The following is a 114,666-nucleotide window of genomic DNA, read 5'->3' as shown; positions in this document are numbered from 1 at the left end:
CCGTCGCCGATCTGGACGCCACCCTCGCCTACTACCGTGACCAGCTGGGATACCGGGTGATCGGCCGGCTGGTGCACGACCAGGACCCCCGTGGCTTCGTGATCGACTACCTCCAGGCGGGCGACGCGGTGCTTGAGGTCTTCACCTTCGACGCGGCTACCACTCAGCCGGCGCCCGACCCGGCCCGGGACAGCCTGGGCCTGCGGGCCATCGGCCTGTCGGCCGAACTCGGCCGGGACAGCGACCCGGACGGCACGCCGCTGCGACAGGTGCCCACCCGATGACCGCCGAGGGCGTCGTGCCCGTCCGCCAGTTGGGCCGCACCGGCCTGCGCGTCCCGGAGATCTGCTTCGGGGGCGCCGTGCTGGCCGGCATGCCGGACCTCTTCGGCTACGACGTGCCGGAGGAACGCGCCCTGGAGACGGTGCGCGCGGTGCTGCGTGGCCCCGTCGGCTTCCTGGACACGGCGGCCGGCTACGGCGGTGGCCGCAGCGAACGGATCATCGGCGCGGCGCTCGCCGAGGTGGGCGGTCCGCCCCCGGGCTTCCTCCTGTCCACCAAGGTGACCAGGGACGCCGACGGCGGTTACGGCGCGGCCCAGGTGCGCCGCTCGCTGGAGGGCAGCCTGGAGCGCCTGGGCCTGGACCGGGTCCCGTTGCTCTATCTGCACGACCCCGAACACATCCCGTTCCAGGAGGCGATGGCCCCCGGCGGGCCCGTCGAGGAACTGGTGCGCATCAGGGAGGAGGGCCTGGCCGAGCACATCGGGGTGGCCGGCGGCCCGGTCGGGCTGATGGCCCGCTATGTCGCCACCGGCGCCTTCGAGGTGCTGCTCACCCACAACCGCTGGACCCTGATCGACCGTTCGGCCGACCAACTGATCGACGCCGCCCACGCCGCCGGTCTCGCCGTGCTCAACGCCGCGCCCTTCGGCGGCGGCATCCTGGCCAAGGGCCCCGAGCGGCAGGCACGTTACGCCTACTCCGAGGCCGACCAGGTGGTGTTGGAACGGGTCAGGGAGATCGACGCCGCCTGTCGACGGCACGGGGTGCCGCTGGCGGCGGCGGCCATCCAGTTCTCCACCCGGGACCCCCGGGTCTCCTCGACCGTCATCGGGGTCACCCGCCCCGAACGGGTGGCGGAGACCGTCGAACTCAGCCGCTGGCCGATACCCGAGGAGCTGTGGCCCACGCTCGACGCGCTGGCCGCCCCCGCCGACCTCTGGCAGTACTGAACCCCGTGCCGCAGGAGTTCCCGTGCCGCCGGTGTTCCCCGAGACCCACGACAAAAGCCCATCGCACAGCATGCCTCAGAACGACTGGAACCATCTGTCATGACCTCTGATCCGCAGTCCGCCGCCCCCTCCGCACGCCCAGCGACCACTCCCGCCGACCTCTCCGCGGTCCGGTTCCCCGACGGCTTCGTCTGGGGCACGGCCACCGCCAGCTACCAGATCGAGGGAGCGGTGGCCGAGGACGGCCGGGGGCCCTCGATCTGGGACACCTTCGCGCACACCCCCGGCAAGATCACCGGAGGGGACACCGGCGACATCGCCGACGACCACTACCACCGCTATCCCGAGGACATCTCGCTGATGGCCGATCTCGGGGTCAGCCACTACCGGTTCTCGCTGGCCTGGCCGCGCATCCAGCCCGAGGGCAGGGGGCAGCTCAACGGCGCCGGCGTGGACTTCTACAGCCGACTGGTGGACAGCCTGCTGGAACGCGGCATCCAGCCCTGGGTCACCCTCTACCACTGGGACCTGCCGCAGCCCCTGGAGGACGCCGGCGGCTGGCCGGAGCGTGACACCGCCGAACGGTTCGCCGAGTACGCGGCGGTCGTCCAGCAGCGGCTCGGGGACCGCGTCAAGGACTGGACCACCCTCAACGAGCCCTGGTGCTCGGCGTTCCTCGGCTATGCCAGCGGCATCCACGCCCCGGGCCGCACCGACGGGCCGGCCGCCCTGCGCGCCGCCCACCACCTGATGCTGGGCCATGGACTGGCGACCCGCGCGCTGCGCGAACAGGGCGCGCGCGACGTCGGGATCACCGTCAACCTCTACCCGGTCGACCCCGCGACCGACAGCGCGGCGGACCGGGACGCGGCCCGCCGCATCGACGGGTTGATGAACCGCGTGTTCCTCGACCCGCTGCTGCGCGGGGCCTACCCGGAGGACCTGCTCAAGGACCTGTCCTCGGTGACCGACACCGACCATGTCAGGGACGGCGACCTCGCGATCATCAACACCCCGCTGGACTTCCTGGGCGTCAACTACTACACCCGCCATGTGGTGCGCGCCGGCACGGCGACCGGCCGGCCGTCCAACTGGGTGGGCTCGGAGGACGTGGAGTTCGTCAAGCGCGGCATCCCGGAGACGGCGATGGGCTGGGAGATCGACCCGGACGGGCTGTACGAGACGCTGACCAGGGTGTGGCGGGAGTACGGGCCGCTCCCGCTCTATGTCACGGAGAACGGGGCCGCCTTCGACGACCGGGTGGAAGCGGACGGCCGGGTGCGCGACGAGGCACGCCGTGCCTATCTGGAGAGCCACTTCGCCGCGGCCCACCGGGCGCTGAGCGAGGGCGTCGACCTGCGCGGGTACTTCGTCTGGTCGCTGATGGACAACTTCGAGTGGGCCCACGGCTACGGCAAGCGGTTCGGCCTGGTCCATGTGGACTTCGAGACCCAGCGCCGAACCATGAAGGACTCGGGACACTGGCTCGCCGAGATCACCAGGGCCAACGGCCTGTAGGAACACCCCTGTTCGCCGGGACGACCAACGGCCGTCCCGGCGAACACACGCCTCGGTCAGGCCGGTCGCTCCTCGCCGGCCGGACCGGGGAGCTGGGGGGACGGCAGCGTGCAGATCAGATCCCGGACCAGGGAGACCACCGCGGAGTCGGCCCGGTCGGCGCGCCACCAGACGGCGACGCGGCGTTGGATCTGGCTCTCGGCGATCGGCACCAGCTCAAGTCCCGCACAGTTGGCGGTCGTCATCGCCAGCGCGTTGGTGACGCCGATGCCCAGGCCACCGCGCACCAGGGCGGCCAGCGTCTGCGGTTGGTTGCTCTGGAAGGCGATGGCGGGCCTGATGCCCGCCTCGGCGAAGGCCAGGTTGGTCTCGAACTGTCGCGGCGCGGTCTCCGTCGGTTCCCCGATGGTCACCAGGGGATAGGAGGCGATCTGGGGGAGCGACAGCGGCCCGGCGCCGGCCAGCGGATGTCCCGAGGGCACCACCACGACCAGCGGCTCGCTCCAGAGCCAGCGGTTGAGCAGCCGGTCGTCACGGACCAGGGGCAGCACGGGCCGAACGGCGAGGTCGATGTCACCGGCGGCCAGCAGGTCCTCCAGGGAGAGCGTCGGCCCCTCGATCAGCGCGGTCCGCACCCGGGGCGCCGCCCGCTTCAACCGGCGCACCAGATGCGGGTAGAGGAACGCGGCCGCACTCGGATACATGCCGATGCGCAGCTCGCCGCGCACCACCCCGCTGGCGCCGTCCGCGACCTCGGAGAAGGCCCCGAGCCTGGAGAGGATCTCCTCGGCGTGCGGCAGCAGGGCGCGCCCCTCGGGCGTCAGCGCCACCGGCTGCACGGAACGGTCGAACAGCCGGGCGCCGAGCACCTGTTCCAGTTCGCCGATATGGCTGCTCACCCGGGGCTGGGAACGGAACAGCGCCTTGGCCGCCGCCGAGAACCCGCCCTTGTGGGCGACGGCGACAAAGCTCGCGATCCAGTCGAGCCGGTAGTTGTACGCGCTGGAGAGATCCACGCCGACCCCCTGTTTCCCTGTGCGCGGACGGTTCCGTTCCCGCCTCGGCCGGCCGCCTCAGCGGATGAACCGGTCCACGTAGTCGCGGCCGAGCCCCACCCGCTCGTAGTGGGCCCGACACATGTCGATCTTGGTGAAGGTGTCCTCGTACCCCGTCTGTCGACCCTCTTCGTCCACATAGACCATTGCGCCCGTTATGTTGAACAGCGTGATCATATAGTCGCAATCGGGGGGGACGGCAAGGGTGTGGATCTCACCGGGCGGCTCATAGACGAAACTGCCACGCTCCGCGATCCACTCGTGTTCGTAGTAGTGCCAGCGGCCCTCGATCACATAGCCGAAGACCGCGCCGGGGTGGCGATGTCGGGAGACGATCCCGGACGCGGTGACCTTGAGCAGGTTGCACCACTGTCCGGTCACGGTGTTAAACATCAGCGGTCGAAACCAGACATTGGGTGCCTGGGGTACCCAGACGCGATCGTCCTCCGGCTGTGCCGGAACGGCGATCTCCTCGGGGTAGTCGGTGGAGATGGGGATCACGGTGGTCTCCTTCGGGGTCGGTTGCCTGGTTCCGCCGGGTCGCGCCACGGGGTGGTCAGCTGGCCAGATAGCCGCCGTCCACCGGCAGCACCGCACCGGTGACAAAGCCGGCGTCGGGTCCGGCGAGAAACGCCACCGCGCCCGCCACGTCCGATGCCTCCCCCCAGCGGCGCATGGGGGTGCGGGAGATGATCTGGTCCGCCGCCCGGCTCTGTTCCTGGAGTTCGCTGGTCAGCCGCGTTCTGATCCACCCAGGCGCCACGGCGTTCACCCGGACCCCGTCCCCGGCCCAGGCCACGGCGAGCGCCTTGGTGAGCTGGACGACGCCGCCCTTGCTGGCCGAGTAGCCGGGCACCCTGGGCCCGCCGAAGAAGCTCAGCATCGAGGCCACGTTGACCACACAGCCGCCGGCCGCGACCAGTGCCGAACGGGCGGCGACACAACTGCGCATGGTGCCGGTGAGGTTGACCGCCAGTACCTGCTCGAAGACCTCGGGCCGGTGCTCCTCGTCCCGGCGGAGTACGCCGGCGGCATTGATCAGGACATCCAACGAATCGAAGCGAGCGAAGAACGCCTCAACCTGGTCGGCCTGTGTCACATCCAGCTCAACGGCCGGTGCTTGGGCATCAAGACCGGCCACCGTGACCTCGGCGCCCATCCGCGAGAACCGCTCGGCCACCGCCGCACCGATTCCGCTGGTACCGCCGATGACCACGACCCGCCGGGTGGCTGTCACCACACCAACCGCCTTCCGCTCCCTCGCACTCCCGGTCAGCGCGCCGGGCTGCGAGCCATGCGAACACGGGGGCTCGTTCGGCCGCCTCGGTCATTCGCCCTCTGAATGGCGGCCATATCCCACCGCGATGGCACAGCGGCCGGGTCAGCGGAGTGGGACGAGCCCCGCCTGGGTGGGGCGCAGCCCGGGGGTGCGGGCGTAGAAGCCGGCGAGATGCGGTTCGTAGTCGACATGCAGCCAGTCGCAGCCGGCCGCCCGCGCCCCCTCGACGGCGTGCCGCACCAACTCCCGGCCCACCCCGTGCGAACGTTCCGCCTCGGCCACGACCGTGTCCAGCAGAAACGCGTGCGCGGCGCCGTCCCAGGCCACGTTGACCAGGCCGACCAGCGCCCCGTCCCGCTCCCTGCGGGCGCAGACCCACCCCAGACTGTGGGCGTTGAGCCGCCCCCACCAGTCCTCGTCACCGGGCTCGTGCCCGAACCCCTCGGCGTGCAGGGCCTCGGCCTCGACGCTGCGGAAGGGGGCACGCCAGCCATAGGAGATCGACATGGCTGGATGGTAGGGGACGGCCGGCCGGCGCATACCGCGCCCTCTCCGCATTTCGTACGATGAGCACCATGGACCTGGTCGTGACCCGCTTTGATCATCCCGATGCCCGCAAGCTCAACGACGCGGTGCAGGCGGAGTACGCGGAGCGCTACGACAGCGACGGCGACATCACCCCGCTGGCGCCCGAGATGTTCGAACCGCCGCACGGGGTGTACCTGCTCGCCTACGACCCGCTGGGCCGCCCCGTCGCCACCGGCGGCTGGCGCGCCCAGCGGGCCGGCGAGGAGGGGTACCTCGACGGGGACGCCGAGATCAAGCGGATGTATGTGGTGCCGGAGGCCAGAGGGCTCGGCCTGGCTCGGCTGATCCTCGGCCGTCTTGAGGAGGACGCGCGAGCGGCCGGCCGGACCAGGATGGTGCTGGAGACCGGCATCGCCCAGCCCGAGGCGATGAACCTCTACGCCTCCAGCGGCTATCTGATGCTCCCGCGCGAGCGGCACTTCGGCGTCTACCGCCACGAACCCAGCAGCCGCTGCTACAGCAAACCGCTGTAGCCCTCGCCGGGCGGGCAGCCGACCGGTCGCACGGGCGGCATCGCGGTATCTGCCGCCGCGAGCCGCTGTGGCCTCGCCGGCGGGCGGCCGGTCGTGCGGGTGCCACTTCGGCCTGCCGGCCGGGGGCGGCCGTGTTGCCGCGGGGGGCGGGATCGCGGTGTCTGGCGCTACGAGCGCGCCAGCGGTTGTTGGAGCTGGCCGTTGTGGGCCTGGCCAAGCGGTGGTCAGCACGGTGCGGTTCGGTGGGTCGTGGTCGTGGTCGTTGCCGGGCGCTGCGGCCGTGGGCTTATCGGTTCTTGCTCGGCCGGCCGCGCTGCCGCGCGGGGCGGCACCGCGGTGTCTACGGCCGCCAGCGCGCCAGCGCACCGGCCGCCGTCGTGGCCGAGCGGCCAGCGGTCAGTCGGCCGCCGATCAGGACGGCCGCCGCGCCGAGCAGCACCCAGCCGAGCAGGACCGCGAGGGGGAAGCCGCCCCCGCCGCCGTCGAAGAAGGCGACCGAGCGCAGCAGGCTGGAGCCGGCGCCGGTGGGGAGCCACTGGCCCAGCAGGTTCGCCGGCGCCGGCAGCATCTCGGGCGCCGAGGACGCCCCCGACCAGGGGTTGCCCAGCAGCATCAACAGCAGTGCGCCCACCCCGATACCGGGCCGGCCCAGCAGCGCCGCGAACCCCGCGACCGTCGCCCCGCCGGCCAGCACCAGCAGGCCCAGCGTTCCGGCCACCGCCCACCAGTCGCCGGCCAGCACCCCGAGCCAGCTGTGCGAGAGCAGGGCCGCGATGATCCCCGCCAGTGCCGCGCCGCCGAGCAGCCCGGCGAGCGCCCGGCCGCCGCGCAGCCCGGTGACCGTGATCAGCACGCCGGTGGCGAGTCCGGCCATCACCAGTGGCAGCAGGCTGGCGCCGAAGGCCGCGCCCCTGGGGTCGGCGTCCGGCGCCGGAACCACATCGGTGACGGTGACGCCGACGCCGTCGGGCGCCTGCCGTTGCGCCGCCTCCACGAGCAGTTGGGCCACCGAGCCGCCGCCGGCGCTCGCGGTCAGCACCTCGGGGGCGCCGTTCTCGTCGAAGACGAACGCCCCGTAGATCTCGCGGTTCTCGATGGCCCGCCGCGCGTCCGCCTGGTCCGCGTAACGGTGCACCTCGAAGGCGTCGCCCTGGGCGGCGAGACCGTCCGCCGCCCGCTCGGTCACCGACGCGGGTCCGGCGACGCCGACCGGCAGGTCATGGGGGGCGGTCCTGGCCGCCGGCCAGGCGAAGGCCCACAGGACCAGGCCGATCAGCAGCGGAACGGCCACGATCACGGCGATCAGGGCCCGCGCCGGCGGCAGCGGCGGTCCCGACCGCGCGGGCGGGCTCCCGGCCCCGGCCTCGGGGGTGGGAGTCGCGGAAGTGGGCTGTCGCTGCGTGCTCACGACGGGCCTCCAGAGGGTGAGTGCGCACGGTCGGCGCGAACGCACCGACGGGGGCTGGGAGTCGACCACGGGAGGGAGAAGGATCGTTCGTTTTCCCCCGCATCACGGTGCGCCCCGACCCGTGCGGTTGTCAAGAACGAACGTTCGCTTTAGGGTGCGGACATGGCGCGCGTATCACCGGAACACCTGGCCGCACGACGTCGGCAGATCCTGGAGGGCGCCGCGCGCTGCTTCTCCCGTGACGGATTTCACGGCACCTCGATGCAGGACATCCTCCGCGAGGTCGGCCTCTCCGCCGGCGCGGTGTACCGGTACTTCCCGAGCAAGGACGCGATGATCCTCGCCCTGGCCCAGGATGTGCTGTCCGCCGTCCGGGAGAGCTTCCAGGAGTCGGCCGACTCGGACGATCCGCCGCCGCCCGATGTGCTGGTGCTCCAGGGGGTGCACCGGGCCGGCACCCGGCTGACCGCCTCGCCCGCCCTGGTCATCCAGGTGTGGGCGGAGACCCTGCGCAACCCCGATCTGCACGCCATCCTCTCGGAGGGGTTCAACGCGCTGCTCGGGTACTGGGCCAGGATCGTGACCGTCTACCAGCGGCAGGGACGGATGCGGGCGGATCTGGAGCCGGCGCATGTGGCTCGTTATCTGGCCGCCAGCGCCCAGGGCTTCCTGCTGCAGCGGGCGCTCTTCGGCGGGGCCGACGAGGCGGGCGGGGTGGACGAGGCGGTGCTGCGGCAGGGCATGCGCGGGCTGATGTCCATGTCGGAGGAGTCGACGGACTGAGGCTCAGGCCGGTTCGTCCGGGGCGGTGCCCGCCTCCAGGGCCGCGCGCAGTCGCCGGTCCAGGGCCAGCGAGACCTCCGCGTACACCGCCTTCTTGGCCAGCGGGCGGAGCCGTCCCAGGGCCTCCGTCAGCCGCTCGATGTCCTCGGCCGAGGCGGGCTCCGCCCGTTCGCCGCCCTCGGGCGCGAGCACCTCGGGGAGCACCCGCTGCCGCAGGACCTCGGTGAACACGGACGCCAACGCGTCGGCGTGGGCGCGGAGTTGACGTCCGGCCTGGAGCAGCGTGGCCAACGGGATGCCCTCCCGCACCAGGGCGGACGAGGCCTCCAGCAGATCGCGGCTGACATGGATCACGGTCTCCCCGGCCGGCCGCAGATAGCCGATCTCCATCGCCAGCCGCAGGTTTTCCGGATCCGTCTCGCCCCGGTAGTGGTCGGCCAGCTCGCGCGCGGTCAGCCGCACCGGCTCCTCCTCCGCCCACGGCAACGCCTCGGTCAGGCCCAGTAGTTCGGCCGTCCGCTCGGCGTCCTGGCCGGACGCGAAGGCGGTCAGCAGCTCGGCGATCCCGCCCAGGGTGTGGCCGCGGGCCAGCAGCGCGGAGATGGTGCGCAGCCGCTCCAGATGCCGCTCGTCGAACCAGGCGATCCGCCCCTCGCGCCGGGGTGGCGGCAGCAGCCGGCGCTCCCGGTAGAAGCGCAGGGTGCGTGGGGTGATGCCGGCGGCGGCGGCCAACTCCGCCGCCCGGTACTCCCCGGTGGGCTCCTCCCGCTGAGCCTGACGTGCGTCCACCCGAGGCAGTGTAGGAGTACCCGACCGTGCACACCCCCTACCGGTCGGTACCGCTCCGCCCTAGGCTGTCAATGTGCCAGTGATTACTGGCACATTGACGTCGGCTGGCGGGAGGCGGACGGACATGCGCGTACGCGTCGCGGTGATTGGGGCGGGATTCGGCGGACTCGGCGCGGCGGTGACGCTGCGTCGCATGGGCATCACGGACTTCGTGGTGCTGGAACGCGCCGGCTCGATCGGCGGCACCTGGCGGGACAACACCTATCCGGGGTGCGCCTGCGACGTGCCCTCCCACCTCTACTCGTTCTCCTTCGCCCCCAACCCCGACTGGCCGCGCAGCTTCTCGGGACAGCCACATATCCGCGACTATCTGGAACGGGTCGCCGACGACTTCCGGCTCCGCCCCCATCTGCGGCTGAACACCGAGGTCCTGAAGGCACGTTGGGACGGCGCCGAACTGCGCTGGGCGATCGAGACCGACGCCGGCTCCTACCAGGCCGATGTCATCGTCTCCGCCGCGGGACCGCTCGCCGACCCCCGACTGCCCGAGGTGCCCGGGCTGGACGACTTCCCCGGCCGGGTCTTCCACTCGGCGCGCTGGGACCACGACTACCCGCTGCGCGGCAAACGGGTCGCCGTCGTCGGCACCGGCGCCTCCGCGATCCAGTTCGTGCCCGAGATCCAACGGGTGGTCAACGAGCTGGCCGTCTTCCAACGCACCCCGCCCTGGGTGCTGCCCCGGGGCGACCGGCGGATCGCCGCCGTCGAGCGCGGGTTGCACCGGCGGCTGCCGGCCACCGCCGCCGCCCGCCGACAACTCATCTGGGGCAGCCGCGAGTTGGTGGTCGGCGCCTTCGCCAGGCACCCGGAGTGGATGCGCGTCGCCGAACGGCTGGCCAGGATCCATCTGCGGCGTTCCGTCGCCGACCCCGAGCTGCGCCGCCGGCTGACCCCCGACTACCGCATCGGCTGCAAGCGGATCCTGCTCTCCAACGACTGGTACCCCGCGCTGACCAGGCCCCATGTCCGGCTCATCGACTCGGGGCTGCGCGAGGTGCGCGGCAGCACCCTGGTGGCGAGCGACGGGCGGTCCTTCGAGGCCGACGCGGTCATCTTCGGCACCGGCTTCCGCGCCACCGACGTGCCGATCGCCCACCGGGTCACGGGCGCGGCCGGCATCACCATGGCCGAGGAATGGCGCGACGGGATGGCCGCGCTGCGCGGCACCACCACCGCCGGCTTCCCCAACCTCCTCACCCTGGTCGGCCCCAACACCGGCCTCGGCCACAGCTCGATCATCCTGATCATCGAGGCCCAACTCGCCTATATGGCCGACTATCTCGCCAAGCTCGGAACCCTCGGCAGCGGCGCCTCGGGACGCGCCGCGCTGGTGCCACGCCGCGCGGCGGTGGACGCCTGGACCGACGGTCTGCGGCGACGGCTCTCCCGTTCGGTGTGGAACACCGGCGGCTGCGACAGCTGGTACCTGGACGCCAACGGTCGCAACACCACCATCTGGCCCGGCACCACCGCCGAGTTCCGCCGGGTCACCAGGTCCGTCCGACTCGACGAGTACGAGGTGCTGCGCCATGGCTGAACTCTCCCGGCGGGCCGATGTCCGCCGGCCGACCGTCGTCTCCACCGGGGGCGCCCGGCCGTACACCGAGATCCACGGGCCGGAGGACGGCCCGACCGTGGTGCTGGTCCACGGCTGGGTCTGCCGCACCACCTTCTGGCACCCGGTGCTGCGGCCACTGGTCGCCACCGGCCACCGGGTGGTGCTCTACGACCAGCGCGGGCATGGCAACAGCCCGGCCACGCCCGGAAGTTGCTCGCCCGAGGCGCTTGCCGACGACCTCTGCGCGGTGCTCGCCGCCACCCTGGACGAGGGGCGGCGCGCCGTGCTGGTCGGCCACTCCATGGGCGCCATGACCATCGTCGCGGCCGCCGACCGCCCCGAACTGCGCGCCCATGCCGCCGCCGCGCTGCTGTGCAGCACCGGCATGGACCGGCTCGCCGACGAGTCCACCGTGCTCCCGCTGCGCCCCGGCCGCCGGCGCCGCAGGGGACAACGGGCCTTTCTGCGCACCACCCTCGGCTACGGCCCGGTCACCGCCCTCTCCCGGCGGCTGATCCACCACATCACCATGGGCCCCGCCGCGACCCGCGCCCAGTGCGACGCGGTCGCCCGGATGGCCAGGGCCTGCCCGCGCCACGCACGCGGCGAATGGGGCGCCGTCCTCGCCGAACTCGACCTCGCCGACCGGATCGGCCGACTCGACATCCCCGTGGCCCTGTTGCAGGGTGAGTCGGACCGTCTCACCCCGGCCGTGCACGCCCATCGCATCCACGCCCGCCTCAGCCGACCCGACGGCTTCGTCCGCCTCCCCGGCATCGGCCATATGACCCCGATCGAGGCCACCGACACCGTGGTCGAAACGGCGACCAGACTCGCGAAGGAGCAGCTGTGACAGTCCGACGGAGAACAGTCCGCCGCCGCCACCCGGTCGCCGGCCGGGTCGTGGTGATCACCGGCGCCGCCCGGGGCATCGGCGCCGAACTGGCGAACGTCCTCTCCGCGCGCGGCGCCCGACTCGCGCTGGTCGGCCTCGAACCGGACGAACTCGACCGCGTCCGCGCCGAGTTGCCTGGCGAGGCCGCCGCCTGGCCGGCGGATGTCACCGACGCCGACACGATGCGCCGGGTCGCCGCCGAGGTGGCGGAACGGTTCGGCGCGGTGCACACCGTCGTCGCCAACGCCGGGGTCGCCGCCGGCGGCCCCTTCGCCGACGCCGACGAGGACGTCTGGCGGCGGGTGATCGAGGTCAACCTCATCGGCTCCGCCGTCACCTGCCGCGCGTTCCTCCCCGCGCTGCGCGCCGGCGGCGGCTACTACCTGCAGATCGCCTCGCTCGCCGCGATCACACCGGCGCCGCTCATGACGGCCTACTGCGCCTCCAAGTCCGGGGTGGAGGCCTTCGCGCACTGCCTACGGGCCGAGGTCGCCGCCGACGGGGTGGCGGTCGGCGTGGCCTATCTCAGCTGGACCGACACCGACATGGTGCGCGGCGCCGACGCGGACGAGCGGCTGCGGGAGGCCCGCCTGCGACTGCCCTGGCCGGCCAACCGCACCACCCCGCTGCGCCCGGCCGTCGTCCGCCTCGCCGCCGGCATCGAACGCCGCGCCCCGCATGTCTACGCCCAGCGCTGGATCCGAGGCATAGTTCCGACGCGCCCCGTCCTGCCCGGCCTGCTGGGCGGCCGGCTGGCCCAACGCCGGCTGCGCGCCCTCGGCCCGCCGCCCGAGCACCGGGGGCTGGTGGGCCCCGGCGGCCGGGCCGCCCAGACCCGGCCCTGAACCGGCACACGACGCGCCCCGGGGCTGGTGGGCCGGCCGGGGCGCGTCGGATGCGGCATGGAGGTGGGGCGGTCAGCGGTCCTGACCACGCTGCTTGGCGCGGTCGGCAGCCTTCTGGGCCGCGTCCTTGCCCTTGTCCATCATGCCGCCCTCCTTCTTGTCGTCGGTCCGCTGCTGCTTGTCCTGGCGGTCCTTGGACTCGTCCTTGTTCCCCATGGCGTCCTTGGCGCGCTCCTGGAGTTCGTGGGCCTTGTCCTTGAACTGGTCCGAGATGCCCATGTGATGCCACTCCTCGACATAGAAAAAAGCCGGTTCGGCCGCAATCTGGGGCAAACGGAGTAAACCGCCGTCCCCGTCCAGCGTCACACGGACTCGCCGTCCTCGCACTCCAGCGCCGAGCCAGGGGCCACGGTGCGCGACGGCAGCGGGGGGCGCGCGCGATCCGGAATGCGCTGGTAGCCGGGCGGACTGGCCGCCGGATGCCGCTCCAGCAGATCCAGCGCGACCCGCACCGCCGTGTCCAGCACCACGGACCGGCCCTCGGCCCAGTCCAGCGGCGTACGCAGCGCCTCGATGTCCGGGGCGACGCCGTGGTTCTCCACGTCCCAGCCGTAGGCGTCGAACCAGGCCGCGTTCATCGGCACCGTGATCTCCGTGCCGTCCCCCAGCCGGTGCTCCCCGGTGATGCCGACCACCCCGCCCCATGTCCTGGACCCCACCACGGGCCCGAGGCCCAACAGCCGGAACGCGGCCGTGATCATGTCACCGTCCGACGAGGTGGCCTCGTCCGCCACCGCGACCACGGGACCGCGCGGCGCGTTCGACGTGTACGAGACGGGCTGCGCGTTCCGGGTCAGATCCCAGCCGAGAATGGTGCGGCTCAGCTTCTCCACCACCAACTCGCTGATGTTCCCACCCGCGTTGCCCCGCACATCCACGATCAGCGCCTCACGGTCGAACTCCCGCCGCAGATCCCGGTTGAACTGCGCCCAACCCGAGCCACCCATGTCCGGGATGTGCACATAGCCGCAGCGCCCGTCGCTCAACTCCCGCACCAGCTCCCGACGGCGCGCCACCCAGTCCTGGTAGCGCAGCTGCCGGTCGTCGATCAACGGCATCACCGCGATCCGCCGCTGCCGACCCGACTCGTCGGCGAACGTCAGCTCCACGCTGGTGCCGCCGGTGCCGGCGAGCAACGGCCAGGGCCCGAGCGCCGGATCCACCGGCCGACCCCCGACATGCGTCAGCACCGCCCCCTCCCGCACACCGGAACCGGCCAGCGGCGAATGCGCCTTGGGATCGGACGAATCCCCCGGCAGCACCCGCGCCAGCTGCCAGCCCCCGCCGTCCTTCGTCCGGGCGAAGTTGGCGCCCAACAACCCCTGGGGCCGCTGGTAGTGCCACGGCCCCTCATTGAACCTCCCGGCACTGACATACGCGTGCGAGGTGCCCAACTCGCCCATCGTCTCGGTGAGCAGATCGGCGAACTCGTCGGGACTCGCCACCCGTTCCACCAGCGGCCGGTACTGCGCGAGCACCGCCTGCCAGTCGATCCCGCACATCCCCGGATCCCAGAAGTAGTCCCTGACCAGCCGGCCCGCCTCCTCGAACGACTGCCGCCACTCCGCCGCCGGATCGGCGACATGAACGATCCGCCGCAGATCGACCCGGACCGCCGCATCGCTGTCCGTGCTGTCCGTCGCCGAGACCACCGACAGATCGTTGTCCTCGCTGATCACCAGCCGCGAACCGTCCCCACTGGGCGCGAACCAGTCGACGCCGTCGGCGAGTTCGGTGCGCTTCGCCTTGGCCAGGTCGAAATGCTCAAGCGACGGCTTGCCGGAGGTGTTGTCCGGATTGAGAAAGGTCTCCCCGAGCGCGCCGGAGATCGGCCAGCGCAGCCACACCAGACCGCCACCGCTCACCGGATGGAGCGACGAGTACTTGGAGGCGGCCACCGGGAACGGGGTCACCCGGCTGCACAACCCCTCCGCCTCCACCATCACCCGGCCCTCGCCGCCGCCCCCGTCCGTACCCTCGCCGCCCGCCTCGTCCGGATCGAGCCCCCCGGCGGCCGGCCGCCCCTCCGGGGTGATCGCGAACGGCGACCTGGTCGCCGAGGAGAGCGGCACCAGATAGGGACGACACCCGAGCGGAAACGACAGCCCACCGGTGTGCACGTCGTAGACCGGATCGAAACCGCGCCAGGAGAGAAAGGCGAGATACCGGCCGTCGGAGGTGAACACGGGCTCCTCGTCCTCGAACCGCCCGTCCGTCACCTCCAGCACCGTCGGCTCCTCGGCCGCGAACTCGGCGATCCTGATCTGCGTCAACGAACGCCCGATCCCCGGATGCGCCCAGGCCAACCACGCCGAATCGGGCGAGAACGCGAGATCCCGCACCGGGCCGTTCACCGACCGAGCGAGTTCGATGACCTCTGCGACGACAGCCACCCCCGCCCCCTCAGCGGGGTCCTCGCCGGACGGGCCGGCAGCAGCCACGGCTTCGTTGGTCGGGCCGGCGGTGGTTTGGTCGGCAGCTTCGCTGCTGGCCGCAGCCTTCCCGGTTTTTCCGGTAGCTCCGCTGCCGGTGGCGTCTGCTTTTGTGGCGGAGCGGTTGCCCTGGCCGTCGGCGTTTGCGGCGTCAGCCTTGCCGGGCGGGTGGGGGGAACGGGCTGTCGGGGGAGTTCCGCTGGTGGCGTCCGCCTTGGTGACGGGTCCGTCGCCCTGGCCGCCGGCTTCGCCGCCCGTTGCGCCGGGGATGCCGGTCGTCTCCTCGGCAGGAGCACCGGCCTGTCCGCCGCCGGCGCCAGCCGCACCCCCAGTCGCGCCGCTCCTCCCGCTGACAGCGCCATCCGCCTCCCCGCCGGAGGCGTCCGTTTCGCTGGGCCTCTGTTCGGCGGCTTCGGTCCCTTGGCCGGTTTCGTGATCCGCTGGACCGCCGGAGGCTTCCGTCTCGCCGCTGGCCGCAGTGCCGGCTGTGCCGGTCGTTCCGCCGGTGGCGCCAGCCGGCGCCCCGCCGGAGGCGTCCGTCCCATCACCGTCTGCAGGGCTGGGCGTCGCGCTGGCGGCCCCGCCGGAGGCATCCGTTTCGCTGGGTCCCTCCTCGGCGGCTCCGGTCTCCTGGCCGGTTTCATGATCCGCCGGGCCGCCGGAGGCGTCCCTCCCATCGCCATCCGCCAGACCGCCGGAGGCTTCCGTCTCGCCGCCGGAGGCTTCCGCCGCGTCGTTCGGGATGGGGATGACGAGGAGGCGGCCGTCGTGGGTGGCGGCAGCCACCGCCGTGCCGTCGGGGGTGGCGAGGAGTTCGCGTACCCGGCCCAGGGGGCCGGTCGTGAGGCGTAGCGGCTCGCGGCCCCCGCTGACGCGGGGGAGGTGGGCGATCTCCAGCGCGTCCTCGCCGTCCGCGTCCGTGACATACGCGATGCGGCCGGTGTCGCCGAGCATCTGCGGGAGGCGGACGCGGACCCCGGGGGCGTCGGTCAGGGCGCGGGCCGGGCCGTCGCGGTGGGTGAGCCAGTAGAGCCCGCCGCGTACACAGATCGCGCTGGCCCGACCCGTGGTGTCCACCGTGAGGGAGTCCACATGGGCGGCGGTGTGCAGCTGGTAGGGGCGGCGGCCGTTGCGGGGGCCGCCGAGGCGGATGGGGAGGCGCCTCGGTACCGAGCCGGGGCCCAGATCGTCCAGCAGCCACAGCTCGCCGGCGCACTGGTAGACCACCCGGTGGCCGTCGGTCGACGCGTGCCGGGCGTAGAACGCGTCATGGTCGGTGTGCCGCCACAGCTGGCTGCCGTCGGGGCGGCAGGAGTAGACGTTGGCCACTCCCTCGTGGTCGGAGAGGAACGCGATCCGGTCACCGACAAACATCGGGCTGTTCAACTGGCCGCCAAGATCCGCCAGGAGGCGTTCGCCATGGAGCCAGAGGCGGCCCGTTCCGCCGCCTCGGTAGCGTTTCCAGTCCGCCGGGTCGTGGGAGGCCGCGCCGGTCAGCAGCAGGGTGCGGCGGTCGGCGCCGTGGCCGTTGACGGCGATGTCGGAGACCGGCCCCCAGGGCAGCTCGTCGCCGGGGCCGCCGGCCGTCGGCACCGTGTAGGCGCGGGCGAAGTGCGAGAACGGCTGTTGGTGGGAGCCGATGGCCAGCACCCGGCTGTCGCCGGTGGCGTCCGGCGGGGTCCAGCCGCGCACCCGGGTGTCGTAGGAGGCCCAGTGGGTCAGCTGCCGTACCGGCCCGCCGTTCACCGGGGTGAGGTGGATCTCCGGGTCCAGGGTGCGCCAGCTGGTGAAGGCGATGTGCTGTCCGTCGGGAGAGAACCGGGGAGGACCCAAGCGGGTACGATCGACTGTGAGTCGCCAGGCCCGGCCCTTCGCCGTGTGGCCTGGGCCTGCGGCGGGCAAGGGCGCCAGCCACAGATCGTCTTCGGCGACAAAGCACAACAGGTCACCGTGGAGATGCGGAAATCTCAGGTACCCGTCAGGTTCCGCGGGTGCGGGATCCCGTCGCGGGTTCGGCGGTGCGTCAGATGAGTTCGGTTCGTCGCTCACGGTCCCATGCTTCGGGTCACGGAAAGCAGCGGCAAGTCACAAAGCGGCACGAAAAGTGATTCGTATCACAAGCGCTTGGTGGACTCATCCCCAACGGCCTGTGCCGCGTCTCGTGACATGAGCTGACTCATCTGCTAATTCGATTCACGACACCCGGACAGGAGAACCTGCCCCGTGGCCACGTTCTTGTACAAACTCGGACGCCTGAGCTTCCGACGCCGCTGGTGGGTGGCGTTGGTGTGGCTGGCGCTCCTCGTCGGCGTCGGCGGCGCCGCCGCGACGGCCGGTACGCCCCCCACCGACGAGTTCGCCCTGCCTGGGACCGAGTCCCAGGACGCCTTCGACCTCATGGAGGAGGAGTTCCCCCAGGCCGGCGCCGACAATCTTGAATCCCAGGTCGTCTTCCAGGCCCCCGAGGGGGAGCGGCTGGACACCCCGACCCATCAGGAGACCATCGGCGACGTCCGCGAGATGCTCGTGGGCTCCGACCTGGTCGTGAGCGTCACCGACCCCTTCGAGACGTCGTCCGTCAGCGAGGACGCCTCCACCGCCTACCTCACCGTGTCCTACGACGCGGCGTGGGGCGACATCACCCATGAGATGCGCCAGCAGCTGATCGACGCCATGGAGGCCGGCCGTGACGCCGGGCTCGCCGTCGAGGCCAGCGGCGAGGTCGCCATGGAGGAGATGGAGATGGGCGGTGGTGAGGTCATCGGCATCGTGGTCGCGGCCATCGTGCTGGTCATCACCTTCGGTTCGCTGGTCGCCGCCGGTCTGCCGCTGCTGACCGCGCTGGTCGGCGTCATGATCGCGATGATCGGGATCACGGCGCTGAGCAGCACCCTCGGCCTCTCCGAGACCACCGGCATCCTGGCGATGATGATCGGCCTCGCGGTCGGCATCGACTACGCCCTCTTCATCGCGTCCCGCTACCGCGCCGAGCTGGTCGAGGGGCACGACCGCGAGGAGGCCGCCGGCCGGGCCGTCGGCACCGCCGGTTCCGCCGTGGTGTTCGCCGGTCTCACGGTGGTCATCGCGCTGGCCGGTCTCGCCATCGTCAATGTGCCGATCCTCACCAAGATGGGTCTCGCGGCGGCCGCCGCCGTGGTCATCGCGGTGTTCGTCGCCCTGACCCTGGTGCCCGCCGCGCTCGGCATGGTCGGCAAGCGGATCTTCGGCCGCAAGCTGCGCGCGCAGAACCCGGAGACCGGCGTTCCGCTCTCGCTGAACAAGCCGGGCAAGGACAACGGCGGCACCCGCTGGGCCAAGGCCGTGCTGAAGCGGCCCGCCCTGGTGCTGGCGGCCTCCGTGGTGGGCCTCGGCGTGCTGGCCATTCCGGTGGCGAGCATCGAGCAGGGTCTGCCGGACAACGGCACCCAGCCCGAGGACACCACCCTGCGGAAGTCCTACGACATGCTGAGCGAGGGCTTCGGCCCGGGCTTCAACGGTCCGCTGATGCTGGTCATCGACGCGACCGGCGGGGCCGACGTGGAGCAGGTCGCCGCCGATGTGACCGACCGCCTCGGGGGCCTGGACGGCGTGGTCGCCACCGCGCCGCCGAACGTCAACCCCGACGGCACCGTCGCCACGGTGCTGGCCTTCCCGTCCACCGGTCCCTCGGACCACGCGACCTCGGAACTGGTGGAGCACATCAGGGAGGACGTCGCCGCGCAGGTCGAGGCGGACACCGGGGCGAAGGTGCTGGTCTCCGGCGTCACGGCGGCCGAGATCGACTTCTCCAACGTCATGTCGGACGCGCTGGTGCCCTATCTGACCCTGGTGGTCGGCCTCGCGTTCGTTCTGCTGGTGCTGGTCTTCCGCTCCATCCTGGTGCCGCTGAAGGCCGCGCTCGGCTTCCTGCTGTCGGTGCTCGCGGCGCTGGGCGCCGTGGTCGCGGTCTTCCAGTGGGGCTGGGCGGCGGAGCTGATCGGCGTGCACGAGACCGGGCCGATCATGAGCCTGATGCCGATCTTCATGGTCGGTGTGATCTTCGGTCTGGCGATGGACTACGAGGTCTTCCTGGTCACGCGGATGCGCGAGGCGCATGTGCATGGCGAGGACGCCCGCCAGTCGATCGTCACCGGCTTCAACCTGAACGCGCGGGTGGTCACCGCCGCCGCGGTCATCATGATCAGCGTGTTCGCCGGCTTCGCGATCACCAGCGCCGAGGCCATGGTCAAGATGATGGGCTTCGGTCTGGCCACCGCCGTGCTGCTGGACGCCTTCGTGGTCCGGATGACACTGGTGCCCGCGGTCATGGGCCTGATCGGCGCCCGCGCCTGGTGGCTGCCGAAGTGGCTGGACCGCATCCTGCCCAACGTGGATGTCGAGGGCGAGTCCCTTGAGCGCTATCTGGAGGCCAATGGCAAGGGTCGTGACGCCGTGACGCGGCATCAGGAGCAGGAGCCCGCCAGGGTCAGCTGAGTGGAAAACGGCCCACGGGCCGTCGTACGACCCGGCTTTCGAGCCGCGACCGGGTGTCTTTCACGGACGAGGCCCGGCGTCGGGACCCACGGGGGTTCGGCGCCGGGCCTCGTCCTCTCGGACGGGCCAACTCGGCCGCCCACGCCCCCAGGTGACGATCCGTATCCCCTTCGTGCCGATCCGAGGGGGATTCTTTCGTCCCCACCGATTTGCGACTAGGATGCGACGCCTTGCCAAAGTAGCCATATCGACAAGTCGGGAGGCCAGGTGCGACGCACATCAGGGGCGCGACGTGGGCCGTTGACACTGCTGGCGACCACTCTGCTCGCGGTGGTGGCGCTCACGCTGCCGGCCGCGCCGGGCGCGGCGGCCGAGCCACGCGCCACGGGCGAGGCGACCGACGCCACCTGTGAACCACGCGTGGCGGCCGACACCCGGCAGGGGGCCGACCAACTGCTCTCGCTGATCGGCGGGTTGCGGGCCAAGGGCCACGACGACGCGGAGATCGACCAGCGGCTCGCCTCGTTCGCCTGCCTCAGCCGGGTCGACCGGCCGGGCGGGGCGGGCGCGACCACCGAGATCCCGCCGGCGGACCAGGTGAACGTGACCGCGCCCGCCGTCTACAGCATCGGCCAGGTCAACGGGAAGGAACGCTGGGTGGCGTTCGCCGAGTGGAACTGGAACAGCGTGCCCGGCCAGCCGATGACCGGCAACCAGGCCGTGGCCACCTGGTTCGACACGGAGGTCAGCCCCGTTCTCCAGGTGGTGCACTACGCCGGCAACACCTCGGCGTTCCCCAATGTCAGCCGCGAGGACGCGACGGATGTGAACGGGTGGGGCGTCGGCTTTCTGATCTGGCCGGAGAAGTCCGGCGGCGACATGAATGTCGCGACGGGCAGCCTGGCGATGGTCTTCGAGGGCCAGGGAGCGTGCACGAACCTCACGGCGCGCAGTGCCTTCGCGCACACCTGGAACAACACCGGCATCAACGGGCTGACGGTGGGCGCGGGCGGCGTCGGCTACGACTGGACCGACCAGATCGACCGCGCCCTGACGGTGAGCCAGCCGACGACGGTCTCCGGGATCTGCCCCTGATCCGCGACGGGGACGCTACTGGTCGAAGAGGGCGCTGACCGACTCGCCGTTGTGGATCCGGCGCATGGCCTCGGCCAGCGCCGGGGCGATGGAGAGCACCCGCAGCTTCTCGGTGCGCTCCTCGGCCGGTATCGGCACCGTGTTGGTGCAGACGATCTCCAGCACGTCGGGCTCCGCGCTCAACCGGCCGAGGGCGCCCTGCGAGAACAGCCCGTGGGTGCACGCCACCCTGATGCTGCGGGCGTTCAACTCCCGCAGCTTGCCCAGCAGTTCCACCACGGTGCTGCCCTTGGCGATCTCGTCGTCCAGCACGATCACATCCCGCCCGGCGACCTCGCCGATCACCGAGCTGATGGTGACCCGGTCGTCGCTGAACCGCTGCTTGGCGCCGGCGGCCACCGGAACGCCCAGCAGCCTGGCGAACGCGGCGGCCTCCTTGGCGTTGCCGAGGTCGGGCGAGACCACCACCGCGTTGCTCAGATCCTGGCCCCTGAAGTGCGCCGCCAACTCCCGCAGCGCATGCAGATGGTCGACCGGCACGGCAAAGAAACCATGCACCTGGGGCGAGTGCAGCGTCAGCGCCAACACCCGGCTGGCGCCCGCCGTCACCATCAGATCGGCGATCAGCCGGCCGCCGATGGAGATCCGGGGCGCGTCCTTCTTGTCCGAGCGCGCGTAGGCGTAGTGCGGCAGCACCACGGTGGTCCTGGCCGCCGAGGCGCCCCTGGCCGCGTCCAGCATCAGCAGCAGTTCGACCAGGTTCTCCTGGACCGGCCTGACCAGCGGCTGGATCAGGAAGACATCGCGCTCCCGACAGTTCGCGGCGAGCTGGACCTGGAGACAGTCGTTGGCGAAACGATCCACCTTGCTGGGCAGGAGCGGCACACCCAGATGCGCGCAGACCTCCCGGGCCAACTCCGGATGGGCGCTGCCGCTGAAGACCGCGATCTCGCGCATGACTCCCTCTCTGGTCCCACGCCCGCCCGGGCACGGGACCAGAGTACGAGCCGGCCTCGGCGGACGCGGACTCAGGGGGCAGCTCGCAGCACGGCGGCCACCACGGGGCCGGCGAACTCGCCGCCGTGTCCGGAGTCAGGAACGACGGCCGCCACCGCGAGATCGTCGCGGTAGCCGGTGAACCAGGCGTTGGGCTTCTCCTGCCCGTCCACCTCGGCCGAGCCGGTCTTGGCGCCGATGTCGCCGCCGACACCCGACATCGCCTCGGCGGCCGTACCGGCCGTCGCGGTGTGCCGCATCAGCCCACGCAACTGCTCCGCCGCCGGCAACGGACCCTGTGTGGTGGCCAGTTGACGCTCGGCGTAGTCGGTGGGCACCAGATAGGGCTGGAGGAACGAGCCGTTCTTCACCGTCGCGGAGACCGAGGCCATGGTCAGCGGGTTCATCCGGACCGCGCCCTGCCCGATCAGCTGCGCGGCCATCTGCGCCTGGGATTCCGGCGGCACCTGCCCGTCCATCGAGGTGGCGCCCACCTGCCAGTCCAGGCCCAGACCGAAGTACTCCCTGGCATGGTCCCCGAGGTCCTCGTCCGCCAACTCGGGGGCCTGGCTGATGAAGGCGGTGTTGCAGGACGCCGCGAAACTGTCCGTGAAGGTGCCGTTCTCGATCTCGAACTCGTTGAGGTTCTGGAACTCCCAACCGCCGTGCTCGAAGTACTGCGGGCAGGGGTGCGCCGCGCCGGGATCGGCCAGTCCGCGTTCCAGCAGCAGCGAGGCGGTGACGATCTTGAACGTGGAGCCGGGGGCGTAGCTGCCCTCAAGCGCTATGTCGGGGCCGTCGGCCCGCGCGTTGGCCACCGCCAGGATCTCCCCGGTGCTGGGCCGCAGCGCCACGACGGAGCCGCGCTCCGTCTCGGCGACCGCGGCCTCGGCGGCCTGCTGGATCGTCCGGTCCAGGGTGGTGGGCACCGTGCCGGCGACCGGCTCCGCCAGCTCCAACAGCGTCTCCACCGGCTCGTCCTCGGCGTCCGTGATCAGCACCGCGCTGCCCGGGCTGCCGCCCGACGCCTCCGCGTAACGCTCCCGCAGCTCCTCGATCAGCGGCACCAGCCCGGGGAACTCGGCGGCGGTCAGCTCCTGGCCGTCGTTGGCCAGCACCTCGACGGGCGGGGAATCGCCGAGCGGGCCGATCCGCAGCGTCTGCCCCTCGGCCAGATCCGGATGCAGCACGGCCGGCGTCCAGTCGACCACCGGATCGCCGTCCTCCTCCCTGACCACGGTCAACTCGCCCGCGTAGGCGAAGTCGTGGCTCTCCTCCTCGTGCGTGATCTCGGCCGCCACACCGAACGACACCGTGGTGTCGACCGGATCGGCGGCGGAGGTGCGCAGGCCCGTCACCGCCTCGTTCTCCGTCAGCGCGGCCAGGCCGGCCCTGGCCGCGTCCGGCTCGTCCGTCAACCGGGCGGCCGTCACCGCGTCCCCGGCGGCCCAGGCGTCCAGGAACGCGCCGGCCGTCGCCGTCACCTCGGCGGCGCTCAGCGGCTCCTGCTCCGGCCCGCCCTCACCCTCGGCGACCGAACCGGAACCGCCCTTGTCGTCCTCGTCGTTGAACACGTACGCGCCGAAGCCGACCACCCCGGCCATCGCCGCGCACGCCCCCACCACTACCGCGATCCGCTGCTTCCGATCCATTGGCCCCTGCCCCCTCGTCTCGCCACGACCCCCCGCGTCGCCGCCCCACAACGGCCCGCCGGCACCCTGGAGTCGCGCATCCACCCCCGCGCCTCGCAGCCTACCGGCTACCCGCCGTAGCCCCGACCGCCCCGGTCGGCTATATCCAGCTCGGCAGCCACATCCGTGCCCGCCAGCCGTCGCGGGGGATCTCGGTGCCGGTGTAGAGGGGGTAGAAGTAGATGAAGTTCCAGATGATCAGCAGCACCAGGACGCCGACCGTGACGATGCCGATCACCCGGCGGCGTTCGGAGCAGCCCGGGGGGCCGAGCAGCGCGCCGACCAGGAGGGCGACGGCCAGGCAGAGGAACGGCACCAGCACCACGGCGTAGAAGTAGAAGATGGTGCGTTCCTGGTAGAGGAACCACGGCAGATAGCAGGCGGCCACCGCGCAGAGGATCGCGCCGGCCCGCCAGTCGCGGCGGAAGAGCCAGCGCCAGATCGCGTAGGCCAGCGCCAGGCACGCCGTCCACCACAGCAACGGGGTGCCCAGCGCGAGCACTTCGCGGACGCACCCGCTGGCGTAGCCGCAGCCGCCGGCGTCCGGGTCGCTGGCCTTGTACGGCTCGCCCGCGTCGGCGGAGACGTAGTAGTAGGTGACCGGCCGGGCGACGACCAGCCAGCCGAAGGGGTTGGACTCGTAGGGGTGGCTGGAGGTCAGCGCCACATGGAAGTCGTAGACCTGGAATGTGTAGTGCCACAGGCTGCGCAGCGGCCCCGGCACCCAGGACCAGGAGCTTTCGGCGCCGGCCCCCTGGTGCCAGTTCCGGTAGTAGCCGCCCGAGGTGGCGAACCAGCCCACCCAGGACGCGAGATAGACGGCCAGCGCCACCGGCACCAGCGACAGGAAGGCGGGCGCCGCGTCCCGCCGCAGCATCGCGCGGTGCGCGGCCCTGGCGCCCGCGGCGCGGCGGGCGCCCGCGTCCCACAGCACGGTCAGCACGCCGAAGGCGGCCAGCACATAGAGGCCGTTCCACTTGGTGGCGCAGGCCAACCCCAGGCAGACGCCGGCCGCCAGCCGCCAGGGGCGCAGACCGAGGCCGAGCCGTCCGCCGACGGTCGCGTCGGAGCGCAGCAGCCCGTCGGATCCTGTGGGCAGCGCGGCGGCCAGCCGCGCCCTGGCCGCGTCCCGGTCGATCAGCAGACAGCCGAAGGCGGCCAACAGCCAGAACATCAGCACCAGATCGAGCAGCGCGGTGCGGCTCATCACGAAGTGCAGCCCGTCGACCGCGAGCAGCAGCCCGGCGAGGCAGCCCAGGGCCGTGGAACGGAACAGCCGCCGGCCGATGCGGCACAGCATCAGCACGGAGAGGGTGCCGAGCACCGCCACCATGAAGCGCCAGCCGAACGGGGTCAGGCCGAACAGCCACTCGCCGGCCGCGATCACCCACTTCCCCGCCGGCGGGTGCACCACATAGGACGCCGAGTCGCCCAACGGGATGGTGCCGTCGATGATCTGCTCGTTGGCCTTCTCCGGCCAGTCCGTCTCGTAGCCGCGCTTGAGCAGCGACCAGGCGTCCTTGGCGTAGTACGTCTCGTCGAATATGACGGCGTGCGGCCGGCCCAGGTTGACGAATCGCAGCACCCCGGCCAGCAGGGTGACCAGCAGGGGGCCGCCCCAGCCGGTGGCCCTGGCCAGCCGGGTGGCGGCGGGGGCCGAGAAGCCGAAGTACTGCCAGAGCCGGGCGCCCGGCTCCGGATAGCTGGGCACCAGCCGTTCCCGCAGGTCCTGGGCGCGGGACGGCAGATAGCCGAAGCGGCGCAGCCGCGCGGTCCAGCCGTCGGGCCGCTGCGGGTGGTCCAGGGGAGCGTCGGTCAGGGTCTGGCTGCTCATCACCGCCATCTTGGCATCCGGTGGCCGGAAACCCCCGTCGGATGGGTGAGGATGGGGTGATGACCGGTACGGCTGAGGACAACGCGGACGACAGGGCGGAACGTATCGCCGAGGACGCGGGGGCGGGCGTTCTCGTGCTCGCGGGGACCCCGATCGGCTCGTTGGCGGACGCACCGCCCCGGCTCGCCGAGGAGTTGGCCTCGGCTGACGTGGTGGCCGCCGAGGACACCCGCCGGCTGCGCCGACTGGCGCAGGGCCTCGATGTCACGGTGCGCGGCCGGGTGGTGTCCTACTTCGAGGGCAACGAGGCGGCCCGCACCCCCGAGCTGGTCGACGAACTGGCCGACGGCGCCCGGGTGTTGCTGGTCACGGACGCCGGGATGCCGTCCGTTTCCGATCCGGGCTACCGGCTGGTGGCCGCCGCCGTGGCGCGCGGGGTGCGGGTGACGGCGGTGCCGGGGCCGTCGGCGGTGCTGACGGCGCTGGCGCTCTCCGGGCTGCCGGTCGACCGGTTCTGTTTCGAGGGCTTTCTGCCGCGCAAGGCGGGGGAGCGCGCGGCGCGGCTGCGGGAGGTCGCCGACGAGCGGCGCACCCTGGTCTTCTTCGAGGCGCCGCACCGGCTGGCGGCGACGCTCTCGGCGATGGCCGAGGCGCTCGGCGATGAGCGTCCGGCGGCCGTCTGCCGCGAGCTGACCAAGACCTATGAGGAGATCAGGCGCGGCCCCCTCGCCGAGCTGGCGCGCTGGGCCGAGCCGGGGGTCAGGGGCGAGATCACGGTGGTGGTGGGCGGCGCCGAGCGGGCGGCGCCGGTGGCGGACGCGGCCGAGCTGGCGCGCCGGGTGGCGGCCAGGGAGGAGGCGGGGCAGCGCCGCAAGGAGGCCATCGCCGAGGTGGCGCGGGAGGCCGAGCTGCCCAAGCGGACGGTTTTCGACGCGGTGGTGGCGGCCAAGCCCCGGGGTTAGCGTGGAGGGGAGCCCGTCTTCCCACGAGCGTCCTGGGGGCCGGCATGGCCGAGAGCGAGCGCGCGACCACCCGTGAGTCCTATGCCTTCGCCTGTCTGAGCTGCGGCTACAGCTGGGAGCAGCGCTTCGAGGTGGAGCTGCGCACCGGCCCGGAGGGCGAACGTCTGGTCCGCTATCTGGTCGGGGGACGGCCGGTGCCGTCCCCGTTGACGCATCCGTCCTGCCCCAACTGCGGCGGCCACCGGGTGCGGGTGCTGCCCGCGGGCACCGTGGACGCCGTGCGGCGCGGGCCGGGGTCCGGCGCGCCGTAGGATCGGGGCCATGCCCAAGTCCGCCAAGGCGAAGGCCGAGCAGACCGTGCCGCCGCCGCTTCCCGAGCCACTGACCGTGCCGGTCGCCGACGCGCACACCCATCTGGACATGCAGGAGGGGACGGTCGAGGAGGCGCTGGAGAAGGCCGCGGCGGTCGGGGTCACCCGGCTCGTCCAGATCGGCTGCGATGTGGCCAGGGCACGCTGGGCGGTCAAGATCGCCGCCGAGCATCCGGAGTCGATCTGGGCCGCCGTCGCGCTGCACCCCAACGAGGCGCCCAGGATCGAGGCCGACGGCGGTCCTGCCGCGCTCGAAGCGGCGCTGGCCGAGATCGCCGAGCTGGCCGCGCTGCCGCAGGTCCGCGCCATCGGCGAGACCGGCCTCGACTACTACCGCACGGGAGACGAGGGCGTCGCGGCGCAGCAGCGCTCGTTCCGGAGCCATCTGGCGTTGGCCAAGGAACTGGACAAGGCGCTGGTGATCCACGACCGGGAGGCGCACGCCGATGTGCTGCGCATCCTCAAGGAGGACGGCGCCCCCCGGCGCACCGTCTTCCACTGCTACTCGGGCGATGCCGAGATGGCCGCGGTCTGCGCGGCCGAGGGGTACTTCATGTCCTTCGCCGGCAATGTCACCTTCGCCAGCGCCGGGCCGCTGCGCGCCGCCCTGGCGGCCGCGCCGCCCGAGCTGCTGCTGGTGGAGACGGACGCCCCGTTCCTCACCCCGGCGCCGTTCCGTGGCCGTCCCAACGCGCCCTATCTGATCCCGGTCACGCTGCGCGCGATGGCCGAGGTCAAGGGCCTGGACGAGGCCGATCTCGCCCGGCATCTCGCGGCCAACACCGAACGGGCCTTCGGGTGAGCGCCGAGGCCGAGGCGCTGCTCGGCCCGTCCGACGTACGGGAGCTGGCCGCCGCGCTGGGGGTGCGCCCCAGCAAGCAGCGCGGCCAGAACTTCGTGATCGACGCCAACACGGTGCGGCGGATCGTGCGCGCCGCCGGGGTGGGCGAGCGGGACACCGTCCTTGAGGTCGGGCCCGGGCTCGGCTCGCTGACGCTGGCGCTGCTGGCCGGCGCCGACCGGGTGGTCGCGGTCGAGATCGACGACACCCTCGCCGGCGCGCTGCCCGCCACCGTCGCCGCCCGCCTCCCGGCGCGCGCCGACCGCTTCGCGCTGGTGCACGACGACGCGCTCCGGATCACCGAGCTGCCGGGCCCGCCGCCCGACGCGCTGGTCGCCAACCTGCCCTACAACGTGGCCGTTCCGGTGCTGCTGCATCTGCTGGCCACCTTCCCCAGCCTGCGACGCGGCCTGGTGATGGTGCAGTCCGAGGTCGCCGACCGGCTGACCGCGCCGCCCGGATCCCGGGTGTACGGCGTGCCGTCGGTCAAGACCGCCTGGTACGCCGAGGCCAGACGGGCCGGGGCGATCGGGCGGACGGTGTTCTGGCCGGCGCCCAACGTGGACTCGGGCCTGGTCGCCTTCACCCGCCGCGAGCCACCGGCCACCGCCGCCGACCGCGCCGAGGTGTTCGCCGTGGTGGACGCGGCCTTCGCGCAGCGCCGCAAGACGCTGCGCGCCGCGCTCGCCGGCTGGGCCGGCTCGCCGGCGGCGGCCGAGGCGGCGTGCCGGGCGGCCGGCGTGCCGCCCACGGCGCGCGGCGAGGCGCTGACGGTCGCCGACTTCGCCCGGCTCGCCGAACACCGGCCGCCGCGCGCCTGATCCGGTTGCCCGCCCGCCGGGCCCGACCGTACGTTTGTCCGCCCGTCCGATCGGCGCGAGCCGTCGACCGGACCGCAGCAGTCGACCAGACCGTACGAGAGCCATCCACGAGGGACTGCCGAACATGACCGCAGCATCCATCACCGTCCGCGTTCCGGCCAAGGTCAATGTGCAGTTGGCCGTCGGTCCGCCGCGTGCCGACGGCTTCCACGATCTGGCCAACGTCTTTCTCGCGGTGGCCCTCTACGACGAGGTCACCGCCACCGAGGCCGGGGAGTTGAGCGTCGGCTGCACGGGTCCCGGCAGCGAGCTGGTGCCCACGGACGAGCAGAACCTCGCGGTGCGCGCCGCCCTGCTGCTGGCCCGGCACCACGGCCGGGATCCGGCGGTGCGGCTCGACATCGTCAAGGACATCCCGGTGGCCGGCGGCATGGCCGGCGGCAGCGCGGACGCGGCCGGCGCCCTGCTGGCCTGCGACCGGCTCTGGGGCACCCGCACCCCGCGCGACGAACTCCTCGCTATCTGCGCCGAGTTGGGCTCGGACGTGCCGTTCAGCCTGGTCGGCGGGGTGGCCCTGGGCCTGGGCAGGGGCGAGCGGCTGACCGAGCTGCCGGTCCAGGGCACCTTCCACTGGGTGTTCGCGCTGGCCGACGGCGGCCTGTCGACGCCGGCGGTCTACCGGGAGTGCGACCGGCTGCGCGCCGACGCCCGGGTGCTGCCGCCGCTGCCCGATCCGGAGCTGCTGAAGGCGCTGGCCAACGGCGACCCGTACGCGCTGGCGCCCGTGTTGGCCAACGATCTGCAGCCGGCGGCGCTCTCGTTGCGCCCGGCGCTGGCCGAGACGCTGCGGGCGGGGCGGGCCGCGGGCGCGCTGGCCGGGCTGGTCTCCGGCTCGGGCCCGAGCTGCGCCTTCCTGGCCGCCGACGCGGACGCGGCCGCCGCCGTCGCCGACGCCCTGGCGGGCTCGGCGCACTGCCGCACCGCCCGCGCGACGACAGGCCCGGTGCCGGGGGCGACTACCATCGACTCCCATGCCTGAACCGTCCGGAACCACCAGGTCGGCATCGCCGTCCTCCGCTGGCCGAAACCTGGTCAACGCCGAGTCCATCAGCAAGGTCTACGGCACCCGCGCCCTGCTCGACGGGGTCTCGCTCGGCGTCAACGAGGGCGACCGGATCGGGGTGGTGGGCCGCAACGGCGACGGCAAGACGACGCTGGTGCGGGTCCTCGCGCGGCAGGAGCCGCCGGACGACGGCCGGGTCACCCACGCCGGCGGGCTCCGGCTCGGGGTCCTCACCCAGCACGATTCGCTCGATCCGGCGGCCACCGTCCGCCAGGAGGTCATCGGCGAGCTGGCCGACCACGAGTGGGCCGGCGAACCCCGGGTGCGGGACGTTCTCACCGGGCTCTTCGGCGGCCTCGACCTGCCGGGGTTCGCCGACGGACTCGACACGGTGATCGGTCCGCTCTCCGGCGGCGAGCGGCGGCGGATCGCGCTGGCCAGGCTGCTGATCGCCGAGCAGGACCTGATCGTGCTCGACGAGCCGACCAACCACCTGGACGTGGAGGGCATCGCCTGGCTCGCCGGCCATCTGCGGGCCCGCAGGTCGGCGCTGGTGGTGGTCACCCACGACCGCTGGTTCCTGGACCAGGTCTGCACCCGGATGTGGGATGTGCAGCGCGGCACGGTCTTCGGCTACGAGGGCGGCTACAGCGACTATGTCTTCGCCCGCGCCGAGCGGGAGCGGATCGCGGCCACCGAGGAGACCAAGCGGCAGAACCTGGTGCGCAAGGAGCTGGCCTGGCTGCGGCGCGGCGCCCCGGCCCGCACCAGCAAGCCCAGGTTCCGGATCGAGGCGGCCAACGAGCTGATCGAGGACGTGCCGCCGCCCAGGGACAGCGCCGAGCTGATGGGCTTCGCCAGCGCCCGACTCGGCAGGACGGTCTTCGATCTGGAGGATGTCACCGTCCGGGTCGGCGCCACGGCCGACGGCGGCGGGCGCACCCTGTTGGAGCGGCTGACCTGGCAGTTGGGGCCCGGCGACCGGATCGGCCTGGTCGGGGTGAACGGCGCGGGCAAGACGTCCCTGCTCCGCGCGCTCGCCGAGACGGCCCGCGATGAGGACTCCCCGCTGCTGACCGCCGGCCGGATCACCGTCGGCAAGACCGTTCGGCTCGCCTATCTCTCCCAGGAGGTCGGCGAACTCGACCCGGGCCTGCGGGTGTTGCAGGCCGTGGAGAGCGTGCGCTCCCGGGTCGACCTCGGCAAGGGGCGGGAGATGACCGCCTCCCAGCTCTGCGAGCGGTTCGGCTTCGGCAAGGAGCGCCAGTGGACGCCGGTCGGCGACATCTCCGGCGGTGAACGCCGACGCCTGCAGATCCTGCGGCTGTTGATGGACGAGCCCAACGTCCTCTTCCTGGACGAGCCGACCAACGATCTGGACATCGAGACCCTGACGCAGCTGGAGGACCTGCTCGACGGCTGGCCGGGGTCGCTCGTGGTGATCAGCCACGACCGTTTCTTCCTGGAGCGCACCACGGACCGGGTGTTCGCGCTGCTCGGCGACCGCACGCTGCGGATGCTGCCGCGCGGCGTCGACGAGTACCTGGAACGCCGGGCGGCGCGGCGGGAGTCGGCGACGGCGACCAACGCGACCACCACGGCGGCGGCGCCGGAGGCGACCGCCGAGGCCAAGCCGGCGCGGCTCTCCCGCGCCGCCCAGAAGGAGTTCCAGAAGATCGAGCGCCAACTCGACAAGCTGAGCGAGCGGGAGCGCGCCCTGCACGGCGAGATGGCCGAACACGCCACGGACTTCGCCCGGATCGCCGAACTCGACGCGCGGCTGCGGGAGCTGGCGCGGGAGCGCGACGATCTGGAGACCCGCTGGCTGGAACTGGCCGAGGAGTCCTGACGTCGACGTCCGCCCGGGGCCCTTTGGTTGCGGGCCGGTCACGGCTGTCGCCGGTACGCAACCGTTTCCGGCACTGTCGGAGTCCGGTGATAGAAAGAGGAACTGCGCGCGCCGACCGATAACGCGCGTATCTCGGGCAGCTGGCCCGAACCGTCTCTTAGCAGTCCGGCCCAGGGGGAACGATGTCCACGCCACCGCCACCGCACCAGCCTCCCGGCGGCCAGCCGGGTTCGCCGGATGAGGAGCCGCAGCACGGGACTCCGGCGGCCGGCGGCTTCGGCCCGCCGACGCCCGGCAGCCCGCCGCTCTCGCCCACGCCCGCGATGGGCACGCCGGGCGGGCCGTTCGGCGCCGACCCCGGCACGCCGCCCTCGTCGCCCGCGGTGCCGCCCCAGGGGCAGCCGGGTCAGCCGGGCTACGGCTATCCGCCGGCCCCGCCGGCCGGTTACGGCTATCCGCAGACGCCGCCCCCGAGCGGCTACGGCTTCCCGCAGGGTCAGGCGCAGGGCCAGACGCAGGGCGGGGTGCCCGCACAACAGCCCACCCTCGGCGGCGGGTTCAACGCGGCCACCCCGCCCGGCCCGTACGGCGGCCCGCAGGCCACGTTCGGCGGCGCGGGCGGCTTCGGGGGCCCGGGGGCGCCCCCGCCCGCCCCCGGTGGGGGCGGCGGCTTCGGCCGGGGTCGGGTGCTGCTCGTGGTGGGCGTGGTGCTGGCGGTGCTGCTGGGCGGCGGGGGCGTCTTCTGGGCGCTGTCGGGCGACGACAAGAACACCAACGCGGAGAACCGCGACGCCGGCGGCGACGAGCCGCCGCCCGAGGAGGAGGAGACCGGCGGCCCGGACGGGGAGGACGACGGGGGCGGCGGGGGCGGCGGTTCGCTGCCGAGCGAGCCCATCTCGGCCTCGCTGGCCTGGGAGGTCCCGCCGATCGAGGTCGACGCCGACGACATCCTGATCCGTTCCAAGGGCACCTGGTTCATCGAGGACGCCTTTGTCCGGGTCCTGGGCGACAAGTTGATCTCCTATGACATCGCCACCGGCCAGGAGAACTGGTCGCTGTCCTTCCAGCTGTCCGGCGGCGACTGCAACGCCTCGGCCAATGTGGACGACAACCGCATCGCGATCCTCCAGGGCCGGGACTGCGAGGTGATCTCGGTCGTCGACATCTCCGTCGGCGAGGAGGTCGCCACCATCCCGATCAACAACTCGATCACCCCGGACAAGTACGACCACCCGGCCATCCTCGGCGACACGGTCGCGGTGAGCTGGGGCATCGGCGGCGGCGGTTACCGGATCTCCACCGGCGAGCAGCTCTGGGTCTCCGACGGCGACTGCGCGGAGACCGCCTACATGGTGGTCGAGAGCCAGTTCGTCTCGCTGCAGGAGTGCGGTTGGCTCGGCGAGGAGGGCGGCACCCTCCGGGCCACCGACGAGGCGGGCAACCCCAACTGGGAGTGGGACTTCGCGGAGTTGGACGGCGAGCCGATGGAGGTCCGCTCCGTTCTCTCCCTCGACCCGCTGACCGTGGTGGTGAAGACGGGCGAGGCGTTCGGCGACGGCGCCGAGGAGATCGTGGTGATCAACGAGAACCACACCGAGATCGAGCATGTCCTGGACTACGACACCGACCGCTTTGTCGCGCCCTGCGAGAACCAGATGTTCACCTCCTGCCCCCTGGGCGTGGTGTCGGACGGCTATCTCTACCTGGGCACCAACGCGGGCCGGGACGACGGCGGGTTGGCCGCCTTCAACCTCACCACCGGCTCCCCCGAGTACGAGGTGGGCGCGATCAACGGCGGCGTGATACGCCCGTTCGCCGTCGAGGACGGGAAGATCCTGGCCTACCAGCCGGCCGACTACGAGCTGGAGGGCATGGTGTCGGTGCTCGACCCGGCGACGGAGGAGCTGAGCCCCCTGATGGCGCTCGACCGGAACGCCCGGGAGAAGGAGTACTCCATGATGGGCGGCGGTATGTTCCCGCACGACAACGTGCCCATGTGGAAGGACAACACCCTGCTCCTGGTGGACCAGGTGACCTATGAGAGCGAGGAGTCGCCGCCCTCGCTGCTCGCCTATCGGTGATCCCCCCGGGCGGTGGCCGGGGTTCGGTTCGACCGCCCCGGCCCCGTCCCCGTGATGTCCCGGCGCTGGTCCTGGTGGTCTCCGAGTGGGGGAGGACGACGATGACGCTCAGGGTCGTGGTGGTCGACGACCGGCGGTTGGTCGCCGAGGCGTTGGCCTCGGCGCTGCGGGTGCGGGGGCATCGGGTGCTCGGCGCCGCCGCGCCGACCGGGCGGGCCGTCGAGCTGGTGGTGGGCAAGCAGCCGGAGGTCTGCCTCTTCGGCTGTGTGACGCCCGAGGCGCCCGGCGCGCTCGCCCCGGTGGCCCGCGTCCACCACGAGTTCCCGCGCTGTGCCGTGGTGGTGCTCGGCCCGGTGCCGAGGCCGGTCGGGGTCGCGGCGGCCTTCGCCGCCGGGGCCCGTGGCTATGTCCGCCATGACGAGCGGATCGAGGGCGTGGAGCGGGCGATGGCCAGGGCCAGGGCCGGGGAGGCGGCGGTCGCCCCGCAGCTGCTGCGGGAGGCGTTCGCCGAGCTGCTGCACCCGCGTGACGGCGCGCACGCCGAGGGCGCCAGGCTGGCCGGCCTGCTCACCGAGCGGGAGGCCGATGTGCTGGCCCGGATCGTCGAGGGCGAGGACACCCGGCGGATAGCCACCGGCCTCGGCGTGGCGCCCAGCACCGCCCGCACCCATGTCCAGCGGCTGTTGACCAAGCTGGGCACGGCGTCCCGGCTGGAGGCCGCCGCCCTCGCCGTCCGCACGGGCCTGCTGGAGCATCTGGGCCGGCGCCCCGTCTGACGCCGCCCCGCCCACCCCCATCCTCTCCACCTCCGGGCCGCGCATTGACGCGCGGGTGTTCTTCCCTGCATCCTTATGTTTGATTCTGTTGAACAGTGCGCTGGACTGCATGGGATGGCGAGGCAAGCCGGATGCTGCAAGGGACCGGGGCGAACACCGGGATGAAGAACGCCGGGATGAGGAAGACATCGACCAGGCTGGCCGACGGCCGCGAGCTGCTCTACTACGACGCGGCCGAGGGCGAGGCCGTCGACCGTGGCGTCGCCGACCGCAGACCGCTGCCGAGGACCACCTCCAGCTCCGAGACACGGCACAACGCCCTGCTCGACGAGCATGTCGGCTATGCCGCCCACCGCCAGTCCCGCACCTACCACCCACCGGCCGACCAGTGCCCGCTCTGCCCCACCAGCGGCGAGCGGCTGAGCGAGATACCGGCCGACTCCTACCAGGTCGCCGTCTTCGAGAACCGCTTCCCGTCCTTCGGCGGCGACGTCGGCCGCTGTGAGGTGGTCTGCTTCACCTCCGACCACCAGGCATCCTTCGCCGACCTCAGCGAGGAGCAGGCCGCCCTGGTGCTCGCCGCCTGGACGGACAGGACCGACGAGCTGTCCCGGCACCCCGGCGTCCGCCAGGTGTACTGCTTCGAGAACCGGGGCGCCGAGATCGGCGTCACCCTCGCGCACCCGCACGGCCAGATCTACGGCTACCCGTTCGTCACGCCGTTCACCGAGCGGGCGCTGCGTTCCGTCGCCGAGCACAAGCGGCGCACCGGGGGCAACCTCTTCGACGAACTGGTCGCCACCGAGCGGTCCGAGGGCCGCCGGATCGTGCTGGAGACCGAGCGCTGGACGGCCTTCGTGCCCTACGCCGCCCGCTGGCCCTACGAGGTGCACCTCTACCCCAACCGCAGGGTGCCCGACCTGCGCGGTCTCGACGAGGCCGAGCGCGCCGAGTTCCCCGGCGTCTATCTGGAGCTGCTGCGCCGCTTCGACCGGATCTTCGGCCCCGACGCCGGCCCGACCCCCTATATCTCCGGCTGGCACCAGGCCCCCTTCGACGTGCCGGACCGCGAGGACTACGCGCTCCACCTGGAGTTGTTCACCATCCGCAGGAGCGCGGATAAGTTGAAGTTCCTGGCCGGCTCGGAGTCCGGCATGGGGGCTTTCGTCAGTGACGTTCTGCCGGAGGCCGCTGCCGACCGGCTGCGAGAGGTGGCAAGCGCATGAGGTATCTGGTCACGGGCGGGGCCGGCTATGTCGGCGGCGTGGTCGCCGCCCGGCTGCTGGCGGCCGGACACCGGGTCACGGTGCTGGACGATCTGTCCACCGGCTTCCTGGCCGGCGTCCCCGAGGGCGCCGAGTTCGTCGAGGGCCGGGTGCAGGACGCGGCGCGCTGGTTGGACGACTCCTATGACGCGGTGCTGCACTTCGCGGCCTGCTCCCAGGTCGGCGAGTCCGTGCTGGACCCGGAGAAGTACTGGCGCAACAACGTCGCCGGTACCATCGAGCTGCTGGCCGCGATGCGCGGCGCAGGGGTGCGCACCCTGGTCTTCTCCTCCACCGCCGCCGTCTACGGCGAGCCGGCCTCGACGCCCATCGTCGAGGACGCCGTCACCGCGCCCACCAACCCCTACGGCGCCAGCAAGCTCGCCGTCGACCAGATGATCACCGGGGAGTGCGCCGCCCAGGGCCTGGCCGCCGTCTCGCTGCGCTACTTCAACGTGGCCGGCGCGCTGGGCGCCCAGGGGGAGCGGCACGACCCGGAGAGCCATCTGATCCCCATCGTGCTCCAGGTCGCCCAGGGGCGCCGGGAGTCGATCTCCGTCTACGGCGCGGACTACCCGACGCCCGACGGCACCTGTGTCCGCGACTACATCCATGTGGACGACCTGGCCGAGGCGCATCTGCTGGCGCTGACCGCCGTCGCCCCCGGCGAGCATCTGATCTGCAACCTGGGCAACGGCAACGGGTTCTCCGTGCGTCAGGTGATCGAGGCCGCCCGCGAGGTCACCGGACATCCGATCCCCGAGACCGTCGCCGACCGCCGCGCCGGCGACCCGGCCGTGCTGGTCGCCTCGGCCGAGCGCGCCAGGGCCCGCCTGGGCTGGCGCCCGCGCCGCCCTGAGCTGGCGGACATCATCGCCGACGCCTGGGCCTTCGCCCAGCGAGAGGAGCCCAGCGCGTGACCAGCCATCAGCAGGTGTTCGGGGTCGCGCCCGACGGCGCCTGGAGCGCCCCGGGACGGGTCAACCTCATCGGGGAGCACACCGACTACAACGAGGGCTTCGTGCTGCCCTTCGCGCTGCCGCACGCCGCCGTCGCCACGGTCACCCGGCGCGCCGACCGGGTGCTGCGGCTGCGCTCCCGGGACGTCGGCGACGCCGTCGTCGAGCTGGACATCGACGGGCTGACGCCGGGCTCGGTGCCCGGCTGGGCCGGCTATCCGGCGGGCGTCGCCTGGGCGCTTGAGCGCGCCGGCCACCGGCTGGCCGGCGCCGACATCCTCTTCGCCTCCGACGTCCCCACCGGCGCCGGGCTCTCCTCCTCCGCGGCGCTCGAAGTCGTCACCGCGCTCGCCCTCAGCGAGCTGAACGGCCTCGGCCTGGAGGCCGCCGAGCTGGCCAGGATCGGGCAGCTGGCGGAGAACGACTTCGTCGGCATGCCCTGCGGCATCCTGGACCAGATGGCGTCGGCCGCCTGTGTCGAGGGCCATGTCCTCTTTCTGGACACCCGGGATCTGGGCCGCCGGCAGGTGCCGTTCGACATGGCTGCCGAGGGCCTGCGGCTGCTGGTCGTCGACACCCGGGTCAAGCACGCGCACGCGGACGGCGGTTACGCCGCCCGCCGCGCCGAGTGCGAGGCGGGGGCCGCGACGCTCGGCGTCCCGTTCCTGCGCGATGTGCCCTTCGCCGAGCTGGACGCGGCGCTCGCGAAACTGGACGACGAGGTGGTCCGCCGCCGGGTGCGCCATGTGGTGACGGAGGACCGTCGGGTGGAGCGGATCGTCGGGCTGCTCGACGCCGGGCGGGCCCGGGAGATCGGCCCGCTGCTGACCGAGGGGCACGCCTCGCTGCGGGACGACTTCGAGGTCTCCTGCCCGGAGCTGGACCTGGTGGTGGAGACCGCCGACGCGGCGGGCGCCCTGGGTTCCCGGATGACCGGCGGCGGGTTCGGCGGCTCGGCCATCGCGCTGGTCCCCGAGGAGTCCGTCGCCCCGGTGCGCCGCGCCGTGCTCGACGCGTTCGCGGCCAGGGATCTTCCGGCCCCCCGGATCTTCGAGGCGATTCCGTCCGCCGGGGCCCGCCGACTGCCGGCGTGACCGCACCGATATCCGCACTTCGGCGAAACCCCTTCCACCCTGGGGCGCCAGCCGTAGGCTGATCCCAGCACCGGTGGGGGCCGGTGCCGATCAGGGGGCGAGACGGTGGGCGCGGCGCCCGGTCCGGTCACAGACCCTCGGCGGCGGCCGTGTGGTCAGGACATGCGTGGACGGGGTGCCGTGCCCGCCTAGCCAGCCCCTTCGACACGACCCCTGGGGCTTTCGGTGGACCGTATTCGGGTGCTGGTGGTGGACGAGCACCGGATCTTCGCTGAGTCGCTGGCCACCGCCCTCGCGGCGGACGCGGATGTCGAGGCCGTGGCCGTCGGCAGCGTGCTCGCGGCGCGTCAGCTGCTCGAACAGGTCGGAGGCGGCCGACAGCCGCCCTTCCAGGTCCTGTTGCTCGACGTGGAGCTGTCGGGCGCCCTCGAACCGACGGCCGAGGGCCCGAACGACGCCACCGCCCTGCTCGACCTGGTGCACGAACGCTTCCCCGAGCTACGGACTGTCATGCTCGCGGCAGGCGACGATCCGGTGCTGGCCGCCAGGGCGCTGAGCGGCCAGGCGCGCGGCTGGGTGGCCAAGGACAGCTCGCTGGCCCGGCTGCTCCAGGTGATCAGGGGCGTGCTCAGGGACGAGACGCACCTCCCGCCCGGGCTGCTCACCGGCGTGCTGCGTGAGCTCCAGGCCGACCGGGCGCACCGGGGCGAGCGTCAGCGGCTGGTGGAGTCGCTGACGCCGCGCGAGCTTGAGGTGCTGCGCTGCATGCTCGCCGGCCTCGGCCGCAAGGCCGTGGCCGAACGGCTCTACCTCTCCCCGCACACGGTGCGCACCCATATGCAGAACGTCCTCGGCAAGCTGAACGTGCACTCCACCCTGGCGGCCGTGGCCCTGGCCCGGCGCGCCGGCATCCCACCGGCGGAGGGCCCGCCGCCGGCGTAGGACGCCCGGCCCTGGGACGCACCCTAGAAGTTGTCGAAGGGGGCGGTGAGGGCGCGGAGCAGCGCGGCCAGTTCGCGGCGCTGGGCGGGGGTGAGATCGGCCAGGATCGCCCGCTCCTGCTCCAGCAGCCCGGCCAGCGCGCTGTCCGCCTGATCGCGCCCCGCCGGGGTGAGGCGGACCAGCACGCCGCGTCGGTCGCTCGGGTCCGGCAGCCGCTCCACCAGGCCCTTCTTGGCCAGCCTGTCGATGCGGTTGGTCATGGTGCCCGAGGTGACCAGCGTCTGGGTGAGCAGCTGCCCGGGCGACAGCTGATAGGGGCCACCGGCCCGGCGCAGCGCGGTGAGCACATCGAACTCCCACGGCTCCAGGCGGTGTTCGGCGAAGGCCAGCCGCCTGGCCCGATCCAGGTGGCGGGCCAGCCTGCTCACCCGGCTGAGCACTTCGAGCGGCTCCACGTCGAGATCGGGCCGTTCCCGCCGCCAGGCCGCGACCAGCCGATCCACCTCGTCCTCCATGGGGTCAGTCTAGTTGTTCTGTCGACATGAAGTCTCACGTCATCAAGTATCTTGACATCGAGAGATATTCGGGGAACGATCCGGCGTATGGCAGCCACACAGCACCTCAGATGGGATCCGGCCCAGTACCAGCGGCATGGGCGCGACCGTTCCCGACCCCTGACCGAACTCGTCGCCCGCGTGCCCGAGTTGCCGGACCGGCCGGCGATCGCCGATCTGGGTTGCGGTCCCGGCGGGCCCACCCTCTCCCTCTTCGGGCGCTGGCCCGACGCCCGGATCACCGGACTGGACAACTCGCCGGAGATGCTGGCCGAGGCGCGGGCCAAGGCCGGGGACCGGTCTGCGCGGTCCGTGCGGTTCGTCGAGGCGGATCTGGCGAGCTGGCGGCCGGCCGAGCCCTGGGATCTGCTGATCGCCAACGCCGCGCTGCAGTGGGTGCCCGACCACCACCTCAGGTTCCCGGACTGGGTGGCCGGGCTGGCCCCCGGCGGGGTGCTGGCCTTCCAGGTTCCGGGGAACCACGCGGCCCCCAGCCACCGGCTGATGCGGGAGGTCGCCGAACGCCCGCGCTGGCGCGCTCGGTTGGCCGGCGTCCTGCGAACGGACCCCCCGGTGCTCACCCCCGAGGGCTATCTCGCCGAGCTGTCCCCGCTCTGCGCCGACGTCGACGTCTGGGAGACCACCTACCTCCACCGGCTGGCCGGCGACGACGCGGTGCTCGACTGGGTCAGCGGCACCGGCCTGCGCCCGGTGCTCACCGCGCTGGAGGACGATCCGGAGGCCAGGACCGCCTTTGTCGCCGAGTACGCGGCCGAACTGCGCACCGCCTATCCGGCCGACGCGCACGGCACGGTCTTCCCGTTCCGCCGCGTCTTCGCCGTCGCCAGGAGGGCCGCGTGATTCTCGGCGCACACCATGTGGCGCTTGCCGCGCCGGTCGGCAGCGAACCCGAGCTGCGAGCGTTCTACGGCGGGCTCCTCGGCCTGCCGGAACTGCCCAAACCACCCGAGCTGGCCGCCAGGGGCGGCTGCTGGTTCCTGGCCGGGGCACTGGAGCTGCACCTCGGTACGGAGGCGGGGTTCCGGCCCGCGCGCAAGGCACATCCGGGCCTGCTGGTGGCCGATATCGACGCGGTGGCCCGGCTGCTGACGGACGCCGGGGTGCCGTTCCGCTGGGACACCGCGCTGCCGGAACACCGCCGGCTGCACACCCACGACCCGGTCGGGAACCGGTTGGAGTTCCTTCAGCCGGTCGCGATCCCCGGGGGGCGGGCAAGCGGTCACGCGCTCCCTGAAGTGCGCTGACAAGCCCCCAACGGGCCTCAGATTGCGCGATTCGGGTGAACGGAGGCAACTGAATCCACCGAGAAGCGTTGTTCAGGGCGCTCCGGAAACAGGGCATCCCAGAACTCGGAAGGACAAGCTTGTGATCAAGAAGTCGCTTGCCACGGTCGCGGTCGCGGCCTCCGCTGTCGGCATGGCCGGCATCGCCGCCACCCCCGCCATGGCCGCCGACGACTCCGAACTCACCACGATCAACGGCAACGGTGCCTCGGACCGGGTTGGCAACACCACCACGGGCGGCTACATGAGCCCGAACATGGCGCTGGTCAACAGCTCCCTGAACGACGTCTGTCTGCCGGTCGCGGACATCCAGAAGGTGAACGCCGGTTCCCTCATCGGCCTGATCCCGATCACCGTTCAGGACGTGCTGACCAGCGCCAACGACCAGACCTGTGCGGAGAACTCCACCCAGGTGGACGGCGACGACCCGCTGTCGCACGTGCTGTCGGACATCCCGGTCCTCTCCTGGAACGGCGTCAACGACTGAGGCGCCCCGCCTCCCGTGGCGCCGGCCGACGAGCCGCATCCCCCAGGCGCCACACCCCCCTTCCTCGGCCCTCCGACCGGATCAGTCAGCTCCGGTCGGGGGGCCGAGGGCCTGCTCAGGGCCGCCGCCGGGTCACACCCGGCGGCGGCCCACCAGCTTCGGGTGGTGCTCCAGCCCCTGCAGCCCGTGCCAGGCCAGATTCACCAGATGCGCCGCCACCTCGGCCTTCTTCGGCTTGCGCACATTGAGCCACCACTGCCCGGTCAACGCCACCATGCCCACCAGCGCCTGGGCGTACATCGGCGCCAACTTGGCGTCATAGCCCCGGCTCTTGAACTCCAGGCCGAGGATGTCCTCGACCTGGGTGGCGATATCCCCGATCAGTGACGCGAAGGTCCCCGTCGACTGCGCCACCGGGGAGTCCCGCACCAAGATGTGGAAGCCGTCGGTGTACCGCTCGATGTAGTCGAGCAGCGCGAACGCCGCCTGCTCCAGCAGCTCGCGGGGGTGCCCCGCGGTCAGCGCGCCCGTCACCATGGACAGCAGCCGGCTCATCTCACGGTCGACCACCACGGCGTAAAGGCCCTCCTTGCCGCCGAAGTGCTCGTAGACCACCGGCTTGGAGACCCCGGCCTTGGCCGCGATCTCCTCCACCGAGGTGCCCTCGAAGCCGCGCTCGGCGAAGAGGGTGCGTCCGATGTCCAGCAACTGCTCCCGACGTTCCGTACCGGTCATCCGTCTGCGGGCCCGCCGATTGGCGCGAGCCGGCCGATCTTTGCCGCTGTCGCTGGTGTTGTTTTCGGTCGCCACGCACCCATCATGCCGTCTCGACCGGTTCGCCTTCCCGCCGGTTTCGCGGGCCGGTCCCCGCACCCGTCGGCGGGACCCGTCGGGCGTCCAGCCGGGAGCCCCGGGGCCAGCGCACGTCCCATACCCAGCCGGCCAGTTCCAGCAGCCGGATCAGCCGCGCGCTGGAGTCCAACTGCAGGCGGTCGACGCCGTGCCGCGCGCAGGTGGGGTCGGCGTGGTGCAGGTTGTGCCAGGACTCGCCGCAGGACAGCACCGCCAGCCACCAGACGTTCGCCGAGCGGTCGCGGGACCTGAAGGGCCGCTTGCCGACGGCGTGGCAGAGGGAGTTGATGGACCAGGTCACATGGTGCAGCAGCGCGACGCGCACCAGCGAGCCCCAGAAGAAGGCCGTCAGCGCGCCCTGCCAGGACCAGGTCGCGAGCCCTCCGACCAGCGCCGGCGTCGTCAGCGACACCGTCGCCCACAGCCCGAACCGGCGGGAGATCCGGCTCAGCACCGGATCGTCGAGCAGATCGGGCGCATAGGTCCTGGCGCAGGTCCGCTCGGCGTCGAACATCCAGCCGGTATGCGCCCACCACAGGCCCTTCAGCAGCGCGGGCACGGACTCGCCGTAGCGCCAGGGGGAGTGCGGATCGCCTGGCGCGTCCGAGTGCCGGTGGTGCCTGCGGTGGTCGGCGACCCACCGCACCAGCGGCCCCTCCAGGGCCATCGAGCCGGCGACGGCCAGGGCGATCCGCGTCCGCCGGCCGGCCTTGAACGCCCCATGGGTGAAGTGCCGGTGGAAGCCGACCGTGATGCCGTGGCAGGTGACGAAGTAGCAGACCGTCAACAGCGCCAGATCCAGCCAGCTCACCCCCCAGCCCCAGGCGAGCGGAACGGCGGCCAGCAGCGCCAGAAAGGGCACGACGATGAACAGGCCGAGGGCGAACCGTTCGACCGTACTGTGCCGTTCACCGCCTGGCCGGCGCTGTTCACCGCTCGGTGGAGCGGACGCCGGCTCGGGGGAGCGCGCCGCGACGACGCGCGGCGGGCGGGACCGGTGGGGGGTGGTGCTCATGAGCGTTTTCCTCGGGGAGCTTTGGGAAGGGGGGACGGGGGCGCCGCCGGGCCGGCAGACGCCTCGTGGAGCGACGGCCCACTCCCGGTGGGAGGCCTCGTCGGCCACGGGGCTCCGCGCTACCTACGGGACCGTAACCTACGGAGACGTAGGTAGCGCGGTTCACCGGGTGGGACAAGGCACGTGCTGGGGAAGTCACCGCGAGGTGAAGAACCGGTAAGGGCGGCTCACTACCATGGGACGGTCGGACAGCGCGGTCCGCTACGTGCCCACACGACCTGCCAGAAGAGTCAGCTGCGAGGAGCCGCACCCGTGAGCAGTCCCGACAGCAAGAGCCGCCAGCCACAGGGGACTGGCGCCGCCGATATCCCGGACGCCAAGGGCGCCCCGGAAAGCAGTAGTGCCCTCCGCGCCGATATCCGCCGATTGGGCGACCTGTTGGGGGAGACCCTGGTCCGTCAGGACAGCCCGGAGCTGCTGGAGCTGGTGGAGCGGGTCCGCGCGCTCACCAGAAGCGACGGGGAGGCCGCCGCCGAACTGCTGGGCTCCACCGATCTGACCACGGCGGCCAAGCTGGTCCGCGCCTTCTCCATCTACTTCCATCTGGCCAATGTCACCGAGCAGGTGCACCGCGGCCGCGAGCTGCGGGAGCGCCGCGCGGCCGAGGGCGGCGCGCTCAGCCGCACCGCCGACATGCTCAAGGAGGCCGACCCGGCGCATCTGCGGGAGACGGTCGCCGCGCTGGGCGTGCGCCCCGTCTTCACCGCGCACCCCACGGAGGCGGCCCGCCGCTCGGTGCTGACCAAGCTGCGCCGGATCGCCGAGCTGTTGGACCGCACCGAGACGGAGGACGGCGGCGACCGGCGCCGCGTCGATCTGCGGCTCGCGGAGAACATCGACCTCATCTGGCAGACCGACGAACTGCGCGTCACCAGGCCCGAGCCGACCGACGAGGCCAGGAACGCCGTCTACTACCTGGACGAGCTGCACGCCGGCGCGGTCGGCGACCTGCTGGAGGACCTTTCCGCCGAGCTGGACCGGGCCGGCGTCGAACTGCCGTCCGACGCCCGTCCGTTGACGTTCGGCACCTGGATCGGCGGCGACCGGGACGGCAACCCCAACGTCACCCCGTCCGTCACCTGGGACGTCCTGCTGCTCCAGCACGAACACGGGATCTCCAGCGCCCTGGAGCACATCGACGAGCTGCGCAGCGCGCTCTCCAACTCGATCCGCAACTCAGGCGCCAGCGAGGAGCTGTTGGAGTCGCTGCGGCGGGATCTGGAGCTGCTGCCCGAGATCACCCCGCGCTACAAGCGGCTCAACGCCGAGGAGCCCTACCGGCTCAAGGTCACCTGCATCCGGCAGAAGCTCCTCAACACCAGGGAGCGGCTGGCCGCCGGCAACCCGCACACCGCCGGCCGCGACTATCTGGGCACCGGCGATCTGCTCGCAGACCTGGCCGTGGTCAGGGACTCGCTGCGCGAGCACCGGGGCGAGCTGATCGCCGGCGGCCGGGTGGAGCGGCTGATGCGCACCATCGCCGCCTTCGGCCTGCAGCTGGCCACCATGGACGTGCGGGAGCACGCGGACGCCCACCACCACGCGCTGGGCCAGCTCTTCGACCGGCTCGGCGAGGAGTCCTGGCGGTACGCCGACATGCCGCGTGAGTACCGGGGCAAGCTGCTCGCCAGGGAGCTGCGCTCCCGCCGTCCGCTGGCCCCCACCCCGGCCCCGCTGGACGCCGCCGGCGCCCGGACGCTGGGCGTCTTCGAGACGGTGCGCAAGGCGCTGGACGCCTTCGGGCCCGAGGTGATCGAGTCCTACATCATCTCCATGTGCCAGGGCGCCGACGACGTCTTCGCCGCCGCCGTGCTGGCCAGGGAGGCCGGGCTGCTGGACCTGCACGCCGGCTGGGCCAGGATCGGCATCGTCCCGCTGCTGGAGACCACCGACGAACTGCGGATCGCCGACGAGCTGTTGGACGCGATGCTCTCCGACCCCTCCTACCGGCGGCTGGTCTCCCTGCGGGACGACGTGCAGGAGGTCATGCTCGGCTACAGCGACTCCTCGAAGTTCGGCGGCATCACCACCTCGCAGTGGGAGATCCACCGCGCCCAGCGCCGACTGCGCGATGTCGCGCACCGGCACGGCGTCCGGCTGCGGCTCTTCCACGGCCGGGGCGGCACGGTCGGCCGGGGCGGCGGGCCCACCCACGACGCGATCCTGGCGCAGCCCTGGGGCACGCTGGAGGGCGAGATCAAGGTCACCGAGCAGGGCGAGGTCATCTCCGACAAGTACCTGGTCCCCTCCCTCGCCAGGGAGAACCTCGAACTCACCGTCTCGGCGACGCTCCAGGCGTCGGCGCTGCACACCGCGCCCCGGCAGTCCAGCCAGGCGCTGGCCCGCTGGGACGCGGCGATGGACACCGTCTCCGAGGCCGCGCACGGCGCCTACCGGGATCTGGTCGAGGACCCGGACCTGCCGGCGTACTTCTTCGCCGCCACCCCCGTCGACCAGCTCGCCGAGCTGCATCTGGGCTCGCGCCCCTCGCGCCGCCCGGACAGCGGCGCGGGCCTCGACGGGCTCCGCGCCATCCCGTGGGTCTTCGGCTGGACGCAGTCCCGGCAGATCGTCCCCGGCTGGTTCGGCGTCGGCACGGGCCTCAAGGCGGCCCGCGAGGCCGGCCTCGACGAGGTGCTGGCCGAGGCGTTCCAGCACTGGCACTTCTTCCGCAACTTCCTCTCCAACGTCGAGATGACGCTGGCCAAGACGGATCTGCGGATCGCCAGGCACTATGTGGAGACGCTGGTCCCGGACGAGCTGCGGCATGTCTTCGACACCATCCAGGCCGAGCACGAGCGGACCGTCGCCGAGGTGCTGCGGATCACCGGCGAACAGGAGCTGCTGGACGCGGACCCGGCGCTGCAGCGCACGCTGCGCATCAGGGACGCCTATCTGGACCCGATCTCCTACCTCCAGGTCACGTTGCTGGACCGGCAGCGCGCCGCGGCCAAGCGCGGTGAGGAGCCCGACCAACTGCTCTCCCGCGCCCTGCTGCTGACCGTCAACGGCGTGGCCGCCGGGCTGCGCAACACCGGCTGAACCACCGCGCCCCCCGTCGCACCCGGTGCGACGGGGGGCGCGTTCCGGCCGTTCGGTCCTTCAGATCCACAGCAGGAACGTGGCGAGCAGGGCGGCGAACGCGGTGCCGGCCATCGCCCAGGCGGCGCGATAGAGCCGCAGCCCGCCGCCCACCGCGACGGCGGCGAGCAGCAGCGCGCCGCTCAGCGGCAGAAACGCGTAGAGCACGCCGGCCACCCCGGCACGGACCACTTCGTCCGTGCCGGGGACCAGCGCCACATCCAGCGTCTCGCCCTCGGTCCTGGCCAGCCGCTGTTCCAGCACCACCAGCTCGCCGGTGGGCCGGAACGGGCCGACGCACTCCTCCCGGTCGCAGGTGAGCAGCGTGACCTCGCCCCGCTCCGCGTCGGAGAACAGCACATGGCGCCCGGTGTCCCAGGACGCCCAGCCGCCGGCCACCAGCAGCAGCACGGCCAGCAGCCCCATCACCAGCAGTCGGCCCAGCAGAAGCGCGCCGAACGCGCTCTCGCCGGCCCGGCGGGCGGGGCTGCGTCGACTGGTCCGGGTCGCGGGCATGGCGCTGATCTTTGGCCAAAGCCGCGCGCCGGGTCAAGCCCGGGGGACGATCAGCCGTTGTCCCGGCATCAGCCGTTGTAGCGGCTCTGCGCCCGCTCCAGGCCCTCGGTGACCAGTGCCTCGGTGGCATCGGCGGCACGGTCCACGTGGTAGTCGAGATCCTTCCGCTCCACCGTGGCGAAGTCCCGCAGCACAAAGGCCGCGACATCCATCCGGCCGGGCGGACGCCCCACGCCGAAGCGGACCCGGAAGTAGTCCCTGCCCAGCGCCGAGGTGATCGACTTCAGCCCGTTGTGGCCGTTGTCGCCACCACCGCGCTTCAGCCGCAGCACCCCGTAGCCGATGTCCAACTCGTCGTGCACCACGACGAGTCGGGACGGCGGCACCCGGTAGAACGCGCAGAGCGCGCCGGTCGGGCCGCCCGACACGTTCATGAACGACATGGGCTTGGCCAGCACCACCCGGGGCCCGCCGGCACCGGGCGGGCCCAGCCGGCCCTCCAGCACCATCGCCCTGGACCGGTGCGCTTTGAAGGCACCGCCCAGCCGTTCGGCCAGCAGATCCACCACCATGAAGCCGACGTTGTGCCGGTTCGCGGCATAGCTCGGGCCTGGGTTGCCAAGACCGACGATCAGCCACGGCCCGTCGGGCGCCGTCGCGGCGCCGGCGTCGTTCATGCCTCAGTTCCTTCCACCGGCCGGGCCCGTCCGGGCCCGGCCACGGTCGCCGAGCTTCAGCTGGCTTCCCCTTCGGTGCTCTCCCCGCCCTCGGCCGACGGCTCCTCGGCCTGCGGCTGCAGCACCTGGACGATGACATCGTCGGGGGACCCGGCCAGCGTGCTGCCGGCGGGCAGCGGAACGTCCTTGGCCAGCAGCGAGTCGCCCACGGAGAGGCCGGCCACGGAGACGGTGACCGACTCCGGGATGTTGGTGGCCTCGGCCTCGACCGACAGGGTGTTCTGCACGTGCTCCAGCAGACCGCCGCCGGGGGCCAGCTCGCCCTCGGTGATGATCCGGATCTCGACGTTGACCTTCTCGCCGCGCTTCACGACCAGCAGGTCGGTGTGGACCAGGAAGCCGCGGATCGCCTCGCGCTGCACGGCCTTGGGGATCACCAGCTCCTCGCGGCCCTCGATGTCCAGGGTGATCAGGACGTTGGAGTTCTTGAGCGCCATCATCAGCTCGTGGCCCGGCAGCGCGACATGCACCGGGTCGCCGCCGTGCCCGTAGATGACGGCGGGAACCTTGCCGGCGGCGCGGATACGGCGCGAGGCGCCCTTACCGAACTCGGTCCTCGGCTCGGCGGTGATCTTCACATCAGCCATGGCTGCACTCCTTGTGGTGTGACCGAAAACACAGATGGTCACCCGGCCCGGGCGGGCCTGCACAAAGAGCGCGTCGATAACGGATGGGCCCCCAGGGCCTCCCTCGCCGAGCAACGCCCCCAAGTCTACCCACGCCCTTACCCTGCGGGGCCCACCCAAGCCCCGCCCCAGGGGACCGGGGCCCCCGAGCCGGGCGCTCCGCCCCGGCGGGGCGGGGTCTTTCGAAGTGCCGCGTTGGGCTACGAAGAGGGAGGGTTCGGTCGGGCGCGAGGTCGGTGCCAAGGGAACCCCGACCCCCGGGTGTTGGGCCTTCGGCCCAGTGCGTCTTCGTCCGGGGGCCTGTTCCCGGCAGCAGTGCCTCGTGCCGGGGTGTCGTGGCCGGGAGGGTTCGGCTGGCCGCTGTCTCCCCACGCCCCCTGCGGGGCCGGGGCCCCGAGCCGGGCGCTTCGCCCCGGCGGGGTGGGGTCTTCCCGAGAGCCGTGTCCTCGCGCCGGACCCCGGTCCCGGAGGGTTCGGTCGGGCGCGAGCCGGTGTCACGGGCCCCCGACCGGGGGCTCCGCCCCGGCGGGGTGGGTCTTCCGAAGTGCCGCCTCGGCCCTTCGAATCCGGAGGGTGCGGTTCGGGCGGTAGCCGGGCGCTTCGCCCCGGCGGGGTGGGTCTTCCCGAGAGCGTGCTCTCGTGCCGGGCCCCGGTCCTCCGGGCCGTTCGGACACCCGGTGGGTTCGGCCGGTCCCGAACTGCTGTCCTGAAGAGCCAGGAGGTTCCCGACGGTTGTGCGTTGTGCTTCAAGCCCCCGAAGGGTTCGGTCGGGGATAGCCCCCGGGTCCCGAGGCCGGACTCGGCCGCCCCCGGCCGTCAGGGCCGGGGGCGGCGTCGCCGGGGCCAGCCCGGCCTCGGGCTACGCGTTGCCTTCGAAGAGGCTCGTGACGGAGCCGTCCTCGAAGACCTCGCGGACCGCGCGGGCGATGGTCGGGGCCATGGACAGGACCGTGATCTTGTCCAGGTCGACCTCGCTCGGCGTGGGCAGGGAGTTGGTGAAGATGAACTCGCTTACCCGGGAGTTCTTCAGCCGGTCGGTGGCCGGTCCGGAGAGGACCCCGTGGGTGGCGGCCACGATGACGTCCGAGGCCCCGTTGGCGAAGAGCGCGTCCGCCGCCGCGCAGATCGTGCCGCCGGTGTCGATCATGTCGTCGACCAGCACACAGACCCGGTCCTGCACATGGCCGACCACCTCGTGGACGGTGACCTGGTTGGCCACGTCCGGGTCCCGACGCTTGTGGACGATGGCCAGCGGGGCGGCCAGTCGGTCCGCCCAGCGGTCAGCGACGCGGACCCGGCCGGCGTCGGGGGAGACCACCGTCAGCTTCTCGTGGTCCACCCGGCTGGCGATGTAGTTGGTGAGCACCGGCAGCGCGAAGAGGTGGTCGACCGGGCCGTCGAAGTACCCCTGGACCTGGTCCGCGTGCAGGTCCATCGTGATGATCCGGTCGGCACCCGCCGTCTTCAGCAGATCCGCCATCAGCCGGGCCGAGATCGGCTCCCTACCACGATGCTTCTTGTCCTGCCTGGCATATCCATAGAACGGAATGATCACCGAGATACTGCGCGCTGACGCTCTCTTCAGCGCGTCCAGCATGATCAGCTGTTCCATGATCCATTTATTGATCGGCGCGGTGTGACTCTGCATCAGAAAACAGTCGGCACCCCGCACGGACTCCTGGAAACGCACATAGATCTCGCCGTTGGCAAAGTCCTGAGCCTTGGTCGGGACCAGTCCCACGCCCAATTCGGCGGCGACCTCCTTCGCCAGCTCGGGGTGGGCGCGGCCGGAGAAGAGCATGAGTTTCTTCTCACCGGTCGTCTTGATCCCGGTCACAGTACGTCTCCTTGGAATCCGCGGTCGGCGCTCGTTCACCCCAAAGGGGCTCTCCTACGGTACGCCGTGGTCCGGCCGGCGCGAACCCGTCAGGCGTTATCCTCCTCGCGCTCCGCCGCAGCTAGAGCCGCTTCGGCGGCCTCGGCCGGGGCCGATCCCGGCCGCTTTCGCGTGACCCAGCCGGGCACATTTCGCTGCCGACCACGGGCTACGCCGAGTGACCCCGGAGGAACGTCGAGCGTGATCACCGAACCGGCGGCGGTGTAACTCCCGTCCTCGACAGTGACCGGGGCCACAAACGTATTGTCCGCTCCCGTTCGGCAGTGCGAACCGATGGTGGTGCGGTGTTTGGCCTCGCCGTCGTAGTTCACCACCACGGTGGCGGCGCCGATGTTGGTGTGGTCGCCGATGGTGGCGTCGCCCACATAGGAGAGATGCGGGACTTTGGTTCCGGTACCGATCGTGGAGTTCTTCACCTCGACAAAGCCACCGATCTTGGCGTCGGTGCCCAGCAGGGTGCCCGGACGGAGATAGGAGTAGGGGCCGACTTTGGCGCCGGTGCCGATCACCGCCGTGTCGGCGACGGTGTGGACCACCAGCGCGCCCTCGCCCACCGTGGTGTCCTTCAGCCGGGACCCCGGGCCCACCTCGGCGAAGGCCGCCACATGGGTGGCGCCCAGCAGCTGGCAGCCCGGCTGGACCAGCGCGTCCGGCTCGAAGGTGACCGTGGCGTCGATCCAGGTGGTCGCCGGATCCACCACCGTCACCCCGGCGAGCATCGCGCGCTCGACCAGGCGGTCGTTCAACAGCCGGCGGGCCTGGGCCAGTTGGACCCGGTTGTTGATGCCGACCAGCTCCCTGGGGTCGGCCGCCAGCTCGGCGCCGACGCGGTGCCCCTCGGCGCGCAGGATGCGCAGCACATCCGGCAGGTACTCCTCGCCCTGGCTGTTGTCGGTGCCCACCTTCGTCAGCGCCTCGGCCAGCAGCCGGCCGTCGAAGGCGAAGACGCCCGAGCTGACCTCGCGGATCGCCAGCGTTCCGGCGGACGCGTCCTTGTGCTCCACGATCTCGGCCACCGAGCCGTCCGGCTCCCGCACCACCCGGCCGTAGCCGGTGGCGTCCGGCAGCTCCATGGTGAGCACCGTCACCGCGTTGCCCTCGGCGGTGTGCCGCTCCGCCAACGCGCCCAGCGTCGCCGCCGTCTGCAGCGGGGTGTCGCCGCAGGTGACCAGCACCGTGCCGGTGGGCTCCCCGCCCTCGGCGGCCAGCGCGTGCAGCGCGGTGCGCACCGCGTGCGCGGTGCCCCGCCGCTCGTGCTGCACGGCGGTGTGCACCTTGGCGTCCAGCCGCGCCAGGTGGTCCGTCACCTGCTCCCGGCCGTGGCCGACCACGACCACCAGCCGTTCGGGCGCCAACTCCCCGGCCGCCGTGACCACATGGCCGACCATGGAGCGGCCGCACAGCTCGTGCAGCACCTTGGGCGTCGCCGACTTCATGCGGGTCCCCTCACCCGCTGCGAGAACGATGATGGCTGCCGGACGGTTGGAACTCACGAAGATCGCGTCCTTAGGTCTGCGGTTACGGGGGGATGATCCGCAGGATACCCACGCGCCGCCGGCCGGCCCCCGAGTCAGCCCCGGTGGGGCTCGGCGCCCTCCCCGCCCGGCTCGCCCATCGGCCGCACCGCCGGCTGGCGCGGGGCGCGCCCGGTCAGCGCGGCCAGCGTGGTGCGCAGATGCGACATATAGGCCCGCACCTGGTCGGCCCGCTCCTCCTGGATCCGCAGCAGCCGTTCCGCGTCCTGCTCGATCCGCAGCCGGCGCGCCTCGGCGTCGGCCAGCAGCTCGGCGCGCCGCGACTCCGCCGCCTCGTTGCGCGCCCTGACGGCGCCCTCGGCCTCCGCCAGCTCGCGCCTGGCCTGCTCCCAGACCGCGTCGGCGCGCTCCGTCAGCTGCCGCACCCGCGCCTCGACCGACGCGCTCCTGGCGGCCATCCGCTCCTCGGCCAGCCGGCCGCTGGCCCTGGCCTTGGACCGCTGCTCGGCCAGCAGCGCCTCCGCGTGCCGGGCGACATCGGCCAGCGCGGCATCCGCGGTGGCGCGCACCCTGGCCGCCCTGGCGCGCTCCCGCTCCAGCAGCTCCCGGCCCTCGGCCTCCGCCTGGGCCAGCGCCCGTTCGGCCTCAGCCGCCGCGGCCACCCGCACCTGGGCGGCCTCGCGCGCCGCCCGGTCCCGCAGCGCCCGGCTGGACTCCTCGGCGCCGCGCAGCAGCGCCTCGGCGTCGGCCTCGGCCATCTCGCGCACCCCGTCGGCCTCGGCGACCACCTCGGCCAGCAGCAGCTCGGCGCGTTCACCCAGGGAGGAGAAGTCAGGCTCGGGCAGCGCGGCGACCTCGGCGCGCAGCGCGGCGGCCCGCTCCGCCAGCCGATCGGCGCGCAGCCCCACCTCGGCCAGCCTGCGCCACGCCTCGTCGCGCTCCCGGCCCAACATGGCCAGGACGCGGTCCACCTGCTGTGGCGAGTAGCCCCGCCCCCGTGCCGTGCGGAAACCCGTCATAGCCAAGATGATCCCCCATCAGCGGCGGGGACATCCGAACTACAGCAGACCGTCCCACATCTGTTCCAGCAGAACGGACCACCAGCTCTCCGGATCGGACACGGCCATCGGGTCGAGCGAGGCGAGCTGCGCCTGGAAGTCCGTGGTCCAGCGGCCGGCCTGTTCCGGCGTGAGCCCGTAGCGGAGCCGCCACATCCGGCCCAGCAGCGCCATGGAACGCGCGAACTGCGGCAGCGAGGCGTTGACGAACTGCGGCGGCGCGCCCTGCCCGCCGGGCCCGGCCTCCAGCGGCACGGCCACGATATGCGCGGTGCCGTACTGCACGCACAGCTGCCGCCCGAAGTCGCTGCCCACCACCAGGTAGGAACCGGCGTCGGGCGCCGGCTGCACCCCGTGCTCCATCGCCACCTCGGCCAGCGTGGGGATCGGCATCCCCGGCTGGGCCCTGGCCCAGAAGAACGGCGCGATCTCCATCGGCAGCCCGCTCCAGGCGAGGGTCTGCGCCACCACCTCGGGCACCCCCTGCCGGGACGCGAACCTCGGCTCGTAGCGGAACACCAGCTGCGGCCCGAACGCCTCGGCCAGCTCCTGCCCGATCACGTCGAGCCCCACGGCCGGCGCCGGCGGCTGCTGCGGCAGCGGGGCCCGCACCGGGGCGGAACGCGGGGGCCCGTCGGCGAACTGCTGCAACTCGTCCTGGTGTTCGACCAGATGACGCACCCCCGCCTGGCGGGACGCGTAGTCGGTGCCATAGGCGGCGGTGTTGGTGATCCGCACCTGTGGCCAGGTCTCGCGGATCATCCGGGCGCAGTAGCCGCCGGGCAGTTCACAGGACTGCAGCTCGGTGTGGAGCTCGATCACCTGCTGCGCCGGCACCTGCATGGCCAGCAGCTCGTGCAGGATCTGCCACTCGGGATGCGGCATGCCGGGGGCCGAGCGGCGGATGAGCTGCTGCTCGGAGCCGTCGGGCGCGCGATAGCGCAGCACCGCCATATAGCCGGAGCCGACGACCGGACGTGCCTCCTGCGGATAGCCGTAGGCGGGCGGCGGCTGGGCGCCGACGGGATGGTGCGGCCCCTGACCCTGCCCCGGCAACGGCCCTTGGCCCGGCAGAGGTCCCTGTCCTGGCAACGGTCCCTGTCCTGGCAGGGGCGACGGGCCGCCGGGGCCAGGGGGCGGCGGTGGGCCGACGGGCGCGCCGGCCGGTCCCGGGGGCGGCGGTGTGCCGCCGCCGGCCTGTTCGCGCAGCGAGGCCACCACGTCCGGGTCCACCATCTGGGTGGGGACATAGGCGACTTCCTCGCCGGCGGTCTGCTCGTCCGCCCGGGGGCGGGCGCCGCGAGGCGCGCCGGGCGCCGACGGCGGGGGCGGCACCGGCATCCCGGGGCCGCCGGCCCTGGGCGGGCCGCCGGGCCCGCCGATATGCGTCTTGTGGGTGTCCTCGGCGGCGATCCGCGCCGCGCCAGGCGGCGGGGGCGTGCCCGGCACGCCCGGCGGCGCCGGCGGCGGGCCGACGGGCGTCCCGGGGGGCGGGCTTCCGAGGCCCGGCGGCTGCAGGCCACCGGGCGGCGGCTGCACCGCCGTCTGGGGCAGCGCGCTGCCCTGCGGCAGCACGGTGGTCCTGGCCTCGGACGAGGCGGGGCCGGGGGCGAGCCGCTGCCCGTCCGCGTTGGTCAGCGGCGCGGAGAACACGGTGGCCGGCGGGGCCATCGCCTCCGCCTCCTCGGCGCTGCCCGAGGTGTCGGTGCCGGCCCAGGGGGAGGCGCTCGCAGGCGTCTCCTTCTTGACGACCTTGTCGGGCATGTCGGCCGTGTCGACCCGGTGGAAGTCCTCCGGGCCCGACTGGCCGGCCCCCGGCGTCACATCGGCCGCGGCCCACGGGTCGGCGCCCGGCGCCGGGGTCGGCGTCGGGGTGGCGGCGGCAGCGGCCGGTACCGGTGCCGGCGGTTCGAACGGGGCGAACGGGTCGGGCGCCGCCGGCCGTTCGGCCGCCGGCTTCCCCAGCGAGAACGGCTCGGAGGACGGCGGCGGCGGGGACGGCGCCTCGGCAGCCCGCCTGTTGTCCGGGATGCCGGCCTTGTCGGCGGCCTCCTGCAGCCACTCGGGCGGGGTCAGCAGAAAGGAGGTGGCCTCCAGGTCGATGGACCTCGGCGGCTCGGGGGCGGGCGCCGGATCGGTCGAAACGCCGTACTGCTCCTCGTACCGCCGGATGATCTCCGTCACATCGAGCGCCGGCCAGTAGGTGGCCTCGCCGCTGTCGCGGGCGATCACCAGCCGGCCGCCGCCGGCCGGTCCGCCGGAGGCGTCCTCGGCCCAGGCGACGAAGCCCAGGTCGAACTCGCGCACCCGGGCCGTGTGCCCCGGCGTCCCGTCGCTGTTCACCCAGCGCTCGGCGCGCTCCTGTGCCTGCGCGAACGTCACCAACGCGCTCACCCCTCAGCCGGGACGACGGTGGCGAAACCGCCGTCCACCATCAGATCCGCCACGGTCTCCAGCTCCGCCGGGGAGCCGGCCAGCCGGCGCAGGAAGTCGTCGAAGTCCTCGCCGCAGGGCAGCAGCAGTTCGGCGACCCGCTCGGTGACGGCGAGGCCGTCCCGGTCCCGCGCGTCGTCCACCGGGCAGAGCCAGACGGAACCCGTGCCCTCGCCGCGCACCCGCACCGCCACGATGCCGCCCTGGACGAAGGCCACCGCCAGATAGTCCTTGGTGAGGTGGTCGCGCAGGCACTTGTTGATATAGACGAGGTCGTTGACCGCGGCCTCCTCGCGGAGCGTGAAGAACGGCTGGTCGACCAGCAGGCCCAACTCGGCGTCCAGCGCGACGCCCACCGGGGCGCAGCCGCCGGCGGCCTTGAGGAACGCCCGGTAGGCGGGCGGCAGTTGGTAGCCCAGCTTCTCCTCGGCGGCGCGCAGCCGGTCCTCGGGGACGGCCAGCCCGCTCGGCAGCTTGAAGTGCGCCGGCCGGGGATCGGTCAACGGGCGGGTGCCGCGCTTGTGCTGGTCGACGGCGGTGGTGGCGAGCCCGCCGTGGTGCCGCAGCAGCACCTTGACCTCGACCGGGACCAGTTCGAGGCGGCGCGAGTTGGCCACATGGTGCCAGGTCCAGCCGTGCGGGGTGGCGACCGCGGGCAGCTCGGCCCAGAGCGGATGCCCCGAGGCGTGCAGCGCGGCGTTGGCCGACACGTAGTCCGTCAGCCGCAGTTCGTCCACGCCGAAACCGTCCGGCGGCTCGGCGATCTCGGCCGCCGCTCTGGCATAGCGCGAGAAGTCGGGATAGCCCTGTGCGTCCACCCGGACACCGTGCGGATATCTGCCCGCGCGGACCGGGTCGGGAAACTGCACCACCTGACCGGCATAGGCCCTGTTCGGTGGCGCGGCCTGTTGCCCGAGCCGACCTGTCGTCATGGCGTTAAGCCCCCTGCTGTTGCCTCTCGCTGTTGCGGCACAGCCTATGGGTTCCATCAGTCGGTGGCACGATCGTCCTCGTGATATCGGAAATCCACGGCCAGCCGTCGGGCGGTCAGCGGGATCGCGACCGTCGGCCGGCGCCTCCCGAGATGCCGCGCGGCCGCGACGGCATCCTGCCGACCACCGCCGCCGCGCTCTCCCTTCCGGACCGGGCCCAGCCGCTGACCGGCACCGCCAGCCGCAGCACGCCGCCGCCCGAGCCACATCCGGTGGTCGCCGAGATCCTCGCCGGACTCGGCACCGCCCAGCGGGAACGTCACATCGGACGTTGCCCCGAGCCCGCGCTGCTCTCCCGGCTGCTCACCGAGGCGGGCGCGCGCGATGTCCACGAGGCCAGAGAAGCACTGGCGGGCGCGGGCATCACCACCCGCCATATCCGTGAGGACGGCGACCCGTTGCACGGCGCCTACGCCCCGCACTGCCGCTCGTGCGCCGTGCTGCTGGCCCGTCTCGGCGTGCCAACGCAGGGGCCCGATCCGGCCGTCGGCGACGGCGTCGACCCGGCGGGCGGGCCGGCGGCCGGCGCGCCCTGGTCCATCGGCACGGTCGACCAGGCGCTGGTCGCCGCGGGGTGGACGCCGGGGCGCTCGCACGCGGCCCGCGCCGAACGTTGGGCCGACGTGCTCAGCGGCCACCGTTCCCCGCAGGGGCACGCGCACCAGCTGTTCCCGGCAGCCTTCGAGGCGTGGGCCGAGCTGGGCGAGATCACCCTGCGCCCGACCGGTCCCGGCATCGCCGTGGCGCCGCACGGGGTGGTGATCAACCCGCTCGCCGGCGTGCACTGGGTGCGCACCCTCAGCGACTTGGGGCATGCACTGGGCACCCGGCTCTGCCCGCTGGGCGAGGAGCTGAACGGAACGGCCCTGTTGGCCATCGACCGCGAGGCGCGGCTGTATGGCATTGACCACACCGGGGACTGGTTTCTGGGCCGCGATGTGCTGAGCGGTCTGGCCACCCTGCTCACCGGCACCCTGCCGCATCGGCTGGAGCCCTCCTGAGGTGTTCTCCCGGGGCGGGCCCCGGTGCTCGCGGGGCGCCGCCCCAGCCGTTTCAGACACCTCACGCGCCTCACGCGCCTCAGGCTCTTCAGCCGCCGGCCGCGATGATCGCGTCGCGGTAGGCGCGGGCGGCGGCGCGCAGCGCGGTCTCCGGATCGACCCCGGCGGCCTCGGCCTCGGCGGCGAGCGCCAACAGCCGGTAGCCGAACCCCTGGTCGGCACCGCCGCCGGGGCCGGCGTCCGGTTCGCTACCGGGCAGCGGCACCGTCAGCCCCGCCGTTCTGACCCGGCCGGTCAGCTTGCCGGCCAGGGCCAACGCGGGCTGGCCAAGCGGGATTCCCTCGGTCAGCGAGGTACGTTGCTTCTCCGTCGCCTTGGCGGCCAGCCACAGCGCCTTGACGTCCTCCGGGGTCGCCGCGTGCGCGTCCCCGAAGACATGCGGATGGCGCCGGAGCAGCTTGTCGACGATGGTGCCGGCGACATCGTCGATGTCGAAGGGCTTGTCCGGGGCCTCGGCGGCGATCCTCGCGTGGAAGATCACCTGGAGCAGGACATCGCCCAACTCCTCCCTGATCTCGTCGGGATCGCCCGCCTCCACGGCCTCGATCAGCTCATGGATCTCCTCCAGGCCGTAGCGCGCCAGATCCGCGCTGGTCTGGACGGAGGACCAGGGGCAGTTGGCCCTGATCTCGTCCATCACCCGCACCAGATCGAGAAGTCGGGCGCCGGGCAGGTCGTAGGAACCGGGCAGCAGCTCCAGTTCGGGCAACGTTCTGAACCGTCCGGAACCGGCCATTCCCGCCAGCTCGTTGGTCAGCTCAGGCTCGCCCTCGGCGCCGGCCAGCACGACCACCGTCCGGCCCCCGGCGCACGCGGCGACCAACTCGGCCGCGTCCGGCACGCCGTCCGAGACCGCGACCCCGGCCTCGCGCAGATACGGGCCCTGGGGATGGGAGATGTCGCCGCACACCACCGAGTCGGCCGCGTGCAACACCTGCCAGGCCGGCCAGGACAGCAGCCCGGGGGCCACCCGATGGGTGGTGGTCAGCAGAACGATCCGGCCGGGGGCGCCGTTGAGGTCTCGAACGGTCATCCGTCGAGACTAACCGCGCCGTTCCGCGCGCCCGGCGTCAGGCCGGCGGCATCGGGATCAGGGCCTCGTCGTCCTCGGCGGGGACATAGGGGCGCACCCACGGGGTGTCGGCGTCGGCGAGACCCACCGCCTCCGCGCTCCAGCTGCCGTAGCGCGGATTGACCTCGACGCCGATCTCGTCCGCCGTGGCCGCCATCGTCTCGTACACCAGCTGCTCGCCCTCGGGGCCCGCCGGCGCGTTCAGTTGGACGGCGATGCTCTGGAAGAGCAGCTGCCTGCGCAGCACCTGGTCGATCTGCTCGTCCCCGGCGAGCGGCGGCAGATCGGCCGTGCCCAGGAGCGCCGCCTGCCGAAGCTCGTCGGCGCCGCCCAACGCCGCCTCGGTCCGGATGCGCTCCTGCTGGATCTGCGCGGTGCTCACCTCGACGCCATAGGCCTCGGCGGTCTGCTCCAGCACCTCCTGGTACACCAGATGGTCCACCATCGCCCGGGTCAACCCCGCGCTGGACGCCAGGAGTTGGTCCGCGTCCGGCTGCTCGCGCTGGGCCTCCCTGACCGTCTCCACCTGGGCCTGCACACTGGAGACGGTGATGCGTTCGTCGCCCACCACGGCGGCGGCGCCCGGATGGGAATCGGTGGAGCAGCCGGTGAGCAGCGGGGCGGCGGCGAGCAGGGCTGCGGAGGAAACCGCTAGTGCGGAGGTGCGGCGCTTCACTGGGGGCACTCCCGTGGACGAGCCAGTGGGTCGGTCGATCTTACGCGGCCCGATCTTATGCAGCGTGGCCGACCCTGACCACCGTCGGATCCGTATCTCCCGCACGGGGCGACGCCCTCGACCCGCCGCCGCCGGGGCGAACGCGCCGCCGGCGTTCCACAGGGCGGGTGCCGTGCACTGCGTGTCCCCTACGCCCCCTGGATGTCCCCTTAGGGGGACCCTGCCACTTCTCACTGACCCGGAGTTCATCCCGGGGGGTGAGGAGCGGAGTTGGGACGGTCACTAGTCTCATTGGAAGTCAAGCACGAACCAGAGAGTTATCCGCGTAGAGCAAGGAGAAACACGTGACGACGGCTGTAGTCAATCCTGCGACCGGGGGCAGCGGAGGGCACTCGGCCGTGGCCGCGCGAGCTGAGAACGTTGTCAAGTCCTACGGCGAGGGCGAGACGCGGGTTGCGGCGTTGGATGGGGTGAGTGTGGATGTGGAGCGGGGGGTGTTCACGGCGATCATGGGCCCTTCGGGGTCGGGCAAGTCGACGTTGATGCACTGTCTGGCCGGTCTGGACACCGTGACCAGCGGGCGGATATGGATCGGGGAGAGCGAGGTCACCGGTCTGAAGGACAAGAAGCTGACCCAGCTGCGGCGGGACCACATCGGGTTCATCTTCCAGGCGTTCAACCTGCTGCCCACGCTCAACGCCATCGAGAACATCACGCTCCCGATGGACATCGCCGGCCGCAAGCCCGACCGTGAGTGGCTGGACCGTGTGGTGGCCACCGTGGGCCTGGGCGAACGCCTCAAGCACCGCCCCAACCAGCTCTCCGGCGGACAGCAGCAGCGCGTCGCCGTCGCCCGCGCCCTGGCCGCCCGCCCCGACATCATCTTCGGCGACGAACCCACCGGAAACCTCGACTCCCGCGCCGGCGCCGAAGTCCTCGACTTCCTGCGCCGCTCCGTCGACGACCTCGGCCAGACCATCGTCATGGTCACCCACGACCCCGTCGCCGCCGCCTACGCCAACCGCATCATCTTCCTCGCCGACGGCCGCGTCGTCGACGAGATGCGCGACCCCACGGCCGACCGCGTCCTGGACCGCATGCGCAACTTCGACGGACAAGGACGCACCTCGTGACCGTCCTCAAAACCTCACTGCGCAGCTTCTATGCCCACAAATGGCGCATGGTCCTCTCGGCCACGGCCATCATCCTCTCCGTCGCCTTTGTCTGCGGCACCCTGGTCTTCACGGCCACCATGAACAACACGTTCTCCAAGCTCTTCGACGTCAGCGCGTCCAACGTGGCCGTCAGCCACGCGGACGCCGACGAGTTCGCCGCCCCGGGCACCGGCACCGGCAAGCCGGACACCATCCCCGGTGAGCTGCAGGAGCAACTGGGCGAGCTGCCGGGCGTCGAGCATGTCAACGGCTCGATCGTCTCGCTGTCCGCGATCGCGATCGACCAGGACAACGAGAGCATCAGCCCGAGTGGCGGCGCCCCGACCATCACCTCCAACTGGAGCGTGATCGACGAGCGGATGATGACCGTCACCGACGGCGCGCCGCCCGAGGGCCCCGACCAGGTGATGGTCGACGCGGACACCGCCGACTCGGCTGACCTCGCCGTCGGCGATCCGCTGCGGCTGCTCAGCGCCTTCGGCGACTTCCCGCTGACCGTCAGCGGCATCGCCAAGTTCGACACCACCAACCCCGGTGCCGCGCTGCTCTACTTGGACACGCCCAGCGCCCGCGAGTACCTGCTCGGCGGCGACCAGGACCTGACCAACATCTATGTGGACTCCGACGGCTCCGTCACCGACGAGGAGCTGAAGGCCAGCGTCACGGCCCTGCTCGGCGACGACACCTACAAGATCCAGACCGCCGAGGAGTATGTCGAGGAGAACAAGGACGCGATCGGCGAGGCGCTGTCGATCTTCGAGTACGTGCTGCTCGGCTTCGCCGGCATCGCGCTGCTCGTCGGGATCTTCCTGATCGTCAACACCTTCTCGATGCTGGTCGCCCAGCGCACCCGCGAGATCGGCCTGATGCGCGCCATCGGCACCAGCCGCCGCCAGGTCAACCGCTCCGTGCTGATCGAGGCCCTGCTGCTCGGCACGGTCGCCTCGCTGATCGGCTTCGGCGTCGGCATCGGGCTCGCCGTCGGGCTGATGTCGCTGATGAGCGCGATCGGCATGAAGCTGAGCACGGACGATCTCACCATCGACCCCTCGGTGCCGATCATCGGTGTGATCCTGGGCATCCTGGTCACCCTGATCGCCGCCTACATACCGGCCCGCAGGGCGGCCAGGATCAGCCCGATGGCCGCGCTCCGCGACGCCGGCATGCCGGGCGACGTCCGCGCCGGCCGGGTGCGTGCCCTGCTGGGCGGCGTGCTGACGGTGGCCGGCCTCGGCTTCCTGGCGCTCACCGGCACGGTGGACAAGGCGTCCGACGGCGGCGGCTTCCTGGGCCTGGGCGTGCTGTTCAGCCTGGTCGGCCTGGTCATCGTCGGACCGTCGCTGGTCGGCCTGGTGGTGCGGGGCATGAGCACCGTGCTGCTGCGCGGCTTCGGCCCGGTCGGCCGGCTCGCCGAACGCAACGCGCTGCGCAACCCGCGCCGCACCGGCGCCACCGCCTCGGCGCTGATGATCGGCCTCGCGCTGGTCGCCGGCCTCTCGGTGATCGGCTCCTCCATGGTCGCCTCGGCCCGCGACCAGATCGACTCCTCGCTCGGCGCCGACTACATCGTCTCCACCTCCACGTTCAGCGAGATCGTGCCCGAGGTGACGGACGCCATCGAGAACGTTCCGGGGCTGGAGCACATCAGCGAGTACCGAGTGATCGAGCTCGATGTGACGCTGCCGTCCGGCGGGTCCCTTGAGGTCGACGCGGCGGCTGTCCCGGAGTCCTTCTCCCGCGATGTGACCATGGAGGCCGTGGAGGGCGACATCCCCGCGGCCTTCGCGCCCGGCTCCATCGCCGTGAGCGAGGGGGACGCCGAGGAGCAGGGCATCGCCCTCGGCGACGAGCTGCAGGTCGCCTTCGACCGCGGCGGCGAGGCCACGCTGACGGTGGCGGCGATCATCAGCGACGGCGAACTGCTCTCCGGCGGCTGGCACTTCGGCCAGGAGACGCTGACGGAGTACGCCCACGAGGTCCCACTCCCGTTCACCCTCTACATCAGCGCCGTGGACGGGCAGGAGGAGGCCGCGCGCGCCGCTCTGGAGACGGCCGTCGAGGCATACCCGCAGATCGAGATCCACGACCAGGCCGAGTTCAAGGAGCTGGTGGAGGGCCAGGTGGGCATGCTGCTCAACATGGTCTACGGGCTGCTGGCGCTGGCGATCATCGTGGCCGTGTTGGGCGTGGTGAACACCCTGGCGCTGTCCGTGGTGGAACGCACCCGGGAGATCGGCCTGATGCGGGCCATCGGCCTCTCCCGCCGCCAGCTGCGCCGGATGATCCGCCTGGAATCCGTGGTGATCGCCCTCTTCGGCGCGCTCCTCGGCCTCGGCCTCGGCCTCGCCTGGGGCGCGGCCGGCCAGCAGCTGCTGGCGCTGGAGGGCATGCCGGTGCTGGAGATCCCGTGGGGCACCATCATCGGCGTCTTCATCGGCTCCGCGGTGGTCGGCCTGCTGGCCGCCCTGCTGCCGGCCTTCCGCGCCGGCCGGATGAACGTGCTGAACGCCATCGCCACCGAGTGACCCTCGGGCCGTGACGGCCAACCACCCCCTCGGGGCCGCGACCCACCCGGGTCGCGGCCCCGAGGCGTTCCCTGCCTGCTTCCGAGCTTTGTTGCCTCTGAGGCAAGAGATTTGCCTCAGAGGCAGCAGCCGTGGCTCAATCAGGAGTATGCCCCCCGGCCCATCGATCCCCTCGGACCCCCCGGCCTCGGCCCCCGCGCGCGAGCTGCCCGTCATCTCGACCCAACTGCGCGAACTGCGCCGCCACGCCGGGCTGACCCTGGAGGCCGCGGCGCGCCGGGCCGAACTGTCGCCCGCACACCTCTCCCGACTGGAGACGGGCCACCGTCAGCCGTCGCTCCCCGTTCTGCTCGGCCTCGCCCGCGTCTACGGCACCACCGTCTCCGGCCTGCTCGGCGAGACCGCGGCCCTCCCCGACCCCGTCATCCGCGCGGGCGACGCCGCACCCCAGGACGTCGGCGGCTGGTCCTACCGCCAGGCCGGCGCCTCCGGCCGCGCCATGCACGCGCTGCGGGTGAGCGTTCCGGCCGGCGGCGGCCAGAGCGATCTGGTGCGGGTGCACCCGGGCGAGGAGTGGCTGCACGTCCTCTCCGGCCGACTGCTGCTCTCCCTCGGCGACGTCGACCACACCCTCGACGCGGGTGACAGCGCCCACTTCGACTCCCTGACCCCGCACCGGATCCGCGCCGCCACCTCCCAGGGCGCCGAACTCCTCTTCGTCCACACGCTGCTGCGCAGCGCCGACGCCGAACTGTGCCTGGGCGAACCCCGCCACTGAGCCGCCGACCCGTTCCGAAGGAGAACCCACCCCCATGGCGAACCCACGCAAGGACACCATCCCCCGCGGCCTGTGGATCCGCGTCCTCCTCTACGGCCTGGTAGGCCACCTCCTGGCCGCCTTCCTCGTCCTTCTCTTCGCCGCCGGCAAATAACCCCACCCCGCCACACGGCCAGACCCCCCGACCCAACCCCCCCAGACGCCAAAGCCCCACCACCCAACAACGTCCCGACACCTGGGCTCCGCGCCAGACCCCGGGTGCCTCCCCCGCCCCCGCCCGCCCGGCGCCGGGGCTCTGCCACCCACGGCCGGCGGTGCCTCCCCCGCCCCCGCCCGCTCAGGGTGCGAGCTTCACCGCCAACGGCCGCCTGGTGCCTGGGCTCCATGTCGGGCCCCCGGTGCTTCCCGCGCCCGCGCCGGCCCGGCTGGGGGAACCCCGTCCCCGCCCCATGGGCGTCAGCGCTCCGCCGCCCACGGCCGACCGCCCGGTGCCGGTGCTCCGTGCCAGGTCCCCGGTGCTTCCTGCGTCCCCGCCTGTCCGGCGTGGTGACTTCACGTCCACCGGTGGTCTGGCGCCGGGGTTCCGTGTCAGGTCCCCGGTGCTTCCCGTGCCCTCGCCTGTCCGGCGTGGTGACTTCACGTCCACCGGTGGTCTGGCGCCGGGGTTCCGTGTCAGGTCCCCGGTGCTTCCCGCGCCCCCGCCCGTCCGGCGTGGGGACTCCGCCCTCGCCCGTCCGGCGTGAGGACTCGGCGTTCAGGCCCCGGTGCCCGAGGGCCCTCGGCGCCGTTCAGGCCCGTCCGGCGTGAGGACTCCGCCCCCGCCCGTCCGGCGTGAGGACTCCGTTCACGCCCGTCCGGGGTGGGGACGCGGTTCACGCCCGTCCGGCGCGAGGACTCCGTGAGGGTGCCGTCGATTCGCGGACGATCAGGGTCGGTGGGCGTACCGGCGGGGCCTCCGCGGTGGCGGATCCGTTAAGGATCGCGAACATCGTGGCCGCGGCCGCGCGGCCGAGTTGGGTGAGGTCCTGGGCGATGGTGGTCAGCCGGGGGTGGACCAACTCCCCGATGGGCAGGTCGTCGTAGCCGATGACGGACAGGTCGCGCGGCACCTCGAAGCCCAGTCGGCGCGCCTCGCTCATGCCGGCCACGGCCATCGTGTCGTTGGCGAAGAGCACGGCCGTCGGTCGGCGTTCCGGCTCCGCGTCGGAGAGCAGTTCCCGCACCGCCCGTACCGCCGCGTCCGCGGTGAAGTCCGAGACCACGATCCGCGCCGGTCGCAACCCCCGTTCCTCCAGGGCGGATTCGAAGATCCGGCGGCGGAACACGGTGTGCACCCGGTCCTCGGGGCCCGAGACATAGGCGATGCGGCGGTGGCCGAGTTCCGCCAGGTGGTCGACGGCCGCTCTGATGCCCGCGTCCTGCTCGCCGCCGGCGCGGACCGAGGGGACGGGGTCGTCCCGCCAGGGCGTGCCGACGAGCACCGCCGGCAGTTCGAGCTGGCGGAGCAGTTCGAACCTGCCGTCGCCGACCCGGCTCTCGGTGAGGATCACCCCGTCGACCCGGCGTTCCTCGGCCAGCCGGCGGTAGGCCCGTTCCTCCGCGCCCGGCTCCTCGCCAACAATATGCAGCAGCAAACCGTAGTCGGCGGGGGCGAGTTCGCTCTCGATGCCGGAGATCAGCACGGAGAAGTGCGGGTCGGTGGCCAGGACGTCGGCCGAGCGCCCTGCGACCATCCCGATGGCCTTGGTCCGCGCGCCACGCAGGGCCACCGCCGTGGCCGACGGCGACCAACGCAGCTTGTCCGCCGCGTCGAGCACCCGTTGCCGGGTGGGGGCCGAGATCCCGGGCCGGTTGTTGACCACCTTGGAGACGGCCGAGACCGAGACGCCGGCCAGGGCGGCGACATCGGAGATCGTCGGCTTGTCGGACCTTCGCCCGCGTCCGGGGTTCTTCTGTGCCGTCAAGCGCTGGACCTGACCCATCGGGAGAACGTCATGAGAAAACGTTGCACGGACTGAGGAGTACCGCATGGTAGCGCGGCAAGTCCGCTCACTCAATCTCTCGACAGCTAGGTAGTAAAACGATATACCTGAGGCCATCAGGCGGCCCCGAGCAGAGGAACCAGGCGATGAGGCGCAACGCGGCCAAGCTCCGCACCACCCCGCAGACCACCAGCGTGCCCGGCGGCGGAAAGGGCGGCGGCGGCCGGGAGGAAGCGGCGGCCACCATCTGGATCGGCGTGAACTACTGGTCCCGCACCGGCGGTCCGCTGATGTGGCGGGACTACCGCCCCGAGGTGGTGGACGAGGAGCTGACGGTGATGCGGGAGCACGGCATCACGCTGACCCGCTCGTTCTTCTTCTGGCCCGATTTCATGCCGGCCGAGAACACCCTCGACCCCGAGATGCTGGCCCATTTCGACGACTTCCTGGACCGACACCAGGCGCAGGGGATGCACACCATCCCCACCTTCATCGTCGGTCACATGTCGGGACAGAACTGGGACCCCGTCTGGCGCGGTGGCCGCGACATCTTCGGCGACCCGTCGTTCGTCGCTCAACAGGAGTGGTACGTCCGCGAGTTGACCGAGCGCTGGAAGGATCATCCGGCGGTCGCCGGCTGGTTGCTCACCAACGAGATCCCCATCTATGGGGACTGGAAGTCCCGTGGCATCGGCACCCTGGATGCCACCACCGTCACCGCCTGGGCGAAGACCCTGGTGAACGCGATCAGGGGGACGGGGGCCCGGCAGCCGGTCTCGATCGGTGACGGCGCCTGGGGCGTGGAGATGACCGGCGCCGACAACGGTTTCCGGGTGCGCGATCTGGAGCCGTTGATCGACTTCCACGGCCCGCATGTCTACCGGATGGAGACGGATCCGGTGCGCCAGCATCTGGGCGCGGCCTTCGTCTGCGAGCTTCTGGACATCGGCGGAAAGCCGGTGATCATGGAGGAGTTCGGCGTGACCTCGGACTATGTCTCCGAGGAGAACGCCGCCCACTACTACCGGCAGATTCTGCACAACACGCTGTTGGCCGGTGCCACCGGCTGGATGCCCTGGAACAACACCGACTACGACGCGCTCTGGGATCAGGAACCGTACAGCCACCATCCCTTCGAGATGCATTTCGGCATCACGGACGACGCCGGGCGTCCCAAGGAGCAGTTGCGCGAGGTCAAGCGGTTCACCGAGCTGCTGGCCCGGGTCGACTTCGGCCGGCTGAACCGCCCGGACACCGAGGTGGCGCTCGTCGTCTCCTCGTTCCTGGAGAAGATGTACCCGTTCACCCAGCCCGAGGACGCGAGCAGCGTGCTGAACCACACCCGGCAGGCGTATGTCGCCGCCCGGGAGGCGGATCTGCCGGTCGGGGTGGCGCGCGAGGCGGACGGGCTGCCGGAGGACTGCGCGCTCTACCTGCTGCCGTCGGCCAAGCAGCTGACCGCAGGCGGCTGGCGCCGTCTGGTCGGGCGGGCGGAGGCCGGCGCCACCGTCTACGCCTCCTATTTCACCGGCGAGCACAGCGTGCAACGCGGGCCCTGGTGGCCGAAGTTGGACGAGACGTTCGGGGTGGTCAAGAAGCTGCGCTACGGACTGACCGAGCCCATCGAGGACGACGAGCTGACGCTCACCTTCCAGCGTGACTTCGGCACCATCAGGGCGGGCGAGCGGCTGACGTTCACCGTCGCCGGCACCGAGAACTCCCGTTCCCACCTGCCGGTCGAGCCGAACGGCGCCGAGGTGGTGGCAACCGACGCGCACGGCCGGCCCGCGCTGCTGCGGCGCCGGCACGGGGCCGGTCAACTGGTGCTGTCCACCTACCCACTTGAGCACATGGCGGCGGTCACTCCCCGGGTCAACCCCGAGCCCACCTGGCGGCTCTACGCGGCGTTGGCCGCCGAGGCCGGGGTGGTGCCCGAGGTGTCGGTGGACGATCCCCGGGTGCTGGTGGGCCGGATGGTGCACGAGGAGGGACGGTCCTATGTGTGGTTCGTCAGCCAGCACGAGGCACCACTCAGCATCACCCCCACCCTGGCTGCCGGCTCCCTACGGGACCTTGAGGGCGAGAAACTGACCACGATCGAACTGCCGACCTATGGTGTGGTGGTGGCCGAGCTCGGGGATGTCGACGACCGTACGACGAGCTGAGCTGGGCATCCGGAGGATTGGGAAGGCGCGAAACCATGCAGACAACCGAGCGGTCGCCGCTGCGGATCGAGTCGGCGGAGACCATTGTCACCAGCCCGGGGCGGAACTTCGTCACGCTGCGGATCACCACGGCCGACGGGCTGACGGGGCTCGGTGACGCGACCCTCAACGGGCGGGAGCTGGCGGTGGAGAGCTATCTCCGCGACCATGTCGTCCCGCTGCTGATCGGCCGAGACGCGGGCCGGATCGAGGACACCTGGCAGTACCTCTACCGGGGCGCCTACTGGCGGCGCGGTCCCGTCACCATGGCCGCGATCGCCGCCGTGGACATGGCGCTGTGGGACATCAAGGCCAAGGCGGCGGGGATGCCGCTCTACCAGCTCCTCGGCGGTGCCTCCCGCACCGGTGCCCTCGCCTACGGCCACGCCTCGGGACGGGACATCCCGGAGCTGTTCGACTCCATCAGGGCCCATCTCGAAGAGGGCTTCCGCGCGATCCGGATACAGACCGGCATCCCCGGTCTCGACTCCGTCTACGGGGTGGCGACCTCGACCGCAGGCGACGGGGAACGCTACGACTACGAGCCCGCCCGCCGCACCGCGCTTCCGGTCCAGGAGAACTGGGACACCCGCGCCTATCTGCGCCATCTGCCGACCGTTTTCGAGGCGGTGCGCAACGAGTTCGGCCCCGAGCTGCCGCTGCTGCACGACGGTCACCACCGGATGACGCCGATCCAGGCCGCCAAGCTGGGCAAGGCCCTGGAGCCCTATGACCTGTTCTGGCTGGAGGACGCCACCCCGGGCGAGGACCAGGCGGCGCTGCGGCTGATCCGTCAGCACACCACCACCCCGCTGGCCATCGGCGAGGTCTTCAACTCCGTGCACGACTACACCACCCTGCTCAGCGAGCGGCTGATCGACTACGTCCGCTCCGCCGTCACCCACACCGGTGGCATCACCGCGATGAAGAAGCTGCTGGACATGGCGGCGGTGTACGGCGCCAAGTCCGGTATCCACGGGCCGACGGACATCTCGCCGGTAGGCATGGCGGCGGCGCTCCATCTGGACATCGCCATCCACAACTTCGGCATCCAGGAGTACATGCGCCACGATCCCCGCACCCTGGAGGTCTTCCGCACCTCCTACACCTTTGTCGACGGCCTGCTGCACCCGGGCGAGAACCCGGGGCTCGGCGTGGAGCTGGACGACGAGGCGGCCGCCGGCTTCCCCTACGCACCCGCCTATCTGCCGGTGAACAGGCTGCTGGACGGGACCGTCCACGACTGGTAGCCGTTCGGTGGCTCCGATGGCGGGGCCGGTGGTCGAACACGACCGCCGGCCCCGCCGCGCTCGGGTCAACACCCTTGACGGGGCAGGGTAGTTAGGTGAGGCTAACCTATCTCTGACGGAGAGGGGTTCCCTGTGGCGGACGTCGAGGACGGCGCGGCCGGTACGGCTGATGCGCCTGGTGTGGGCGACGCGAGCGGTGCGGACGGTGCGGATGCCGAGGCGCGCCGGACGGTGATGCGACTGGTCTTCGGCACCATGGCGGCCCAGACCCTGGGCGCCGCTGCCCGGCTGGGCGTGGTGGATGCCCTGGGCGGGGAGGAGCGCGGCGTCGAGGCGCTGGCCGCCGAATGCGCCGTCCAACCCCGCGCCCTGGTACGGCTGTTGCGCGCCATGGCGGGCCTGGAACTGGTCGAGGAGGTGCGGGCCGGCGTCTTCCGGGCCACGCCCACCGGGCGGGTGCTGTCGGCCGACCACCCCGGCTCGTTCAAGACCATCGCCACCGTCTTCACCGACCCGCTGATGGTCCGCTCCTGGGAGCGCCTCGCCGACAGCGTGCGCACCGGCGAGCCGGCGTTCGACCAGGTCTTCGGCAAGGGTTTCTTCGAGCACCTGGAGGAGCGCCCCGAACTCTCGGCGGCCTTCAACGCCTCCATGAGCGAGGGCACCCGGACCACCGCCGCCGTGCTGCCGGGCGCCTACGACTTCGCCCGCTTCCACACGGTGGTGGACGTGGGCGGCGGCGACGGCACCCTGCTGGCCGCCGTGCTCCGCGCCCACCCCGCCCTGCGGGGCGTCGTCCATGACACACCGCGCGGGCTGGCCCAGGCGCCGGCCACGATGGAACGGGCCGGAGTGGCGAGCCGCTGCTCCGTGGTGACCGGCGACTTCTTCGCCTCGGTGCCGGCGGGCGGCGACCTCTATCTCCTCAAGAGCGTCCTCCACGACTGGGACGACGACCGCGCCGCCACCCTGCTCGGCAACTGCCGGCAGGTGCTGCCCCCCGACGGCCGGGTGCTGCTCGTCGAGCCCGTGCTGCCGCCCCTCGCCCGGCCGGGCGAGGCGGGCTGGTATCTGAGCGACCTCAACATGCTGGTGAACCTCGGGGGCCTGGAGCGCACCAGGGCGGACTTCGAGGCGCTGCTCGCCCGCGCCGGCTTCCGGCTCTCCAGCCTGGCCCAACTCCCCGCGCCCAGCGCCTTCTCCCTGATCGAGGCCGCGCCGGCGGCGGGGTGAGCCAACGGCGGCGCCCGGACCCCACCGCCGCCCGGCCGGCGAGCCGGGGGAGGCGCGGCTCCGGGGCCGGCTACCCCCGCCCCCGGCCCTTGACCGTGTCCCGCCAGCGGGGAGGTAACGTTGAGTGTCATGGTTGTGACGGGACGCGCAACCCGGGCTCGACATGGGAGTGGGATGGGCCACGCTGGGGACGACTGCGGGGGGCCGCACCGGCAGTGTCAGGCATGCAACGGACAGAGCGTGGAGATCCGCGAGACGCTCTATATCGCGGAGTCGGGGCAGGCCCAGGGGGTGGCCGCCCCACACGGCTGCTGGCACTGTTGCGGGCGCGGCTACTACTGCGCCGCGGCCCCGCGCTGCGTGTTCCCCCGGGCCGGGTAGCCCGGCCGGGGCGCCGCCGGCGGCGGGCCGCCTCAGCGGTGCGGCGCCCCGCCCAGGACATGCTCCTGCCCCCAGTCGCCGAGCGGCGCCAGCGCCGCGTTGAGACTGCGCCCCAGCGGGGTGAGCGAGTAGACGACATGCGGCGGCACCTCGCCCCGATCCTCGCGATGGACGATGCCGTCGCCCTCCAACTCCCGCAGATGCGAGGCGAGAACCTTCTCCGTGACGCCGGGGACGGCACGCCGCAGCTCGCCGAACCGGCAGGGGCGCTCGTCCAGCGCCCAGAGGATCAGCACCTTCCACTTGCCACCGATGACATCCATCGCGGCATCGATGCCGCAGGAGTACCGGGGGCGCGGTGTGGTCGTCAAGGACAGCCCTCCTAGCTGCTCGCTCACCCGGAGGTAAGCACCCACTCCGAAGTGCGTACTTGTCCATCCTCCCAGCCAGGACAAGCCTGACTGCCATGACGAACAGCGCCACCAGCCGCTTCATTTCCCGGACCACCCCCTCATCGGCCGCCGCCCCCTTCTCCGCCGACTCATCGGCCGCCACCCCCGGCTCGCTCTCGCTGCTGGGGCTCGGCGCCATGGGCACCGCCCTCGCCCGGGCCTGGCTGCGCGCCGGGCATCCCCTGACTGTGTGGAACCGGACGCCGGCGCGAGCCGAGGCGCTGGCCGCCGAGGGCGCCGTCGTCGCGGCCGGCGCCGCCGAGGCCGTCGCCGCCAACGACCTCGTGGTGCTCTGCCTGTTGGACGACGCCTCCGTGGGCGAGACCCTGGCGGGCGCCGATCTGGTCGGCCGCGATCTGGTGAACCTCACCACCGGCACCCCGGCCGAGGGCCGCGCCCGCGCCGCCTGGGCCGAGGAGCGGCAGGCCCGCTTCCTGGACGGCGGCATCATGGCGACCCCGCCCATGATCGGGGTGCCGGAGTCCGGTGGCTATGTCTTCTACAGCGGCTCCGCCGACCTCTTCGAGGCCCACCGCCCGACGCTCACCGCACCGACCGGCGCCCGCTATGTCGGCTCGGACGCCGGCTACGCCGCGCTGCACGATGTGGCGCTGCTGAGCGCGATGGACGGCATGTTCGCCGGGATCACCCATGCGTTCGCGCTGATCAGCGGCGAGGACATCGCGCCGACGGAGTTCGCGGGGACGCTGACGGAATGGCTGCTGGCGATGGCGCCGGCGGCACACGCCACCGCGAAGCAGCTGGAGAGCGGCGTATACGAGACCGATGTGCCGTCGAATCTGGCGATGCAGTCGGCCGGCAATGCCACGCTGCTCCGCACCGCCGAGCAACAGGGCGTCAGCACCGAGCTGTTGGCCCCCTTCGCCGCGCTGATGGCGCGGGGCGTGGCGGCGGGCCAGGGCGACGGGGACGGCGCCCAGCTCGTCGAACTGCTGCGGAGCTGACCGCGCGCTCATGGCCACCAGCCCTACTCCGCACCGAGATCGGGCACGGAGAGGGAGCCGTCCGGGGAGAGCGGGAAGGCCGGGTTGTGCGCGATCTCCCACGCGTGGCCGTCCGGATCGGTGAAGGAGCCGGCGTATCCGCCGTAGAAGGTGGGCGCCGCCGGGCTGGTGATCCGGGCCCCGGCCGCCTCGGCCGCGGCCAGCGCCTCGTCCACCTCCGAGGAGGAGCGGACATTGTGGGCCAGGCCGATGCCGCCGAACCCGCCGGCCGGCACCGGAGTGTCCGAAAGGCCGTTGTCCGCGGCCGCCTTGGCGCGGCTCCACAGCACCACGGCCATCCCCCCGGCCTGGAAGAAGACCGTCTCCTCCGCCTCCTGGCCGCGCCAACCGAGGCTCTCGTAGAACGAACGGGCGCGGGCCACATCGGCCACGCCCAGGGTGATCAGACTGAGTCGCTGTTCCATGCCGAGAAGATTACCGTGAGCTACTGACAGTCACCCTCTGTCGCTTTCCCGTAAAGGGGGGGCGGGCGGGCCGCGTCGACAACTGCCTCCCGGCGGCGCTCGACGGCGTGCCCGAGGCCGGGCGCTCGCCTCCTCGGCCGACGGCCCGTCGGACGCGCCTGCCCGCCGGCCTCCGAGCCGGGCGAACGGGCCGTCACCACCGCCTGCCCGCCGGCCCACCGCCGGCGCGCCCGGGCGCCAGCCCCGGGCGCGCCGACAGCGGCCTCGTTCAACAGCCCGCGCGTTCGACAGCGGCCTCGTTCAACAGCCCGCGTGATCGGAAATCGCCGCGCTCAGCAGCCGTTGAGGATGCCGCTCAGCGCGCTCTTCTCCGCCGAGTCGACCGAGAGCCCGTAGTAGTGCTTCACCTGCACCCAGGCCCGGGCGTAGGTGCAGTGGTAGGCGGTGCGGGGCGGCAGCCACTCGGCCGGGTCCTTGTCGCCCTTCGACTGGTTGACGTTGTCGGTGACCGCCAGCAGCTGCGGCCGGGTGAGGTCGTTGGCGAACGCCTCGCGTCGGGCGGTGGTCCAGGAGCCGGCCCCGGAGTCCCATGCCTCGGCCAGCGGCACCAGGTGGTCGATGTCCACGTCGGACGCGGCGGTCCAGGTGGCGCCGTCGTAGGGGGAGTACCAACTGCCGCTGGTCGCCGCGCAGCTGGGGTTCGTCACCACATTGGTGCCGTCCCGCTTGAGGATGACCTCGCGCGTGTTGCAGTTGTTGCCCTGGTTGCTCCAGTGCGGGAAGAGGTCGCGGTTGTAGCCGGAGCGGTCCTCGGTGGCGACCGTCAGCTGGGAGAGGTAGGTGCGCGCGGTGGACGCGGCGATGGGGGTGGGGAGGGCGGCCTGTGCCGAGGGGCCGGTGAACAGGGCCGCCAGGGATATCAGTCCGGTCAGCGCGGCCAACAGGGAAAGTCGGCCACGCGCGTAGATGCTGGAGGTGCGGAGCACGGGAACTCCCTTGGTGTGGGGGTGGTTTCGGCTCGGCGGAGCCGTTCGGCAAACGGCTCCAAGGGTGCCGCCCGAACGTTTCTGCACGGCATGCCACAGGTTACAAGCTGAGGGCATGGACACGTCAGGCTTGCGGCGGTGGAACATCGTTCGCGCCGCCCGGAGTTGTGTGGATGTGGCGTCGGAGGCGGAGGCGATGTGCACAGGCTGTGGACGGCGTCCCGCGCGGGGCCACGGCTCCGGGGCAGACTTGGCCCTCGGCGAGAGCCGCGACGGATGTGCTGACTCGAGGAGGTCGTGGAGATGCGGGAACCGCGCGAACACCGGTACCGGGTGGACGTCAGCTGGACGGGCAACACGGGGGAGGGAACGGCCGGCTACCGGGGGTTCGCTCGCGACCATCAGGTGGTCGTCGCCGGAAAGCCGGTGATCGAGGGCAGCGCCGATCCGGCGTTCGTCGGCGACCCGACGCGGTGGAATCCGGAGGAGCTGCTGGTGGGCTCGCTCTCCCAGTGCCACATGCTGACCTATCTGGCGCTCTGCTCGCTGAAGCGGGTCAGGGTGCTGGAGTACCGGGACGCGGCCGAGGGCACCATGCGGGAGACGGCGGGGCGCGGCGAGTTCACCGAGGTGCGCCTGCGTCCGGTGGTGGCGGTGGCCGAGCCCGGCATGATCGATCTGGCCACCGCGCTGCACGAGGACGCCAACCGCGACTGCTTCATCGCCCGCTCGGTCAACTTTCCGGTGCGGCATCTGCCCACCGTCACCGTGGCCGGGAGCTGATCACCCGCCGGCACGCGTACCCTGGAAGACCCCCGGCCCGCGACGCGTGCCGGGTGCTTCGCGTTGCCCGCTCACCGGGATGGAACTTTCATGACCCTGCACGGCCTGCTTGACGCCGTCATCCAGGAGCCCGCCTTCGCCGAGGTGCTGACCTCGGTGGGAGACGCCGGCCATCCAGCCGTCGATCTGGTGGGCCCGCCGGCCGCCAGACCGCTGGCCGTGGCCGCGCTGGCGCGGGCCGCCCGGCGGACCGTGCTCGCCGTGACGGCGACCGGGCGGGAGGCCGAGGATCTGGCCGCCGCGCTCCGCTCGCTGCTGCCCGAGGACGGGGTGGTCGAGTTCCCGTCCTGGGAGACGTTGCCGCACGAACGGCTCTCGCCGCGCGCCGACACCGTCGGCCGCCGGCTCGCGGTGCTGCGCCGGCTGGCGCACCCCCGCGCCGACGATCCCGGTTCCGGGCCCGTCTCGGTGGTGGTGGCGCCGGTGCGCTCGGTGCTGCAGCCGCAGGTCGCCGGGCTCGGCGACCTGGAGCCCGTCGCGCTGCGGAACGGGCAGAGCGCCGATCTGACGGAGCTGACCGCCGCGCTGGCGGCCGCCGCCTACACCCGGGTCGAACTGGTGGAGAAGCGCGGCGAGTTCGCGGTGCGCGGCGGCATCCTGGATGTCTTCCCGCCCACCGAGGAGCATCCGCTGCGGGTGGAGTTCTGGGGCGACGAGGTCGAGGAGATTCGTTACTTCAAGGTCGCCGACCAGCGGTCCCTCGAAGTGGCCGAGCACGGCCTGTGGGCGCCGCCCTGTCGGGAGCTGCTGCTCACCGACGAGGTGCGCCGGCGCGCGGCCGAGCTGGCCGTCGAGCATCCCGAGCTGGACGAGCTGCTGGGCAAGATCGCCGAGGGCGTCGCGGTCGAGGGCATGGAGTCCCTGGCCCCGGTGCTGGTGGACGAGATGGAGCTGCTGCTCGACGTGCTGCCGGCCGGCAGCACGGTGCTGCTCTGCGATCCGGAGCGGGTGCGCACCCGGGCGTCCGATCTGGTGGCCACCAGCCAGGAGTTCCTGCAGGCGTCCTGGGCCGCCGCCGCGATGGTGGACAGTGGCAAGGCGCCGATCGACGTGGGCGCCGCCAGCCTCCGTGGCATCGCCGAGGTGCGGGCGCACGCCCGGGAGTTGGGCCTGCCGTGGTGGACGGTCTCGCCGTTCTCGCCGGACGAGGAGCTGGACACGGACACCGTCCGGCTGGGCCTGCGGGCCCCGGAGAGCTACCGGGGGGACGTCCCCCGGGCGCTGGCCGACACCAAGGGCTGGCTGGCCGACGGCTGGCGGGTGGTCTATCTCACCGAGGCGCACGGGCCGGCCGCGCGCACCGTCGAGGTGCTGGGCGGCGAGGGCATCCCGGCCCGTCTCGATCCGTCGCTGACCGGCGAGATCGAGCCGTCCGTGGTCCATGTCTCCTGCGGCGCGCTCGAACACGGCTTTCTGGTGCCGGGCTCCCGGCTCGCGGTGCTGACCGAGACGGACCTGACCGGCCAGCGCGCCGCCGGACGGGAGGGCGCCCGGATGCCGGCGCGCCGGCGCAAGGCGCTGGACCCGCTGACCCTGGAGGCCGGCGACTACATCGTGCACGAACAGCACGGCGTGGGGCGCTATATCGAGATGGCGCAGCGCACCGTGCAGGGCGCCACCCGCGAGTACCTGCTGGTGGAGTACGCCCCGGCGAAGCGCGGCCAGCCGGGCGACCGGCTGTTCGTGCCGACGGACCAGCTGGACCAGGTGACCAAGTACGTCGGCGGCGAGGCCCCGACGCTGCACCGGCTCGGCGGCGCGGACTGGACCAAGACCAAGGCGCGCGCCAAGAAGGCGGTCAAGGAGATCGCCGCCGATCTGATCAAGCTCTACTCGGCGCGGATGGCGGCCCCCGGGCACGCCTTCGGCGGGGACACGCCCTGGCAGCGCGAGCTGGAGGACGCGTTCCCCTACGCCGAGACCCCGGACCAGCTGACCACCATCGGCGAGGTCAAGGAGGACATGGAGCGCTCGGTCCCGATGGACCGGCTGATCTGCGGCGACGTCGGCTACGGCAAGACGGAGATCGCGGTGCGGGCCGCCTTCAAGGCGGTGCAGGACGGCAAGCAGGTGGCGGTGCTGGTGCCCACCACGCTGCTGGTCCAGCAGCACTTCGGCACCTTCTCCGAGCGTTACGCGCAGTTCCCGGTGAACGTGCGCCCGTTGAGCCGTTTCCAGTCCGACGCGGACGCGAAGGCGACGTTGGAGAGCCTGCGGGACGGCACGGTCGACGTGGTGATCGGCACCCATCGGCTGTTCTCTTCCGAGGTGAGGTTCAAGGACCTCGGCCTGGTGATCGTGGACGAGGAGCAGCGGTTCGGCGTCGAGCACAAGGAGCAGCTGAAGAAGCTGCGCGCCAACGTCGATGTGCTGACGATGTCGGCGACGCCCATTCCGCGCACCCTGGAGATGGCGGTGACCGGCATCAGGGAGATGTCGACCATCACCACCCCGCCGGAGGAACGTCATCCGGTGTTGACGTTTGTCGGCCCGTACGAGGAACGGCAGATCGGTGCGGCGATCCGGCGGGAGCTGCTGCGCGAGGGGCAGGTCTTCTACATCCACAACCGGGTGGACTCGATCGACCGGGTGGCCGCCCGGCTGCGTCAGATCGTGCCGGAGGCGCGGATCGCGACGGCGCACGGTCAGATGAGCGAGACGGCGCTGGAGCGCGTCGTGGTGGACTTCTGGGAGAAGAAGTTCGATGTGCTGGTGTCCACCACCATCGTCGAGTCGGGCATCGACATCTCCAACGCGAACACCCTGATCGTGGAGCGCGGCGACACCTTCGGCCTCTCCCAGCTGCACCAGCTGCGCGGCCGGGTCGGCCGGGGGCGGGAGCGCGGCTACGCCTACTTCCTGTACCCGCCGGAGAAGCCGCTGACGGAGACCGCGCACGAGCGTCTTGCCACCATCGCGCAGCACACCGAGATGGGCGCCGGCATGTATGTCGCGATGAAGGACCTGGAGATCAGGGGCGCCGGCAATCTGCTGGGCGGCGAGCAGTCCGGGCATATCGCGGGCGTGGGCTTCGATCTCTATGTGCGCATGGTGGGCGAGGCGGTCGCGGACTACCGGGCGGCGCTGGAGGCGGGCGGTGGCGAGCCCGAGGAGGCACCGCTCGAGGTGAAGATCGAGCTGCCGGTCGACGCGCATGTGCCGCACGAGTACGCGCCGGGGGAGCGGCTGCGGCTCCAGGCGTACCGGTCCATCGCCGCGGCCAACACGGAGGACGAGATCCGCGCGGTCAGGGAGGAGCTGGCCGACCGTTACGGCCCGCTGCCCGAGCCGGTGGAGAACCTGCTGCTGGTGGCCGGGCTGCGGATGCTGGCCAGGTCCTGCGGGGTCGGCGACATCACCCTGCAGGGCAGCAGGATCAGGTTCTCGCCGGTCGAGCTGCGGGAGTCCCAGGAGCTGCGGCTGAACCGGGTCTACCCGGGATCGGTCGTCAAACGGGGCACCAACCAGCTTCTGGTGCCCCGGCCGACCACGGCGCGGGTCGGCGGCAAGCCGTTGACGGGAAGGGAACTGCTCGCCTGGACCGGGGAGTTCCTCACCACGATCCCGGGGAGCTGAGGCGATAGGCCGCACGCGGGCGATGGGCTCCCCCGCCAGGACTCGAACCTGGACAATGCGAGTCAAAGTCGCATGTGCTGCCGATTACACCACAGGGGAATGGCGCGTCACCGGGGCCGCCAGCGGCGGACGGCGCCCGATCGACCCCCACACTATGCCAGCCCGGGGGCCCGTCCCGCGACGGGCATACCCGGTACGCTGGACGACGGGTCCGCCGGCGGCGGCCCCGGGGAGGTGGGGCCCTCCCCGTCGAACGAACGCCGACGAACGCCGGCTCGGCTCGACGAACCGCGGCGCCGACGCCGCCAACGGTCCCTACGCGTGACAGGGCGTGCCCGCCTCGGCGGGCTTCGATACCGAACGTGTAGGGAGCGTGACTGTTGATGACCGATCCGTCGCGGAACGAGCCACTGGCCGCCGAGCCGGTCGACCCCGATGTGCCGCCGGCGCCGGGCACCGCCGCGCTCGCGCTCTATGGCGCGGTCGCGGCCGGCGGCGCCCTGGGCGCGCTGGCCAGGTTCGGCGCCGGCCGGCTCTGGCCGACCGCGACCGGCGCCTTCCCCTGGACGACCCTCGCGGTGAACACGGTGGGCTGTCTGCTGATCGGCTGTCTGATGGTCGCCGCCACCGGGCTGTGGCCGGCGCGCCCGCTGCTGCGCCCGTTCGCCGGCACCGGGGTGCTCGGCGGCTTCACCACCTTCTCCACCTATGCCGTGGACGCGCGGGGCCTGTTCGCCGACGGCCGGTCCTGGGCCGGCCTCGGCGTGCTGCTGGGCACGGTCGTCGCCGCCCTGGTCGCCGTGACGGTGGGCGCCTGGGGCGCACGCCGGGCGCTCCGCCCGGTGCTCGCGCGCCGGGCGATGCTCGCGAAGGAGGGGCGATGACGGACTATCTGCTGGTCGCACTGGGCGGATCGGTGGGAGCACCGCTGCGTTACGGGGTGGACCGGGCGATCAGGGCCCGCCGCGATCCGCTGCTCCCCTGGGGCACCTTCCTGGTCAATGTGGTGGGCTCGCTGGTCCTCGGCCTGTTGACCGGCGCCGCGCTCGCCGGGGCGGCGGGGGAGCGGCTGGGGCTGCTGCTCGGCACCGGCCTCTGCGGGGCGCTGACCACGTACTCCACCTTCTCCTACGAGGCGCTGCGGCTGGTCGAGACGGGCGCCCGCCGGGCCTCGGCCGGCTATGTGCTGGGCTCGGTCGCGGCCGGTCTCGGGGCCGCCTTCGCCGGACACGCGCTGGGCCGGCTCTGCTGGGGCTGAGCCGGAACCGCCGCCCACCGCGTTCCCGCCCGTGGGGAAACCCACTGGCTGGCGCCCGTAGGCTGGACGTCATGGATGCGAAGGGGGCACCCATGGCGGGAGGCGACTTCTCGCTGTTGTGGTGGACGCGGCGGCGCGGGGTGGCGCTGGACGCGGGGCTCGCGTTGCTCTCGGCCGTCGAGTGCGCGATGCAGGGGGCGGCCTTCGCCGGCAACACCGGGCTGCCGGTCGGCCTGGTGGTGGTCCCGGGGGCGGTGGCCGGGCTCACGCTGGTGCTGCGCCGCCGCTGGCCGTTGGCCGTGATCCTGATCGCGATCGCGGTGCTGCCGGCGAACATGGGCGGGATGCTGGCGCTGGTCGGCCTCTACACGCTGGCCACCACGGACGCGCCGCGTCGGGTGATCGGGGCCCTGGCCTGTATGGAGGGCCTGGGCATGATCATCGTCACCTACCTCCTGCTGGACCAGGATCCGGCGATCAAGGAACAGGCCGTCCCGGTGTGGTTCCGGCCGCTGGTGGCCGTGCTGTTCGGGGTGGCCACGGTGGTGCCCCCGGTGCTGCTGGGGATGTATGTCCGGGCCAGACGGCGGCTGGTGGAGACGCTGCGGGACCGCGCGCTCGGCCTGGAGCGTGAGCTGGGGCTGCTGGCCGACCGGGCCGAGGAGCGCGCCGAGTGGGCCAGGGGCGAGGAGCGGCGCCGGATCGCCAGGGAGATGCACGATGTGGTGGCCCACCGGGTGAGCCTGATGGTGGTGCACGCGGCGGCGGTCCAGGCCGTGGCGCCCAAGGACCCGGAGAAGGCGGCCAGGAACGCCGCGTTGATCGGGGACATGGGGCGGCAGGCGCTGACCGAGCTGCGCACCATGCTGGGCGTGCTGCGCGCGGCGGACAAGGTCGCCGAACGGAGCGGCACCTCGTCCGAGGGCTCGTCCCCCGACGCCTCGCCGGCGTCCCGGGCGTCCTCCCGGCTCGCGGAGATCGCCTCGGGCGCGGGACGGGCCGGACGGCCCCCCGCCGGCGACAACGGCACCGCCGGCGGGCCGCGGCTCACCGGGCTGACGGCCCTGGTCGAGGAGTCACGAGCGGCCGGCATGACGGTGGAGCTGGCCGTCGAGGGCGAGCCCAGGACGTATCCGGAGCAGGTGGAGTCGACGGCCTACCGGGTGGTCCAGGAGGCGCTGACCAATGTGCACAAGCACGCCGCCGGGGCCGCCGCCTGGGTGCGGCTGGCGCACCGGGACGGCGAGGTGGCCGTGCAGGTCCGCAACGAGGCGCCGGCGGACGGCGTCCCGGCCTCGCCCGAGGCCAGGCTGCCCAGCGGCGGCAACGGCCTGGTGGGCATGCGGGAGCGGGTGACCGCGCTGGGCGGCGGCTTTGTCTCGGGGCCCACGGACGAGGGCGGCTTCCGGGTCTCCGCGATCATCCCCGGCGCCGAGAGGGAGCGGGCGGGTGGCTGAACACGACGCCGCGCCCGGCCTGTTCGCGCCGGGTTTCGTGGCGGACCCCTACCCGGCGTACGCCTGGCTGCGGGAGAACGCGCCGGTGCACCGGGCGACGCTGCCCAGCGGGGTGGACGCCTGGCTGGTGACCCGCTATCCGGACGCCAGGGCGGCGCTGGCCGATCCCCGGCTCAGCAAGAACCCCACCCGGCACCAGGCGGACGAGCACGCCTCGGGCCGGGTCGGCATCCCGGGCGAGCGCGGCGCCGGGCTGATGACACATCTGCTCAATATCGATCCGCCGGACCACACCCGGCTGCGGCGGCTGGTCTCCAAGGCGTTCACGCCGCGCGGCGTCGCCGCGTTCGAGCCACGGGTGCGGGAGCTGACCGAGCGGCTGGTGGACGGGTTCGCGGCCAGGGGATCGGCCGATCTGATCGACGAGTTCGCCTTCCCGCTGCCGATCTACGCCATCTGCGACCTGCTGGGCGTGCCGGCCGAGGACCAGGACGACTTCCGCTCCTGGGCCGGGATGATGCTGCACACCACAGGGAAGCGCGGCGGGGTGGGACGCGCGGTCAAGCGGATGCGCGGCTATCTCGCCGAGCTGATCGGCCGCAAGCGCCAGGAGCCGGGGGACGATCTGATCTCGGCGCTGATCCGCGCCTCGGACCACGGTGAACAGCTCACCGAGGAGGAGGCCGCCGCCATGGCCTTCATCCTGCTCTTCGCCGGCTTCGAGACCACCGTCAACCTGATCGGCAACGGGATGTACGCGTTGCTCCGGCATCCGGACCAACTCGCCCTGCTGCGGCGGGCGTCGGTCGAGGGCGACGAACGGCTGCTGGCGACGGCGGTGGAGGAGTTGCTGCGCTACGACGGCCCGGTGGAGCTGGCGACCTGGCGGTTCGCCACCGAGCCGCTGGTCCTGGGCGGTCGGCGGATCGCGGCGGGGGAGCCGGTGTTGGTGGTGCTGGCGGCTGCGGACCGTGATCCGGCGCGGTTCGCCGATCCCGACGCGCTTGACCTCACGCGTTCCGACAACCCCCATCTCGGTTACGGCCATGGCATCCACTACTGTCTTGGCGCGCCACTGGCCAGGTCGGAGGGGCGGACGGCGCTCTCGGTGCTGCTGCGCCGGCTGCCCGACCTCCGGTTGGCGGGCGAGGCACCCGAACTCCGCTGGCGCGGCGGGCTGATCATGCGTGGGCTTCGTTCGCTCCCCGTGGAGTTCACCCCGGAACGCGTGACGGAGCGTCAGTAGTGTGATCCGTACGTGATCTGCGTGGGATCGGCTTGTGATCGTGCCGTGCGGGCGGCTAGGTTCCCCTCATCCGCAACAGTGTTCGCTTGGGAGGGTCCGCAGATGCGCTCCGGGACAGGTCGTCATCGTCGCCCACGGCAGGCTCCTGCCTTTATCGTCGCAGCGGGCGTCACCGGCGCCGGCATGGCCATGCCGCTGCTGACCGCCGCGTCCGCCTCCGCCGTCAGCGACGACGCCTGGGACCGAGCGGCCGAATGCGAGTCCGGCGGCCGGTGGAGCGCCAACGAGGGCAACGGCATGTACGGCGGCTTCCAGTTGACGCTGGAGCAGTGGGAGGCGTACGGGGGCCTGGAGTTCGCCACCCGGCCCGACCTCGCCAGCCGTGCGCAGCAGATCTCCGTGGCCGAACGGCTGCTCGCCGACATGCGGATGGCGGCGCTGCCCGGCTGCGGGGTGGCCTCCGGCGTGTGGCACGAGTACCGCCAGGAGCGGCGCGAGGAGATAGACCGGGCCGAGGAGGCCGAGGAGGCGCAGGCCGAGGAGGAGATCGGCGCCTCGCCCGAGGAGTCGTCCGCCGAGGCGGGCGCCGAGGACCGCCCGGGGGATGTCGCTCCGGAGCCCGAGCCGGTCGAGGAGACGCCGGACGCCGGGGACCGGCCCACCGAGGAGCCGGCCGAGGGCGCCACGGGTGGGGGCGCCAGGAACGAAGGAGCCACGGACGACGCCGATGAGCTGCCGGAGGCGGAGGGTTCGGGACGCCACCGGGGCGATCCGGATCCGGCGGAGACCGGGACGACGGAGCGAGACGCGCAGCGGGATTCCGGGCGGGCCGGGGCGGAGCGCGGCGACCGCGACGGCGGGCGGGAGAGAGCGTCCAACGGCGAGTACCGCGTGCTGCCCGGCGACACGCTCTCCCATATCGCCCTGGAACAGGGCGTTTCGGGCGGCTGGCCCGCCCTCTATCAGGCGAACGAATCGGTCATTGGGGACGACCCGGACTATATTCTCCCCGGCCAGCAGCTGGACTTGAGTCCCGTGGGTCGTTAAGCCCGGTCCGTCCGGGGATACTTCGCGGCCCTTTCGGGGGTGTCGCGGATGTGACGCTCCTCTCCCTTTCGGTAGGGCTTGTCCGATGCTCCGTCCCGACCCGTCGAGCGGTTGACCTGCGATAAGACGGCGTTCCTTGGTCAAAATCGGTCAAGTTGGGTCGATCTGGCGATCTTCATCGTTCTTGAATCGTTAGTTGAGGTGTGTTTAGTGTCCCCTCGCCCGGTTTTCCGCCGGGCGCCCGGGACGTTACGCCAAATCCTGTCGCCGACCCGGGGACCACATCGCGCACCACCGCAGACAGGAGCGGGGGACCCACCACGACCACGGCCGCCCATGGCCGCTCGTGTTCGCCGACCCGGAACGACCGTTGTGCCGGGGCGGCCCGGGGTGAAGCCGAAGGGCGGCGTCAACCGCCCCACCGGCCGGGCCACTCACCAGTCCCGAACCCGACAGCTGACCTCGCAGGCGTCCGGTGAGAAGGAACGTCCATGCTGTTCTCCGGCAAGGGTCGGCACCGCCGTCCCAGCACCCCCACCCGCATAGCCACGGCCGCCGGCGTCACCGGCGCCGCCGTCGCGCTGCCCCTGATCGGCGCCACCGGCGCCTCGGCCGCCTCCGTCGACACCTGGGACGCCGTCGCCCAGTGCGAGTCCGGCGGCAACTGGTCCATCAACACCGGCAACGGCTACTACGGCGGCCTGCAGTTCTCCCAGTCCAGCTGGGAGGCGGCCGGCGGCACCCAGTACGCCGCGCGCGCCGACCAGGCGTCCAAGGAGCAGCAGATCGCCGCCGCCGAGCAGCTGCTGGCCATGCAGGGCCCCGGCGCCTGGCCGACCTGCGGCGCCCAGGCCGGGCTCAGCGCCGGCGGCCCCGCCCCCGAACTCGGCACCGGCGGCGAGCAGTCGGCGCCGGCCCCCGAGCCGGAGGCCGCCCCCGAGCCCGAGCCCGAGCCCGAGCCGGCGCCGGCCCCCGAGGCGGCGCCGCGCGCGACGGACGGCGCGACCTACACCGTGGTGAAGGGCGACACGCTCTCCGCGATCGCCGCCGAGCACGACACCACCTGGCGGCAGATCTGGGCCGACAACGTGGACGTCGTCGGCGAGGACCCCAACCTGATCCTGCCGGGTCAGAAGCTCGCGGTCTGATCCGAGGGCGCGCGACACCGAAGGGTGCCCGGCCGGTGCGGGACGATCCGTTCACCGGCCGGGCACCCGCTTTTCTTCAGTGGTTAAACAAAAAGCTTTCCCGCTCACCAGCCCACGCTGAACTGCGAGTTTGTGGTGCCCAACGGCGATTGGGGCGCGCTGGCGGATGGGGCAGGGCCGGGAGCCGGTTAGGCTCAGGGGGTTGTAGAGACAGTCACCGACACAGTCACGTCACTCTGACCAAAGGAGAACCTCGTGCCGTCCATCGACGTCGTCGTAGCCCGCGAGATCCTGGACTCGCGAGGCAACCCCACGGTCGAGGTCGAGGTTGGCCTCGACGACGGTTCCACCGGCCGCGCCGCCGTGCCGTCCGGCGCCTCCACCGGCGCCTTCGAGGCACTCGAACTGCGCGACGGTGACGCCGGGCGCTACCTCGGCAAGGGCGTGGAGAAGGCGGTGCTCGCCGTCATCGAGCAGATCGGCCCGGAGCTGGTCGGCTACGACGCCACCGAGCAGCGGCTGATCGACCAGGCGATGTTCGATCTGGACGCGACGCCCGACAAGTCCTCGCTCGGTGCCAACGCCATCCTCGGCGTCTCGCTGGCCGTGGCACACGCCGCCTCCGAATCCCGCGACCTGCTGCTCTTCCGCTACCTCGGCGGCCCCAACGCGCACCTGCTGCCGGTGCCGATGATGAACATCCTGAACGGCGGCGCGCACGCCGACTCCAACGTGGACATCCAGGAGTTCATGATCGCGCCGATCGGCGCCGAGTCCTTCTCCGAGGCCGTCCGCTGGGGCGCCGAGACGTACCACACGCTCAAGAAGGTGCTCAAGGAGCGCGGCCTCGGCACCGGTCTGGGCGACGAGGGCGGCTTCGCGCCGAACCTCTCCTCCAACCGCGAGGCGCTCGACCTGATCGTCGAGGCCATCCAGAAGGCCGGCTACACCCCGGGACAGGACATCGCGCTGGCCCTGGACGTCGCCGCCACCGAGCTGTACTCGGACGGCGCCTACACGCTGGAGGGCAGGAAGCTCAGCGCCGAGGAGCTGACCAACTACTACGAGGAGCTGGTCGACGCCTACCCGCTGGTCTCCATCGAGGACCCGCTGGCCGAGGAGGACTGGGAGGGCTGGCAGACGCTGACCGGCCGGCTCGGCGAGAAGGTCCAGATCGTCGGCGACGACCTGTTCGTCACCAACCCGGAGCGGCTGCAGCGCGGCATCGACACCAACGCCGCCAACGCGCTGCTGGTGAAGGTCAACCAGATCGGTTCGCTCACCGAGACGCTGGACGCCATGGAGCTGGCCCAGCGCAACGGCTTCAAGTGCATGATGTCGCACCGCTCCGGCGAGACGGAGGACGTCACCATCGCCGACCTCGCCGTCGCCACCAACTGCGGCCAGATCAAGACCGGCGCCCCGGCCCGCTCCGAGCGCGTCGCCAAGTACAACCAGCTGCTGCGCATCGAGGAGATCCTGGACGACGCCGCGGTCTACGCCGGCCGCGCCGCCTTCCCGCGCTTCCGCGGCTGAGGCAGGCCACCGCGACGTGCGAGAAGGCCCCGGGCTCCTGCTCGGGTGGACTTCCGCGCGCCTCGGTCGGCCACCTGACCCCGTCCCCGCCATCCGTCCCGTACGGTGGCGGGGACGTGTCGTGGCAGCCCGTCAGAGGGTGAGAGGGAGGCGATGTGGCCGCGCAGCGGGACCGGTTCTCCACCGCCACTCGGCTGAGGGCCCTGGGCGAGCAGGCCGCCGCCCGGGTCTACCGGGCGCAGAGCCGTCGCCTCTCCGGGCCGAGACGGCCCGGCGGCCCGCCCCGGCGCAGCCGGCTCACCGGCCGGGCCGCGCTGCTGGCGCTGGTGGTCTGCTCGCTGGTCGTGGCGCTCGCCTATCCGCTGCGGCAGTACGTGCAGCAGCGTTCGGAGATCGCCGACCAGCGGCGGCAGGCCGAGGAGGCGGCGGCCCAGGTCGAGGAGCTGCGGGACGCCAAGGCCCGCTGGCAGGACGACGCCTATGTGGAGCGTCAGGCCAGGGAGCGGCTGCGCTATGTGCGCCCCGGCGAGATCGGCTATCTGCTGCCGGACGCGTCCGCCGGCGAGTCCGACGAACGACTGCGCACCCGCGGGTCGTCGGCGCCCCGCCCGTGGCACCAGAATCTCTGGGACGGCATCGACCGGGCCGACCGGCCCAGGTGAGCCGTGGGGGTGCGCCCCCGTTGCCCGTTGACGTTTCACAGAGTCCGTAAAGAGAGTTCTTCCGTGGAAACCCCCAGTCCGACCGACGTCCTGGCGATCGAGGAACAGCTCGGCCGGCCCCCGCGCGGGCTGCGCGCGGTCGCCCACCGCTGTCCCTGCGGCAGCCCCGACGTGGTGGAGACGGCGCCCCGGCTGCCGGACGGCTCCCCGTTCCCCACCGTCTACTACCTGACCTGCCCGCGCGCCGCCTCCGCCATCGGGACCCTGGAGGCCAACGGCGTGATGCGGGAGATGACCGCGCGGCTGGCCACGGATCCCGAGCTGGCGGCGGCCTACCGCAAGGCCCATGAGGACTATCTGGCCCGCCGGGACGCGATCGAGGTGCTGGCCGGTTTCCCGAGCGCCGGCGGGATGCCGGATCGGGTCAAGTGCCTGCATGTGCTGGTGGCGCACGCGCTGGTGGCCGGTCCCGGCGTCAACCCGCTGGGCGACGAGGCGCTGGCCATGCTGCCCGAGTGGTGGCGCGCGGGACGTTGTGTGGGTACCGAGCCGGGTAGGCCCGGGGCGAACGCCAGCGAGGAACCGGTGCGAGGAGAGCACGCATGACCGTCCAGACCGCCGCCGCAGTCGACTGCGGCACCAACTCGATCAGGCTGCTGATCGCGGACGCCGACCCGGACACGGGCGAACTGGTCGACCGCGACCGGCGGATGGAGATCGTCCGGCTCGGGCAGGGGGTCGACCGCACCGGCAGGCTGGCGCCCGAGGCGCTGGAGCGCACCTTCGCCGCCTGCCGGCGGTACGCGGAGGCGATCGAAGCGCACGGGGTCACGCCCGACCGGCTGCGTTTCGTGGCCACCTCGGCCTCCAGGGACGCGGAGAACCGCGACGAGTTCGTGCGCGGCGTCAAGGAGATCCTGGGCGTGGTGCCCGAGGTGATCACCGGGGACGAGGAGGCGGCGCTCTCGTTCACCGGCGCCACCAAGGAGCTGGCCGGCCGTCCCGAGGTGGCCGGTCCCTTTCTGGTGGTGGACATCGGCGGCGGATCCACCGAGTTCGTGCTGGGCGGCGCCAGGGTCGAGGCGGCCCGCAGCGTGGACATCGGCTGTGTGCGGTTGACGGAACGTCATCTGACGTCCGCCGAAGGCGCGGTGGCCGATCCGCCGAGCGCCGCCGACCGGGCGGCGATGGTGGCCGATATCGACGCCGCGCTCGAACTCGCCGCCGAGCACGTTCCGTTGGAGCGCGCCGGCACCCTGGTCGGGATCGCGGGATCGGTGACGACGGTCGCTGCCATAGCCCTTGAGCTGCCCGGATACGACAGCGCGGCCATCCACCACACGGTGCTCGAACTCGACCGGGTCAGATCCGTCACGGAGTGGCTGCTGGCGGCCACCCATGCCGAGCGCGCGCGGGTGCCCGCGATGCATCCGGGCCGGATCGACGTGATCGGGGCCGGTGCGCTGGTGCTGCTGCGGATCATGGAACGGGCGGGCGTGGAGCGGGTCACGGTCTCCGAGCACGACATCCTCGACGGCATCCTCTGGGAGACCGTCAGCCGCTGATTTCCCCGGTGCTCGGCCGGTCGATCGCCCCTCCGGGGGCCGGCCGGCGAGGGCCCGCCGAAAAGTTCGTGAAGTAATTCACATGGAAGGCTCGCCGGAGCGCCCCGAAGGGGCCCCGAAAGGGGGATGGGGCCGCGTGGCCCGCCGCGCGGGCCACGACGGGACGGGTCGGGAGCCCGATGGGACGGGCGCCGGGCCGCCGTCGGCCCTCCGCGTCGGGAGCCCTCTCCACCTGGAACGTTCCCTTGTGAGGTGGTTGGTTCCGGCGGGTGGGCGGCGGTTTTCGGCCGGTTCGGCGGGGGGCGCGGAAAAATGTGGGCGCGAACTATAGCAGAAAGTGCCCTACTGCTTGTGAAGCCCCTCACGAGCCACCCCCCTGGGGTGGGTGGATACTCGATGGCATGAGCACCACGGAGCGTCCGCGCATCCTCGTCGTAGGCGGGGGTTACGTCGGCCTGTACGCGGCCCGTCGCATCCTGAAGAAGATGCGCTACGGCGAGGCCACCGTCACCGTCGTCGATCCTCGCTCGTACATGACCTACCAGCCCTTCCTCCCCGAGGCCGCGGCTGGCAGCATCTCCCCGCGGCACGTCGTGGTGCCTCTGCGTCGGGTGCTGCCGAAGGCCGAGGTTCTCACCGGCCGTGTCACCTCCATCGACCAGGACCGACAGGTCGCCACCGTGGCGCCGCACGTCGGTTCGGCGTACGAGGTTCCCTTTGACTATCTGGTGGTGGCGCTCGGCGCCGTCTCCCGCACCTTCCCGATCCCCGGGCTCGCCGAGCAGGGCATCGGCATGAAGGGGGTGGAGGAGGCGATCGGTCTGCGCAACCATGTGCTGGAGCAGATGGACAAGGCCGACTCCACCACCGACGAGGAGATCCGCCGCAAGGCGCTGACCTTCGTCTTCGTCGGCGGCGGCTTCGCCGGCGCCGAGACCATCGGCGAGGTCGAGGACCTGGCCAGGGACGCCACCCGCTACTACCCGAGCATCAAGCCGGCCGATCTGCGTTTCCTGCTGGTCGACGTGGCGGACCGGATCCTTCCCGAGGTCGGGCCCAAGCTCGGCGAGTGGGGCCTTGAGCACCTGAAGCAGCGCGGCATCGAGGTGCATCTGAAGACCTCGCTCACCTCCTGCGTGGACGGCCATGTGGTGCTGAGCGACGGCACCGAGGTGGACTCCAACACCCTGGTCTGGACGGCCGGCGTCAAGCCCAACCCGGCGCTGGCCGAGTTCGGCCTCCCGCTGGGCCCGCGCGGCCATGTGGACACCGAGCCCACCCTCCAGGTGAAGGGCACCACCCACATCTGGTCGGCCGGCGACAACGCCCAGGTGCCGGACCTGGCCTCGCGCGCGGCCGGCGTCGAGAACGCCTGGTGCCCGCCGAACGCCCAGCACGCCCTGCGGCAGGCCAAGGTGCTCGGGGACAACGTGATCTCCGGGCTGCGCGGCTTCCCGCAGCAGGAGTACAAGCACGCCAGCATGGGCGCGGTCGCCGGTCTCGGCCTGCGCAAGGGCGTGGCCATGATCAAGCTCGGCCCGCTCTCGTTCCGCTTCCGTGGCCGGCTCGGCTGGTATCTGCACCGTGGCTACCACGGCATGGCGGTGCCCACCTGGAACCGCAAGATCCGGGTCTTCGCCGACTGGACGCTGGGCCTCTTCCTCAAGCGTGAGGTCGTCTCGCTGGGCGCCATGGAGCACCCGCGCGAGGAGTTCCACGAGGCGGCGGCCCCGGTGCCGGCGGCTCGTCCCGTCGAGCGGCGCGAGAGCGACGGGGCTGGGCGGGTCAAGGAGAAGTCCACCGCCAAGGCGGGCTGACCCCCGAGCGCATCACCCGTAGCCCGACCCCGGGGCGGACGGACGACCGAGAGGCGTCCGTCCGCCCCGGCGGCGTGTCGGGGGTGCCCATAGGGCCGGGCGGCCCAATGCGGGTCCGTTGCGGGCGAAATCCCCGGAATCGACGGCGGATCGGCGACGTTCACGGCTATCGAGACGCCAAGGTAATCCTGGGCAATTTGTCCGATCTGTGGAGGTTTGGCTCATGGGTGTCGCTCCCCGGCTCGCCGCTCTGACCGAAAATGTGCTCGGCTCTCCCCCTCCGCTGCGCCTGCGGGCCTGGGACGGCAGCGAGGCCGGCCCCAGCGGAGGACCCGTCCTGGTGGTGCGCAGCCGTCGCGCGCTGCGGCGGCTGCTCTACCGACCCGGTGAACTCGGCCTGGCCCGTGCCTGGGTGGCCGGCGAGATCGATGTCGACGGCGACCTCTACCAGGCGCTGAGCGTGCTGGCCGATGTCGTCTGGGACCGCGCCGACGGCGAGTCGGTGCCCCGCACCAGGCTGTTGTCCGCGCTCCCCGAGGCGCTGTCGCTCGCCGGCCCGCTGCCCCTTCCGGTGCGCCCGCCGCGCGAGGAGGACCGCCGCCGGTCGGGCCGGGCCCACACCCAGCGCCGCGACCGTCGGGCCATCAGCCACCACTACGACGTGGGCAACGACTTCTACGAGCTGGTGCTCGGCCCCTCCATGGTCTACTCCTGCGCCGTCTGGGGTCCCGAAACCGCCGATCTGCAGGACGCCCAGGCCGCGAAGCTCGACCTGATCTGCCGCAAGCTGGGCCTCCGTCCCGGCCAGCGGCTGCTCGACGTGGGCTGCGGCTGGGGCTCGTTGGTGTTGCACGCCGCCCAGCACCACGGGGTGCGCGCGGTCGGGGTGACCCTCTCCGTCGAGCAGGCCGAGTACGCCAGGGAGCGGGTGGCCAAGGAGGACCTGACCGACCGGGTGGAGATCCGGGTGCAGGACTACCGCCAGGTGACGGACGGGCCGTTCGACGCCATCGCCTCGGTCGGGATGGCCGAGCATGTGGGCGCGGCCCGCTACCAGGACTACGCCGAGCGGCTGTTCCGGCTGCTGCGGCCCGGCGGGCGGCTGCTCAACCACCAGATCGCGCGTCGCCCGCTCGGCGACGAGTCGTCCTACCGGATCGACCCCTTTATCGACGCCTATGTGTTCCCCGACGGCGAGTTGGCGCCCGTCGGCCGCACGGTGGCCCAGCTGGAGCGGGCCGGCCTTGAGGTGCGCGACGTCGAATCGCTGCGCGAGCACTACGCGTTGACGCTGCGCCGCTGGGTGCGCAACCTGGAGCAGGGCTGGACGCAGGCGGTGCGCCTCACCAGCCCGGGCCGGGCCCGGATCTGGCGGCTCTATATGGCGGCCTCCGCGCTGCAGTTCGAGCGTGGCCGGATCGGCGTCAACCAGGTGCTCGCCGTGCGCACCCCGGACAGCGGCGCGGCCGGGCTCCCGCTGCGGCCCAGGGCCTGGGTGGAGCTCACCTCCTAGCGCGCCGGACCACCGAAGCCCGGGGCGCCGTTTCCCGTCTCGATCAGCTGGTGCGGTTCGGTCAGCCGGTGCCGCCCCGGGCCTGGTGGCCGTCGTGCCGCTTCATATGCTCCAACACCCTCTCGGCGGTCGGGTCCGCCATGTCGTCGACCACCCGGCCGTCCGCGAGGAAGATCGCGCGGTCCGCGTAGCCGGCGGCCACCGGGTCGTGGGTGACCATCACCACCGTCTGCCCCAGCTCCCGCACGGAGTTGCGCAGAAAGCCCAGGATCTCGGCGCCGGCGCGGGAGTCGAGGTTCCCGGTCGGCTCGTCGCCGAAGACGATCTCGGGACGGCCGGCCAGCGCCCTGGCCACCGCCACCCGCTGCTGCTGGCCGCCGGAGAGCTGCGCGGGGCGGTGCTTCAGCCGGTCCGAGAGGCCGACGGTGGTGATCACCGTGTCCAGCCAGTCGGCGTCCGGCCTGGTGCCGGCGATGCCCATCGGCAGCGTGATGTTCTCCAGCGCGTTCAGCGTGGGCAGCAGGTTGAACGTCTGGAAGACAAAGCCGACCCGGTCCCTGCGGAGCCGGGTGAGCCGCTGGTCGTCGAGGCCGGTCAGCTCGGTGTCGCCGAGCCTGGCCGATCCCGACGATATGGAGTCGAGCCCGGCCATGCAGTGCATCAGCGTGGACTTGCCGGACCCGGAGGGCCCCATGATCGCGGTGAACTCCGCTCTGCGGAAGGCGACACTGACCTGGTCGAGGGCGAGCACCCGGGTCTCCCCGGTGCCGTAGACCTTGGTCAGGTCGGTGGCGCGGGCCGCCACCGTCTCGGTCGAATCGGTGTGCTGGGCGGGTGCGGTAGGTGGCACGGCGTACTCCAGCCTGGACGGGGGAAGGACTCCCCCATCCTGGTCCGAAACCTCTCGTTCGTGATCCCTTCCGTCGTCGGGTTCTTCCCCTCCCTCGGAAGGAGCGGTGCGAGTGGCCGTCCTACTTGAGGAGGAGATGTCCCTGAGTGCGCGCAAGGATGCGGAGGGTTGATTTGCGTCATTCCTCGATCACCCCTCGTAGGGCCCTCTCACTCAAAGGCGCCTGTAAGCGCGTCATCGAACGCTGACGCGTCGTCAGCAGCTCATAAAATCAGACAACATCGCTCTGGGGCACCGGTGTTCGGGTCGAATCCGGCGGATAAGCTCGGAGGACTCCCAAGGCGCGTTGGCGCCCGGTACGGCTGGGGGATCTGTGCCCGGATGGTGGAATGCAGACACGGTGAGCTTAAAACTCGCTGGCCTTAGGGCCGTGCCGGTTCAAGTCCGGCTCCGGGCACCCAGAGCCTCACTCCCGCCGATGGGGGGACCGGGCTTCTTCCAGGGGTGGGATCAGGGCAGTTGACGTCGCGGGCCCCGTCGCCGGGCCTCGTTCGGCCGGGGCGAGCTGGTCGGCAAGCTCTTCACCGAGTACTACGCGCCGTTCGCCGAGCGCGGCACCACGCGGGGCGGCACCCCCTGAGGCGCGCTCCGGCCGGCGGGCGGACCGGACTTCGTCGAGGGGTGGGAACAACGGGGCTCTTCCAGTAGTTTCCCAGGGTGCACTACCGTGCGGACTTTGCTAACGCATTACTCTGGTAGGCAAAGCCGTGCCGTGCGGCCATGGAGGAGTGAGATGAGGAGCAGCAACCCGGTCTTCACGCGTCGGGGGTTCAGTCGGGACGGCGGCTACGCCGGCTTCAACGCCGGACCGCAGCCGCAGACCGGGAATCCGTACGCGGGAAGCCCTGCCAACCCCTACGCGCCGCAGCCGGGCAACCCGTATGCGCCGCAGCCGCAGGTGGGTCCCGACGGCGGATACGCCCCCGTTACCCCCACCCGTCCAGGCGTGATGACGATCGACAGCGTCGTCTCGCGCACCGCGATCACCCTGGGCACGGTCGTCGCCGCCGCCGCTGTGGCCTGGGTCGCCGACCTGCCGCTCGGCCTGGGCATCGTCTTCGCCCTGGTCGCCATGGGCCTCGGCCTGTGGCAGTCGTTCAAGCGTGAGCCCTCGCCGCCGCTGATCCTGGCCTACGCGGTCACCGAGGGCCTGTTCCTCGGCGCGATCAGCAGCGCGATCAACGCCGCCGCCCCCGGCGCCGCCATGCAGGCGGTGATCGGCACGATGGCGGTCTTCGCCGGTGTGCTGTTCATGTACAAGCAGCGCATCATCCGGGTCACCGCCCGCTTCACCCAGTTCGTGCTCGCCGCGGCGCTGGGCTTCGTCCTGCTCTCCGCGGTCAACCTGATCGTCCTGATGATCGGTGGCGGCAACGGCCTGGGCCTGCGGGACGGGATGCTCGGCGTCGCCTTCGGCGTCATCGGCATCATCCTGGGCGCCTGCTTCCTCGCCCTCGACTTCAAGATGGTCGAGGACGGCATCGCCTACGGCGCCCCGGAGAAGGAGTCCTGGCTGGCCGCCTTCGGCCTGACCCTGACCCTGGTCTGGATCTACCTGGAGTTCCTGCGGCTGATCGCCATCCTGCAGGGCGACTGAGCACCCCCCACCGCGTCTTCGGCGGTGGGACGCCAACAGCGCCGGGCCCCGACGAATCCTCTCGTCGGGGCCCGGCGCTGTTCCGGTGCGGGCGTCACAGATGGGTGGTGAACCACTCCTCGACCTCGGTGAGCAGCCGCAGGCGGCTCTCCTCGCCCTGGACGGTATGGCCCTCGCCCGCCAACTCCACGAGCCTGGTGGTGGTTCCGGCCGCCGTCAGCGCGCGGTGCATCCGTCGGCTGTGGCCCACCTCGACCTTGCCGTCCTCGGTGCCGTGCACCAGCAGCGTCGGCGTGCCGGTGCCCGCCGCCCGGTGCAGCGGCGAGACGGCGTCGTAGGGCGCGTCGTCGGTGAGGTCGGCGCCGGGGAAGAAGCGGCGCCAGGCGGGCCCGAGACGGGGGCTGCGGACCAGCGCCGCCATATCGTAGATGCCGGCGCCGATGACGGCGGCGCGGAAGCGGTCGGTGCGGGTCAGCGCCCAGCCCGCCAGATAGGCGCCATAGCTCCAGCCGCCCACGCCAAGCCGCTCCGGGTCGGCCAGCCCGGCGGCCACCAGCTGGTCGACGCCGGCCAGGGCGTCGGCGAGCGGCAGCTCGGCCAGATCGCCACGGACCGCGTGGGCATACGCCCAGTCCCGGCCCGTCGAGCCCCGGACGTTCGGGCAGAGCACCGCGAAGCCACGGGCGGCCAGCAGCTGGCCCCAGTCGCTCCAGGAGCCGTGCCAGCCGTGGTGCCAGTGGTGGTGCGGGCCGCCGTGCAGCAGCACCACGGTGGGCAGCGCCAGCTCGGGTGGCGCGTCCGCCGGCCGGATCAGCAGCCCGTCGACCCGTCGGCCGTCCCGGGCGCCGGGCCAGTGGATCTCCCGTGTCGTGCCCAGCAGTTCGGGCGGCGGGGCCGGGTGCACCCGGGACACCCGGCGGGCCACGGGCCCGGCCGGGGACAGCCGCCAGATCTCCGGTGGTGAGTCGGGGCTCTGCGCCCGGAAGGCGACGGCCCCGACGCCGGGCGCCACATCGAACCCCGGATAGGCACAGCCGGTCCCGGCGACCTCCCGCGCGCCCCCGGCGCGCGCTCCCGCCCGACGGGGCGCCGGCAGCCGCCGCAGCATCCCCCGGGTGCGGTGGAACGCCTGCACCAGCACCTCGTCGCCGAACCAGCGGGCCGCCAGCACGGTGCCGGGGCCCACCCCGGGCACCGGCCCGCCGTCGCCGCCGGCGAGATCGTGCCACCACAGCGAGCAGCGGTCGTCCCCGTCCTCGTGGCCGAAGAGCACCCGGCGTCCGTCGGCCGACAGGTCCAGCAGCCGCTCCCGGCTGCCGGGGGCGCGCGCCTCGGCGCACAGGAGCACCGGTCCCTCGGGCGTCAGCCGCAGCAGCGCGGGGCCCGCCTGATCGGCGCGGTGGGCGACCACCACCACGGTGCCGTCCGCCGATGCGGCCAGATCCCGTACATCCAGCTCGGGGCCGGTGATCTCCCGGCAGGAGCCGTCGAGTTGGTCCAGGGACACCACCCGGCCCCGCCCTTCGGCGCGGCGCAGCAGCAGGCAGGCGGCGGCCGTGGGGTGCAGCTGGCCGACGCCGTCGGCGGGGAACGGCAGTCGGTGCTCGAAGGACCGGCCGGCCACGGGGTCGGCGAGCGTCAGCACCGCCTCGCCCGAGGGGCCGGCGGTGAGCCAGCCGAGCCGCCCGTCGGGCAGCCAACGCGGCTGGACGTCCAGGGCGTTCACGGCCAGCGTCCGGCCCTCGGGCGGCCCGTCCTGGCCGTACCAGCGCACCTCCCGGCGGCCGTCCCCGGCGACCAGGGCGCAGATCCCGGTGCCGTCGGGGGAGAGCGCCGGCGGGCCGACCTCGGCCAGCCGGGCGAGGTACCCGGCGGTCACGGGGGCGGCCGCCGGTGGGAGGGTGCTGGGCAGCGTCACGGTCGAAGTCCTCACTCGCCGAGCAGGGTCGCTTCGACATCGTCCAGGATCAGCTGGTTGGCCTGCGGCGATCCGCAGTTGAACCACCAGTCGGGGGAGACCACGGCCGTGTCGCCGCGCTCGACCGCGCCCAGGCGCTCCCAGAGCGGCTGGGTCGACACGATGTCGAAGGCGGCCTGGGCTTCCTCGGGATTGCTGCCGGCGGCGCCGAGCAGATAGAAGACAAAGCTGGAGTCGGCCCGGGTGAGCTGCTCGGCGCCGACCTGGAGCGCGTTCTCGCCCTCGGGCGTCTCGTCGGCGCCATGGAGGGTGAAGCCCAGATCACCCAGGACACGGGTGGAGCAGTGGTCGGTGTAGATGCGGATGTCCTCGACCGAGCGGAACTGCAGCACGGTGACCGGCTCTTCGGTCGCCCCGGCGTCGGCCAGCCGCGCCGACAGCTCCTCGGCGCGGGTCGCGTAGTCCCCCAGCGAGACCTCGACCGCCTCGGAGATGCCCATCGCGTCGGCGGCGAGCCGGACGGTCTCCTCCCAGTGGGCGTGGTCGAGCGGCAGGGCCACGGTCGGGGCGATGGCCGACAGCTCGTCGTGGACCGGCTCGACAAAGGACTCGACGCCCACGATCAGATCCGGCTCCAGCGCGTGGATGCCGGCGATGTCCAACTCCGTGAACCAGCCGACGTTCTCCGTGTTCTCGACGCGCGCCGCCTCGACGAACGGCGGGTGCGGATCGCCGAACGGGAGGTGCGAGGTGCCGACGATCTCCACATCGCCGAGGGCGGCTGTGGGGAGCGAGAAGTAGGGGTCGAGCGCGACGACCCTGGTCGGTTCGGCGGGCACGTCCTCGGCGACGCCCAGGGCGTGCTCGATGTCCCGGGTCGACGAAGAGGCGCCGTCCCCGTTCCCGCCGTTGTTCCCGCTGGCGTTGTCGTTGTTGTTGTCGTTGTTGTCGTCGGAGCCCGAGCAGCCGGCGGCGCCCAGCAGGGCGAGCAGGGCGAGGCCCGCGACCAGCCGGCGGCCGCGCCGGCCTCCGGTCGGTCCCGATGTGGTGGCGGCAGCGAACATGAACTCTCCTGGGTGTGAGGGGAATTGAGGGGTGGAACGGGCGGCCGGCCGTCAGGGCCGTTCCCCGGTGGCCGCGATGGCGTCGCTTCGGCCACCTCGGCGGCGTTCGGGCACAAACAGCGGGCGACCGGTCACCGGATCGGTCAGGATGCGGCAGTCCAGGTCGAAGACGGTCCGGACGAAGTCCTCGGTGACCACGGCGTCGGGCGCGCCCTCGGCCATCACCCGGCCGTCGCGCAGCGCCACCAGATGGTGGGCGTGCCGGCACGCCTGGTTGAGATCGTGCAGCACGACCACGATGGTGCGGTCGCCCCTGGCGTGCAGTTCCTCGAGCAGCTCCATGATCTCGACCTGGTAGGCCACGTCCAGATAGGTGGTGGGCTCGTCCAGGAGCAGCACGTCGGTCTCCTGGGCGATGGCCATGGCGATCCACACCCGCTGCCGCTGGCCGCCGGACAGCTCGTCCACATAGCGCCCGCGCAGCGATTCGGCGCCGGTGTCGCGCAGCGCCCGGTCGACCGCGGCCTGGTCCCGTTCCGACCACTGCGCCAGCCAACTCTGGTGCGGATAGCGGCCCCTGGCCACCAGATCCTCGACGAGCAGCCCGGCCGGCGTCGGCGGGCTCTGCGCCAACAGGCCGATCTGCCGGGCCAGTTCCCGGGGCGGCAGCTGCCAGACGGAGCGGCCGTCCAACAGCACCGTGCCGTCGGTCGGGCGCTGGAGCCGGGCGAGCGCCCGCAACAGGGTCGACTTGCCACAGCCGTTGGGGCCGACCAGCGCCGTGATCCGGCCGGGCGGGATCGTCAGGTCGAGCCCCTCGACGACCGGCCGGCCGTCATAGGCGACGCTGGCCGCCCGCACCTCCAGCAGGCCCATGTCAGGCCACCTCCCCGTGGCGGTTGGCTCGGATCAGCAGATAGAGGAAGTAGGGGCCGCCCAGCAGCGGGGTGACCACACCGAGTGGAACAACGACCGGCAGCGCGTGTTGGGCGAGCAGATCCGAGCCCAGCACCAGCGCGGCGCCGACCGCCATGGCCACCGGCAGCACCTCGGGGGTGTCGGCCCGGCACAGCCGTCGCGCCAGGTGCGGCGCCAGAAAGGCGACAAAGGCGACCGGTCCGCAGACCGCCACCGCGCCGGCCGCCAGCAGCGTCGCGACGACCAGCGCGGCGGCCCGGGTGGCGGTGGTCCGCACCCCGACGGAACGGGCCGCCTCCTCGCCGAGCCGGAGCGCCACCAGCGGCCGGCGCAGCGCCAGCGCCGCCGGCACCAGCAGGGCCAGCAGGACGCCCAGGAAGAGCGCGCGGTCGGAGTCCGCCCCGTAGAGCGAGCCGATCATCCACACCGTGGCCGCCTGCACCTGCCCGATATCGCCCTGGACCAGCGCGAAGGCGACGCCCGCCCGACACAGCGCGTCGACCCCGATCCCGACCAGCACCAGACGGTAGGGCGACAGGCCACGGCCGCGCGAACAGAGCACCGCCAGCAGCGCGGCGGTCAGCGCGCCGAGGAAGGCACCGGGGGGCAGGGTGGACCAGGAGCCGCCGAAGAGCACCAGGGAGCCCACCGCGACCAGGGCGGCACCGCTGTTGACGCCGAGGATGTCGGGGGAGACCAGCGGATTGCGCGCATAGCTCTGGAAGAGCGCGCCGGAGAGCCCGAGGGCCGCGCCGACCGCCAGCGCGCACAGCACCCTGGGCAGCACGAACTCGCCGACCACCAGCCGCTCCCCGGCGTCGCCGCCACCGGTCAGGGTGCGCACCACATCGCCGAGGTCGAGCCGGGGGGCGCCCCACGTCACCCCGTACAGGCCGAGCAGACAGAGCAGCGGGACGGCGCAGCCGAGCACCAGCGACGTCCTGGGGTTGAACCGGCGGGAGAGGCCGCCGGACCGGCCGATCCGCAGCACCAACGGGTCGTTCAGGGGGTTTCTCATGTCGCCACCAGGCGGCGCCGCCGGGCCAACAGCAGGAAGACGGGGGCGCCGACCACCGCCGTGCAGACGCCGACCAGGATCTCCCGGGGGGCCAGCAACGTCCGGGCCGCGATATCGGCGGCCACCATCAGGGCCGCGCCGTAGAGCGCGCAGTAGCCCAGCAGCCAGCGGTAGTCGTTGCCGGTGACCAGCCGGGCCATATGCGGCACCACCAGGCCGACGAAGCCGATCGGCCCGGCCAGGGCGACCGCGCCGCCGGCCAGCAGCACCACGGCCGCCGCCAGCAGCAGCCGCAGCCGTGCCACCCGCAGCCCCAGCGCCCGCGCCTGCTCCTCGCCGAGCACCAGTACGTTCACCGCGCGGCCCGAGCTCAGCGCGACCACCAGGCCCAGCAGGACATGGGGCAGGACCGGCCAGAGCACATCGAGGCCGCGCCCCGCGAGGGAGCCGACCATCCAGAACCGCATCTGATCCAGGCTGCGTTGGTCGAGCACCAGAATCGTCGAGGTCACCGAGGAGAAGAGCGCAGCCAGTACCGCACCGGCCAGGGTGACCTTGACCGGCGTCATGCCGCCCGTCCCGGCGGCGCCGACGCCGTAGACCGCGACGGCCGCCAACGCCGCGCCGGCGAAGGCGAACCACACATAGCCGGCCGGGGTGCCGACACCGAAGACCAGGATGGCGGTCACCACGGCCAGGCAGGCGCCGGCGTTCACACCGAGGATGCCGGGGTCGGCCAGCGGGTTGCGGGTGACGGCCTGCATCAGCGCCCCCGCCGTGGCCAACGCGGCGCCCACCGTCATCGCGAGGGCGAGACGGGGCAGCCGGATGCCGCTGACCCGGACGTGTTGGAGGGTGTCTTCGGCGCCGGTCAACGCCTGCCAGACGGTGCGTGGGCCGATGAACTCGCTGCCCAGCATCAGGCCGCAGGCCAGCAGGAGCGGTAACAGCAGCAGCCCGACCAGCAGTCCGACGCCTCTGGCCCGCCGGGATCCCGACCGTGTCGGGGATTCCGACGTTCTTCGCGTTCGGACAGATTCGGCGGCCGCCGGCGGCTGGACGGGGCGCGTCGGCCGTGCTGGCGCATCGCGTTCTCCCATGGCGCACACGCGCTGGTCCCCCCGGTCGAAACTGAGTTAAGGCAAGGCTTACCTTAACCGCTCCGTCGGGCGGGTCACAGGGGAACGCTCGCCCCGCTCTTCGCGGAAGTGAACGCTGCCCAAGGGTACTTGGCGGGGCCTGCCCCGGCGACGTCCACCCGTCGGACGGTCCCTCAGACCCGGAACGCGGCCAACACCGCCAGCGCCTCCGACAGTTCGCGCCGGGCGCGCTCCTCGTCCGTCGACTCCTCGATGGCGCGGGCGAGATCGTGCCCGGTCACCGTGATCTGGTCGCCGACCGCCCAGAGGCCGACGTCCGGGACGCGTCGGGTCCCGCCGCCGCAGGGGCGCTCCAGAAGCTGTGCCCTGCGGGTGAGTTCGTCGGCCAGCGCCCGGCCCTCGGCGGCGGCGCCGCGCCGCAGGCGGCTCTCCGGCAGCCGTCGCAACCGTTCGACGGCCCGCTCAAGGGCCGCGTTCAGCTCAGCCGTGTCCACCCCGTCCATGACCGCCTCCTCGCTCGACCAAGGAGCATCCCACGCGACCGCGCGCCGCTCACTCGCCGGCTCGCTCGCCGGCCGGCCGCCGGTCGGTCTCCGCCTCGGTCCCCGGTCAGTCGCTCGGCTGGGACGAGGCCACCACCCGGTCGGCCAGCAGATAGACGTTCTCCTCGTCGCCGCAGGAGAATGTCAGCGTGTAGGCGCCGGAGACGGACGATCCGCCCATCAGCACCGGGGGTTCGCCCAGGCGCAGGGACTCGGCCAGCCGCTCGGCGGCCTCCTGGTGGCTGGGGCTCAGACAGAGCGTGGTGCCGTCGGCGAAGAGAAGGACGTCCAGCGTGCCCAGCGGCCCCGGCCGCACATCCGTCAGCGGGACCCGGGACTCGGCGAGCCGGGAGAGCCGGTCGGCCGTGTAGCCGGGATCGTGGGGACGCGGACGGCCGCCCGGCGTCGAGCGGTCCACGGGCTCCCCGGAGAGCGTGAAGCCGGGGTGCGAGGGATGCCGGCGGCGGGCCGCGGCCAGCTCGGGGGACTCCTCGCCGTCCTGGCCACGCGGCGCGCGCGGCGGCTCGACGGGGCCCTCCAGGTCCAGGGCGTCCTCCGGGCCCTCGTCCTCCTGACGCGGGATGAAGACCACGCCCTCGGCCGCGCTCGGCGGCAGCGCGGAATCGCTCAGCAGATAGCGCTCCAGCAGCGCGTCCAGCAGCTCCTCGTCCGCGTCGGCCACCACATAGCTCAGCCCCCGGCCGGCCAGCAGCGACCCGGGGCCCTGGTCCTCCTTGGCGTCCTGCTCGGCCCAGTACGCCCTGGCCTCGGCCAGCTCGCGCTCCCGCTCGTCGGCCAGCGCCTTGGCGACGGCGCCCCGGATCGCTTCGGGCGGCAGCTCCGCCCTGGCCTCCGGCACCCGGGCCTGGCCGGCGGCCACCTCGGCGCGCAGCGCGGCCAGCTCCTCGCGCAGCGCGCGCACGGTGTACAGGGCCAGGGCGCCCAGGGCTACGGCGGTGCCTGAGGTCACCAGCAGGATGACGGATATGGCGCTCACGGACTCGCTCCCAGTGCTGATTGGTCCCTGACTTCTTATCTCAGGTTTCCGGGGCGCGGACACGGCGTGCAGTGCAAAACGTCATGAAGTGGACAGGTATTTGGTCCCTTACGCGCCCCCCTGACGTCCCTGACCAGGCCATTCCATCGCGTGAACGGGCATGGATCACATCCCGGGCCCGCTTCGGTATCGCCCGGATATACCGACCGGCCGCCGGCCGCCCGCCGGCGTGCGCCCCCCTGCCCGGGGGCGCGGGGGGCGGCTGGGTCAGCTGAGGCGCTCCAGCACCATGGCCATGCCCTGCCCGCCGCCGACGCACATGGTCTCAAGCCCGAACTGCTTGTCGTGCCAGCTCAGCGAGTTGATCAAGGTGGCGGTGATCCGGGCGCCCGTCATGCCGAACGGATGGCCGACGGCGATGGCGCCCCCGTTCACGTTGAGCCGGTCGATATCGATGCCCAGCTCGCGGTAGGAGGGGATCACCTGCGCGGCGAACGCCTCGTTGATCTCCACCAGATCGATGTCGTCGATGGTCAGCCCGGCGTTGGCCAGCGCGCGCCGGGACGCCTCCACCGGGCCGAGCCCCATGATCTCGGGGGAGAGCCCCGAGACGCCGGTGGCGACCACCCGGGCCAGCGGGGTGATGCCCAGCTCCCTGGCCCTGGTGTCGGACATCACCACCAGGGCGGCGGCCCCGTCGTTCAGTGGGCAGCAGTTGCCCGCCGTGACCAGGCCGTCCGGGCGGAAGACCGGCCGCAGCGCGGCGACCGCCTCCGCCGTGACCCCGGCGCGCGGTCCGTCGTCCGCGCCGACCACCGTGCCCTTCGGGGTGGTGACCGGGGTGATCTCGCGCTGCCAGAAGCCGTTCGCGATGGCTTGCTCGGCGAGGTTCTGCGAGCGCACCCCGAACGCGTCCATCTCCGCGCGGCTGATCCCCTTGTGGCGGGCCAGGTTCTCCGCCGTCTGCCCCATCGCGATGTAGATATCGGGCAGTTGGCCGTCCTCGCGCGGATCGTGCCAGCCCTCGCCACCGTGCTCGGCGCGGTGCGCGGTCCGCGCCTCGGCCTCGGCGAAGAGCGGGTTGTGGGTCTCGGGCGCCTCCCTGACCAGCCGGGACACCGTCTCGACCCCGGCCGAGACAAAGACGTCGCCCTCGCCGGCGCGGATCGCGTGCAGCGCCATCCTGGTGGTCTGGAGCGAGGAGGCGCAGTAGCGGGTGATGGTGCAACCGGGCAGCCGGTCGAGCCCGAGCTGAACGGCCACCACCCGGCCCAGATTGCTCCCCTGCTCGCCGGACGGGGTGCCGCAGCCGAGCATCAGATCGTCGATATCGGCGGGATCCAGCTGCGGCACCTGATCCAGCGCGGCGCGCACCACCTGCGCCGTCAGATCATCCGGACGCAGCTCCCTGAGCGAGCCCTTCACCGCACGTCCGATGGGCGAACGGGCCGCTGAGACGATGACTGCTTCGGGCACGGCTTCCTCCGGGAACGAGCGGGGCGAGCGGAACGGGCGGGACGAGCGGGATGAACGGGATGAACGCGGTGGACGGGGCCCGGTGTGGCACCCCCCTCGAAGTTACCCGCAGGTACGGCGAGCTGTCACGGGCTCGCCTGCCGGCTGTGCCCCGACCCGCCGCCTGCCGGCGCGCTCGGCACCTCCTCCACCCGCTCGCCACTGCCCCGCTCGCCGCCCTCTCGCGCGGCGTCGTCCCGCTGGTGTTCCGCCGTCTCCTCCGGCAGCGCGCGCCGGCGATGGCGCTTGAGGAGCGCCCAGGGCGCGCGTCGGTTGCCGCGCTCCGCCGAGCTGACCTCCGTGCCCCCTTCGAGCACCGCGCGCGCCGCCGCCCGGTCCACCGGGAGCAGCCGCTCGCGGCGCGGCAGCCCGGGCCGCCGCTCCTCCGGCCAGACGCCCAACGCGGCGCAGAGCGTGGGCAGTACGGCCATCGACGCCGTGGCATAGCCGGCGGCCGACGGGTGGTAGCGGTCAGGACCGAACAACTCGCGCGGATGGGCGGCGAACTCGGGGCCGAGCAGCGTGCCCAGGGACACCGTGCGCCCGCCCAGCTCCACCACCGCGATGGTCTGCGCCGCCGCCAGCTGGCGGCAGAGCCGGCGGGCCACCCAGCGCAACGGCTGCCCGACCGGCTCGACCGAGCCCAGATCGGGGCAGGTGCCCACCACCACCTGACAGCCCGCGGTGCGCAACCGGGAGACGGCGTCGGAGAGATGACGCACCGACTGGGCCGGCGAGACCCGACCGGTGATGTCGTTGGCGCCGATCATGATCACGCACACATCCGGCACCGGCGCCCGCCCCGGCTCGGTGAGCAGCAGCGACACCTGGCGCTCCAGATCGTGGGATCTGGCCCCGGAGAGCGCCACGCTGTGCAGCTCGACCGGACGTTCGCAGACCGCGGCAAGACCCGAGGCCAGCAGCGCCCCCGGCGTCTGCCGCGCCTGCTCGACGCCGAGGCCGGCGGCGGTGGAGTCGCCCAGGATCGCCAGCCGCCAGGGCACGCCGTTCGAGGGGGCGAAGGCCATGCCGTACACCCCGTCGGCCACCGGCGGTTCGTCACCGCTGGCCCCGCCGACCACCTGCCGCCTGGCGTATCTGGCCTCGGTGAGGAGCAGGCCCACGGCGGCGCCCCCCAGCAGGCTGATGCCGCCGCCCCCGTAGGCCGCAGCCGTCGCGATTCTTCGTGCCACCCGCGCCCTGGACATCCCTGGCAACTGCCTCTCGTCGTCGCACCCCGTCACTTGTGTGGTGCCCAACACGACGCACCGCGCAACGCAATAGGGTGCTGTTCCATCGCCGTCAACAGCGGAAGAACCCCCCTGATATGCGGAGACCCAGGTGCAGTATCACGAGTCGATGATCGAACTGATCGGCAACACCCCGCTGGTCAGACTCAACCGAGTGACCGAGGGCATCGAGGCCACCGTGCTCGCGAAGGTCGAGTACTTCAATCCCGGCGGGTCGGTGAAGGACCGGATCGCCGTGCGGATGATCGAGGCCGCCGAACGCTCGGGAGCCCTGCGCCCCGGAGGCGTGATCGTGGAGCCCACCTCGGGCAACACCGGTGTCGGACTGGCCATCGTGGCCCAACAGAAGGGCTACCGCTGCGTCTTCGTCTGCCCGGACAAGGTCTCAACCGACAAGATCAACGTGCTGCGGGCCTATGGCGCCGACGTGGTGGTCTGCCCCACGGCGGTCGACCCCGAACATCCGGACTCCTACTACAACGTGTCGGACCGGCTGGTCCGGGAGACGCCGGGAGCCTGGAAGCCGGACCAGTACAGCAATCCGGACAACCCCCGTTCCCACTACGAGACCACGGGTCCCGAGCTGTGGGAGCAGACCGGGGGCCGGATCACCCACTTCGTCGCCGGCGTCGGCACCGGTGGCACCATCTCCGGCACCGGCCGCTACCTCAAGGAGGCCAGCGAGGGACGGGTCCGGGTGGTCGGCGCCGACCCCGAGGGCTCGGTCTACTCGGGCGGCTCGGGACGGCCGTACCTGGTGGAGGGCGTGGGCGAGGACTTCTGGCCGGACGCCTATGACCGTGGGGTGGCCGACGAGATCGTCGCCGTCTCGGACAAGGACTCCTTCCAGATGACCCGCCGGCTGGCCCGCGAGGAGGGCCTGCTGGTCGGCGGCTCCTGCGGGATGGCCGTGGTGGGCGCGCTGGAGGTGGCCCGCCGGCTCGGTCCCGACGATGTGGTGGTGGTGCTGCTGCCGGACAGCGGGCGCGGCTATCTGAGCAAGATCTTCAACGACGAGTGGATGGCCGACTACGGCTTCCTGGAGGGGGGCGAGCCCGCGACCCGCGTCGCCGACGTGCTGCGCGGCAAGGACGGCGGCCTGCCGTCGCTGGTGCATATGCACCCGGACGAGACGGTGGGCGAGGCGATCGAGGTGCTGCGCGAGTACGGCGTCTCCCAGATGCCGGTGGTCAAGCCGGGGGCCGGGCACCCGGACGTGATGGCCGCCGAGATCGTCGGCTCGGTCGTCGAACGGGAGCTGCTGGACGCGCTGTTCGCCCAGCGGGCCGCGCTGGAGGACCCGTTGGACAAGCATCTGAGCGCGCCGCTGCCGCATGTCGGGTCCGGCGAGCCGGTCGCCGATCTGATGGCCACCCTGCAGGACGCGGACGCCGCCGTGGTTCTGGTGGACGGCAAGCCGGCCGGCGTCGTCAGCCGCCAGGACCTGCTGGCGTTCCTGGCCGGGAAGAACTGAGCGCGGCGCCCGGCCTCCCCGACCCTCCCGAGGAGGCCGGCGCGCCGGTCGCCCAACGGAACCCGAAGTGTCACGGCTGGGCAACGCGTCGTTAACACCGCTCCGGCAGAGTTCTCGGTGTCGGCACCAAGGACCTCCGGAGCGGCTCCCGGACCTCCCTGGTCGCCCGGACACGAGGCCCCGACCCGGCCCGTGTCCCCGCGGGGACCGCCGTCGTCCCGCCCTCGGCCTCAAGCCGGGGTGCGGCGGTCCCCGCCAACTTCTTCTCCCGGCCCTGGCGGCCCATCCGGCCCTGGCGGGCCCAGACACCTAGTCCCAGTCGGACTTCTTCTGCTCGTCGCCGCCGCGCAGCAGCGTGTGGCCGAGGAAGCAGGCGTTGACGCCGACGACGCCCGTCCAGCAGACCAGGAGGCCGGCAAGGCCGGTCTGGGCGGCGGCGATGGCGGACAGCGGAATGGCCAGCACCAGGGAGAGCGCCGCCAGGCCGAAGGCGACGCCGGGGCCCTGGGTGTCGGCGCTGCCGGGCGGCCGGCCGCCCCTGGCGATCACCATCTGTTGCTCGGCGACCTGACGCCGCACCCGCTTGTCCACCGTGCTGTCGATGCGCTGCTCGACCTTCTCCAGGAAGGAGTCCACCAGCTCGGACTCGTACCCCTCGCCCAGCTCCCTGCGTGTCTGCACGGCGGCTTCGAGGTCCCGCTTCAGGTCGGAGTCCCGGTTCAGCTCCGGATCGCGCCCACTCGTCATACGTCCACGCTACGGCGCCCAGGACCCGGCCCGCACTAGGGGTAACCCCCCATTTGTCGGGAGGGCCAGCCCGAGGCCCGTTGCCGGCTGTCGAGGCCGACGGCTGGCCCCGTTGTCGGTGCCGCTGCCTAGACTGACGCGGTGAGTGAGGCGAGCGCGCGCTTGGCAGGGCTGTTCGACGGGCGTCGGCTGACGCCCACCCAACGGCGTATCGCCCAGGTGGTCGTGCGGCGGGCCGAGGAGGCGCCGTTTCTCTCCAGCGTCGAGTTGGCGGAGCTGGCGGGGGTGAGCCAGCCGTCGGTCACCCGGTTCGCCGTGGCGCTGGGGTTCGACGGCTATCCGGCGCTCCGGCGGCGGCTGCGCGAGGCGCTGCACGACGGCCGCGCCGCCGGGGTCCCGGACGCCGAGGGCAGGGCCCCCGGCGGCGCGGAGCCGAACGGGTACCAGCAGGCGGTGCTCGCCGAGATCGAGCAGCTGCGGCGGCTGGTGTCCTGGCTCGGGGAGCCGGAGCGTCTTGAGCGGGCCGGCCGGCTGCTCGCGGCCTCGCGGCCGCTGCCGGTGCTGGGGTTGCGCGCGGCGGCTGCGGAGGCGGCCGGTTTCGCCTACTTCGCGGCCAAGGTGCATCCGGATGTGCGCCTGCTCGACGAGGGCGGCTCGCTGCTGGCCGACCGTATCGAGCAGGCCGCCGACGCCGGGGCGACCGCGCTGCTCTGCTTCGCGCTGCCCCGCTACCCGCGCGAGCTGGTCGAGGCGCTGGGGGTGGCGCGGGCCGCCGGGCTGACCCTGGTGACGGTGGCCGACAGCGTGCTGGCGCCCGTCGCCGACCCCGCCGACCTGCTGTTCACGGCCCCGGTGAGCACCGCGCTCTCGTTCGACACGGCCTGTGCCCCGATGCTGCTCGGGCGGGCGCTGCTGGAGGCGATGTGCGACGCGCTGCCGGCGGCCCAGACCCGCCTGGAGCGGTTCGACGCCAGGGCCGCCGACCGGCAGGTCTTCTGGGACTGAGGACCCCCGTCGGCGCCGTCGGCCTACAGCGATCCGCCGGACTCCTCGACCAGCTCCTCCAGCGTCTGCGCCCGCCGCAGCGGGGTGAACACGGCCGGCCCGGTGCCGTCCACGGTGAAGCCGTAGACGGCCGGTCGCGGCAGCGCGTTGTAGCCGAAGGGCGTGGAGAAGTAGTAGGCGCCGGTGTCCAGCAGGGCCACCACATCGCCGGGGCGCAGCCGGGGCAGCGGGCGGTCGATGGCGACCAGGTCGCCGGCGAAGCAGCACGGCCCGGCGACGTCCTGCCGGACGGCGGGCTCGGCGCTGGGCGCGCCCTTCGCGTCATAGACCGCGACCCGCAGCGGCCAGGAGGCCGGCGCGAACACGGTGCGCACCGCGACCTGGGCGCCGGCGTGGGTGACCGCGATCGGCCGTCCGCCGGCCTCCTTGGTGTACTCGACCCGGGCCACCACCGCGCCCGCCTTGGCCAGCAGCGACCGGCCGAACTCCGTGACCAGGCCGTAGCGGCCGTCGAACAGCCCGGGGACGGTGTCCCGCAACAGCCGGGCGTACTCGGCGAAGCCGGGGGTGATCTCGTCGGAGTCGAAGTTGACCGGGAGTCCGCCGCCGATGTCCAGGGTGTCGATCCGCCGCTCGCCGGCCGCCGCGTTGATCTCCTCGGCCAGTTCGTAGCTCTCCCGCACGCCCTCCGCCATCCGGGCGAGGGCCATGCCCTGCGAGCCCACATGGCAGTGCAGCCGGGTCAGCCAGGGGCGGTCCAGGAAGGCGCGCACCACCCAGTCGCGCGCCCCCGGATCGCGCAGGGCGACGCCGAACTTGCTGGTCGCGGTCGCGGTGCTCATCGCGTCGATGGTGCCGCCGCCCAGCTGCGGGTTGATCCGCAAGCCCACCGGGCCGTGCCCGGGATGCTCGGGCACCAGCGCGTCCAACCGGGCGAGTTCCTGTGGGTTGTCGGCGTTCATGGCGATGCCCAGGCGCAGCGCCTCACGCAGTTCGGCCTCCGTCTTGGCCGGCGAGTCGAGGACGATGCGGTCCGGGGCGAGCCCGGCGCGGCGCGCCAGGGCCAGCTCTCCGGGGCTGGCCACCTCGCTGCCGATGCCGAACCCGTCCAGCAGGCGCAGCACCGGCACCAGCGTGCCGGCCTTGACCGCGAAGGTGTGCAGGACCGGCTGACCGGGCGCGGTGACCGCATCGAAGGCAGCATGGAGAGCGGCGGTGGTCTCCTGGACGCTCCTGAGGTCGAGCAGGGCGGCCAGGGGCTGGTCGTCGGTGAGAAGGCCGTGGGCGAGCAGGGCCCGCACGGCGTGGTCGCGTCGGCTCGGAGGCTCCATGGGTCCAGCGAAACATGCCGGGCGGCGCGGCGGCAGGGAGCACAACGGGACGGAGCGGACGGCGGAGCGGACCGAGGAGCGGATTGAGGCGCGGATCGAGAGGCGGATCGAGAGGCGCAACCCCCGGGCGGTCGCGGGCGGTTGTTGACTGAAAGTATTCAGCCTTAGAGTGGGTGAATATCCCGACCACATCGGGGAGGCGTGGGCCATGGCAGGACCAACGGCATCGGGACCGACGACATCGGGACCGGCCGCATCGGGACCGACAGCATCGGGACCGGCCGCATCCGCGGACCCGAGGCGACCAGCGGGGCCGAGACCCGTGCGCGCGGCCACCGGGACCAGGCTCTCCACCCGGGGCTGGCCCCAGGAGGCCGCGCTCCGCATGTTGCAGAACAACCTCGATCCCGAGGTGGCCGAACACCCCGACGAGCTGGTGGTCTACGGCGGCACGGGCAAGGCCGCCAGGGACTGGCGTTCCTTCGACGCCATCGTGACCACCCTGCGCACCCTGCGGGACGACGAGACGCTGTTGGTGCAGTCGGGGCGACCGGTGGGCGTGCTGACCACCCATGAGTGGGCCCCCAGGGTGCTGATCGCCAACTCCCACCTGGTCGGCGACTGGGCCAACTGGGAGGAGTTCCGCCGCCTGGAGAGCCTGGGCCTGACCATGTACGGCCAGATGACGGCCGGTTCCTGGATCTATATCGGCACCCAGGGCATCCTCCAGGGCACCTATGAGACGTTCGCCGCCGTGGCCGCCAAACGCTTCGGCGGCAGCCTGGCCGGCACCCTCACGCTGACCGCCGGGCTCGGCGGCATGGGCGGCGCCCAACCGCTGGCCGTCACCATGAACGGCGGGGTCGCGCTCTGCGTGGACTGCGACCCCAGGGCCATCGTCCGGCGCATCGAACACGGCTATCTCGACGTCCAGGCCACCTCGCTCGACGAGGCGCTGTCGCTGGCGGAACGGGCCCGACAGGAGCGCCGGGCGCTCTCCATCGGCCTGCTGGGGAACGCGGCCGACGTGCTGCCCCAGGTGCTCTCGATGGGCGCGCCGGTCGACATCGTCACCGACCAGACAAGCGCTCACGACCCGCTGAGCTATCTGCCGTCGGGCGTGGACCTGTCGGAGATGGCGGACTTCGCCGCCCGGCGCCCGGCCGAGTTCACCGAGCGGGCCAGGGAGTCGATGGCCCGACACGTGGCGGCCATGGTCGGCTTCCAGGACGCCGGCGCCGAGGTCTTCGACTATGGCAACTCCATCCGGGGCGAGGCCCAACTCGCGGGCTACGAACGCGCCTTCGCCTTCCCGGGGTTTGTCCCCGCCTATATCAGGCCGCTGTTCTGCGAGGGACAGGGACCGTTTCGCTGGGCCGCGCTCAGCGGCGACCCCAAGGACATCGCGGCCACCGACCGGGCGGTGCTCGACCTCTTCCCCGAGAACGAGTCGCTGGCCAGATGGCTGCGGCTGGCGGGGGAGCGGGTGCGCTTCCAGGGGCTGCCGGCGCGGATCTGCTGGCTGGGACACGGCGAACGCGCCAGGGCCGGGGAACGGTTCAACGAGATGGTGGCCGCCGGGGAGTTGGCGGCGCCGGTGGTGATCGGCCGGGACCACCTGGACTGCGGTTCGGTCGCCTCGCCCTACCGGGAGACCGAGGGAATGCTCGACGGCTCGGACGCCATCGCGGACTGGCCCATGCTCAACGCCATGGTCAATGTCGCCTCCGGGGCCTCCTGGGTCTCGCTGCACCACGGCGGGGGCGTCGGCATGGGGCGTTCGCTGCACGCGGGGCAGGTCACCGTGGCCGACGGCACCCGGCTGGCCGGGGAGAAGCTGCACCGGGTGCTCACCAACGACCCGGGCATGGGCGTCATCCGCCATGTCGACGCCGGGTACGAACGCGCCGAGGAGGTCGCCGAACGGGACGGGGTGCGCGTGCCCATGCGGGAGACGGCGCCGCCGGACGCCGAAGCCGGGGCGGCCGGCGCCGCGGGGGCGGCGCGATGACGGCGGGGCGGCCGGCCGAGGGCACCGGCGGCGCCGCCGCCCCGGGCGCCGAGGCGTTCGCCGCGCTGTGGGACGGGCTCGCCCCCATCGGACGGCACCCGACGACCGGCGGCTACCGCCGCTACGCCTGGACGGCCGTCGACGCCGAGCTGCGCGCCTGGTTCCGCGCCCAGGCCGAGGCGCGCGGCCTCGACCACGAGGTGGACCGCAACGGCAACCAGTGGGCCTGGCTGGGCGATCCGGCGCTGGGCGACGCCGTGGTCACCGGCTCCCATCTGGACTCCGTGCCGGACGGCGGCGCCTTCGACGGCCCGCTCGGCGTCGCCTCGGCGTTCGCCGCGCTGGACGAGCTGCGGGCCAGGGGACGGACCGGCCGCCGGCCGCTGGGCGTGGTGGCCTTCGCCGACGAGGAGGGCGCCAGGTTCGGGGTGGCCTGCGTGGGCTCCCGGCTGGCCGTGGGCGCGCTGGAGCCCGAACGCGCCAGGGCGCTGCGCGACGCGGCCGGCACCACCCTGGCCGACGCCATGAGCGCCGCAGGACACGATCCGTTCGGGATCGGCCCCGACCCCGAACGCCTCGGCAGAATCGGCGTGTTCATCGAGCTGCATGTCGAACAGGGGCGGGCGTTGGTCGAGTTGGACCGGGCGGTGGGCGTCGGCTCGCTGATCTGGCCCCATGGCCGCTGGCGGTTCGACTTCCACGGCGAGGGCAACCACGCGGGGACCACCCGGCTGGCGGACCGCAGGGACCCCATGCTCACCTATGCGCACACCGTGCTGGCCGCCCGCAAGCGGGCCAGGCTCGGCGGGGCCCTCGCCACCTTCGGCAAGGTCACCGTGGAGCCGGGCGGGGTCAACGCGATCCCGTCCCAGGTGACCGGCTGGCTGGACGCGCGGGCACCCGAGGCCGACGCCCTGGAGGAGCTGGTCGCCGGCATCGAGGAGACCGCCAGGAACCGGGCCGGCCGGGACGGCGTGCGGCTCGGCGTGACCAGGGAGTCCCACACCGGGGCGCAGCGCTTCTCCCCGGCGCTCCGGGACAGCCTCGCGGCCCTCCTCGACGACGCGCCCGTCCTCCCCACGGGGGCGGGGCACGACGCCGGCATCCTCTCCGCCGTGCTGCCCACCGCCATGCTCTATGTGCGCAACCCGACCGGCGTCTCCCACGCGCCCGCCGAACACGCCGACCAACGGGACTGCGAGGCCGGAGTGGCCGCGCTCGCCGAGGTGTTGGAGGGGTTGGTATGTCGCTGACCGCACAGACGTACTGGGCCGAACACGCCACGCTCGGCGGCGTGGTGGAGCCGGGCGTGGTGATCGCCACCGCCGTCGACGGCACCATCACCGAGGTGCGCCCCGGGGTGCCGACGCCGCCCGTCGGCGCCGTCTCGCTGCGCGGGCTCACCATCCCCGGCCTCGCCAACGTGCACAGCCACGCCTTCCACCGCGCCCTGCGGGGCAGCGCCCAGGTCGGCGCCGGCACCTTCTGGACCTGGCGCAACGCCATGTACGAACTCTCCTCCCTGCTCGACCCCGACGGCTACCACGCGCTGGCCCGCGCCGTGTACGCCGAGATGGCCCTGGCCGGCATCACCTGCGTGGGCGAGTTCCACTATCTGCACCACCAGCCGGACGGCACGCCCTACGGGAACCCCAACGCGATGGGCGAGGCCCTGATCGCGGCGGCCGCCGACGCCGGCATCCGCATCACCCTCCTCGACACCTGCTATCTGGCCGCCGGCTTCGGCCGGCCACCGAGCCGCCCCCAGCGGCGCTTCGCCGACCGGACCGCGGACGCCTGGGCGGATCGGGCCGGCGCGCTGCGCGGCACCGACACGGCCCGGATCGGCGCGGCCATCCACTCGGTGCGGGCCGTGCCGGCCGAGGCGTTGGCCACCGTGGCCGACTGGGCCGCCCAGCGCGAGTGCCCGCTGCACGTCCACCTCTCCGAACAGCCGAGGGAGAACGAGGAGTGCCAGGCGGCCCACGGCCGCACCCCCACCCAACTCCTGGCCGACCACGGCGTGTTGACCCGACGGACCACCGCCGTGCACGCGACCCATCTGGAGCCGGGCGACCTGGCCCTGCTCGGCGGCGCAGGAACCGGCGCCTGCCTCTGCCCCACCACGGAACGCGATCTCGCGGACGGCATCGGCCCCGCCGGCGAACTGCGCGCCGCCGGCTGCCCGTTGAGCCTGGGCAGCGACAGCCATGCCGTGATCGACATCCTGGAGGAGGCACGCGCCCTGGAGACGGGGGAACGCCTGCGCAGCCATGTCCGGGGCCACTTCACCGCCGACCAACTGCTGCGCGCCGCCACCGAGCAGGGGCACGCGGCCCTGGGCTGGCCCGAGGCCGGCCGGCTGGAGGTGGGCGCGCTCGCCGACTTCGCCACCGTCTCCCTGGACACCGTGCGCACTTCGGGCCCGCCACCGCGCCTCGCCGTTCAGGCGGTGATCTTCGCCGCCACCGCGGCCGATGTGCGGCACACCGTGGTGGGCGGGCGGCATATCGTGCGCCACGGCAGCCACCAGCTGGTGCACGACACCCCGCGTGCCCTGCGCCGTGCCATCGCCGGTGTCCACGCCAACCTCTGACCGGCGCCGAGCCGGCGGCGAATCCCCGCCACCCCCGGCACACCCGCCACACCCGCCACACCCGGCACACCCGGCACACCCGGCACACCCGCCACCCCCGGCACCCCCGGCGCCGTCGGAGAAGCCGCGCGATCGTCCCCACACCGCCGCCGCACGCCGAAGCCACGCGCACCGGGAGGCACCCGAAGATGCCCAGCACCGCCATCACCCACATCAACACCCTGGTCACCAACGACCCCTCCCTCGGCATCGGACCACTGGGCCAGATCCAGGACGCCGCCCTCGTCATCGAAGGGGACCGCATCGCCTGGATCGGTACATCCAGTAGAGCACCCGCCACTGACAGTCACATCGACGCGACCGGCCGCACCGTGATCCCCGGCTTCGTGGACTCCCACTCCCACCTGCTCTTCGCCGGCGAGCGTGGCGCCGAGTTCCACGCCCGGATGTCCGGGCGGCCCTACGCCGCCGGCGGGATCGCCACCACGGTCGCCGCCACCCGGCAGGCCGACGACGCCGAACTCGCCCGGCGGCTCGCCCTGTTCCGCGCCGAGATGGCCCGACAGGGCACCACCACGGTGGAGACCAAGTCGGGCTACGGACTCACCGTCGCCGACGAGGCCCGTGCGCTGCGGATCGCCGCCCGACAGCTGACCGAGGTCACCTTCCTCGGGGCGCATATCGTGCCGCCCGAGTACGCCGACGACCCCGCCGGCTATGTCGCCCTGGTGACCGGCCCGATGCTCGACGCCTGCGCACCCCACGCCCGTTGGATCGACGCCTTCTGCGAGGAGGGCGCCTTCGACGCCGACCAGGCGCGCGCCGTACTCACCGCCGGCCGGGCCCGTGGCCTGCGCCCCCGCCTGCACGCCAACCAACTCGGCCACGGCCCCGGCGTCCAACTCGCGGTGGAACTCGGCGCCGCCGCGGCGGACCACTGCACCCACCTCACCGACGCGGATGTCGACGCCCTCGCGCAGGGGCGCACCGTGGCCACCCTGCTGCCCGGCTGCGAGTTCTCCACCAGGGCGCCCTACCCGGACGCCAGAAGGCTGTTGGACGCCGGCGCTGTGGTCGCCATCGCCACCGACTGCAACCCCGGTTCGTCCTTCACCAGTTCGATGCCGTTCTGTCTGGCCGTGGCCGTCCGCGAGATGGGCATGACCCCCGACGAGGCCCTGTGGGCCGCCACCGCCGGAGGAGCGGCGGCGCTGGAGCGCACGGACATCGGGCGGTTGGCGACCGGCTGCCGCGCCGACCTGGCGCTGCTGGACGCGCCGGAACCGGTCCACCTCGCGTACCGGCCGGGCGTCCCCCTGGTGGCCGCCGTCTGGCGGGCGGGCGCGCGGATCAGCTGAGAAGGGCCGTGCCGTCCGGCAAACCACGTTGCCAGGGACGGCCTGAAGCCGCCCCGTATCAGCCCTGGTTCGCCGGCGCCATCGGACAGCGGCCGGTGCTGAGACAGACGCCCAGCAGCATGATCCCCAGGCCGGCCGCCGTCACCCAGGGGGCCGGGCCGATATCGCACGACACCCAGTAACCCTCGCGCACGCCCAGGCCGTTGAGCGAGATGGCCAGCACCAGCGTCCCCACCAGACCGAACAGGCAGGCGGCCATGGCGACCACCCGCGCTGTCCGCCGGGGCGCAGCGCCGTGCCTGGGCCAACTGGCGCGGAGCGAGGCGACGATGGCGGTCAGCACGGTGGGCAGGCTGAGGTACTGCAGATAGGTGTGGCCCAACCCACCGAGCAGCGTGCCCCCTTCGGCGGCGGGCAGGAGCTTGGCGACCTCGTTCAGGGTGAGGTCGGCGTGGCCCTCCTCGAACCTGATGGAGATCCAGGCCAGCGACGTCAGCCCGGGCAGGGTGACACAGGCCCCCAGGAAGGCGATCAACAGCCCGAGCGAGTCCGGCGGGGCACTTGACGGCGGAGCGTGCGCCGGGTGTGGGGTATATGAAGGTGGGGGGTGGGCCATGCTTCGAGCGTTGTCGATTGTGTGCCCCGTGTCCATATGCTTTTCCGTCTCACCTGATCACATCGCCATCCTTCACATTCCGCCCGGACGCACCCGGACCGGCGGGTGCGTCGATAGCGTAACTGTCAGTGGTCGCGGGCAGAATGCGTCCCATGAGGAACGAGAGATCCCGAACGGCTCCGCCAGTCACCCCGGCCGAGGGCCGAGTTCGGGGGTGGGAGCGCTGCTCGGTGGCGTCGGCACGGCTCGGACGGCGCGTCGAACAGGCGCGGGCGCCGGACGACGGTCCCGGCCGGGCAGCAGGTCCGATGGGTGTCGCGCGCCGGCGCGCGGTGTCAGTCGTCCCTGGGCTCCGGGGCGCCCTTGTCCGCCCAGACCCGGGCCTTGGCATACAGGTCGGCGGGGAGCGCGGAGCCGGCGGCCGCGATCCGGGGGCGCAGTTCGGGCTCGCCCAGCAGCGCCCGGAAGACGAAGGCCACGGACACCTCGTGCTCCGGGCGGTGGGTCACCTCGATGCGGTCCCCGGCCTGTACCACCCCGGGCCGCAGCACCCGGAAGTACGAGCCGGGCATGGCCTCGGCCGCGAAGCGCTTGACCCAGCCCCGTTCGCCCAGCCAGTCGGCGAAGGTGGCGCACGGGATGCGCGGGGT

At 72.5% G+C, this 114,666-nt stretch carries 99 protein-coding genes, 2 tRNA genes and 1 riboswitch (2 of these 102 only partly in view); of the genes, 58 read left to right on the top strand and 43 right to left on the bottom strand.

Annotated elements, in window-relative coordinates; translation table 11 throughout:
• From AOM46_RS28140 to AOM46_RS28130, 3 genes are all read left to right on the top strand, one after another.
• Positions 1-284 carry the 3' end of a VOC family protein gene (locus AOM46_RS28140; protein ID WP_078857258.1) on the top strand. The gene continues 499 nt to the left of window position 1, outside the view, so 284 of the gene's 783 nt are visible here — the last part of the coding sequence; the start codon falls outside the window, past its left edge; its stop codon occupies positions 282-284.
• Positions 281-1,234: an aldo/keto reductase gene (locus AOM46_RS28135; protein ID WP_062216545.1), complete on the top strand. Its 954-nt coding sequence runs from the start codon at positions 281-283 to the stop codon at positions 1,232-1,234. The genes AOM46_RS28140 and AOM46_RS28135 overlap by 4 nt, the downstream gene beginning before the upstream one ends.
• Before the next feature lie 99 nt (positions 1,235-1,333).
• A complete protein-coding gene (locus AOM46_RS28130) occupies positions 1,334-2,752 on the top strand; it encodes a GH1 family beta-glucosidase (protein ID WP_062216543.1) in 1,419 nt (472 codons plus the stop codon).
• A 56-nt stretch (positions 2,753-2,808) separates the two neighbouring features.
• Here the strand turns inward: AOM46_RS28130 and AOM46_RS28125 are convergent, their stop codons facing one another.
• The 4 genes from AOM46_RS28125 to AOM46_RS28110 all read right to left on the bottom strand — a co-directional run bounded on the left by AOM46_RS28125 (position 2,809) and on the right by AOM46_RS28110 (position 5,593).
• Positions 2,809-3,768 (bottom strand): LysR family transcriptional regulator, encoded by a 960-nt coding sequence (locus AOM46_RS28125; protein ID WP_062216541.1) that lies wholly within the window; start codon positions 3,766-3,768, stop codon positions 2,809-2,811.
• Positions 3,769-3,825: 57 nt separating this feature from the next.
• Positions 3,826-4,308, bottom strand: coding sequence for a 2,4'-dihydroxyacetophenone dioxygenase family protein (locus tag AOM46_RS28120; RefSeq protein WP_062216539.1), 483 nt, complete (start codon positions 4,306-4,308; stop codon positions 3,826-3,828).
• A gap of 55 nt (positions 4,309-4,363) precedes the next feature.
• Positions 4,364-5,047 (bottom strand): SDR family NAD(P)-dependent oxidoreductase, encoded by a 684-nt coding sequence (locus tag AOM46_RS28115; RefSeq protein WP_062216537.1) that lies wholly within the window; start codon positions 5,045-5,047, stop codon positions 4,364-4,366.
• A 141-nt stretch (positions 5,048-5,188) separates the two neighbouring features.
• On the bottom strand, positions 5,189-5,593 hold the full coding sequence (locus tag AOM46_RS28110) for a GNAT family N-acetyltransferase (protein WP_062216806.1): 405 nt from the start codon (positions 5,591-5,593) through the stop codon (positions 5,189-5,191).
• Between the two features lie 68 nt (positions 5,594-5,661).
• Here AOM46_RS28110 and AOM46_RS28105 point away from each other — a divergent pair, with 68 nt between their 5' ends.
• Positions 5,662-6,147: a GNAT family N-acetyltransferase gene (locus tag AOM46_RS28105; protein ID WP_062216535.1), complete on the top strand. Its 486-nt coding sequence runs from the start codon at positions 5,662-5,664 to the stop codon at positions 6,145-6,147.
• A gap of 340 nt (positions 6,148-6,487) precedes the next feature.
• Here AOM46_RS28105 and AOM46_RS28100 read toward each other — a convergent pair whose 3' ends face one another.
• Positions 6,488-7,471 carry an ABC transporter permease gene (locus AOM46_RS28100; RefSeq protein WP_062216803.1) on the bottom strand — a complete coding sequence of 328 codons (984 nt, stop codon included), beginning with the start codon at positions 7,469-7,471 and terminating at the stop codon, positions 6,488-6,490.
• A gap of 246 nt (positions 7,472-7,717) precedes the next feature.
• On the opposite strand from AOM46_RS28100, the gene AOM46_RS28095 reads away from it, so the two are divergent.
• Positions 7,718-8,338 carry a TetR/AcrR family transcriptional regulator gene (locus AOM46_RS28095; RefSeq protein WP_062216533.1) on the top strand — a complete coding sequence of 207 codons (621 nt, stop codon included), beginning with the start codon at positions 7,718-7,720 and terminating at the stop codon, positions 8,336-8,338.
• Between the two features lie 3 nt (positions 8,339-8,341).
• On the opposite strand, the gene AOM46_RS28090 is transcribed toward AOM46_RS28095, so the two are convergent.
• The gene (locus AOM46_RS28090; RefSeq protein WP_062216531.1) at positions 8,342-9,127 is read right to left on the bottom strand and encodes a MerR family transcriptional regulator; all 786 of its coding nucleotides are present in this window, start codon (positions 9,125-9,127) and stop codon (positions 8,342-8,344) included.
• A gap of 124 nt (positions 9,128-9,251) precedes the next feature.
• Between AOM46_RS28090 and AOM46_RS28085 the strand changes: the two genes are divergently transcribed.
• The 3 genes from AOM46_RS28085 to AOM46_RS28075 are packed head-to-tail and all read left to right on the top strand — an operon-like array spanning position 9,252 to position 12,485.
• Complete coding sequence (locus AOM46_RS28085; protein WP_062216528.1) at positions 9,252-10,724, top strand: NAD(P)/FAD-dependent oxidoreductase; 1,473 nt, start codon at positions 9,252-9,254, stop codon at positions 10,722-10,724.
• Positions 10,717-11,598 carry an alpha/beta fold hydrolase gene (locus AOM46_RS28080; protein WP_062216525.1) on the top strand — a complete coding sequence of 294 codons (882 nt, stop codon included), beginning with the start codon at positions 10,717-10,719 and terminating at the stop codon, positions 11,596-11,598. Before AOM46_RS28085 ends, AOM46_RS28080 begins: the two co-directional genes overlap by 8 nt.
• Positions 11,595-12,485, top strand: coding sequence for an SDR family oxidoreductase (locus tag AOM46_RS28075; RefSeq protein ID WP_062216524.1), 891 nt, complete (start codon positions 11,595-11,597; stop codon positions 12,483-12,485). The genes AOM46_RS28080 and AOM46_RS28075 overlap by 4 nt, the downstream gene beginning before the upstream one ends.
• A gap of 72 nt (positions 12,486-12,557) precedes the next feature.
• Here AOM46_RS28075 and AOM46_RS28070 read toward each other — a convergent pair whose 3' ends face one another.
• Together AOM46_RS28070 and AOM46_RS35675 are read right to left on the bottom strand one after the other, a co-directional pair.
• Positions 12,558-12,764: a hypothetical protein gene (locus tag AOM46_RS28070; protein WP_067226673.1), complete on the bottom strand. Its 207-nt coding sequence runs from the start codon at positions 12,762-12,764 to the stop codon at positions 12,558-12,560.
• A gap of 83 nt (positions 12,765-12,847) precedes the next feature.
• Positions 12,848-16,948 (bottom strand): S41 family peptidase, encoded by a 4,101-nt coding sequence (locus tag AOM46_RS35675; protein WP_062216800.1) that lies wholly within the window; start codon positions 16,946-16,948, stop codon positions 12,848-12,850.
• 252 nt (positions 16,949-17,200) lie between these two features.
• On the opposite strand from AOM46_RS35675, the gene AOM46_RS28060 reads away from it, so the two are divergent.
• Together AOM46_RS28060 and AOM46_RS28055 are read left to right on the top strand one after the other, a co-directional pair.
• Positions 17,201-19,450, top strand: a complete 2,250-nt coding sequence (locus AOM46_RS28060) for an MMPL family transporter (RefSeq protein WP_078857257.1) — start codon at positions 17,201-17,203, stop codon at positions 19,448-19,450.
• Positions 19,451-19,717: 267 nt separating this feature from the next.
• Positions 19,718-20,545 carry a hypothetical protein gene (locus AOM46_RS28055; protein ID WP_158920725.1) on the top strand — a complete coding sequence of 276 codons (828 nt, stop codon included), beginning with the start codon at positions 19,718-19,720 and terminating at the stop codon, positions 20,543-20,545.
• 15 nt (positions 20,546-20,560) lie between these two features.
• Here AOM46_RS28055 and AOM46_RS28050 read toward each other — a convergent pair whose 3' ends face one another.
• The 3 genes from AOM46_RS28050 to AOM46_RS28040 form a co-directional block, all read right to left on the bottom strand.
• On the bottom strand, positions 20,561-21,502 hold the full coding sequence (locus tag AOM46_RS28050; protein WP_062216518.1) for a ribose-phosphate pyrophosphokinase: 942 nt from the start codon (positions 21,500-21,502) through the stop codon (positions 20,561-20,563).
• Positions 21,503-21,573: 71 nt separating this feature from the next.
• Positions 21,574-23,193 (bottom strand): penicillin-binding transpeptidase domain-containing protein, encoded by a 1,620-nt coding sequence (locus AOM46_RS28045; protein ID WP_062216516.1) that lies wholly within the window; start codon positions 23,191-23,193, stop codon positions 21,574-21,576.
• Between the two features lie 139 nt (positions 23,194-23,332).
• Positions 23,333-25,066 (bottom strand): dolichyl-phosphate-mannose--protein mannosyltransferase, encoded by a 1,734-nt coding sequence (locus AOM46_RS28040; RefSeq protein WP_370592774.1) that lies wholly within the window; start codon positions 25,064-25,066, stop codon positions 23,333-23,335.
• Between the two features lie 59 nt (positions 25,067-25,125).
• Here AOM46_RS28040 and rsmI point away from each other — a divergent pair, with 59 nt between their 5' ends.
• The 12 genes from rsmI (at position 25,126) to AOM46_RS27980 (ending at position 38,090) form a co-directional block, all read left to right on the top strand.
• Positions 25,126-26,028: a 16S rRNA (cytidine(1402)-2'-O)-methyltransferase gene (gene rsmI, locus AOM46_RS28035; protein WP_078857256.1), complete on the top strand. Its 903-nt coding sequence runs from the start codon at positions 25,126-25,128 to the stop codon at positions 26,026-26,028.
• A gap of 44 nt (positions 26,029-26,072) precedes the next feature.
• Positions 26,073-26,339, top strand: coding sequence for a hypothetical protein (locus tag AOM46_RS28030; RefSeq protein ID WP_062216512.1), 267 nt, complete (start codon positions 26,073-26,075; stop codon positions 26,337-26,339).
• A 10-nt stretch (positions 26,340-26,349) separates the two neighbouring features.
• On the top strand, positions 26,350-27,201 hold the full coding sequence (locus AOM46_RS28025) for a TatD family hydrolase (RefSeq protein WP_062216510.1): 852 nt from the start codon (positions 26,350-26,352) through the stop codon (positions 27,199-27,201).
• A complete protein-coding gene (gene rsmA, locus AOM46_RS28020; RefSeq protein WP_062216508.1) occupies positions 27,198-28,061 on the top strand; it encodes a 16S rRNA (adenine(1518)-N(6)/adenine(1519)-N(6))-dimethyltransferase RsmA in 864 nt (287 codons plus the stop codon). The genes AOM46_RS28025 and rsmA overlap by 4 nt, the downstream gene beginning before the upstream one ends.
• Positions 28,062-28,185: 124 nt before the next feature.
• A complete protein-coding gene (locus tag AOM46_RS28015; protein ID WP_062216506.1) occupies positions 28,186-29,100 on the top strand; it encodes a 4-(cytidine 5'-diphospho)-2-C-methyl-D-erythritol kinase in 915 nt (304 codons plus the stop codon).
• Positions 29,093-30,973, top strand: coding sequence for an ABC-F family ATP-binding cassette domain-containing protein (locus AOM46_RS28010; RefSeq protein WP_062216504.1), 1,881 nt, complete (start codon positions 29,093-29,095; stop codon positions 30,971-30,973). The genes AOM46_RS28015 and AOM46_RS28010 overlap by 8 nt, the downstream gene beginning before the upstream one ends.
• Before the next feature lie 182 nt (positions 30,974-31,155).
• Positions 31,156-33,054, top strand: a complete 1,899-nt coding sequence (locus AOM46_RS28005; protein WP_062216502.1) for a hypothetical protein — start codon at positions 31,156-31,158, stop codon at positions 33,052-33,054.
• A 101-nt stretch (positions 33,055-33,155) separates the two neighbouring features.
• Positions 33,156-33,830 (top strand): response regulator transcription factor, encoded by a 675-nt coding sequence (locus tag AOM46_RS28000; protein WP_062216500.1) that lies wholly within the window; start codon positions 33,156-33,158, stop codon positions 33,828-33,830.
• Positions 33,831-34,006: 176 nt separating this feature from the next.
• Positions 34,007-35,056 (top strand): galactose-1-phosphate uridylyltransferase, encoded by a 1,050-nt coding sequence (galT, locus tag AOM46_RS27995; protein WP_062216791.1) that lies wholly within the window; start codon positions 34,007-34,009, stop codon positions 35,054-35,056.
• Positions 35,053-36,015, top strand: a complete 963-nt coding sequence (gene galE / locus AOM46_RS27990; protein WP_062216498.1) for a UDP-glucose 4-epimerase GalE — start codon at positions 35,053-35,055, stop codon at positions 36,013-36,015. Before galT ends, galE begins: the two co-directional genes overlap by 4 nt.
• Positions 36,012-37,148 (top strand): galactokinase, encoded by a 1,137-nt coding sequence (gene galK / locus AOM46_RS27985; protein WP_107080202.1) that lies wholly within the window; start codon positions 36,012-36,014, stop codon positions 37,146-37,148. The genes galE and galK overlap by 4 nt, the downstream gene beginning before the upstream one ends.
• A 225-nt stretch (positions 37,149-37,373) precedes the next feature.
• Positions 37,374-38,090: a response regulator transcription factor gene (locus AOM46_RS27980; RefSeq protein ID WP_062216494.1), complete on the top strand. Its 717-nt coding sequence runs from the start codon at positions 37,374-37,376 to the stop codon at positions 38,088-38,090.
• 23 nt (positions 38,091-38,113) lie between these two features.
• Here the strand turns inward: AOM46_RS27980 and AOM46_RS27975 are convergent, their stop codons facing one another.
• A complete protein-coding gene (locus AOM46_RS27975) occupies positions 38,114-38,605 on the bottom strand; it encodes a MarR family winged helix-turn-helix transcriptional regulator (protein ID WP_062216492.1) in 492 nt (163 codons plus the stop codon).
• Positions 38,606-38,692: 87 nt separating this feature from the next.
• On the opposite strand from AOM46_RS27975, the gene AOM46_RS27970 reads away from it, so the two are divergent.
• From AOM46_RS27970 to AOM46_RS27960, 3 genes are all read left to right on the top strand, one after another.
• The gene (locus AOM46_RS27970) at positions 38,693-39,505 is read left to right on the top strand and encodes a trans-aconitate 2-methyltransferase (RefSeq protein WP_062216490.1); all 813 of its coding nucleotides are present in this window, start codon (positions 38,693-38,695) and stop codon (positions 39,503-39,505) included.
• On the top strand, positions 39,502-39,909 hold the full coding sequence (locus AOM46_RS27965) for a glyoxalase (RefSeq protein ID WP_062216488.1): 408 nt from the start codon (positions 39,502-39,504) through the stop codon (positions 39,907-39,909). Before AOM46_RS27970 ends, AOM46_RS27965 begins: the two co-directional genes overlap by 4 nt.
• Positions 39,910-40,030: 121 nt before the next feature.
• Positions 40,031-40,435 carry a rodlin gene (locus AOM46_RS27960; protein WP_062216486.1) on the top strand — a complete coding sequence of 135 codons (405 nt, stop codon included), beginning with the start codon at positions 40,031-40,033 and terminating at the stop codon, positions 40,433-40,435.
• 132 nt (positions 40,436-40,567) lie between these two features.
• On the opposite strand, the gene AOM46_RS27955 is transcribed toward AOM46_RS27960, so the two are convergent.
• Both AOM46_RS27955 and AOM46_RS27950 read right to left on the bottom strand, forming a co-directional pair.
• Positions 40,568-41,245 (bottom strand): TetR/AcrR family transcriptional regulator, encoded by a 678-nt coding sequence (locus AOM46_RS27955; RefSeq protein WP_158920723.1) that lies wholly within the window; start codon positions 41,243-41,245, stop codon positions 40,568-40,570.
• Positions 41,246-41,252: 7 nt separating this feature from the next.
• Complete coding sequence (locus tag AOM46_RS27950) at positions 41,253-42,302, bottom strand: acyl-CoA desaturase (protein ID WP_062216484.1); 1,050 nt, start codon at positions 42,300-42,302, stop codon at positions 41,253-41,255.
• Between the two features lie 366 nt (positions 42,303-42,668).
• On the opposite strand from AOM46_RS27950, the gene ppc reads away from it, so the two are divergent.
• A complete protein-coding gene (gene ppc, locus AOM46_RS27945) occupies positions 42,669-45,404 on the top strand; it encodes a phosphoenolpyruvate carboxylase (protein WP_062216784.1) in 2,736 nt (911 codons plus the stop codon).
• A 60-nt stretch (positions 45,405-45,464) separates the two neighbouring features.
• Here ppc and AOM46_RS27940 read toward each other — a convergent pair whose 3' ends face one another.
• From AOM46_RS27940 to AOM46_RS27905, 8 genes are all read right to left on the bottom strand, one after another.
• The gene (locus tag AOM46_RS27940) at positions 45,465-45,959 is read right to left on the bottom strand and encodes a hypothetical protein (RefSeq protein ID WP_062216482.1); all 495 of its coding nucleotides are present in this window, start codon (positions 45,957-45,959) and stop codon (positions 45,465-45,467) included.
• 68 nt (positions 45,960-46,027) lie between these two features.
• Complete coding sequence (pth, locus tag AOM46_RS27935) at positions 46,028-46,636, bottom strand: aminoacyl-tRNA hydrolase (protein WP_062216480.1); 609 nt, start codon at positions 46,634-46,636, stop codon at positions 46,028-46,030.
• 56 nt (positions 46,637-46,692) lie between these two features.
• Complete coding sequence (locus tag AOM46_RS27930) at positions 46,693-47,283, bottom strand: 50S ribosomal protein L25/general stress protein Ctc (RefSeq protein ID WP_062216478.1); 591 nt, start codon at positions 47,281-47,283, stop codon at positions 46,693-46,695.
• A gap of 898 nt (positions 47,284-48,181) precedes the next feature.
• On the bottom strand, positions 48,182-49,159 hold the full coding sequence (locus tag AOM46_RS27925) for a ribose-phosphate diphosphokinase (RefSeq protein WP_062216476.1): 978 nt from the start codon (positions 49,157-49,159) through the stop codon (positions 48,182-48,184).
• Between the two features lie 89 nt (positions 49,160-49,248).
• Complete coding sequence (gene glmU, locus AOM46_RS27920; protein WP_078857254.1) at positions 49,249-50,712, bottom strand: bifunctional UDP-N-acetylglucosamine diphosphorylase/glucosamine-1-phosphate N-acetyltransferase GlmU; 1,464 nt, start codon at positions 50,710-50,712, stop codon at positions 49,249-49,251.
• 77 nt (positions 50,713-50,789) lie between these two features.
• Positions 50,790-51,713, bottom strand: a complete 924-nt coding sequence (locus AOM46_RS27915) for a hypothetical protein (protein ID WP_062216471.1) — start codon at positions 51,711-51,713, stop codon at positions 50,790-50,792.
• 39 nt (positions 51,714-51,752) lie between these two features.
• A complete protein-coding gene (locus AOM46_RS27910) occupies positions 51,753-54,137 on the bottom strand; it encodes an SUKH-4 family immunity protein (protein WP_062216781.1) in 2,385 nt (794 codons plus the stop codon).
• 5 nt (positions 54,138-54,142) lie between these two features.
• Positions 54,143-55,117, bottom strand: coding sequence for an SMI1/KNR4 family protein (locus AOM46_RS27905; RefSeq protein WP_062216469.1), 975 nt, complete (start codon positions 55,115-55,117; stop codon positions 54,143-54,145).
• 80 nt (positions 55,118-55,197) lie between these two features.
• On the opposite strand from AOM46_RS27905, the gene AOM46_RS32605 reads away from it, so the two are divergent.
• Entirely contained in the window at positions 55,198-56,178 is a 981-nt protein-coding gene (locus AOM46_RS32605; RefSeq protein ID WP_158920721.1) for an SUKH-3 domain-containing protein, read from the top strand.
• Positions 56,179-56,266: 88 nt separating this feature from the next.
• On the opposite strand, the gene AOM46_RS27895 is transcribed toward AOM46_RS32605, so the two are convergent.
• Positions 56,267-57,271, bottom strand: a complete 1,005-nt coding sequence (locus AOM46_RS27895; RefSeq protein ID WP_062216466.1) for a nucleoside triphosphate pyrophosphohydrolase — start codon at positions 57,269-57,271, stop codon at positions 56,267-56,269.
• A 37-nt stretch (positions 57,272-57,308) separates the two neighbouring features.
• Positions 57,309-57,986 (bottom strand): SurA N-terminal domain-containing protein, encoded by a 678-nt coding sequence (locus AOM46_RS27890; RefSeq protein ID WP_062216464.1) that lies wholly within the window; start codon positions 57,984-57,986, stop codon positions 57,309-57,311.
• A gap of 344 nt (positions 57,987-58,330) precedes the next feature.
• Here AOM46_RS27890 and AOM46_RS27885 point away from each other — a divergent pair, with 344 nt between their 5' ends.
• The 4 genes from AOM46_RS27885 (at position 58,331) to AOM46_RS35670 (ending at position 62,618) form a co-directional block, all read left to right on the top strand.
• Complete coding sequence (locus AOM46_RS27885; protein ID WP_067226647.1) at positions 58,331-59,119, top strand: ABC transporter ATP-binding protein; 789 nt, start codon at positions 58,331-58,333, stop codon at positions 59,117-59,119.
• A complete protein-coding gene (locus AOM46_RS27880) occupies positions 59,116-61,686 on the top strand; it encodes an ABC transporter permease (RefSeq protein WP_062216461.1) in 2,571 nt (856 codons plus the stop codon). Before AOM46_RS27885 ends, AOM46_RS27880 begins: the two co-directional genes overlap by 4 nt.
• A gap of 148 nt (positions 61,687-61,834) precedes the next feature.
• Positions 61,835-62,464 (top strand): helix-turn-helix domain-containing protein, encoded by a 630-nt coding sequence (locus AOM46_RS27875; protein ID WP_062216459.1) that lies wholly within the window; start codon positions 61,835-61,837, stop codon positions 62,462-62,464.
• A gap of 34 nt (positions 62,465-62,498) precedes the next feature.
• The gene (locus AOM46_RS35670; protein ID WP_234314068.1) at positions 62,499-62,618 is read left to right on the top strand and encodes a DUF6126 family protein; all 120 of its coding nucleotides are present in this window, start codon (positions 62,499-62,501) and stop codon (positions 62,616-62,618) included.
• 718 nt (positions 62,619-63,336) lie between these two features.
• Here the strand turns inward: AOM46_RS35670 and AOM46_RS27870 are convergent.
• Complete coding sequence (locus AOM46_RS27870; protein ID WP_062216457.1) at positions 63,337-64,446, bottom strand: LacI family DNA-binding transcriptional regulator; 1,110 nt, start codon at positions 64,444-64,446, stop codon at positions 63,337-63,339.
• Between the two features lie 146 nt (positions 64,447-64,592).
• Here AOM46_RS27870 and AOM46_RS27865 point away from each other — a divergent pair, with 146 nt between their 5' ends.
• From AOM46_RS27865 to AOM46_RS34290, 4 genes are all read left to right on the top strand, one after another.
• On the top strand, positions 64,593-66,611 hold the full coding sequence (locus tag AOM46_RS27865) for a cellulase family glycosylhydrolase (RefSeq protein WP_078857251.1): 2,019 nt from the start codon (positions 64,593-64,595) through the stop codon (positions 66,609-66,611).
• Positions 66,612-66,646: 35 nt separating this feature from the next.
• Positions 66,647-67,900, top strand: a complete 1,254-nt coding sequence (gene manD / locus AOM46_RS27860; protein WP_370592773.1) for a D-mannonate dehydratase ManD — start codon at positions 66,647-66,649, stop codon at positions 67,898-67,900.
• A gap of 132 nt (positions 67,901-68,032) precedes the next feature.
• Positions 68,033-69,133: a methyltransferase gene (locus tag AOM46_RS27855; protein WP_370592772.1), complete on the top strand. Its 1,101-nt coding sequence runs from the start codon at positions 68,033-68,035 to the stop codon at positions 69,131-69,133.
• A gap of 240 nt (positions 69,134-69,373) precedes the next feature.
• Positions 69,374-69,514, top strand: a complete 141-nt coding sequence (locus AOM46_RS34290; protein WP_158920719.1) for a hypothetical protein — start codon at positions 69,374-69,376, stop codon at positions 69,512-69,514.
• A 32-nt stretch (positions 69,515-69,546) separates the two neighbouring features.
• Here AOM46_RS34290 and AOM46_RS27850 read toward each other — a convergent pair whose 3' ends face one another.
• Positions 69,547-69,837, bottom strand: coding sequence for a helix-turn-helix domain-containing protein (locus AOM46_RS27850; RefSeq protein WP_062216456.1), 291 nt, complete (start codon positions 69,835-69,837; stop codon positions 69,547-69,549).
• A gap of 143 nt (positions 69,838-69,980) precedes the next feature.
• Here AOM46_RS27850 and AOM46_RS27845 point away from each other — a divergent pair, with 143 nt between their 5' ends.
• Positions 69,981-70,931, top strand: coding sequence for an NAD(P)-binding domain-containing protein (locus tag AOM46_RS27845; protein WP_078857250.1), 951 nt, complete (start codon positions 69,981-69,983; stop codon positions 70,929-70,931).
• 23 nt (positions 70,932-70,954) lie between these two features.
• Here AOM46_RS27845 and AOM46_RS27840 read toward each other — a convergent pair whose 3' ends face one another.
• Both AOM46_RS27840 and AOM46_RS27835 read right to left on the bottom strand, forming a co-directional pair.
• Positions 70,955-71,395: a VOC family protein gene (locus tag AOM46_RS27840; protein ID WP_062216454.1), complete on the bottom strand. Its 441-nt coding sequence runs from the start codon at positions 71,393-71,395 to the stop codon at positions 70,955-70,957.
• Positions 71,396-71,727: 332 nt separating this feature from the next.
• A complete protein-coding gene (locus tag AOM46_RS27835; RefSeq protein WP_234314064.1) occupies positions 71,728-72,381 on the bottom strand; it encodes an HNH endonuclease family protein in 654 nt (217 codons plus the stop codon).
• Positions 72,382-72,684: 303 nt separating this feature from the next.
• On the opposite strand from AOM46_RS27835, the gene AOM46_RS27830 reads away from it, so the two are divergent.
• Positions 72,685-73,164 (top strand): OsmC family protein, encoded by a 480-nt coding sequence (locus tag AOM46_RS27830; protein WP_062216759.1) that lies wholly within the window; start codon positions 72,685-72,687, stop codon positions 73,162-73,164.
• 90 nt (positions 73,165-73,254) lie between these two features.
• Positions 73,255-76,800 carry a transcription-repair coupling factor gene (gene mfd, locus AOM46_RS27825; protein ID WP_062216452.1) on the top strand — a complete coding sequence of 1,182 codons (3,546 nt, stop codon included), beginning with the start codon at positions 73,255-73,257 and terminating at the stop codon, positions 76,798-76,800.
• 27 nt (positions 76,801-76,827) lie between these two features.
• Here mfd and AOM46_RS27820 read toward each other — a convergent pair.
• A tRNA-Gln gene (locus AOM46_RS27820) sits at positions 76,828-76,899 on the bottom strand.
• 284 nt (positions 76,900-77,183) lie between these two features.
• Here AOM46_RS27820 and AOM46_RS27815 point away from each other — a divergent pair.
• The 12 genes from AOM46_RS27815 to AOM46_RS27760 all read left to right on the top strand — a co-directional run bounded on the left by AOM46_RS27815 (position 77,184) and on the right by AOM46_RS27760 (position 90,049).
• On the top strand, positions 77,184-77,684 hold the full coding sequence (locus AOM46_RS27815; protein WP_078857249.1) for a CrcB family protein: 501 nt from the start codon (positions 77,184-77,186) through the stop codon (positions 77,682-77,684).
• Positions 77,681-78,058 carry a fluoride efflux transporter CrcB gene (crcB, locus tag AOM46_RS27810; RefSeq protein ID WP_062216450.1) on the top strand — a complete coding sequence of 126 codons (378 nt, stop codon included), beginning with the start codon at positions 77,681-77,683 and terminating at the stop codon, positions 78,056-78,058. The genes AOM46_RS27815 and crcB overlap by 4 nt, the downstream gene beginning before the upstream one ends.
• Before the next feature lie 71 nt (positions 78,059-78,129).
• A complete protein-coding gene (locus AOM46_RS27805) occupies positions 78,130-79,515 on the top strand; it encodes a sensor histidine kinase (protein WP_062216448.1) in 1,386 nt (461 codons plus the stop codon).
• Positions 79,508-80,761: a cytochrome P450 gene (locus tag AOM46_RS27800; protein ID WP_062216446.1), complete on the top strand. Its 1,254-nt coding sequence runs from the start codon at positions 79,508-79,510 to the stop codon at positions 80,759-80,761. Before AOM46_RS27805 ends, AOM46_RS27800 begins: the two co-directional genes overlap by 8 nt.
• Before the next feature lie 102 nt (positions 80,762-80,863).
• Positions 80,864-81,808, top strand: a complete 945-nt coding sequence (locus AOM46_RS35955) for a transglycosylase family protein (RefSeq protein ID WP_067226644.1) — start codon at positions 80,864-80,866, stop codon at positions 81,806-81,808.
• A 341-nt stretch (positions 81,809-82,149) separates the two neighbouring features.
• Positions 82,150-82,295: riboswitch (cyclic di-AMP (ydaO/yuaA leader) on the top strand.
• A gap of 4 nt (positions 82,296-82,299) precedes the next feature.
• Positions 82,300-82,956, top strand: coding sequence for a transglycosylase family protein (locus AOM46_RS27790; protein WP_062216443.1), 657 nt, complete (start codon positions 82,300-82,302; stop codon positions 82,954-82,956).
• 255 nt (positions 82,957-83,211) lie between these two features.
• The gene (gene eno / locus AOM46_RS27785) at positions 83,212-84,492 is read left to right on the top strand and encodes a phosphopyruvate hydratase (protein ID WP_062216441.1); all 1,281 of its coding nucleotides are present in this window, start codon (positions 83,212-83,214) and stop codon (positions 84,490-84,492) included.
• A gap of 155 nt (positions 84,493-84,647) precedes the next feature.
• Positions 84,648-85,154, top strand: coding sequence for a septum formation initiator family protein (locus tag AOM46_RS27780; RefSeq protein ID WP_062216439.1), 507 nt, complete (start codon positions 84,648-84,650; stop codon positions 85,152-85,154).
• 63 nt (positions 85,155-85,217) lie between these two features.
• Entirely contained in the window at positions 85,218-85,760 is a 543-nt protein-coding gene (locus tag AOM46_RS27775) for a DUF501 domain-containing protein (RefSeq protein ID WP_062216436.1), read from the top strand.
• Positions 85,757-86,719 (top strand): Ppx/GppA phosphatase family protein, encoded by a 963-nt coding sequence (locus tag AOM46_RS27770; RefSeq protein ID WP_062216434.1) that lies wholly within the window; start codon positions 85,757-85,759, stop codon positions 86,717-86,719. Before AOM46_RS27775 ends, AOM46_RS27770 begins: the two co-directional genes overlap by 4 nt.
• A 401-nt stretch (positions 86,720-87,120) precedes the next feature.
• On the top strand, positions 87,121-88,536 hold the full coding sequence (locus AOM46_RS27765; protein WP_062216432.1) for an NAD(P)/FAD-dependent oxidoreductase: 1,416 nt from the start codon (positions 87,121-87,123) through the stop codon (positions 88,534-88,536).
• A 223-nt stretch (positions 88,537-88,759) separates the two neighbouring features.
• Positions 88,760-90,049, top strand: coding sequence for a cyclopropane-fatty-acyl-phospholipid synthase family protein (locus AOM46_RS27760; protein WP_062216430.1), 1,290 nt, complete (start codon positions 88,760-88,762; stop codon positions 90,047-90,049).
• A 61-nt stretch (positions 90,050-90,110) separates the two neighbouring features.
• Here AOM46_RS27760 and AOM46_RS27755 read toward each other — a convergent pair whose 3' ends face one another.
• A complete protein-coding gene (locus tag AOM46_RS27755; RefSeq protein WP_062216426.1) occupies positions 90,111-90,899 on the bottom strand; it encodes an ABC transporter ATP-binding protein in 789 nt (262 codons plus the stop codon).
• A gap of 375 nt (positions 90,900-91,274) precedes the next feature.
• Between AOM46_RS27755 and AOM46_RS27750 the strand changes: the two genes are divergently transcribed.
• Positions 91,275-91,356: transfer RNA gene (locus AOM46_RS27750), tRNA-Leu, on the top strand.
• A gap of 336 nt (positions 91,357-91,692) precedes the next feature.
• Complete coding sequence (locus AOM46_RS27745; protein WP_062216425.1) at positions 91,693-92,556, top strand: Bax inhibitor-1/YccA family protein; 864 nt, start codon at positions 91,693-91,695, stop codon at positions 92,554-92,556.
• Positions 92,557-92,650: 94 nt separating this feature from the next.
• Here the strand turns inward: AOM46_RS27745 and AOM46_RS27740 are convergent, their stop codons facing one another.
• The 9 genes from AOM46_RS27740 to AOM46_RS27700 form a co-directional block, all read right to left on the bottom strand.
• The gene (locus AOM46_RS27740) at positions 92,651-94,474 is read right to left on the bottom strand and encodes a S9 family peptidase (RefSeq protein WP_062216423.1); all 1,824 of its coding nucleotides are present in this window, start codon (positions 94,472-94,474) and stop codon (positions 92,651-92,653) included.
• A gap of 11 nt (positions 94,475-94,485) precedes the next feature.
• Complete coding sequence (locus AOM46_RS27735) at positions 94,486-95,538, bottom strand: ABC transporter substrate-binding protein (RefSeq protein WP_062216422.1); 1,053 nt, start codon at positions 95,536-95,538, stop codon at positions 94,486-94,488.
• A gap of 51 nt (positions 95,539-95,589) precedes the next feature.
• On the bottom strand, positions 95,590-96,414 hold the full coding sequence (locus tag AOM46_RS27730) for an ABC transporter ATP-binding protein (protein ID WP_062216420.1): 825 nt from the start codon (positions 96,412-96,414) through the stop codon (positions 95,590-95,592).
• Position 96,415: 1 nt separating this feature from the next.
• Complete coding sequence (locus AOM46_RS27725) at positions 96,416-97,474, bottom strand: iron chelate uptake ABC transporter family permease subunit (protein ID WP_062216418.1); 1,059 nt, start codon at positions 97,472-97,474, stop codon at positions 96,416-96,418.
• On the bottom strand, positions 97,471-98,574 hold the full coding sequence (locus AOM46_RS27720; RefSeq protein WP_078857248.1) for an iron ABC transporter permease: 1,104 nt from the start codon (positions 98,572-98,574) through the stop codon (positions 97,471-97,473). Before AOM46_RS27720 ends, AOM46_RS27725 begins: the two co-directional genes overlap by 4 nt.
• A gap of 173 nt (positions 98,575-98,747) precedes the next feature.
• On the bottom strand, positions 98,748-99,077 hold the full coding sequence (locus tag AOM46_RS27715) for a hypothetical protein (RefSeq protein ID WP_062216416.1): 330 nt from the start codon (positions 99,075-99,077) through the stop codon (positions 98,748-98,750).
• 106 nt (positions 99,078-99,183) lie between these two features.
• Positions 99,184-100,113, bottom strand: coding sequence for a hypothetical protein (locus AOM46_RS27710; protein WP_062216414.1), 930 nt, complete (start codon positions 100,111-100,113; stop codon positions 99,184-99,186).
• A 267-nt stretch (positions 100,114-100,380) separates the two neighbouring features.
• Positions 100,381-101,589, bottom strand: a complete 1,209-nt coding sequence (locus AOM46_RS27705) for an acetyl-CoA C-acetyltransferase (RefSeq protein ID WP_062216413.1) — start codon at positions 101,587-101,589, stop codon at positions 100,381-100,383.
• A 125-nt stretch (positions 101,590-101,714) separates the two neighbouring features.
• Positions 101,715-102,836 (bottom strand): SGNH/GDSL hydrolase family protein, encoded by a 1,122-nt coding sequence (locus AOM46_RS27700; protein ID WP_067226643.1) that lies wholly within the window; start codon positions 102,834-102,836, stop codon positions 101,715-101,717.
• Positions 102,837-102,969: 133 nt separating this feature from the next.
• Here AOM46_RS27700 and AOM46_RS27695 point away from each other — a divergent pair, with 133 nt between their 5' ends.
• The gene (locus tag AOM46_RS27695; RefSeq protein ID WP_062216411.1) at positions 102,970-104,352 is read left to right on the top strand and encodes a cystathionine beta-synthase; all 1,383 of its coding nucleotides are present in this window, start codon (positions 102,970-102,972) and stop codon (positions 104,350-104,352) included.
• A 309-nt stretch (positions 104,353-104,661) separates the two neighbouring features.
• Here the strand turns inward: AOM46_RS27695 and AOM46_RS27690 are convergent, their stop codons facing one another.
• A complete protein-coding gene (locus AOM46_RS27690) occupies positions 104,662-105,099 on the bottom strand; it encodes a hypothetical protein (protein ID WP_062216409.1) in 438 nt (145 codons plus the stop codon).
• Positions 105,100-105,240: 141 nt separating this feature from the next.
• Here AOM46_RS27690 and AOM46_RS27685 point away from each other — a divergent pair, with 141 nt between their 5' ends.
• Positions 105,241-106,104 carry a MurR/RpiR family transcriptional regulator gene (locus AOM46_RS27685; RefSeq protein ID WP_062216407.1) on the top strand — a complete coding sequence of 288 codons (864 nt, stop codon included), beginning with the start codon at positions 105,241-105,243 and terminating at the stop codon, positions 106,102-106,104.
• Positions 106,105-106,127: 23 nt separating this feature from the next.
• On the opposite strand, the gene AOM46_RS27680 is transcribed toward AOM46_RS27685, so the two are convergent.
• Entirely contained in the window at positions 106,128-107,435 is a 1,308-nt protein-coding gene (locus AOM46_RS27680) for a diaminopimelate decarboxylase (protein WP_062216405.1), read from the bottom strand.
• A 208-nt stretch (positions 107,436-107,643) separates the two neighbouring features.
• Here AOM46_RS27680 and hutU point away from each other — a divergent pair, with 208 nt between their 5' ends.
• The 4 genes from hutU (at position 107,644) to hutI (ending at position 113,400) form a co-directional block, all read left to right on the top strand.
• A complete protein-coding gene (hutU, locus tag AOM46_RS27675) occupies positions 107,644-109,446 on the top strand; it encodes a urocanate hydratase (protein ID WP_078857247.1) in 1,803 nt (600 codons plus the stop codon).
• Positions 109,443-110,699, top strand: a complete 1,257-nt coding sequence (locus tag AOM46_RS27670) for an allantoate amidohydrolase (protein WP_062216402.1) — start codon at positions 109,443-109,445, stop codon at positions 110,697-110,699. Before hutU ends, AOM46_RS27670 begins: the two co-directional genes overlap by 4 nt.
• Positions 110,690-112,042: a formimidoylglutamate deiminase gene (locus tag AOM46_RS27665; RefSeq protein WP_062216400.1), complete on the top strand. Its 1,353-nt coding sequence runs from the start codon at positions 110,690-110,692 to the stop codon at positions 112,040-112,042. The genes AOM46_RS27670 and AOM46_RS27665 overlap by 10 nt, the downstream gene beginning before the upstream one ends.
• A 188-nt stretch (positions 112,043-112,230) precedes the next feature.
• Positions 112,231-113,400 (top strand): imidazolonepropionase, encoded by a 1,170-nt coding sequence (gene hutI / locus AOM46_RS27660; RefSeq protein ID WP_062216398.1) that lies wholly within the window; start codon positions 112,231-112,233, stop codon positions 113,398-113,400.
• A gap of 58 nt (positions 113,401-113,458) precedes the next feature.
• Here hutI and AOM46_RS27655 read toward each other — a convergent pair whose 3' ends face one another.
• Both AOM46_RS27655 and AOM46_RS27650 read right to left on the bottom strand, forming a co-directional pair.
• On the bottom strand, positions 113,459-113,935 hold the full coding sequence (locus AOM46_RS27655; RefSeq protein ID WP_062216396.1) for a hypothetical protein: 477 nt from the start codon (positions 113,933-113,935) through the stop codon (positions 113,459-113,461).
• Between the two features lie 416 nt (positions 113,936-114,351).
• A protein-coding gene (locus tag AOM46_RS27650) for an MOSC domain-containing protein (RefSeq protein ID WP_062216394.1) crosses the window boundary here: on the bottom strand, positions 114,352-114,666 show its final stretch. It continues 375 nt past the right edge of the window; only the last 315 of its 690 coding nucleotides appear in the window; its start codon lies beyond the right edge, outside the window; it ends in the stop codon at positions 114,352-114,354.

The organism is Streptomyces sp. NBRC 109706, from assembly GCF_000974485.1.
GTDB lineage: Bacteria > Actinomycetota > Actinomycetes > Streptomycetales > Streptomycetaceae > Streptomyces.
Note: the sequence above shows the minus strand (reverse complement) of the source record. Positions and strands in the feature narration are given on the sequence as shown.

What these genes read in the sequence shown, in the direction of transcription:
- AOM46_RS28135 (WP_062216545.1), top strand. Translation starts at nt 281, where the DNA reads ATGACCGCCGAGGGCGTCGTGCCCGTCCGCCAGTTGGGCCGCACCGGC.
- AOM46_RS28130 (WP_062216543.1), top strand. Translation starts at nt 1,334, where the DNA reads ATGACCTCTGATCCGCAGTCCGCCGCCCCCTCCGCACGCCCAGCGACC.
- AOM46_RS28110 (WP_062216806.1), bottom strand. Translation starts at nt 5,593, where the DNA reads ATGTCGATCTCCTATGGCTGGCGTGCCCCCTTCCGCAGCGTCGAGGCC.
- AOM46_RS28105 (WP_062216535.1), top strand. Translation starts at nt 5,662, where the DNA reads ATGGACCTGGTCGTGACCCGCTTTGATCATCCCGATGCCCGCAAGCTC.
- AOM46_RS28095 (WP_062216533.1), top strand. Translation starts at nt 7,718, where the DNA reads ATGGCGCGCGTATCACCGGAACACCTGGCCGCACGACGTCGGCAGATC.
- AOM46_RS28085 (WP_062216528.1), top strand. Translation starts at nt 9,252, where the DNA reads ATGCGCGTACGCGTCGCGGTGATTGGGGCGGGATTCGGCGGACTCGGC.
- AOM46_RS28080 (WP_062216525.1), top strand. Translation starts at nt 10,717, where the DNA reads ATGGCTGAACTCTCCCGGCGGGCCGATGTCCGCCGGCCGACCGTCGTC.
- AOM46_RS28070 (WP_067226673.1), bottom strand. Translation starts at nt 12,764, where the DNA reads ATGGGCATCTCGGACCAGTTCAAGGACAAGGCCCACGAACTCCAGGAG.
- AOM46_RS28050 (WP_062216518.1), bottom strand. Translation starts at nt 21,502, where the DNA reads ATGCGCGAGATCGCGGTCTTCAGCGGCAGCGCCCATCCGGAGTTGGCC.
- AOM46_RS28045 (WP_062216516.1), bottom strand. Translation starts at nt 23,193, where the DNA reads ATGGATCGGAAGCAGCGGATCGCGGTAGTGGTGGGGGCGTGCGCGGCG.
- AOM46_RS28040 (WP_370592774.1), bottom strand. Translation starts at nt 25,066, where the DNA reads ATGAGCAGCCAGACCCTGACCGACGCTCCCCTGGACCACCCGCAGCGG.
- rsmI (WP_078857256.1), top strand. Translation starts at nt 25,126, where the DNA reads ATGACCGGTACGGCTGAGGACAACGCGGACGACAGGGCGGAACGTATC.
- AOM46_RS28030 (WP_062216512.1), top strand. Translation starts at nt 26,073, where the DNA reads ATGGCCGAGAGCGAGCGCGCGACCACCCGTGAGTCCTATGCCTTCGCC.
- AOM46_RS28025 (WP_062216510.1), top strand. Translation starts at nt 26,350, where the DNA reads ATGCCCAAGTCCGCCAAGGCGAAGGCCGAGCAGACCGTGCCGCCGCCG.
- AOM46_RS28015 (WP_062216506.1), top strand. Translation starts at nt 28,186, where the DNA reads ATGACCGCAGCATCCATCACCGTCCGCGTTCCGGCCAAGGTCAATGTG.
- AOM46_RS28010 (WP_062216504.1), top strand. Translation starts at nt 29,093, where the DNA reads ATGCCTGAACCGTCCGGAACCACCAGGTCGGCATCGCCGTCCTCCGCT.
- AOM46_RS28005 (WP_062216502.1), top strand. Translation starts at nt 31,156, where the DNA reads ATGTCCACGCCACCGCCACCGCACCAGCCTCCCGGCGGCCAGCCGGGT.
- AOM46_RS28000 (WP_062216500.1), top strand. Translation starts at nt 33,156, where the DNA reads ATGACGCTCAGGGTCGTGGTGGTCGACGACCGGCGGTTGGTCGCCGAG.
- galT (WP_062216791.1), top strand. Translation starts at nt 34,007, where the DNA reads ATGAGGAAGACATCGACCAGGCTGGCCGACGGCCGCGAGCTGCTCTAC.
- galE (WP_062216498.1), top strand. Translation starts at nt 35,053, where the DNA reads ATGAGGTATCTGGTCACGGGCGGGGCCGGCTATGTCGGCGGCGTGGTC.
- AOM46_RS27975 (WP_062216492.1), bottom strand. Translation starts at nt 38,605, where the DNA reads ATGGAGGACGAGGTGGATCGGCTGGTCGCGGCCTGGCGGCGGGAACGG.
- AOM46_RS27970 (WP_062216490.1), top strand. Translation starts at nt 38,693, where the DNA reads ATGGCAGCCACACAGCACCTCAGATGGGATCCGGCCCAGTACCAGCGG.
- AOM46_RS27950 (WP_062216484.1), bottom strand. Translation starts at nt 42,302, where the DNA reads ATGAGCACCACCCCCCACCGGTCCCGCCCGCCGCGCGTCGTCGCGGCG.
- AOM46_RS27940 (WP_062216482.1), bottom strand. Translation starts at nt 45,959, where the DNA reads ATGCCCGCGACCCGGACCAGTCGACGCAGCCCCGCCCGCCGGGCCGGC.
- pth (WP_062216480.1), bottom strand. Translation starts at nt 46,636, where the DNA reads ATGAACGACGCCGGCGCCGCGACGGCGCCCGACGGGCCGTGGCTGATC.
- AOM46_RS27930 (WP_062216478.1), bottom strand. Translation starts at nt 47,283, where the DNA reads ATGGCTGATGTGAAGATCACCGCCGAGCCGAGGACCGAGTTCGGTAAG.
- AOM46_RS27915 (WP_062216471.1), bottom strand. Translation starts at nt 51,713, where the DNA reads ATGACGGGTTTCCGCACGGCACGGGGGCGGGGCTACTCGCCACAGCAG.
- AOM46_RS27905 (WP_062216469.1), bottom strand. Translation starts at nt 55,117, where the DNA reads ATGACGACAGGTCGGCTCGGGCAACAGGCCGCGCCACCGAACAGGGCC.
- AOM46_RS27895 (WP_062216466.1), bottom strand. Translation starts at nt 57,271, where the DNA reads ATGACCGTTCGAGACCTCAACGGCGCCCCCGGCCGGATCGTTCTGCTG.
- AOM46_RS27875 (WP_062216459.1), top strand. Translation starts at nt 61,835, where the DNA reads ATGCCCCCCGGCCCATCGATCCCCTCGGACCCCCCGGCCTCGGCCCCC.
- AOM46_RS35670 (WP_234314068.1), top strand. Translation starts at nt 62,499, where the DNA reads ATGGCGAACCCACGCAAGGACACCATCCCCCGCGGCCTGTGGATCCGC.
- AOM46_RS27870 (WP_062216457.1), bottom strand. Translation starts at nt 64,446, where the DNA reads ATGGGTCAGGTCCAGCGCTTGACGGCACAGAAGAACCCCGGACGCGGG.
- AOM46_RS27865 (WP_078857251.1), top strand. Translation starts at nt 64,593, where the DNA reads ATGAGGCGCAACGCGGCCAAGCTCCGCACCACCCCGCAGACCACCAGC.
- manD (WP_370592773.1), top strand. Translation starts at nt 66,647, where the DNA reads ATGCAGACAACCGAGCGGTCGCCGCTGCGGATCGAGTCGGCGGAGACC.
- AOM46_RS27850 (WP_062216456.1), bottom strand. Translation starts at nt 69,837, where the DNA reads ATGGATGTCATCGGTGGCAAGTGGAAGGTGCTGATCCTCTGGGCGCTG.
- AOM46_RS27845 (WP_078857250.1), top strand. Translation starts at nt 69,981, where the DNA reads ATGACGAACAGCGCCACCAGCCGCTTCATTTCCCGGACCACCCCCTCA.
- AOM46_RS27840 (WP_062216454.1), bottom strand. Translation starts at nt 71,395, where the DNA reads ATGGAACAGCGACTCAGTCTGATCACCCTGGGCGTGGCCGATGTGGCC.
- AOM46_RS27830 (WP_062216759.1), top strand. Translation starts at nt 72,685, where the DNA reads ATGCGGGAACCGCGCGAACACCGGTACCGGGTGGACGTCAGCTGGACG.
- mfd (WP_062216452.1), top strand. Translation starts at nt 73,255, where the DNA reads ATGACCCTGCACGGCCTGCTTGACGCCGTCATCCAGGAGCCCGCCTTC.
- AOM46_RS27815 (WP_078857249.1), top strand. Translation starts at nt 77,184, where the DNA reads ATGACCGATCCGTCGCGGAACGAGCCACTGGCCGCCGAGCCGGTCGAC.
- crcB (WP_062216450.1), top strand. Translation starts at nt 77,681, where the DNA reads ATGACGGACTATCTGCTGGTCGCACTGGGCGGATCGGTGGGAGCACCG.
- AOM46_RS27805 (WP_062216448.1), top strand. Translation starts at nt 78,130, where the DNA reads ATGGATGCGAAGGGGGCACCCATGGCGGGAGGCGACTTCTCGCTGTTG.
- AOM46_RS35955 (WP_067226644.1), top strand. Translation starts at nt 80,864, where the DNA reads ATGCGCTCCGGGACAGGTCGTCATCGTCGCCCACGGCAGGCTCCTGCC.
- AOM46_RS27790 (WP_062216443.1), top strand. Translation starts at nt 82,300, where the DNA reads ATGCTGTTCTCCGGCAAGGGTCGGCACCGCCGTCCCAGCACCCCCACC.
- AOM46_RS27770 (WP_062216434.1), top strand. Translation starts at nt 85,757, where the DNA reads ATGACCGTCCAGACCGCCGCCGCAGTCGACTGCGGCACCAACTCGATC.
- AOM46_RS27765 (WP_062216432.1), top strand. Translation starts at nt 87,121, where the DNA reads ATGAGCACCACGGAGCGTCCGCGCATCCTCGTCGTAGGCGGGGGTTAC.
- AOM46_RS27760 (WP_062216430.1), top strand. Translation starts at nt 88,760, where the DNA reads ATGGGTGTCGCTCCCCGGCTCGCCGCTCTGACCGAAAATGTGCTCGGC.
- AOM46_RS27745 (WP_062216425.1), top strand. Translation starts at nt 91,693, where the DNA reads ATGAGGAGCAGCAACCCGGTCTTCACGCGTCGGGGGTTCAGTCGGGAC.
- AOM46_RS27735 (WP_062216422.1), bottom strand. Translation starts at nt 95,538, where the DNA reads ATGTTCGCTGCCGCCACCACATCGGGACCGACCGGAGGCCGGCGCGGC.
- AOM46_RS27730 (WP_062216420.1), bottom strand. Translation starts at nt 96,414, where the DNA reads ATGGGCCTGCTGGAGGTGCGGGCGGCCAGCGTCGCCTATGACGGCCGG.
- AOM46_RS27725 (WP_062216418.1), bottom strand. Translation starts at nt 97,474, where the DNA reads ATGAGAAACCCCCTGAACGACCCGTTGGTGCTGCGGATCGGCCGGTCC.
- AOM46_RS27720 (WP_078857248.1), bottom strand. Translation starts at nt 98,574, where the DNA reads ATGGGAGAACGCGATGCGCCAGCACGGCCGACGCGCCCCGTCCAGCCG.
- AOM46_RS27715 (WP_062216416.1), bottom strand. Translation starts at nt 99,077, where the DNA reads ATGGACGGGGTGGACACGGCTGAGCTGAACGCGGCCCTTGAGCGGGCC.
- AOM46_RS27700 (WP_067226643.1), bottom strand. Translation starts at nt 102,836, where the DNA reads ATGTCCAGGGCGCGGGTGGCACGAAGAATCGCGACGGCTGCGGCCTAC.
- AOM46_RS27690 (WP_062216409.1), bottom strand. Translation starts at nt 105,099, where the DNA reads ATGACGAGTGGGCGCGATCCGGAGCTGAACCGGGACTCCGACCTGAAG.
- AOM46_RS27680 (WP_062216405.1), bottom strand. Translation starts at nt 107,435, where the DNA reads ATGGAGCCTCCGAGCCGACGCGACCACGCCGTGCGGGCCCTGCTCGCC.
- hutU (WP_078857247.1), top strand. Translation starts at nt 107,644, where the DNA reads ATGGCAGGACCAACGGCATCGGGACCGACGACATCGGGACCGGCCGCA.
- AOM46_RS27670 (WP_062216402.1), top strand. Translation starts at nt 109,443, where the DNA reads ATGACGGCGGGGCGGCCGGCCGAGGGCACCGGCGGCGCCGCCGCCCCG.
- AOM46_RS27665 (WP_062216400.1), top strand. Translation starts at nt 110,690, where the DNA reads ATGTCGCTGACCGCACAGACGTACTGGGCCGAACACGCCACGCTCGGC.
- hutI (WP_062216398.1), top strand. Translation starts at nt 112,231, where the DNA reads ATGCCCAGCACCGCCATCACCCACATCAACACCCTGGTCACCAACGAC.